We start from the raw sequence: 110,965 nt of genomic DNA, 5'->3' as shown, positions 1-110,965 counted from the left end.
CCTTGCCTGCGAGGATCTCGCCCTTGGGAATGAGGACCGAGCCGGGGATCTGGTTGATCTCGTACTCGTTCGGCTCGCGGACGTCGACCAGGACGAAGTCGCGGCCACCGTCGCCTCGCTCCTTGAGCCAGCCCTCGAGCGTGGCGACCGAGATCGTGGAGTCGGCGGCGGCGTCGGCGGCCTCGTCGCTGATCGCGCCGCAGAACGCCTCGTAGTCGCCCATGAGCTCGGTGGGCAGCACGCCGTTGGGGTCGCGACGGACCTTCAGCGTCGTGTACCGCATCTCGAGCGCGTCGTAGACCATGAGGCGGCCGATGAGCGGGTCACCGATGCCGGTGAGCAGCTTGATCGCCTCGGTGACCATGATCGAGCCGATCGACGCGCACAGGACGCCCAGCACGCCGCCCTCGGCGCACGAGGGGACCATGCCCGGCGGCGGCGGCTCGGGGTAGAGGTCGCGGTACTGCGGACCCTCCTGCGCCCAGAAGACCGAGACCTGGCCCTCGAAGCGGTAGATCGAGCCCCACACGTACGGCTTGTTGAGGATGACGGCCGCGTCGTTCACCAGGTAGCGCGTGGCGAAGTTGTCGGTGCCGTCGAGGATGAGGTCGTACTGGCTGAAGATGTCCAGCACGTTGTCGTTGTCCAGGCGCACGTTGTGCGTGATGACGTTGACGTAGGGGTTCGTCTCGGCCACCGACTCCGCGGCGCTCTGCACCTTGGGCTTGTCGATGTCGGACTGGCCGTGGATCACCTGGCGCTGCAGGTTGGACTCGTCGACGACGTCGTCGTCGATGATGCCGAGCGTGCCGACGCCGGCCGCTGCGAGGTAGAGCAGGGCGGGGCTGCCGAGTCCGCCGGCGCCGATGACCAGCACCTTGGCGTTCTTCAGCCGCTTCTGTCCCGTCATTCCCACATCGGGGATGATCAGGTGGCGGCTGTACCGACGCACTTCGTCGATGGTCAGTTCGTCGGCGGGTTCGACCAGGGGCGCGACCACGGGCTTCTCCTTCGGTTGCTGGGCTCACCGGGCTCAACCCGGCGCCAGCGTCCATTGTTCCTCGCCCGTCCCAGCATGTGGCGTGCAGTCCGGTCCGTGGACACCGCGTCGGAGGCAACCGGTGGGTAACAGACCGCTAGGGTTGGGGACGTGACCCAGACCCCAGAGGCTCGCCCCCGCGCAGGGCGGCTGCCCCGCACCGCACGGCGTGCCCAGTTGCTGGACGTCGCCCTCGACGTCTTCGTGGAGCAGGGCTACCACTCGGCCTCGATGGACGAGATCGCCGAGCGCGCGGGTGTCTCCAAGCCGGTGCTCTACCAGCACTTCCCCGGCAAGCTCGATCTCTACACCGCCCTGGTCTCCACGGCGGTCGACACCGTGATCGAGGGCGTGCGCGAGTCGCTGGCGTCCACGCACGACAACCGCGAGCGCGTCCAGGCCAGCATGCAGCTGTGGTACGACAGCGTCGCCGACCGCGAGAAGGCCTTCCGCCTCGTCTTCGAGTCCGACCTGACCAGCGACCCCGAGGTGCGCGAGCTGGTCGACCGGGTCACCTCCGAGTCCGCCGCCGCGATCGCCGAGGTGATCGTCGAGGACACCGGCCTGTCGCGCGGAGCCGCCGAGCTGCTCGCCGCCGGCCTCGTCGGCATGGGTCACGTCGGCGCTCGCGCCTGGCTCTCCGGCGCGTCGGGCCTCTCGCGCGACGACGCCGTCACGCTCGCCTCGACTCTCGCCTGGCGCGGGATCGGCGGGTTCCCCAAGCCCACCACCCAAGGAGATGAGTGACCGTGGAGGTCAAGATCGGCGTGCAGAACGCCGCCCGTGAACTGTCCGTCGACACCGACGTCGAGCCCGACACCGTGCTGGCCACGCTGAACGAGGCGCTCAAGGACGACTCGCTGTTCACGCTCACCGACAGCAAGGGCCACACCGTGGCCGTCCCCGCCGACAAGGTCGCCTACCTGTACTTCAACGCCGACACCGGACGCAAGGTGGGCTTCGGCCTCACCAGCTCCTGAGGCACCCGCTCGTCACGAGATCTGCTCCCTCTTCCTCCTCTCAGCCCGGCTGAGAGGAGGAGTCGGGAGCAGATCTCGTTTCAGGCGTCGAGGCCGAGGCGCGCCATCCGCTGCGCGTGGGCCTCGGTGATGCGGGTGAACATGCGGCCGATCGAGGCCAGGTCGAAGCCGCCGGGCCGGTCGGCGGCGCCGACCACCACCGCGGTCAGCACGTCGCGCTCGGCCACCACCATCTGGGCCTGGCTCAGCGCCTCGCCCATCAGGCGACGACCCCACAGGGCGAGCCGGCCGGCCACCCGCGGGTCGGCGGCGATCGCCTCGCGCACCTGGTCGACGACGAACTCGCTGTTGCCCGTCTGGCTCATCGTCTCCAGCACCAGCTGACGCGTGTCGGCGTCGAGGAACGCCGCGATCTCGCGGTAGAAGTCGGCCGCCAGCCCGTCGCCGACGAAGGCCTTCAGCAGCCCCTCGAGCCAGTCGGACGGCTCGGTCTTGCCGTGAAAGCGGCTGAACGTCGTGCGGAACGACTCCATCGCCTCGTACGGGTCCTCGCCGAGCTCGACGAGCCGGTCGCGCAGCTGCACGAAGTGGCTCCACTCCGAGGCGGCCATCGTCTGGATCGCGACCTTCGTGCGCAGGTCGGGCGCGTCCTGGGAGTCCTGGTTCAGCTGCTCCACCGCGCTGAGCTCGCCGTAGCTGAGCAACGCCAGCAGCTCGACCACGCCGGCCCGGTAGTCGGGATCGTCGAAGGGCCCGCCGGGCGCCTGATCGGAGGTCATGATCGGGACTGTAGCGCGGCGCCCGCCCGCATCGCGGCTCGGAACGTTAGACTGAACGGGTATTCGCCGATCCTGTCCCATCAGGATCCAAGCCATTCCGAGATCCGCTGACAGTAGATCGCACACAGAAATCAGAGCAGACCCCTGACTACCTTCACCGAACTGGGCGTCATGCCCGAGATCGCCGACGCCCTCGCCGACAAGGGCATCATCGAGGCCTTCCCCATCCAGGAGATGACCCTCTCGGTCGCCCTCATGGGAACCGACCTCATCGGCCAGGCCCGCACGGGCACCGGCAAGACGCTGGCGTTCGCCATCCCCGTCATCCAGCGCACCGTGGCCCCGCACGACGCCGACTACGACCAGCTGGTCGCGCCGGGCAAGCCGCAGGCGCTCATCGTCGCCCCCACGCGTGAGCTGGCGATCCAGGTCGCGAACGACGTGAAGACGGCGTCGAAGAACCGCGGCACCCGCATGCTGACGATCTACGGCGGCGTGCCGTACGAGCCGCAGCTCGAAGCCCTCGAGACGGGCGTCGACATCGTCGTGGGCACCCCCGGCCGCATCCTGGACCTGGTGAACCGCCGGGCCCTGGACATCAGCCACGTGAAGTCGCTCGTCCTGGACGAGGCCGACGAGATGCTCGACCTGGGCTTCCTGCCCGACGTCGAGTCGATCCTGGCCCGCACGCCCGAGACGCGTCAGACGATGCTGTTCAGCGCGACGATGCCGTCGTCGATCGTCACGCTTGCGCGCAAGCACATGCACCACCCGATGAACATCCGCGCCGAGTCGGCCGAGTCCGGCCAGATGGTGCCCGCCACGAGCCAGTTCGTCTGGCAGGCGCACGACATGGACAAGCCCGAGGTGGTCGCCCGCATCCTGCAGGCCGACGACGTCGAGCGCGTCGTGGTGTTCACGCGCACGAAGCGGCAGGCCCAGCGCGTGGCCGACGACCTGGCCGACCGCGGCTTCCCGGCCTCGCCGCTGCACGGCGACATGGCCCAGAAGGCGCGTGAGAAGGCGCTCGACGGCTTCCGCGAGGGCAAGGTCAGCATCCTGGTGGCCACCGACGTCGCCGCCCGTGGCATCGACGTCGCCAACATCAGCCACGTCATCAACTACACGTGCCCCGAGGACGACAAGACCTACGTGCACCGCATCGGCCGCACCGGTCGCGCCGGCGCGTCGGGCATCGCGGTTACGTTCGTGGACTGGGCCGACCTGCAGCGCTGGAAGCTGATCAACAAGGCGCTCGACCTGCCCTACGACGAGCCGCTGGAGACGTACTCCACGTCGGATCACCTGTTCCAGGACCTCGGCATCGATCGCAACGTCAAGGGCCGGCTGAAGCCCCCGGCGCCCAAGGAGCCCCGCTCCGAGGGTGGTCGCGACGGCCGCCGTGACGGTCAGCGTCGCGATGGCCAGCGCCGTGACGGCCAGTCGCGTGACGGCCAGTCGCGTGACGGCGGCGACCGCAGCCGTCAGCGCACCCGCGGCGGCAAGCCCGTCGAGGGCGAGGCCCGTCCTGCCGAGACCGCTCCGGCGGCCTCGGGCGAGGACCAGCCCGCCGGCGAGGGCCAGGCGCGCCGTCGCCGTCGCCGTCGTCGCCCCTCGGGCGGTCAGGCGTCGGGCTCGGCGCCCGCCTCCGCCTCCTGACGCACCACGTCCTGACGAACTCCCCCGTCGACCGGCTCGCCGGTCGGTGGGGGTTTCGTCGTCTCAGGCCGTGACGATGACGGGGGTGCCGTCGGGGGCCCAGTCCCAGAGGTACTTGGCGTCGGACTTCTTCTGGCGCACGCAGCCGGCGGACAGCGGCTCACCGAGCTGCTCCTCGGTCTGCTCGGGCTTGCCGTTGTTGTAGACCGGGATGGAGTGGAAGCCGATCGGCGCGCTCCAGCCCGTGGCGAAGCGCACGAAGTACTCCATCGAGCCCGTGTAGTCGAAGCTCGTGGCGTGGCGCTGCCGCGACGTCACGGAGTACGAGCCGGGCTGGAGGTTGTCGAACCGGCTGCCCGAGACCAGGTAGGTACGGTCGACCGTCTCGTCGGCCTCGATGAGCCACACGCGCTGGTCGGACTGGTCGAAGACGATGCGCCGGCCCTCTCCGGAGCCCTGCGGGGGCGGTGGCCCTGCGGCCGGCTTCTTCGCGGCGGGCTGGTCCTTCGGAGCCGGCTGGCTCTTCGCAGCGGGCTTGCTCTTCGCGGCAGCCGTCGCCCGAGGCGCGGCCTGCTTCGCGGTGGCCTGCTTCGTGGCGGCTGCCTCGACGCGCGCGGTGGCGGCCGTCACGGCGGGCGACACGGTCTCGACGACGGCGGCGCCGGTGCGCGACGAGCCTGCGGACGCCGCTGGATCGGCCTGGACGAGGGAAACGGCCGAGACCGTGGCCGTCAGCGCGACGGCGCCGACGAGCATCGCGATGCGACCGAGGTGGACACGGGGCGGGGAAGCCATGTCCTCCACGGTAGGCGCCACCTTGCGCCGATGGCCGACTTCGCGTGGGGTGCGCGTGGCGGAACCACCCTCACCGGGCGTCGCTGGGCTCATCGACCCTCGGCCAGCAGGCGCGCCACGGCCCGGTAGGCCTCGGCACCCTTGTGGGTCCGTGCGGTGCTGAGGATCGAGCGCCCGATCGCGGGCGCCTCGGCGAAGCGGATGGTCTTGGGGATCGGCGGCTCGAGCACCTCGAGGTCGTACGTCTCGGTGATGGCGGCCAGCACGTTGCGCGCGTGCGCGGTGCGGCCGTCGTACATCGTCGCGAGCACGCCGCGGATGACGAGGTCGGGATTGATGAACTGGCGGACGTCGTGGATGGTGTCGAGCAGCTGGCCGACGCCGCGGTGCGACAGCGTCTCGGCCTGCAGCGGGATCAGCACCTGGTCGGCGGCCGACAGCGCGCCGATCGTCAGCACACCCAGGGCGGGCGGGCAGTCGAGGATGATCCAGTCGTAGTCGTCGGCGACCTTCGCCAGCGCCACCCTCAGCCGCTGTTCACGGCCGGTGCGCGTGATGAGGTTCTCCTCGGCCTCGGCGAGCGCGACGTTGGCCGGCAGCAGGTCGAGGCCCTCCTCGGTGGTGACGAGCGCGTCGCGGGCCGGGACCTTGCCGAGCAGGACCTCGGCGACCGTGACGTCGAGCTCCTCCGGGTCGATGCCCAGGGAGAACGTCAGGCTGCCCTGCGGGTCGAGGTCGACCAGCAGCACCCGCTGGCGTTCCTCGAGGAGCGCGGCGCCCAGGGAGGCGACGCTCGTGGTCTTGGCGACGCCGCCCTTCTGGTTGGCGAGGGCCAAGGTGGTGGTCACGCCGACATTGTGCCATCGACCGGGGTGGGCCTACCGCAGGCAGGACAGCGGTTGACTGGCATGCTGGATCCATGACCCGAACGGCCCTGATCACCGGCGCCACCGCCGGCATCGGAAACGCGTTCGCGCGGCAGCTGGCGCGGCGTGGGACCCACCTCGTCCTCGTCGCTCGCGACACCGTGCGGCTGGAGCAGGTCGCGGCCGAGCTGACCGACGCGCACCGGGTCGAGGTCGAGGTCATCACCGCCGACCTGGCCACCCCGCAGGGGATGGACCGCGTCGCGGACCGCCTCTCCGAGTCGGGCCGCCCGATCGACCTGCTGGTCAACAACGCGGGCGCCTCCCTGGCCGGCTGGTTCGGCTCCACCGCCATCGCCGACGAGGACCGCCAGCTCGACCTGCTCGTGCGCGCGCCGATGCACCTGATGGACGCTGCCATCAAGTCCATGTCGGGCCGCGGCCGCGGCGGGATCATCAACGTCGCCAGCGTCGCGGCGTTCACCCCGCGCGGCGCGTACTCCGCCCACAAGGCGTGGCTGGTGAACATCTCCCAGTGGGCCAACTGGCACTACGCCGACGTCGGCATCACCGTGCAGGCATTGTGCCCCGGCTTCACGCGCACCGAGTTCCACCAGCGGATGGGCGCCGAGATCGGCGACGTGCCGAAGTGGATGTGGCTCAAGGCCGACGCGGTGGTCAAGGGCTCCTTGCGCGACCTCGAGCGCGGCAAGGCGATCTCCGTGCCCTCGCTGCGCTACAAGGTGCTCTCGACCGTGGCGCGGCACGCCCCCGCCACCCTGGTCGCGAAGATCGCCCAGCGGGGTCGATGATCCGGTGAGCGTCCCCAAGACCCTCGAGATCCCCGAGGGCGTCGAGGTCCTCCGCGCCGAGACGTCCCGGGCCGAGCACGCCGTCCACCGGGCGCGCGCCGCCGGCCAGCGCCGCGGATCGATCCTGCTCGTGCCCGGCTGGACCGGCAGCAAGGAGGACTTCACCCCCGTCCTGCCGCTGCTGGCGGAGCTCGGGTTCGACGTCGTGACGTTCGACCAGCGCGGACAGTACGAGTCCCCCGGCGACGCGCTGGACGACTACTCGCTCGACGCCCTGGCGGCCGATGCCCTCGCGGTGGCCGACGAGCTGCTCGAGGACGAGCGCTTCCACCTGCTCGGCCACTCGTTCGGCGGCCTCGTGGCCCAGACCCTGACGATCGCCCACCCCGAGCGCGTGCGGACCCTGACCCTGCTGTGCTCGGGCCCGGGCGCCCTCGGCGACTCCCCGACGCGGCCGCTGAAGCGCATCGCGGCGGCCATCGGCAAGGTGCCGCTGCTGGACATCCACCAGCTGCGCGAGCAGGGCATCAAGCGACCCGCCCAGATCACCGCCTTCCTCGGGAAGCGATTCTCGGCCAATGCGCCGGCCTCGCTCAAGGCGATGACGCAGCACCTGCTCGACGCCCCCGACCGGGTCGACGAGGTCGCAGCGACGGGCGTGCCGGTCTGGGTCGCCCGCGGGGAGACCGACGACGCGTGGCCCCACGACGCCCAGGCCGAGATGGCCGAGCGGCTCGGCACCCGGATCGTGATCCTGCCGTCCGCGGCGCACTCCCCCGCCGTCGAGGCGCCCGACGAGTTCGTCGACGACTGGCGCGACTTCCTGCTCTCCCACTGACGCCCCGGCACCCGCCCGCCGGCGGCGGTCAGCCGACGATGGCGCGCAGCGCGGCGACGTGGTCGCGGTACGCGGCGCGGCCGGCCTTCGTGAACGCGGCCCACGAGCGCACGCGGCCGGCGCGGGTGGCCTTGGTGACCTTCACGTAGCCGGCGTCCTCCAGGGCCTTCACCTGCTTGCTGAGGACCGACTCGCTCACGTCCAGGCGTTCGCGCAGCAGGGCGAACTCCGTCTTGTCGACCGTGTCGAGGATGGCGCAGATCTGCAGGCGGTGCGGCGCGTGGATCAGCGGGTCGAAGGCGACGTCGCTCACGGCTGCTCCTCGATGCTGCGCACCCACGCGGCGTCCCACTTCGGGCCCAGGGCGGCCCACGCGAGCGCCGTGACCACCGCTCCCACCGCGGCCACCACGGGCCCGGTCCACGACACCGCGAGCGCGACCAGCGACACGCCGATCATCAGCCAGGCGCGCCAGGCCCCGGGCTCGCGCAACGTCGCGAACGTGACGATGCCCGTGTGCTTCGTGTACCAGTTCATCGCACCGAACGTGGTGGCCAGGCCGACGGCGTACAGGACCCATCGCACCGGCCCGTCGAGGCCGAGCCCGAGGATCACCAGGCCCATCCCGGCACCAGCGACGGCGTAGTACCCCTTCGGGCTGGCGGCCCGGTGCGCGGTCTCCCGACGCGTGGCGGCGATCTGCTCGAGCGCTTCTCGCGCCTCGTCCCGTTCGGTCATGATTCCCCCACGTCTCGACGTGCCAGTGTGACTTGCCAACACGGAAAGTCTAACTCGTGACTTTCCATTGTGGCAAGCCATGATGGAAACTGACCTCAACCCAGCAGGCGCTCCAGCTGCTCGGGGTCGGTGAGGTTGGCGCCGAGGTGGAACGCCGGCCCCTTGCCTGCTCCGTGGTGGTCGCTGGAGCCGGTGCGTGCCAGACCGAGGTCCTCGGCGATCGCCCGGAGCCCGGCGCGTGCCCGCTCGTCGTGGTCGGGGTGGTCGACCTCGAGACCGGCCAGTCCCGCGGCCGTGAGCTCGCCCAGCAGCTCGGCGGTCATCTTGCCGCGGCTTTCGCGGGCCCACGCGTGGGCCACCACCGGACGGCCGCCCGCCTCGCGGAGCAGCCGCACCGCGTCGAACAGGTCGGCCGAGTAGCGCCCGACGTAGCCGGGCTTGCCGGGGACGAGCCAGTCACGGAAGGCCTCGTCGCGGTCCTTGATGTAGCCCTTCGCGATCATCGCATCGGCCACGTGGGGGCGACCCCAGGCCGCGGCGTCGCCGGCGACCGCGAACACCTCCGCCTCGGTGAGCGGCATGCCCAGCGCCGCGAGCCTGTCCAGGATCCGCGGCAGCCGCTGGTTCCGGCCGCCCAGCACGCGCTCGAGCTCCTCGACGAGCGGCGCGTACCCGGGGTCGAACTCGTACCCCAGCAGGTGCACGCTCAGGCCCTCGAACTGCGTCGAGATCTCGATGCCGCGGATCAGCCGCAGCCCGACCTCCTCGGCCGCCTCCTGCGCCTCGGCCCACCCCTCGGTCGCGTCGTGGTCGGTGAGGGCGATCGCGTCGAGTCCCTCGGCCTTCGCCTTGCGCACGAGGTCGCCCGGCGTGTCGGTGCCGTCGGATCGCGTCGAGTGGGTGTGGAGGTCGATGCGCACCTTACGAAGACTAGAGCCTGTGGGCGCGCGTGCTGTCCGGCACGTTCCACTGGTGAACCACGGGCTGCCCGCGGTCGTCGCCCAGCACCGAGTACGTCGCGGTGTCCAGCGCGAAGACGCGGCCGTCGGCCACGTCGAGGCCCAGCCAGCGCGCCGCGAGGACCCGCAGCGAGTGCCCGTGCGCGAAGACCAGCGTGCGTCCGCCGAGTGAGCGCGCGCGGTCCACCACGCGGTCGAGGCGGGCGCCGACCTGCTCGGCCGTCTCGCCCCCGGGCGACGGGTGCGACCACACCGTCCAGTCCGGCACGGTGCGGCGGATCTCCTCGGTGGTGACGCCCTCGTACTGCCCGTAGTCCCACTCGACGACGTCCTCGACCACCTCGACCTCGCCGAGCTCGCAGCCGGCCAGCTCGGCGGTGTCGAGAGCCCGGCGCCGAGGGCTGCTCCAGATGCGGTCGAACGACACGCCCGTCAACAGCGGACGCAAGGCCTTGGCCTGCTCGCGGCCGAGCTCGGTCAGCTCCAGGTCGGTCACCGAGGTGTGCTTCCACGCACGGCTCCACTCGGTCTCGCCGTGGCGGACGAGCCAGAGCTCCGTGGCGGACTCGTAGGCGTTCATGGGCTCAGCGTGGCACGAGCACCCAGTGGTCGAGGTCGAGCAGCACGCCGGGGGCGTACTTCCCGGACCCTCCTGAGCCCGTCGAAGGGTCGTCGCCCTTGAGCGTCATCGACTCGTCGCGGCCCTTCGTGGCCACGAGCCGCAGCCGCAGCGCCCCCACGCCGGGTGCGGACGTCTCGGCCTTGTCGAGCACCTCGCTCCACGCGTAGATCGTGTCGCCGGCGAACGCGGGCGACGTGTGCGCCCCGGCGTTGATCGCGGCGATCAGCTGGGCGTTGGCCAGGCCGTTGAACGCCAGCGCACGCGCCAGCGAGATGACGTGGCCGCCGTAGACGAGGTTGTTGCCGTCGGGGCGGGCCTCGACGTTGAAGTGCACCTTGGCGGTGTTCTGCCACAGGCGCGTGGCCTGCTGGTGCTCGGACTCGGTCAGCGTGACGCCGTCGACGTGGTCGATCTTCTCGCCGACCGCGTAGTCGTCGAAGCGGTGGGGCTCGCCGGCGGCCTTGAAGTCGTAGCCGGTGAAGTCCAGACCGGCCGGGATCACGAGGTCCTCGGCGGCGACGAACGGCGCGAGCTCGGGCACCACCGTCTCGGGCGCGGGCGCCTCGGTGTCCCGCTTGTGCACCATGACCCAGCGCGCCCAGTCCAGGACGACCTCGTCGCGCTGGTTGACGGCGGTGGAGCGCACGTAGACCACACCCGTCCTGCCGTTCGAGTTCTGCTTCAGGCCGATGACCTCGGACGACGTGGAGATCGTGTCGCCCGGGACGATCGGCGCGTGGAAGCGGCACTCGGCGTACCCGAGGTTCGCCACCGCGTTGAGCGAGACGTCGGGAACGGTCTTGCCGAAGGCGACGTGGAAGCCGATGAGGTCCTCGACGGGGTGGCCCTCGCCGTTCGATCCCGTCAGGCCGACCGAGGCGGCGAACACGGCGGACGAGGGCACCGCGAAGCGCGTGGGGTAGATCGAGCCGTAGACCGCCCGGTCGCCCTCGGTGATCGTGCGGGGCGTGGCGTGCTCGATCACCTGTCCGAGCGTGAAGTCCTCGAAGAAGTGGCCCGGGTTCGTCTTGCTCATGTCGTCCTCACTGTCGCCGATGGTGCGGGACCATCATGGCGGATCGTCAGAACGCGAGCGTCGCCGCGACCATGTTGTGGTCGGACGGCGGGGTCACGCGGTAGCGCGCCTTGCGCAGGTTCGCGTCCACCACGGTCTCCCAGCCGCGCCCGCGGAAGCCCGCCGCCAGGACGTAGTCGATGCGCGTGCCCTGCTGGCGGTAGTAGGCGCCGGGCGTGGAGCCGCGCGGTCGCTTCAGCTTCTTGTCGCGGTACATGCACGTGTTCTTCGCGCTGCCAGGCCCCTTGCCCGAGACGGCGTTGGAGGAGTTGTACGAGACGTTGATCCGTCGCTTCACGTGCAGCGGCACCCGCCACTTGCGCGTGTTGGTGAGCGAGGAGGTGACCCCCACCGACTTGCACGATCCGCGCCATCTCGCGCTCTTCGACTTGTACTTGCGGCGATCGGTGCCGAGCAGGTCGAAGAGGCCGGCGCGCGTGAAGTCGTCCACGGCGGTCGTGCTGCGGGTGCGCCCGTTGCTGTTCATGTCGCCGACCAGGACGGCGGCCGGGGTGCCGGCACGCAGCTGCTTGACCGTCGCCAGCACCTGGGCGGCCTGCTTGCGGCGGAACGAGTTCGACGCGGAGGTCGTGATCGCCCTGCCCCGGTAGCGGGCGTCGAGGTGGGTGTTCGCGAAGACGAACTGCCGGCCGGTCGCGCGGACGCGGAAGACCGTCCAGTCCAGGGTGCGCTTGGTGGACGTGGCGCTCGACAGGGCGCGCGAGCCGTGGCGGACGACCTCGAGGACCCGCGAGTCGTAGACGGTGCGGTTGTCCGACGAGCTCGCCGAGGGTGAGGTCGTGCAGGCGCGCCAGGGCGCGCGCTGGCCCTTCCACGTGCCGTTCCACACGGCGGGGTTCGGACCCGTCGTCGGGCACTGCTTCCGGTTCGTGTTCGTGACCCGGTAGGGCGCCCCGGCGGTGCGCGCGTTCATCAGGTCGACCACGTGCTCGTACTGCGCGTGGTTGCGCGAGCCCGCCGGGCGGCGCTGCATCCACGCCTCCGAGGCCTCCTGCAGGCCGATCACGTCAGGCGCACAGCGCATGATCTTGTCGACGATCCGGTCGGCGCGAGACTCCCACCGCGGCATGGTGCCGGCCGAGGCGTTGTAGCCCGCGATGTTGTACGAGGCGACCAGCAGCGGCGTGCGGCCGGCCAGCACTCCGCCGGCGGACGTCTCGCGCACCACGTCGCCGTACGCCGCGCACCGAGCCGGGGCGGCCGACGCGGGGCCGGCGGTCAGCGGGACGGCGAGCAGACCGGTCGCGACGGCGAGCGCGAGGGACGCGGCAGCAAGGCGGGAACGCACGGGGACCTCCAGGAGCGGCGCGACGCGAGCGGCCGCACGGACTCCGACTCTACGTTCTCTTGCGCCACACCAACAAAGATGCGTCCCACCCGACCCAGCGGCGTGGCCTCAGAACGTGGTGGCGGAGCCGGGCAGCCCCGCCAGCAGCTCCTGGCCGCGTGCGAGGTGCTTGTGCTCGACGAGCAGTTCGTACTTGCTCGGCAGGATCGTCTTGACGCTGGAGAAGTCACGCTGGCCCCGCGAGCTGGCGTAGCCCACCGCGGCGATGATCGCGCCCCACACCACGCCGAGCAGGATGCCGGTGAGCACGGCGGCGAGCCAGTCGCCCTCGGCGGCGAAGATGCCCAGGAGCAGGCCGATCAGCAGGCCGAACCAGGCGCCGCCCAGCACGCCGCTGAGGATCACGCGCCCCCACGTGAGGCGGCCGGTGACCCGTTCGAGCTGCTTGAGGTCGGTGCCGACGATCAGCACGGTCTCCACGGGGAACTCGTGGTCGGACAGGTGGTCGACGGCCTTCTGGGCGGCGGCGTAGTCATCGAAGACGCCAAGGGACTGCGGGTACTCCAACGAGAAGATCTGGGCCATGCGGCCAGCGTAGCCCGGCGGACGGACGACGACCCCGCGTCCACGGAGTGGATGCGGGGCCGTCGCCGAAGCGGTGACCTGGGGTCAGAGCTTGTAGTCCTTGAGCAGGTTGCGGCCGATGATCATCTTCTGGATGTCGGACGTGCCCTCGCCGATGAGCATGAAAGCGGCCTCGCGGTAGAGGCGCTCGATCTCGTACTCCTTGGAGTAGCCGTAGCCACCGTGGATCCGGAACGACGCCTCGACGACCTCGTTGCAGTACTCGCTCGCGAGCATCTTGGCCATGCCGGCCTCGACGTCCATCCGCTTGCCCGAGTCCTTGAGCCGGGCGGCACGCACGACCATCGTGTGGGCGGCCTCGACCTTGGTGGCCATCTCGGCCAGCCGGAAGAGGATCGCCTGGTGCTGCGCGATCGGCTTGCCGAACGTCTCACGCTGCTGCGCGTAGGCGATGCCCAGCTCGAACGCGCGGTTCGCGATGCCCACGGCGCGGGCGCCGACGTTCACGCGGCCGACCTCGACGCCGTCCATCATCTGGTAGAAGCCCTGGCCGGGCGTGCCACCGAGGATCTGGTCGGCACCGATCTTGTGCTTCTCCAGGATCATCTCGGTCGTGTCGATGCCCTTGTAGCCCATCTTCTCGATCTTGCCCGGGACGGTGACGCCCTGGGCCGTCTCGCCGAAGCCCGGCTCCTTCTCGACCAGGAAGGTGGTCATGTTCTTGTAGACGCTGTCGGCGCCCTCGTCGGTCTTGACCAGCACCGCGACCAGCGTGGAGCTGCCGCCGTTGGTCAGCCACATCTTCTGACCCGTGATCTCGTACGAGCCGTCGTCCAGCTTCGTCGCCTTCGTGCTGATCGCCGACACGTCCGAGCCCAGCGACGGCTCGGACATGGAGAACGCGCCACGGACCTCGCCGGTGGCCATCTTCGGCAGGTACTTCTGCTTCTGCTCCTCGGTGCCGTGCTGGATCAGCATGTAGGCCACGATGAAGTGCGTGTTGATCACACCGGAGACGCTCATCCAGCCGCGGGCGATCTCCTCGACCACGAGCGCATACGTGAGCAGCGACTCGCCGAGTCCGCCGTACTCCTCGGGGATCATCAGTCCGAAGATGCCCAGCTCCTTCAGGCCCTCGACGATCTCGGTCGGGTACTCGTCCTTGTGCTCCAGGTCCGTCGCGACCGGAATGATCTCCTTCTCGACGAACTGACGGACGAGCTTGAGGATCTCGACCTGCTCTTCGCTCAGGCCCTCAGTACTGACAAGACGCCCCATGACGGTGCTCCTCGAATCTCGGTGGGAATCGGGGCGAGCCTACATCGAGGCACGTCGGGGTCCGGACCGGGGACGGGACGGATTCAGTCGGCCACGAGCGTCTCGGCGCGGCGTGCCCGCCCGCTCGACGCGGTGACCACCGCCAGTCCGGCGAGGATCAGCACGATCCCGCCGTAGGTCACCCACGGCAGCGACTCCCCCAGGAACGCCGCGGCCAGCAGGGCCGCACCGGGCACCTCCAGCAGCAGCATGAGCGAGACGACCACGGGCGACATCACGGCCAGCAGGTGGTTGATGACCGAGTGCCCCAGGAGCTGGGCGCAGACCATGACCGCGACGATCATCAGCCAGGCCTGCGCCGACCAGCCGCCGAGCGGAACGCCCGCGACCAGGCACGCGACGAGCAGGATCGCCGAGCAGATGCCGTAGCAGGTGAAGGTGTAGGCCGTGGTCGACAGCGTCTCGCGCACGCGGGCGCCGACGATGACGTAGATCGCGGCGAACAGACCACCGGCCAGGGCCAGCGCGTCGCCCCAGAGCGCCTCCGTGGACAGCGACAGGTCGACACCGGAGATGGCGGCCACGCCGGCGACCGCCAGCAGCGCGCCGCCCACCACGGCCGGGGCGGCCCGACGGCCTCTCAATGCGTCGATCCCGATGACGAAGAGCACCTGCATCGAGACCAGCGCCGTGGCCGCGGCCACCGAGGTCAGCTTGAGCGAGGCGACCCAGCACGCGAAGTGCGCGGCCAGCGCCGCTCCGGCCACGAACGCCAGCAGCCAGCCGTGGCGGTCCTGCCCGGTGATCGCCGAGCGGTGCCGGGTCAGCGCGATCGGCGCCAGCAGGCCGGTGGCCATGGCGTTGCGCCAGAAGGCGATCGCGAGCGCGGGGGCCGCCGTGGCCGCCATCAGCGGACCCGACATCGACACCCCGACCACCGCGACGATCGCCAGCACCAGATTCACCGCGCCAGTCTCCCACCCGCCACACCCGCCTCGGCGCCCGCAGGCCGGTAGCCTCGGACCCGTGAGCAGCCAGCCGACCCGGATCTTCGTGTCCCGTCTCGTCGGGCAGTCCGTCTTCGACCCCGTGGGCGACCAGGTGGGCAAGCTGCGCGACATCGTCGTCTCGGTGCGCAACGCCACCCAGCGACCGCGTGTCCTCGGCCTGGTGGTCGAGGTCCTCGGCCGGCGCCGCGTCTTCCTCCCCATCACCCGGGTGACCTCGATGGACTCGGGCCAGATCATCACCACGGGCGTCCTGAACCTGCGCCGGTTCCAGCAGCGCTCCACCGAGACCCTGGCCGCCCACGAGCTCTTCGACCGCCAGGTCACGCTCGGCGACGGCACGCCCGCGACGCTCTACGACATCGCGATCGAGCAGGACCCGCGGCGCGACTGGTACGTCTCGACGGTCGCCGTGGCCGAGCACCACAAGCGGTTCGGCCGTCGCGGCACGAGCCACGTCCTGGAGTGGGACGAGGTACACGGCCTGGCCAGCGAGACCGCCGCTCAGGGCGCCACCACGCTGCTGGCGATGATGGACGAGATGCGCCCGGCCGACATCGCCAACGCGCTGCGCGACCTGCCGCCCAAGCGCCGCATGGAGATCGTGCGCGAGTTCGGCGACGAGCAGCTGGCCGACGTCCTCGAGGAGATGCCCGAGGCCCTGCAGGTGGAGGTCCTCGGGATCCTCGACCCGAGCCGCGGCGCCGACGTCCTGGGCGAGATGGACCCCGACGACGCGGCCGACCTGCTCGGTGAGCTGCCTGCGCAGACCGCCGAGGAGCTGCTCAGCCTCATGGAGCCCGAGGACGCCGAGGACGTGCGGCGCCTCCTGTCCTACGAGGAGCGCACCGCCGGCGGCATGATGACCACCGAGCCGGTCGTCCTCGACCCGGGCGCCACGATCGCCGACGCGCTCGCCCTGGTGCGCGAGCCCGAGCTGAGCGTCGCGCTCGCCTCCATGGTCTACGTGTGCCGGCCGCCGCTGGAGACGCCCACGGGCCGCTTCCTCGGCGCGGCCCACTTCCAGGCGCTCCTGCGCGAGCCGCCCTCGACCCTGGTCAGCCAGATCATCGTCAACGACATCGACTGGCCGCGCCCGGAGGCCTCGCTGGCCGAGGTCGCGGGCCTGCTCGCGGCGTACAACCTCGTGGCCGTCCCGGTCGTCGACGAGAACCAGCACCTGCTGGGCGTCGTGACGATCGACGACGTCCTCGACCACCTGCTGCCGAAGGGATGGCGCGAGCATGGCTGACCGCGAACGCCTCGACCAGCCGCGCGACCTGCGACGCGGGCTCGGCCGCAACCTCGGTGCGCGCAAGGACCCCGACCCCGAGCGGTTCGGCCGGTTCGCCGAGTCCGCCGCGCGCTTCCTCGGCACCGCCACGTTCATCGCGTGGATGACGCTGTTCATCCTCGTCTGGATCGTGTGGAACGTGCCGTACGGTCCGGACCGCCCGCGCTGGGACGAGTACCCCTTCATCTTCCTCACGCTGATCCTGTCGCTGCAGGCCTCGTACGCCGCGCCGCTGATCCTGCTGGCCCAGAACCGCCAGGAGGCCCGCGACCGGATCGCCGCCGAGCAGGACCGCGAGGCGGCCAGCCGCTCGCACGCCGACATGGAGTTCCTGGCCCGCGAGGTCGCCAGCCTGCGCATCGGCCTGGGAGAGGTCGCGACCCGCGACTTCCTGCGCAGTGAGCTGCGGGGATTCCTCGCCGAGCTGGATCGGGACGACCCCTCCGCCGACCAGGACTGAGCCGCCGCGTCGGCGTGCTCCGTCCGCACCTTGACGCGGCCCCGGGACGTTCGATAGGGCCCCGTAGACTTCACGGCATGGCTGACGTCACCCAGGAACAGATCACCGAGGCGCTCTCGACGGTCAATGATCCCGAGATCAAGCGCCCGATCACCGAGCTGGGGATGGTCGACACCGTCACGATCGGCGAGACCGAGATCGTCGTGCGACTGCTGCTGACCGTGGCCGGCTGCCCGCTCAAGGACACCCTCACCCGCGACGTCACCGCCGCCGTGGTCAAGGTCGCTCCCGCGCACACCGTGCGCGTCGACATGGGCGTCATGACCGACGAGCAGCGCAAGGCGATGCAGGAGCACCTCCGGGGCGGCCGCGCCGAGCGCGAGATCCCCTTCGCCCAGCCCGGCTCGCTGACCAAGGTCTACGCGGTCGCCTCCGGCAAGGGTGGCGTCGGCAAGTCGTCCGTCACCGTCAACCTCGCCGTCGCGATGGCCAAGCGTGGCCTGAAGGTGGGCGTCCTCGACGCCGACATCTACGGCCACTCGATCCCCGACATGCTCGGCGTGGGCGACCAGCGCCCCACCCAGGTCGAGGACATGATCATGCCCGTCCCCGCCCGGATCGGCGACGTCGAGATCAAGGTCATCAGCATCGGCATGCTGAAGCCGCGCCGGGACCAGGTCGTCGCATGGCGCGGCCCGATGCTCGACCGTGCGCTCGTGCAGATGCTGGCCGACGTCTACTGGGGCGACCTCGACGCACTCTTCCTCGACCTGCCCCCGGGCACGGGCGACATGGCCATCAGCATGGGCCAGCACCTGCCGGGCGCGGAGTTCATCGTCGTCACCACGCCGCAGCAGGCAGCGGCCCAGGTGGCCGAGCGCGCCGGCACGATGGCCTCGATGATGCACCAGCGTGTCGTGGGCGTCGTCGAGAACATGTCGTGGCTGCTGCTGCCGTCGGGCGAGAAGATGGAGGTCTTCGGGTCCGGTGGCGCCGCCCAGGTATCCTCCACCCTCAGCGCGCGCCTCGGCTACGAGATCTCGGTGCTGGGCCAGGTCCCGCTCGAGGAGCGCATGCGCGAGACCGGCGACTCCGGCGCCCCGATCGTGGCCTCCGATCCCGACGCCGAGAGCGCCAAGGTCCTGCAGCAGATCGCCGACCAGCTCAGCGGTCGCTCGCGCGGCCTGGCCGGCATGCAGCTGGGCCTGGCTCCCGCCGGCCGACTGTAGGATCGCGCCCGTGGGCCTGGGCTGGATGGAGATCGGTGCGATCCTCGTCGTGGCGATCATCGTGTTCGGCCCCGACCGACTCCCCGGGCTGGCCAAGCAGGCGGCGCAGTTCATCCGCACGCTGCGTCAGATGGCCGAGAACGCCAAGTCGGAGCTGGGCAAGGAGCTCGGCGACGACTTCAAGGACCTCAACCTGCGCGACCTCGACCCGCGCGCGGCGGTGCGTGACGTGATCCTGTCCGATCGCACCACTCCCCCGCCCGCGCCGAGCGTCCGCATCCTGCGCCCCGGCGAGGTGCCCCCGTTCGACGCGGAAGCCACCTGACCTCCGCTGCTCCCGGGTCGCTCAGATGCCGAGGGCGCCGAGCACGCGGGTGCGGCCCGCGCGGGGCTCACGGTGCGCGAGCTCGCGGCGCAGCGCGGCGCGGCCCCGGTGGACCCGGGTGCGAACGGTGCCGACCTTGATCCCCAGCAGCATCGCGATCTCGGCGTGCTCCAGCTGCTCCACGTCGGAGAGCACCACCGCGACCCGCAGGTGACTGGGCAGGGTCGCCAGGGCAGCCTCGATGTCGGGGTCGAACCCCGCGTCGTGCACGAGGTCGTCGGGCAGGGAGCCGTCGTCGACGAGGCGGGCCTCGTGCGCGGCGGTCAGCGCCGAGGTGGGCTGGCGGCCCGCGCGACGAGCGCGGTCGAGGAAGAGGTTCGTGGTGATCCGGTGGATCCAGCCGGCCAGGTTGCGGGCCTCGTAGCGGTCGAGCGAGGTGAAGACGCGCTCGAACACGTCCTGCGTGAGGTCCTCGGCGTCCTGGCGGTTCCCGGTGAGCCGCGTCGCGAGGCGACGGACCTGCGTCCCGTGCTGGGCGTAGATCTCGGCCTGGTCCTGGAGGGACGGCTTCCGGTCGGGCATGCCTCGATCTTCGACCGCCAACCTGAGAGCAGCCGAAGAACCGGCTGGGGGTTGGCGAAGTCCCGTGGCCGCGACCCCGCGAGTCCCACACGTCCGCAGCACCACACGTCGATAGGCTGGGGCCACCCGCCGAACGATTGCGAGGGGACGATGACCACCGAAGCCAGCCTGGCCTACGTCGAGCAGTTCCAGTCCGAGGACGACCACCTGCGCACCGCGCGTCAGCACGCCGAGACCGTCGGCGTGGTCCCGGTCCTGCCCGGGGCCCGCGCGGCCCTGTCGTTCCTGGCCGGCGCCGCCGGAGCCAAGAGCGTGGCCGAGATCGGCACGGGCACGGGAGTCTCGGGCCTGGCGCTGCTGCGCGGCATGCTGCCCGACGGCGTGCTCACCTCGGTGGACCTCGAGGCCGAGAACCAGCGACTGGCCCGTCAGGTGTTCCTGAGCGCCGGCATCTCCCCCACCCGCTTCCGCCTCATCACCGGCTCGGCACTCGACGTGCTGCCGCGCCTCAACGACGGCGGCTACGACCTGGTCTTCTGCGACGGCGACAAGGTGGAGTACGGCGAGTACCTCGACGAGGCGCTGCGCCTGACGCGCGCGGGCGGCTTCGTGGTGTTCGACAACGCCCTGTGGCACGACCGCGTGGCCGACCCGTCGCAGCGCGATCCCGAGACCCTGGCGATCCGCGAGCTGGTGGAGCGCGTCCGTGCGGACGAGGACCTCTCGGCACTCCTGCTCCCGCTGGGCGACGGCCTGCTGGTGCTGCAGAAGCCCCACTGATCGCGGGGCGCGCGCTCGGCGCGGGTCAGTCCTCGAAGCGCGCGGCGGAGCGGAAGCCCGCCGGGCCGCGCACGACGGCGACGACCTGGTAGGGCTCGATCGTGGGCGTGACGCCCACCAGGGCGGTGCCGGGGGCGTCGGCCGCACGCTTCTCGAAGTCGGCCTGGAACGCCGCACGCGCCTCGTCGCTGACGAAGACGTAGGTGCCCTCGAACCACTCGCCCTCGCGAGCACGCCACGTCTTGAAGCGCAGGCCGGGCAGGCCCGCGAACTTCGCGTGGGACTCGGACTCGACGTACTCGTGCAGACGCTCGAGCACGCCGTCAGGCGCGTCGGTCAGGGACCAACGCACGGAGAGTCCGTACATCCAGCGAGCTCAGACGGCCTTGAGGGCGTCACCGAGGGTGGCGGCCTCATCGTTGTTGAGCTCGACCACCAGACGTCCGCCACCTTCGAGCGGGACGCGCATGACGATGCAGCGTCCTTCCTTGGTGACCTCCATCGGTCCGTCGCCGGTCCGAGGCTTCATGGCGGCCATCTGTACCCCTCTCGTTGGTCGCCCGATATTTCGGGCCGAGATCCATTATCGCCCATCGCGACGACGGAATCACGCCAAGGGTCGAGAAGGCGTCAGGCGGAGCGCAGTTCGCCCGAGCCGTCAGCCCGGTCGGCAGTGCCGGCCTCGGTGTCCGGCGTGACGATGCGCGGATCGATCTCGGGGCGCACGCCGAGCATCGCGACGAGCTCCTGCTCGGTGGCGAGGCGCTCCTCGAGCTCGTCGATCTGGGCGCTGCCGGCGGCCAGGTCGGCGCGCAGGCGGGAGATCTCGGCCTCGCTCGCGCGCAGGCGCTCGCTGACGGCGCGACGGAACGACGCGTCGACGTCGAGGTGCTCACGCTCGCGCTGGGAGATGACGCGAGCGTCGCGCACGCGATCCTTCGCGAACTTCTGGCGCACCTCGCGAATCTCCTCGGACATGAGAACGGTCGATGTGATACCGGCCGAGAGGGCCACGCAAGAGGCCATGATGAGGGCCGGAATCGTCTGCATCGCCACAGCGGCGATGACGACGACGGCGGCCAGAGCAAGCACGATCGCTGCGGATGTCACGCGCAGCGAGCGGGGAAGTGTGCGGCTGGACATGCGGCCCAGATTAGGCGCGACGTCCTGCGCACCGCCGACGGCACGCCGACGCGGCCGTGACTAAGTTTCAGGTCACACCTGAAAGTTCCCCCGAGTGGCCGCTCGGACCATCGTCATTACGGTGGTGCGGGTGCACCTCGTCCCCCTCGGCCGCGTCGCCGCCGCCCTCGCGCTGGCGACGACGGCCCTCACCGCCTGCTCCACCGCCCCGGTCCCGCCCGCCTCCGACACCGGACCCCAGTACCTCGCGATCGGCGACTCCTACGCGTCCGGGTTCCGCCCGGCACTCGACGGCGAGCCCGCCCAGAACACGACGTCGGGGTTCGCGTGGAAGATCGCCCGGGACCGTGGACTGGAGCTGGTGAACGTCAGCTGCGCGGGGATCACGGCCGTGGACTTCCTCGAGGGCGAGGCGTGCGACGAGGCGAGGCGTGGCGCCGACGCCCCGCCCGTGACGGGCGGCTCCGGGGCCGAGGAGATGACGCGCCACCTCGACCGCTACGGCGACGAGATCGAGCTCGTCACGGTCGTGCTGGGCCTGAACGACCTGCGACGCTGCTCGCTGGACTCCGCCCTGCGGGCGTGCGCCCAGGAGACCGTGCCCGCCACCACCGAGGCCATCGACGAGCTGCTCACGCTCATCCGCGACCGCGTCGGCGAGGACGTCCCGATCCTCGGGCTGACGTACCCCGACTTCTGGACCGGCGAGCCGGTGCTGCAGCCCGAGGCCGAGTCGGCCCCGGCGATCGCCGACGCCACCGTGGATCTGTTCCGCAGGATCCTCAACCCCGCGCTGCGCGCGGTCTACGCGAAGCACGGCGCCACCTTCGTGGACGTGACCCGCGAGTTCGGCGCCTACGGGCCCTCCGCGCGGACCGTGGAGACCCCGGAGTTCGGGACGCTCCCGGCGCGCGCCGAGGACGTCTGCCGGTGGACCTACTTCTGCGCGCTCGGCGACCCGCACCCGACGAGCGCCGGGCACACCGAGATCGCGCGGATCGTCCAGGAGGCTCTCGACGGCTGAGTCAGGCGCCGTCGCCCGTGAGCCAGCGGCGCAGGCGCGCGTGCACCCGGTGCAGGTGCTCGACCGGGACCTGCTCGTCGGCCTTGTGGGCGTAGACCGGGTCGCCGGGCCCGTAGTTCACCGCCGGGACGCCGAGCTGCGTGAACTTCGCGACGTCGGTCCAGCCGAACTTCGGGCCCACCTCGCCGCCGACGGCCTCGACGAAGGCCGCCGCCGCGGGCCGCTCGAGACCGGGGAGGGCGCCGGGGGCCGAGTCGGTGACCGTGAGGTCGTACCCGGCGAACACCTCACGCAGGTGGGCCAGCGCCGCGTCCTCGTCGCGGTCGGGCGCGAAGCGGTAGTTCAGGGTGAGCACGGCGGCGTCGGGGATCACGTTGCCGCTCACTCCCCCGGTGATGCCCACGGCGTTGAGCCCCTCGCGGTACGTCAGACCGTCGATCTCGGGCGTGCGCGGCGTGTACTCGGCCAGCGTGGCCAGCACCGCACCGAGGTCGTGGATCGCGTTGTGGCCCATCCAGGAGCGCGCGGAGTGGGCGCGCTCGCCGCTCGTGCGGATCTCGACGCGCATCGTGCCCTGGCAGCCCGCCTCGACGCCGGCCTTCGAGGGCTCCATCAGGATCGCGAAGTCACCTGCGAGCCAGTCGGGATGCTCGCGGGCGATGCGTCCCAGGCCGTTGTGGACCGCGGCGATCTCCTCGGCCTCGTAGAACACCCACGTGACGTCGCGGACCGGCTCGGCGACCGTGGCCGCCAGGCTCAGCGCGATCGCGACGCCACCCTTCATGTCGCACGTGCCCAGGCCCCAGAGGGTGTCGCCCTCGAGGCGCGACGGCATGTTGCCGTTCACCGGCACCGTGTCGATGTGGCCGGCGATGACGACGCGCTCGGCGCGCCCCAGATCGGTGCGGGCGATGATCGTGTGGCCGTCGCGGATCACCTCGAGATGGGCGTGGGCCCGCAGCGCCGTCTCCACCGCGTCGGCCAGCTCGGCCTCGTCGAGGCTCTCGGACGGCACGTCCACGATCGCGCGGGTCAGGGTGACGATGTCGGCGCTCAGGTCGAGAGGGTCCATGCCCGGAACCTTAACGGGATCGACCCCACTACTACGCATTGCGTGGTACCTTCCGGCGGTGACCTTCACCCGTACGTTCCGCCGGTTCGTCCTGCCGACCGCGTGGCTGCTCGTCGGCGCGACCATCGCCGTCAGCCTCGCCGTGCTGGCGTTCGGCGGTGACGCGACCGGCGTCGAGGACGCCGACTCACCCACGGCCGTGGCCCTGTCCCCGACCCTGGCCGTCGAACGCGGCGAGATCGAGAACTCGCTCGAGGTGCGCGGCACGATCGTGATCGACCCGGCCGTGCCCGTGAAGGCGTCCGCCGCCGGCGTCCTGACCCACGCCTACGTCCCGAACGGGGCGAAGGTCAGCAAGGGCGACCCGCTGTTCGAGGTGCGGACGACGGTGGAGCCGGCCGAGCCCACCGGAGACGAGGACGAGGAGGAGCCCGCCCGTCCCACGGTGAGGTACGAGCGGATCACCGCGCCCGCCGAGGGTCGCGTGGCCTCCTTCACCGCGAAGATCGGCGACGAGGTCGGCGAGGACGCTGCCGTGGCGCGGATCCGGCGCGCCACCTTCACCGCCCGGGGATCGGTCGCCGTGGTGGACCGGTACCGCCTGCTCGACGCGCCCGACGAGGCCACCGTGACCATCGACGGTGGACCCGAGCCCTTCACCTGCACCGACCTGCAGATCGCCGACGAGGTCAGTGAGGACACGGCCGTGGCCCCCTCGCAGGACGAGGAGGGCGGCGGGGAGCCGGCTTCCGGCGCGCAGCTCACCTGCACGGTCCCCGAGGACGTCACGGTGTTCGACGGGCTGTCCATGACCATGCGGATCGACGCAGGGTCGACGAAGGACGCGCTCGTCGTGCCGGTCACCGCGGTGAGGGGTCTGCTGGAGCGCGGCACCGTGTGGATCGTCGAGGACGGCGGCGAGCCCACCGAGCGCACGATCCGGCTGGGCGTCAACGACGGCAAGAACGTCGAGGTCCTCAAGGGCTTGAAGGAGGGCACCGAGATCCTGCAGTACGTGCCCGGCGCGCCGTCCGCCGACGAGGGCGCCGAGTTCGACGAGGGGTACTGATGGGAGCCGGGCCGGCGGCCGAGCTCGTGAGACTGACGGGTGTGGGCCGCACCGTGGTCCTGCCCGACGACGAGGACCTGACGATCCTCTCCGCCGTCGACCTCACGGTCCACGGCGGCGACCACATCGGCATCGTCGGGCGATCTGGCACCGGCAAGTCGACCCTGCTCAACCTGCTCGGCCTCCTCGACCGCCCGACGCACGGCACGCTGGAGTGGATGGGTCAGGACGTCCGCACCCTCTCGGGCGGTGCCGCCGCGAGGATCCGCGGCCGGGACATCGGGTTCGTCTTCCAGCAGTTCAACCTGCTGCCGGGCCTGTCGGCGCTCGAGAACGTCGTCGCGCCCCTCATGTACGCGACGGGGCGCGAGTTCTGGTCGCGCCGCCGGATCGCGGCCGAGATGCTCGAGCGCGTGGGCCTGTCCGAGCGGCTCGACAGCCGGCCCCAGCACCTGTCCGGTGGCGAGCAGCAGCGGGTGGCGATCGCCCGCGCCCTGGTGCGCGCGCCCCGCGTGGTGCTGGCCGACGAGCCCACCGGCGCCCTCGACGTCGAGACCGGCGCCCAGGTGATGACGCTGCTCGACGACGTCTCGCGCGACTCGGGAGCCGCGCTGATCACGATCACGCACGACCCGGGCGTGGCCGCCATCGCCCGCCGTCGCTACCGCCTCGAGCACGGCGCACTGCATCCCCTGGACGCCGCCGCGTGATCGGCCGTGCCCTGACGAGCTTCGCCGCCGCGGTCATCGAGGCGTGGCACGAGCTGCGCATCCACAAGCTGCGGGTCCTGCTGTCACTGGTCGGCGTCGGCGTGGCCGTCGCGGCGCTCAGTGGCACGGTGGCCGTCGCGGACATCGGGCAGCAGGCCCTGGTCGAGCAGTACGAGAAGGACGGACGCCCGGCCATGCTGAGCGTCTACGTGTACGACGAGCAGGGCGACGGCATGGGTGCCCCGGCGTCGGCCGTCCGTCCGGCCTTCGACAAGGTGGTGGAGCAGTACCAGATCAGCCATGCGTCGATGGTGGGCGGCGCCCAGCTGACCGCGCGCCGCGACGCACGCTCCACCTCGGTGGAGGCACTGGTCGTCGATCCCGCCTACGCGGTGATGCACCGGATCGTCACGGCGCAGGGACGCTGGCTGGTGGACTCCGATGCGCGGAACCTCTCCCCCTCCGTCGTGGTCGACCCCAAGTTCCTCGAGGAGATGGGGCTCGAGGGCGCACGGCTCCCCGTCACGGTCGACCTGCAGGGCGGCCAGACGTCGGTGAGCGCCACGATCGTGGGCGTCACCTCGTCCTCCGACCGGTACTCCGAGCTCCCCCGCGCCTACGTCCTGGCCGAGGCCTACGACCACTGGTTCGGCGCCACCCAGCCCGTCAGCGACGCGTCGTGGAAGCTGTGGGTGCCGACCGAGGGAGCCGACGAGCTGGCCGCCGCGGTGGGCCGGTCGATCAGCGCCGAGCTGCCCGGCCTGCAGGCCAGTGCCGAGCGCAGCGACTACCTCGCGTGGGGTGGAGGCGACGACCTGGACGTCGCGAAGTGGATCGTCGTCGCCATCAGCTCGGTGATCCTGCTGCTCGGCGCCCTGAGCCTGCTCAACGTCTCGGTGATCACGATCCAGCAGCGGGTCCGCGAGATCGGCATCCGGCGCAGCTTCGGCGCGACCTCGGGCCGGGTGTTCTTCTCGGTCGTGATGGAGAGCATCGTCGCCACGTTCGTCGCGGGCCTCGTCGGGGTGATGGTCGCGATCGCGCTGGTCAACGGCCCGTGGACCGCGAAGTACCTCCTCGAGGGCATCGACGACGTACCGCCGTTCCCGGTCTCTGCGGCGGTGCTCGGGATGGGCGTCTCGCTGCTGGTCGGTGCGCTGGCCGGGGTGCTGCCCGCGATCGTGGCGGTGCGGGTGAGGATCGTCGACGCGATCCGGTTCTGACCCGCGGTCAGGCCTCGAAGACGCAGAACTCGTTGCCCTCGGGGTCGGCCATGACGGTCCAGCCCCGGTCGTCGCCGGGCGGCAGCAGCACCGTGGCCCCGCGTGTGACGAGGTCGTCCACCGTGGCGTCGCCCACGAGCGTCACGTCCCAGTGGATCCGGTTCTTGACGGTCTTCGGCTCGGGGACGGTGACGAAGTCGAAGGACTCCGTGGGCGCGCCCGGGATGTCGTCCACCCAGGTGTAGTCGCCGTCCGAGTCCAGGGTGGCTCCGAAGACGTCGGCCCACCAGGCGCCGATCGCGGCGTGGTCGATCGCGTCCACGACGACGTCCTTGAGCCCGTCCGGCCGCTCCCCGCCCTCGAAGACGCAGAACTCGTGGCCCTCGGTATCGCGGAACGTCGTCCAGCTGAACTCCCCGGGCTCGGTCACACGCTCGAGACCTTCGAAGGGCGTCAGGTCGCGCGCCACGAGATCGAGGTGGACCCGGTTCTTGACGGTCTTGGGCGATGCCGGGTTGATCCAGACCGTCTGGCCGGGGTGCTGGCCACGCAGGACCGCGCCGACCTCGTCGGTCTCACCGTCGAGGTGCAGCCAGCGGCCCCACCGCTCGGCCGCGGCGGCCGGGTCCTCGACGTCGATCACCAGGTCCTTGAACTCCACGAGTGCCATGGGCCCACGCTAAGGGCGGGGCGCACCGGCGTCACGTCGAGGACTTCAGGGGCGGAGGGCGTCCGCGACGAGCGGGGCGATGGCGCGCAGGGCGCGGCCCCGGTGGCTGATCGCGTCCTTCTCCTCGCGCGAGAGCTCCGCGGTGGAGACGTCGTACCCGTCTGCAGCGAACAGCGGGTCGTAGCCGAAGCCGCCCTCGCCCTGCTCGCCGTGCAGCACGCGGCCGGGCATCTCGCCCACCTCGACGATCTCGGTTCCGCCCGGCAGGACGAGGGCCATCGCGCAGCGGAACACGGCACCGCGGCGCTCGTCGGGAACGTCGGCCAGCTGCGCCAGCAGCAGCCGGTTGTTGGCCGCGTCGCCCCCTTGCTCCTTCGGGACCCCGGACCAGCGCGCGGACAGCACGCCCGGCATGCCGTTGAGCGCTTCGACGCACAGGCCCGAGTCGTCGGCCAGCGCCGGCAGGCCGGTCTCGGCCGCGGCGACGCGCGCCTTGATCAGCGCGTTCCCCTCGAACGTGGGCTCCGTCTCGGCGGGCTCGTCGTAGGAGGCCACGTCGGCCAGGCCGAGCACCTCGACACCCGGAACGAGCGGCTCGAGGATGCGCCGGAGCTCGTCGAGCTTCTTGGCGTTGCCGGATGCCAGGACGACGCGGGTCACGCGTCCAGCGCCTCGCGCTGCAGGCGGGTGAGGTCGGCGCAGCCCTTCTCGGCCAGCGCGAGCAGCGCATCGAGCTCGGAGCGGTCGAACGGCGCGCCCTCGGCGGTGCCCTGGACCTCGATGAACTTGCCCGAGCCCGTCATGACGACGTTCATGTCGGTCTCGGCGCGCACGTCCTCGACGTAGGGCAGGTCGAGCATCGGGGTGCCGTCGATGATGCCGACACTGACGGCGGCGATCGAGTCGACGAGCGGGTCGCCCTTGACGGCGCCCTGCTGCTTGAGGTGGTTCACGGCGTCGACCAGCGCGACGTAGGCGCCGGTGATCGCGGCGGTGCGGGTGCCGCCGTCGGCCTGGAGCACGTCGCAGTCGATCGCGATGGTGTTCTCACCGAGCTGGGACAGGTCGACCGCGGCGCGCAGCGAGCGGCCGACGAGGCGGCTGATCTCGTGGGTGCGGCCGCCGACCCGACCCTTGACCGACTCACGCGCGGAGCGGTCGTGCGTGGCCTGGGGCAGCATCGCGTACTCGGCGGTGAGCCAGCCCATGCCCGAGCCCTTGCGCCAGCGCGGCACGCCCTCGGTGGCGGCCACGGCGCACAGCACGCGGGTCTTGCCGAACTCCACCAGGCACGAGCCCGCGGCGTGGTCGAGCCAGCCTCGGGTGATGGTGATCGGGCGCAGCTCGTCGGGGGTCCTGCCGTCTTCTCGGGTCACCCCGCCACGGTAGCCGGACGCAGACTTTCCCGGTGACGTGGGTTTCCTGTCCCACGTCACCGGGAAGGCCGTCAGCGCCTCAGCTGCCGCCGGGCTGCAGCTCCCCGTTGACGGTCAGCTTGTACGGCGCGTACTGCTGGACCATCTCGGTGGAGTCGTCGTAGCTGATGATGGCCACGATCTGCTTGGCCGGCTTCAGCTTGAGCAGGGACAGCGTGTCGAGCTTGACGGTGCTCTTGCCATCGGAGGCCACCTGGGCCACGTAGGGCACCTTGCCCGGACGGATGCCGACGAGCTTCACGTGCCAGTTCTCGACCGGCGTCGGGCGGACCTGCGTCGGCGACGAGAAGTCGCCGATGTTCGAGCCGTCGCTGACGGTCGTGTCGCCGACCACCACGTTGTCGATCTTCAGGCCGCCCTCGTTGACCCCGCCGTCCGAGATGTACCGGAACGACAGCAGGATCTCCTGGCCGGCGTAGGCCGACAGGTCGAACGTGTGCTGCTCGAAGCCGTCGGTGGTGCCGGCGAGCGCCGGTCCCTGCGGGCCGTCGACCGTCTGGTCGCCGGCGATCGACGTGTACGTGGCGCCGCCGTCGGTGGAGACCTGGACGTAGCCGTAGTCGTAGCCCTCCTCGGCGCCGTACTTGGCGTCGAGGGTGAGCGTGGGCGAGCCCGCCGGGACGTTCACCGAGGTGACCGCCGCGACGTCGAGGCTGTTGGCGTCGCCCGAGAACAGCACCGCGTCGCCGGGGCGATCCGGGTCGTCGGTGACCGACATCCAGCGCAGCGGCTGCGCGGGAAGCGTCTTGGCACCCTCGAACGTGGCGTTGCGCAGCTGGGCACCCGTGAGCGCCTTGCCCTTGACCTTGACCGGCACGTAGTCGGCGCCGTTCGGGGCCGCGCCCGGCGTGGCGTACGAGGCCGGGTTGTCGAGGTTGACCGTCGAGCGCAGGCTCGGCGAGGTGACCTTGGACTTCGAGGCGCCCACGAGGAGCGAGTGCTTCGCGTCGCCGACGATCCGGTCCAGCAGGGTCATCGACTGGAAGTCGTGGAAGACCTTGCGGAAGGTCGTGCCCTCGGCCTCGAGCTGCTTCTCGATGCCCGCGATGCCCTGGTCCTCGCCGTCGCGGTGCAGTGCCGAGATGACGTCCTGGCCGAACCGGTCGTACAGGTAGAGCATCAGCTGGTACGCGTGGCCGTAGTCGGCCAGCACGCCGGACGACGTGTTGCCCTCGTCCCACAGGTTGAAGGAGTTCTCGGGGCCGCCGCAGTCGCGCGGATTGGTGTTGTACGGCGTCTGGACCGTGCCGAAGCCCTGGAAGCAGTAGAGGTGGCTGTCGCCGCCCTTGTCGTTCACGGTGAGGTTGCCGTCGACGTAGCCCACGAGGGTCTGCGCGAAGTCGGACAGGCCCTCGTTGACGGCGATCGTCTCGCTCGCGTCGGTGTAGTACTGCAGCAGGTGCTGGTACTCGTGGGCGAACGTGCCCTCGTAGAGGTGCGGACGGGCCGGGCGGCTCGTGCACAGGTCACCGGTCGGCTCGTCGACCGGGTCGGCGCCGGTGCGGTGCTCCCAGTCGAACGCGTCGATCGTCATGACGTTGCGGTCCATGTACTCGTTGAAGATCGACCAGAAGAAGCCGGCGATGTACGTCGGCGCCGCCGGGAAGTCGTAGTAGTTGTCGTCGCGGACGTTGTCGACGAGCGTCACGATCTTCTCGCCGCCACCGCTGAAGTCGCCCTCGATGAGCGCGTTCGACCCGTCGCGGGCCGGCGGCGTGCTGAACGCCTCGGACTCCTTCGGGTAGATGTTCGTGTCGAACTCGTTCACGAGGCTGTTCACCTGGGCGTCCGTGACGACCGTGGCGTCGTCGCCGCGGCAGTCGCCCTCGGGGAACGCGATGTCGTTGGCGACCCACACCTCGATGTGGTCGCCCGCGCCGCGCAGCGTGTAGTCCTTGCGGTAGATGCCGCCCTCGACGTCGTCGAGCGCGAGCCACGGTCGGACGGTGCCGACGGGCGGGGTCGCGGCGGTCGGCGCTGCGCTGCGGCTACGGGCCGAGCTCTTGCCCCGGTACTCCAGCGACGTGTCGACCTTCTTGCCCTGGAAGGTGATGTCCTTCAGGTCCTGGTCTGGGTGGAACGGCTGCGGCTCGGCGGCCTTCGCGGTGGCGGGTGCGGCCGAGGCCGTGGTGCCGGCGATCGCCGGTCCCGTCAGTGCCGAGGCCGCGAGTGCGGCGGCCAGGGCGAGTGGCTTCCATGAGATCGTCACGATCTACCTCTCTCGGCACCCGTCCCCCCGGACACACACGCCGCACCCTGGTGGCACGGTGCTTTGGGCACCGAGAGTCACTTAACTACCTACCGACCCACCCGGCAACGCCGGGAACGGTTACAACTCGACTACGTCGCCGGGACGGACGAGCGCTCGCTCCCCGGACCACGTGGTCGCGAGGTCGGCCTCGACCTCGTCGCGATCGGTCCACGGCGGGATGTGCGTGAGCAGCAGCCGGCTCACCCGGGCCTTCCCCGCGATGCGGCCCGCGTCGGCCCCCGTGAGGTGCAGGTCGGGCGGGTTCTCGGCGGACTCGACGAACGACGCCTCGCACAGGAACACGTCGGCGCCCGTGGCGAACTCGGCCAGCCCGTCGTCGGGCCCGGTGTCACCGGAGTACACCAGGACGCGTCCCTCGTTCTCGACGCGGATCGCGTACGCCTCCACGGGGTGCGGGGTGCGACGCGCCGTCAGGGTGAACGGCCCGATGGTGGTCTCGAGACCGTCGACGAGGTCGTGGAACTCGAAGGGCAGCGTCATCCCGTTGGGCGCGGTGGTCCCGTAGGCGTTCGAGAGCTGCCAGTCGCTGCCCGGCGGCGCGTAGACCGGGATCTTCGGCGGCGGGCCCGCGGGGTGGTACTTGCGCACGACGTAGAGCCCGCTCATGTCGAAGCAGTGGTCGGCGTGCAGGTGGGACAGGCTGATCGCGTCGATGTCGCGCAGGTCGATGTACTCCTGCAGCGGGCCGAGCGCCCCCGAGCCGAGGTCGAGCACCAGGCGGAAGGTGCGGTCCTCGAACGGCGCCTCGACGAGGTAGCAGCTGGCGGCGGAGTCCGGGCCCGGGAACGAGCCGGAGCAGCCGACGATCGTGAGCCTCACATCGTCACCCACGCGAACTGGTCGACCGACTCCACCTCGGGACCGAGGAATCGGCGCCCCAGGTCGGCGAACTCGGCGGGATGGCCGGTGGTGAGGAAGCGGTGCGCCGGAGCCGGCAGGGCCGGGTCGCGCTCGAGGCCGTGCGACGCCAGCAGGCGGTACACGTCCTTGGCCGTCTCCTCCGCGCTCGACACGAGGGTCACGCTATCGCCCATGACGTACGCGAGGACGCCCGTCAGCAGCGGGTAGTGCGTGCAGCCGAGCACGAGCGTGTCGACTCCGGCGTCCTGCAGCGGCGCGAGGTACTCCTGCGCCACGGCGATCAGCTCGGGCCCGCCGGTGATCCCGGCCTCGACGAACTCGACGAAGCGGGGGCACGTGCTGGTGTGCAGCTCGATCCCCGGATTGGCGGCGAACGCGTCGTCGTAGGCGCCGGAGGTGGCGGTGGCCGCCGTGCAGATGACGCCCACCCGGCCGTTGCGTGTGGCGTTCACGGCACGGCGCGTGGCGGGAAGGATGACCTCGACGACGGGGACGTCGTAGCGCTCGCGCGCGTCGCGCAGGACGGCGGCGCTGGCGGAGTTGCACGCGATGACGAGGGCCTTGACGCCCTGGGCGACCAGGTGGTCGAGGCACTCGAGCGCGTACTCGCGGACGGCGGAGATCGGCTTGGGACCGTAGGGCTGCCGGGCCGTGTCACCGAGGTAGACGATCGGCTCGTGCGGCAGCTGGTCGAGCACGGCGCGGGCCACGGTGAGACCACCGAAGCCCGAGTCGAAGATGCCGATGGGTGCGTCGCTCACACACCAGAGGGTAGACACCTCCCGGCTTCGGCGGGCACTCCGAGGGGCGTGAGGTCCGTCATCACGCCGCTTCAGGACCCCGGTTCGGTGCAGGATGGGCCCATGAGTGATCTGCCTCACTTCGGCCCCGAGTTCACGTGGGGCGTCTCGACCGCCTCCTACCAGATCGAGGGGGCGGTCGACGAGGACGGCCGCGGCCGCTCGATCTGGGACGAGTTCAGCCACACGCCTGGGCGAGTCAAGGACGGCGACACCGGCGACGTCGCCTGCGACCACTACCACCGCTACCGCGACGACGTGGCACTCATGGCCGACCTCGGGGTGGACGCCTACCGGTTCTCGATCTCGTGGCCGCGCATCCAGCCCGACGGCGTGCGCGTCGAGCCGCGCGGCCTGGACTTCTACGACCGGCTCGTCGACACGCTCCTCGAGCACGGCATCGAGCCGAGCGCCACGCTGTTCCACTGGGACTCGCCGCTCGCGCTCGAGGCCGACGGCGGCTGGGAGAACCGCGACATCGCCGAGCGGTTCGCCGAGTACGCGCGGATCGTGGGCGAGCGGCTCTCCGACCGCGTGACCCGCTGGTTCACGCTCAACGAGACGGTCATCTTCACCCTGCTCGGCCACGGCACCGGCATCCACGCCCCCGGCAAGGAGCTGGGTTTCGGCGCCCTCCAGGTGGCCTGGCACCAGCTGCTCGCCCACGGCCGCTCGGTCCAGGCGTTGCGGGCCGCCGGCGCACGGCAGGTGGGCCCGGCCAACAACCACACGCAGGTGCGACCGATCGACGACTCCGAGGCCTCACGCGACGCGGCGGGTCTGTTCGACCTCATCTACAACCGCGCGTTCCTGGACCCGATCCTGCTGAAGAGCTGGCCGCTGGCGGGGATCGTCGACCCCGTGGCGCAGGACGGTGACCTCGACCTGATCGCCCAGCCGATCGACTTCCTGGGCATCAACTCCTACAACCCGCAGTACATCGGCGCGGCCGAGCCGGGTGCCGCGATCCCGTTCGACATGGTCACGCCCGAAGGGCTGGAGTACAACGACTTCGGCTGGCCGATCATCCCCGACGGGTTCACGCAGATGCTGACCGGCCTGAAGGAGACCTACGGCGACGCGTTGCCGCCGATCCTCATCACCGAGAACGGCGGCGCGTTCAACGAGACGCCCGGGGACGACGGCCGGGTCCGGGACCAGCGCCGCATCGACTACACGGCCGCCCACCTCGCGGCCCTGCGGGAGGCGATGGACGCCGGGGTCGACGTGCGCGGGTACTTCCACTGGTCGTTCATGGACAACTTCGAGTGGGCCGAGGGCTACTCGCAGCGGTTCGGCCTGACCTGGGTGGACTACGCGACGCAGCAGCGCCTCCCCAAGGACTCGTTCGCCTGGTACCGATCGGTGATCGACGCCCAGCGGGCCGGGTGACCACGCCGGTCGAGCGACTGGCCCCGGTCCGGCTGCCGTGGCTGCTGTCGGTCGCGATCGTCAACCTGGGCACGTACGTCGCGTTCTTCGGCCCGCTCGCGGTGCTCCTGCCGCAGCAGACCGAGGCGATCGTCGGCGACGGCAAGGAGGCGGCCCTGGCGGTCGTCACGGGCATCGGCGCGGCGATCTCGATGGTCGCCAACCCGTTGTTCGGCGCGCTGTCCGACCGCACTCGCTCCCGCTTCGGCCGCCGGGTGCCGTGGATCACCGGAGGCTCGGTGGTGGGCGCGCTCGGGCTCACGATCCTCGCCGGGGCGAGCGAGTTCTGGCAGGTCGTCGTCGGCTGGTGCCTCGTGCAGGCCTCGGTCAACGCGTCGCTGGCGTCGATCACCGCGACCCTGCCCGACCGGGTGCCCGTCGCCCAGCGCGCCTGGGCCAGCGGACTCGTCGGGCTCGGCCAGACGCTCGGCATCCTCGTGGGCGCGGGGCTCGCGATCGCGTTCGGTGGCACCCGCGCGGGCTACCTGGCGTGCGCGGTGTTCCTGCTGCTCAGCGCGCTGCCGTACCTCGCCCGCAGCCGGGACGAGCCGGTCACCGAGCGCCTGCCGTGGTCGGCCCGGGACTTCGTCCGCTCGTTCTGGGTCTCGCCGTCCGAGCATCCCGACTTCGCGTGGGCCTGGTTGACGCGGTTCCTGGTCAACCTCGGCAACGCGATCGCGACCCTCTACCTGCTGTACTTCCTCACCGACGCGGTCGGGCTGGCCGATCCCGACGGCGGCGTGTTCATCGTCATCGCCGTGAACTCGGTGGTGGTGGCGATCTCGGCGGTCGTCGCCGGGCGCTGGTCAGACCTGGTGCAGCGGCGGAAGGTGTTCGTGGTCTGGGCCGGCGTCGTCATGGCGGTCGCGGCGCTGCTGCTGGCGTTCTGGCAGACCTGGCCGGGAGTCCTGGTGGCCGCGGTCGTGCTGGGCGTCGGGTTCGGCGCGTTCATCGCCGTGGACCTCGCGATCGTCACCGAGGTGCTGCCCGACGAGGCGGGCTTCGCGAAGGACCTCGGCGTCATCAACATCGCCAATGCCCTGCCGCAGGTCCTCGCACCGGTGATCGCGGCGCCGATCGTGACGGTGCTCGGCGGCTACACGACGCTCTACGTCATCGCCGGCGTGATCGGCCTGGCCGGCGCCGTGGCCGTCGTGCGGATCCGCGGCGTGCGCTGAACGTTGCCCGCGCTGTCCCGCCTCCCGCCCGCCACTTTTGGAACGGGATACACGTCCATTTGCTCGAGCGAGGTGCATCCTGCTCCAAAAGTGGGCGGGGTGGGTGGGTCAGCGAGCCCGCGGTCAGGCGACGCTGAGGTCGACCTCGACGTTGCCGCGGGTGGCGTTCGAGTACGGGCACACCTGGTGGGCCTGCTCGACGAGCTTCTCGGCGTCCTCACGGCTGACGTTCGGCAGCGTCACCTCGAGGGCGACGGCGAGGCCGAAGCCGCCGTTGCCGTTGTCGCCGATCGAGACGTCGGCGACGACTTCGGAGTCCGACACGTCGGCGCCGGCCTTCTTGCCGACCAGGCGCAGCGCGGAGTGGAAGCAGGCGGCGTATCCGGCGGCGAAGAGCTGCTCGGGGTTCGTGGCGCCGCCCGGGCCGCCCATCTCCTTCGGGCTGCGGACGTCGGCGGCGAGGATGCCGTCGGTGGACTCGACGTGGCCGTTGCGGCCGTCACCCGTGGCGACGGCGGAGGCAGTGTAGATGGGGTTCATGTGCACAACTCTATTGCGCGCAATTGAATGCCGCAAGGCGTAGTCTTGTTCCCGTGGAGGACTACCCGCAGCTCGCGCTCGACCAGCAGCTCTGCCTGCCGCTGTACGCGGCCTCGCGTGCGGTGACGCGGCGCTACACCGACCTGCTGGCCGATGCCGGCCTGACCTATCCGCAGTACCTGTGCCTGCTGGCGCTGTGGGAGGCGGACGGGCCGCTCGGCGTCAGCGAACTCGGCCGCCGCCTGCACCTGGACTCCGGGACCCTCACTCCCCTGCTCAAGCGCATGGAGACGGCAGGGCTCGTCATCCGGGCCCGCGACCAGGAGGACGAGCGACGCGTGCTGGTCTCGGTGACCGACCAGGGGTGGGCGCTGCGCGACCGCGTGGCCGACGTGCCCGCGCGACTCGTGGAGGGCATGGGGATGAGCGGGTCGGACGCCCGAGCGCTGCGCGGCCTGCTCGACCGGCTCATCGATGAGCTCGAGGACTGAGGGTCAGAGCGGGAGCTTGGGCTGCGGCGGCGCGTGCGCGGGGTCGACGCCGTCGAAGAGGCTCGAGACGGACTCGCCCGCGTGGATGCGGGCGATCGCCTCGGCGAACAGGGGGGCCACCGACCGGACCTTGAGCTCGGGCCAGTCGGCGGGGACCGGGACGGTGTCGGTGGTGACGACCTCGGTGATGGCCGGGTGCGACCGCAGCCGCTCGACGGCCTTGCCCGCGAAGAGCCCGTGCGTGCAGGCCACGGAGGCTTCGGTGACACCAGTCTCGGCCAGCTTGTCCATCAGCTCGATGATCGAGCCGCCGGTGGCGATCTCGTCGTCGAGCACGATCGCGCGCTTGCCCGCGACGTCGCCGACGATCGTGTCGATCACGACCTTGTCGTCGGCCTTGCGCTGCTTGCTGCCGGCCGCGACCGGCAGGCCCAGCAGGCGCGCGAACTGCGAGGCAGTCTTGGCGTTGCCGAAGTCGGGCGACACGACGATCGCGTTGCTGAGGTCCTGGGCCCGGTAGTGCTCGGCGAGCTCGCCCAGCGCGGTCAGGTGGTCGACGGGCATCGAGAAGAACCCGTGCACCTGCGGCGCGTGCAGGGTCATGGTGACCACGCGGTTGACGCCCGCCGTGGCGAGCATGTCGGCGACGAGCTTGCCGCCGATCGAGATGCGCGAGGCGTCCTTCTTGTCCGATCGCGCGTACGCGTAGTGCGGGATCACGGCGGTGACCGACGCCGCGGACGCGCCGCGCGCCGCGTCGACCATCAGCAGCAGCTCCATCAGGTGGTCCTGCGTCGGCGCCACGAGCGGCTGCACGATGTAGACGTCGCGCTGGCGACAGTTGTCCAGCAGCTGGACCTGGAGACAGTCGTTGCTGAACCGCTGACTGTCCGAAGGGCTCAGCGCGACACCCAGGTTGCTGCAGATCTCCTCCGCAAGCTTCGGGTGCGCACTGCCCGAGAACACGACGATGTCGCTCACGGCTCGAAGGCTAACGGGTGGTGGGGCGTGGTGAACAGGTCAGGCCCACAGCTGTCCCTCGAGGCGGTCCTCCGCCTCGTCGATCGTGCCCTCGTACGCCCCGGTGGACAGGTACTTCCACCCGGCGTCGGCGATCACGAAGGCGATGTCGGCGCGCTCGCCGGCCTTGACCGCCTTCGCGGCCTGCGCCAGCGCCGCGTGCAGGATCGCGCCGGACGAGATGCCGGCGAAGATGCCCTCCTCGTCGATGAGCTGGCGCACGCGGCGCACCGCGTCTCGCGGGCCCACCGAGAAGCGGCCGTCGATCAGCGACGCGTCGTACAGCTCGGGCACGAAGCCCTCGTCGAGGTTGCGCAGCCCGTAGACGAGCTCGCCGTACCGGGGCTCGGCCGCCACGATGCGCACGTCGGGCTTGTGGTCGCGGAAGAACCGGCCGACTCCCATCAGCGTGCCGGTGGTGCCGAGGCCGCCGACGAAGTGCGTGATGGTGGGCAGGTCCTCGAGCAGCTCGGGCGCGGTGCCGTTGTAGTGCGCGTCGGCGTTGGCCGGGTTGCCGTACTGGTAGAGCATCACCCAGTCGGTGTGCTCGGCCGCGAGGCCCTTGGCGACCCGGACGGCCTCGTTGGAGCCCCCGGCCGCGGGCGAGCTGATGATCTCGGCGCCGAACATCGCGAGCAGCTGGCGCCGCTCGACCGAGGTGTTCTCCGGCATGACGCAGATCAGCTGGTAGCCGCGCTGGCGCGCGACCATCGCCAGCGAGATGCCGGTGTTGCCGCTCGTGGGCTCCAGGATCGTGCAGCCCGGCGTGAGGGACCCGTCGGCCTCGGCCGCCAGGATCATCGACAGCGCCGCGCGGTCCTTGATCGAGCCCGTGGGATTGCGGTCCTCGAGCTTGGCCCACAGGCGGACGTCGTCGCTCGGAGACAGGTGCGGCAGGCCCACCAGCGGCGTGTGACCGACCGAGTCGATGAGCGAGTCATACCGCATGCTCAGGCCGCGCCGCCCGCGACGGCGGGCAGGATGACGACCGTGTCGCCATCGGACAGCTCGGTCTGCAGGCCGCCGGTGAAGCGGACGTCCTCGTCGTTGACGTAGACGTTGACGAAGCGGCGCAGGTCGGCGCCGTCGAGCAGGCGCTCCTTGATGCCCTCGTGGTTCGCCTCGAGATCGTCGATCAGGGCGGAGAGGGTGGCGCCCTCGGCGTCGACGGCGCGCTCACCCCCGGTGTAGGGGCGCAGGATCGTGGGGATGCGGACCTCGACGGCCATCAGTTGTCACCTTCGGTTCGGGGGGCTGCCTCGGTGGCAGTCGTGCTGTCTTCGGTGTAACGGTCCACGACGCGAACTTCTTCCTCGGTGATCTCGCCGTCCGCGATGCGGTAGGAGCGGAAGTCGACCGGACCGGCCTCGTGGGCGCCGTCGCGGGTGGACACGAGCACGTAGTGGGCGCCGGGCTCGCCGGCGAGGTTGACGTCGGTGCGCGACGGGTAGGCCTCGGTGGCCGTGTGCGAGTGGTAGATCACGACGGGCTCCTCGTCGTTGTCGTCCATCTCGCGGTAGAGGCGCAGCAGGTCGCCCGAGTCGAACTCGTAGAACGTGGGCGACATCGCCGCGTTGAGCATCGGAATGAGGCGCTCCGGGCGGTCGGACCCGATCGGCCCCGCGATGACCCCGCAGGCCTCGTCGGGGTGGTCGCGACGCGCGTGGGCGACGATCGCCTCGACGTGGTCGCGCAGGATGGTCAACACGATTCCCGAGTCTATCGAGGGCGCCCGACGGGCGCCTGACCCATCCGGTGGACGGACGTGATCTCGATACGACGTCTCGCTGCGCTCGCCGTCACTCGATCACCGGAGCTCGACCCGCCGATCGAGATCAGCGGGGTCACGCGACGTGGACGAGGGTCTCCTGCACGAAGCCGAGCCAGTCGAAGACGTCGCCCATGGCGACGGTGGCCTCGTCGTCGGACTCGGCCAGCCGCTCGGCGTCCTCCTCCGTCTCGATGCCCAGCCGGACCGCCAGCGCCATCCGGATGTCGGTCAGCGCCCGCAGCCACGCCAGGACCTGCGCCTCGTCGAGCTCGACCTCCACGTTCTTGGCGCCCACGTCGAGTCCACCGGCCTCGAGGCTCTCGATCACGACGCGAGCATTGCCGACCTTGGTGGCGGACAGCGCCTGCTCGGTGAAGCGGCGGAACTCGGCCGCCTCCACCGGGTCGTCGCGATAGGCGTCGGGCAGCAGCCGGGCCAGCACGGGGTCCTCAGGCGCCTGCACGGGCCCGGTCATGCCGATCAGCTGGGCGAGGGGGTCGGGCTCGGACTCGCTGGGGCCGTTGCGGTCCTGGAGCAGCTCGACCACCTGGCTGGCGAGGTTCACCATCAGCTGGGCCTCGTTGAGCTCGAAGGTGGCCGTGACGGTGCCGCGGCGCCGGCGGCGGAAGGGCTTCACGCGTCGCTCCGCTCGAGGGTGGCCCACAGGCCGTACTCGTGCATCGCCTGCACGTGGCGCTCCTGCTCCTCGCGGCGACCGCTGGAGACGATGGCGCGTCCCTCCTCGTGCACCGCGAGCATCAGCTGGGTGGCCTTCTCCTCGGTGTAGCCGAAGTAGGTGCGGAACACGAACGCGACGTACGACATGAGGTTCACCGGGTCGTTCCAGACGATGGTGACCCACGGGTCCTCGAGCTGGACGACGAGGTCGGCCTCCGGCTGCTCGGTCTCGACGGGGGTGGGGGTGGTCACGGCTCCATTGTGCCTGCCCCGGCTCACCCGCACGAAGGTCGCCGTGGACCTACGCTGATCCCATGGTGTCGACCGCGCTGCTGACCGACCACTACGAGCTGACGATGCTGCAGGCCACGCTGGCCGACGGCACCGCCTCCCGGCGCAGCGTCTTCGAGGTGTTCGGGCGCCGCCTCAACGGCGGCCGGCGATTCGGCGTGGTGGCGGGCACCGGGCGGGTCCTGGACGCGCTCGCCGACTTCCGGTTCGACCCCGAGGAGATCGAGTTCCTCCGCTCGGCGAAGGTCGTCGACGACGTCACGTGCGACTGGCTGGCCGACTACCGCTTCACCGGCGACATCTGGGGCTACCCCGAGGGTGAGCTGTGGTTCCCCGGCTCGCCCATCCTGCGAGTCGACGCGTCGTTCGGGGAGGGCGTGATCCTCGAGACGCTGATCCTGTCGATCCTCAACCACGACTCGGCTATCGCCTCGGCCGCGACGCGCATGACGATGGCCGCAGGCGACCGGCCCTGCATCGAGATGGGCACGCGGCGCACCCACGAGGAGGCGGCCGTGGCGTCGGCCCGGGCGGCCTACATCTGCGGCTTCGCCGCCACGTCGAACCTCGAGGCGGGACGCCGGCACGGCATCCCCACGGCCGGCACCGCCGCCCACGCCTTCACCCTCGTGCACGACACCGAGCGCGACGCGTTCGCCTCACAGGTCCGCTCGCTCGGCCACGACACGACCCTGCTCGTCGACACGTACGACGTGCCGCAGGGCGTCGCCGCCGCGATCGAGGTGGCCGGGCCGCAGCTGGGTGGCGTGCGGCTGGACTCCGGCGACCTCGGCGACGTGGCCCGCGCCACCCGGGCCCAGCTGGACGCGGCGGGGAACACCGACACCCGCATCACGGTCACGAGCGACCTGGACGAGTACGCCATCGCCGCCCTGGCCGCCGCCCCGGTGGACGGCTACGGCGTGGGCACCTCGCTGGTGACCGGCTCGGGTGCCCCCACCAGCGGGTTCGTCTACAAGCTCGTCGCCCGCGAGGCGGCGGACGGCACGATGCTCGGCGTCGCGAAGAAGAGCAAGGACAAGGCGTCGGTGGGCGGCCGCAAGACGGCGATGCGCCGGCTCAGCGCCTCCGGGGTCGCCGAGGCCGAGGTGGTGGGCATCGACATCGCCCCGCGCGACGACGGTGACGACCGCGAGCTCATGGTGCCGCTGGTCGAGGCCGGGAAGCGGGTCGACCACTCGACGCTGCAGGAGGCCCGCGAGCGGTTGCAGGCCTCCCTGCGCGAGCTGCCCGCCGCCGCCCGACGACTCTCGAAGGGAGACCCCGCGATCCCCACCATCTACGAGGAGGACTGACTGACATGCCCGGACCCCGCACTCTGGTCGTCGTGGACGTCCAGAACGACTTCTGTGAGGGCGGCTCGCTGGCCGTCACCGGCGGCGCCGCCGTGGCCGAGGCCGTGGCCGACCTCATCGCCGAGGGCGACTACGACCTCGTCGTCGCCACGCGCGACGCGCACATCGATCCCGGCGACCACTTCAGCGACACGCCGGACTACGTCGACTCGTGGCCGCCGCACTGCGTGGTGGGCACGCCCGGCGCCGAGCTGCACTCGCCGCTGGAGGAGGAGCTCTTCGCCGCGATCTTCGACAAGGGCGCCTACGCGGCCGCCTACTCGGGCTTCGAGGGCACCGACGAGGAGGGGCGCGACCTCGCGGAGTTCCTGCGCGAGCGCGGCGTCGAGGAGATCGACGTGTGCGGCATCGCCACCGACCACTGCGTCCGCGCCACGGCCCTCGACGGGGCGGCCGAGGGCTTCACGGTCCGGGTGCTGCAGGAGCTGACCGCCGCGGTCTCGCCGGAGAACCTCAACCGTGTACAGCAGGAGTGGGCCGCGGCCGGCGTCTCGACGACGGCACCCCACCTGGAGTGAGGGCGGCGGTCCTGACTGGACGTGATCTCGATACGCCCCCGCAAGCGGGAGGTGCCCCCAGGTCTCGCTGCGCTCGCCCGCACTCGGTCACCGGGTCGCTGATCGAGTAGCTCGAGAGCGCAGCGAACGGCGTATCGAGATCACCGGGTCGCTGATCGAGTAGCTCGAGAGCGCAGCGAACGGCGTATCGAGATCACCGAGTCGCCGATCGAGTAGCTCGAGAGCGCAGCGAACGGCGTATCGAGGTCACCGGGTCGCTGATCGAGTAGCTCGAGAGCGCAGCGAACGGCGTATCGAGATCACGGATGCATCAGCCGGCGACGAGCTCGAGGGTGCGCACGCGGCCGGGCGTGGTGCGCGGGTCGGCGCCACGGCGCGCCGAGGCCACCGGGTGCAGCATGACCTCGTCGACGTCGAACTGGGCGGCGAGCTCCTCGAGCTCCTTGCGCGCCGTGCTCGGGTCGCCCACCACCATGCGGGCCAGGCCGGAGTCGACGAGCGAGTCCATGCCGGGGTCGAGGTCGAGTGCCTCGGCGTCCTCGACGAGATCGATCGGCGCCAGCGGCTTGCCGGTGCGCAGCCGCGCCATGTTCTGCAGGTTCGGCAGGGCCAGGGCGGTGGCCTCGTCGGCGGTGTCGGCCACCACGATGTTCACGGTCAGGAACGTGGTGGGCCGCTCGCACACGTCGCTGGGCCGGAACTCGCTGCGGTAGACCTCGAGCGCCTCGGCCGTGCCCTGACCACTGAAGTGGTGCGCGAAGACGTAGGGCAGGCCCTTCGCGGCGGCGAGGTGGGCCGAGTACATCGACGAGCCGAGCAGCCACAGGTCAGGGGCGCTCACGGCGGCGGGCGTCGCCTTCAGCACGTACTGCTGGTTCGGGATCGGCACGCGCACGCCGCGCCCGTCCATGAGCGCCACGACGTCGTCGAGGTAGCGCGGGAAGTTCTCGATGTCCGAGTCGTCACGGCCCGCGGCCCCGCGCAGGGCCCACGACGTGACGGGATCCGATCCGGGGGCACGCCCGATGCCGAGGTCGATCCGGCCCGGGAAGGCGGCCTCCAGCAGCGCGAACTGCTCGGCCACCGCGAGCGGAGCGTGGTTCGGCAGCATGACCCCGCCCGAGCCCACGCGGATGCGCTCGGTGGCGGCGGCCAGCAGGGCGATCAGCACCGGCGGCGACGCAGCCGCGACGGCCGGCATGTTGTGGTGCTCTGCCACCCAGTACCGCTCGAATCCGAGCCGGTCGGCCGTGCGCGCCAGCTCCGTGGCGGCGGCGACGGCGTCACCGGTGGTCTGATCGGTGCGAACAGGGACGAGATCCAGGACCGAGAGCTTCACTCCGGGGTCAACAGGGGTGACGGCGGTTCGATTCCCGAGCCGGTTAGCGTCGAGACATGCGCGAGGCATTCGGAGCGACGTTCATCGGGCCCGAGGGGTACCTCAACACGCCCGCGTACGGGCTGCCGCCACAGTCCACCGTGGACGCCCTGGAGCGGGTCCACCGCGGTTGGGCGGCGGGCACCGTGACGGGTCCGGACTTCGACGACGAGATCGCCACCGCGCGGGCCTCGTTCGCCCGGATCGCCGGCGTCCCGGCGGCGTCGGTGACGATGGGCTCCTCGGTGGCGGCCCTGCTGGGCCCGGTCGCCTCGGCGCTGCCCGACGGGGCCCGCGTGCTCGTGCCCGAGGGCGAGTTCACGTCCGTCAGCTTCCCCTTCGCCGCCCACCACGCGCGAGGCGTCTCGGTCACCGAGGCTCCGCTGGAGCGCCTCCCCGAGCTCGCCCGCGACCACGACGCGGTGGCGGTCTCCACCGTGCAGTCGGCCGACGGGGCCCGGGTCGACCTGGCCGCGCTGCGTGCCGCGACCGAGGGCACGGAGACCGTCGTGATCCTCGACGCGACCCAGCAGCTGGGCTGGCTGCGCCTCGACGTCGGCTGGGCCGACGTCGTCGCCAGCTCGACGTACAAGTGGCTGCTCGGGCCCACCGGGATCGCGTGGGCGTCCTACGCGGACCGGCTGGCCGACCGGCTCGTGCCCCACCATGCCAACCGCTACGCGGGCGGTGACCCGTGGCGGACCACGTACGGCCTGCCGCTGCGCCTGGCCACCGATGCCCGACGGTTCGACATCTCCCCCTCGTGGTTCCCCGTGGCGGGCGCGGCCGCGAGCCTGGCCTGGCTGGCGACCCTGGACCTCGATGCCGTGACGGCGCACTGCCTCGGCCTGGCCGGACGGGCGCGGGAGGCGCTGGACCTGCCCCCGAGCGACTCGGCGACCATCTCCATCCCGACCGAGCACGCGGCCTCGCGGCTGCAGGACGCCGGCCTGCGGGCCTCGGTGCGTCAGGGAGCCGCCCGCATCGGGTTCCACCTCTACAACGACGAGGACGACCTGGACCGCGTGGTCGAGGCCCTGCGTGCGTGACGCCCGGCCCGTCGAGCTGTTCGTCGGACCGGGCGTCACTTCCCAGAGGAACCCTGAGTTGTACGTTCGCACAACTTTCCCGATCGCGCGACCTCTCTAGGTGCCGAGCTCCTCGATGAGGAAGCCACCGGGGTAGCTGCGGATCCGCTGCGAGTCCCGCACGCGTCGCGGCTCCGTGCGCTCGGGCATGAGCCGCACCACCCGGCCCCGGACGCGGAGGGCACCGTGACACAGGCGCTCGAACCACGTCGGTGGGTGTTCGTACCCGAACGCCGTGCGCAGGTGGGGATCCATGATCGCGACGCTGAAGCGCCGCACCGCCGGCGCGAGCGGCCGCGGGTAGAACGTCGTCAGCAGGTCGAGCGTCGCATCGGCCACGGCGCGCGAACGGGGGTCGAAACGGAAGTGCTCGGCCTCGTACGCGTCGAGGAGGCGCTCGAACCCGACGAGGTCGCCCGGCAGGTCGCGGATCCCCATCAGCCGTCCGAGCCGCAGGTAGTAGTTCACCCCGGCGACGTCCTCGACCGGCGTGGTGCGCCGCCAGCCGTAGCGGTTCACCCAGCGGTTCGGCATCACGACGAACGTCGCGAGCACGTACCTCATGTCGTCGTTGCTGATGCCGTACCGACCGTGCATCTGGTTCATCCGGCGGATCGCGGCGCGGCCCGGGTCGCTCTCCAGGCCCTGGTCGACGATCTCCCCCAGCAGCAGCGCGGTGTCGTCGTGCCGGCGCTGCGTGTCGGTGGTGAACTGACCCGTCTCGTACAGGAGGCGCCCGATCGAGGGCACGGCGTAGGTGCGGAAGAGCGCGAAGCTCAGCGACTGCTCGAGGTCCCACGGGAAGTCGTACTGGCCGAACAGCCGCGAGATCTCCTCGTAGTCCACCGCCGGGTCGAGCCCGGCCGACCGGATGCGCCGGCTCATCGCGGCACGACCACCCGGGCGGCGACGAAGTCGACGATGTCCGACACGGCGTCGGCGGCACCCGGGGACACCCCGGGCAGGCTCATGAAACCGTGCACGGTGCCGGGGTACTCGCGGTACCGCACGGGCACCCCCGCGCGCTGCAGCGCCTCACGATAGTGATCGCCGTTGTCCAGCAGCGGGTCGTGGTCGGCGGTGAGGATGAATGCCGGCGGCAGGTCGTCGAAGGACTTGGCGCGCAGCGGCGACGCCAACGGGTCCTCCGTCCCGTACGCGTCGCCGAGGTAGAGGTGGGCGAACGCGGACATGTTCGCCGAGGAGAGCACCGGCTCGTGGGGCATCCGCAGCTCGGACGCGAACTTGTCGTACATCTCGACCGCGGGGTAGATCAGCACCTGCGCGCGCAGCCGGGGTCCGCCCTCGTTCACCGAGCGCTGGGCCGCGACCGCGGCGAGGTTCCCGCCGGCGCTGTCGCCCATCACCCCCATCCGGTCGACGTCGAGGCCCAGGCTGTCGGCGTGCTCGGCGATCCAGGCGAGCGCCTCCCACGTGTCGTCGACGGCCGCCGGGAACGGGTGCTCCGGCGCCAGCCGGTAGGACGGCGAGATCACGGTGGCACCCGTGCCCGCGGCGACGCGCGACGTCAGCCACGCCGACTGCTCGGGCGAGCCCTGCACCCAGCCGCCGCCGTGGAAGTTGACGATCACGGGCCGCGGCCCGCCGACGCCCGTGGGCCGATGGACCAGCGCGCGCAGGGTGCGCCCCTTCAGCGGGATCTCGATCGTCTCGGCGCGGGCGCGACGGTCGGGCGTGCCGAAGACCATCCGGCCGGGCGCGGACTGCATCAGTCGCAGGCGCTGGGCCCGCAGCTCGGCGTAGTCGGTGGCCTCCTCGACGGGCGTGGCCAGACGCTCGAGGATCGTGGCGAACACTCGGGTGCGCGGGGGCAGTGGGGCACTCACGCGCACAGCCTAGGGGTGCGGACGCGATCTGCGTCACACGATCGGGTCAGCCGGAGGCGCGCAGGGCCCAGTCGCGCAGCGTCTCGATCCGTCGCTTCAGCTGGTCGGTGGTGGCCTGGGCGGCGGGCGGGCCACCGCACTCGTGCCGCAGGCGGTTGTGCGTGACGCCGTGCGGAGACCCGGTGCGGTGGTGCCACGCCGCGACCAGCGAGTTCAGCTCGCGGCGCAGCTCGGCGCGACGCTCGTACTCGACGTCGGCCTCGGCGCGCGCCGGCGCCACCTCGCGCTTGCGGGTGCGCGCGCTGCGCAGGAGCTCGGCCACCTGGTCGCGCTCGAGCAGGCCCGGGATGCCCAGGAAGTCGAGCTCGTCGCTGTCGCCCGCGACCATCTCGTAGTCGATCGGCGCGAACTCGTCGCCGTCGAACAGGACGCGATCGAACGAGGCCTCGCTGCCGAGGGCGGCGTACTGGTTGCCCAGCTCGTCGCTGGCGGCCTCGGATGCGTTGGCCTGCGCCATCAGCAGGTCCTCTGCGGCGAACAGGTCGGCCTCGTCGTGCACCGGGCGTCCGATGACGTGGTCGCGCTCGGCCTCCAGGTCGGCCGCCAGCTTCAGCAGGCCGGGAACGCTGGGCAGGAAGACCGAGGCGGTCTCGCCCCGGCGACGGGCTCGCACGAAGCGGCCGATCGCCTGCGCGAAGTACAGCGGGGTGGCGACGGTGGTGGCGTAGACGCCCACCGCGAGTCGCGGCACGTCGACGCCCTCGCTGACCATGCGGACGGCCACCATCCACGGGTCGGTGCCGTTCGAGAACTCCGCGATCCGGGCGCTGGATCCCGCCTCGTCGGAGAGCACGAGGGTGGGCTCGACGCCCGTGAGCTCCTTGAGCAGCTTCGCGTAGGCGCGCGCGGACGTCTGGTCGCTGGCGATCACCAGGCCGCCGGCGTCGTGGATGTCGCGGCGCACCTCGAGCAGGCGCTTGTGCGCGGCCTCCAGGACGGCCGGGACCCACGAGCCGTTCGGGTCGAGCGCGGTGCGCAGGGCCTGCGCGGTCTGGTCCTTCGTGAGCGGCTCGCCGAGCCGGGCCGACACCTCGTCACCCGCGCTGGTGCGCCACTGCATCTCGCCGGAGTACGCCATGAACAGCACAGGCCGGACGACGCCCTCCTTGAGCGCCGAGCCGTAGCCGTAGGCGTAGTCCGCGACGCTGGAGATCGATCCGTCGCCGACCGGGGCGTACGTGACGAAGGGGATCGGGTTGTCGTCGGAGCGGAACGGCGTGCCCGTGAGCGCGAGCCGGCGCACCGCCGGCTCGCAGGCCTCGAGCACCGCGTCGCCCCAGCTCATCGCGTCGCCGGCGTGGTGGATCTCGTCGAGGATCACCAGGGTGCGGCTGCGCTCGATCCGCACCCGGTGGCCCACCGGGTTGGTGGCCAGGCCCGCGTAGGTGACGCAGTAGCCGTCGAAGCGGGCGCCCAGGGCGCCCGAGAGGTTGGGCTCCAGCGCGATACCCGAGCGCGCGGCCGACTGGGCCCACTGGCTCTTCAGGTGCTCGGTGGGCGCCACGACGACGACGCGCTCGATGATCCTGCGGTGCAGGAGGTCGGCGGCGATCGTCAGCGCGAACGTGGTCTTGCCGGCGCCGGGCGTGGCGACCGTGAGGAAGTCGGCCGGTTGCGTGCGGGCGTACTGCTCGAACGCCTCACGCTGCCAGGCCCGAAGTGACTGGGCCGAGCTCACTGGTCGGAGTCACTCCCGGAGTCCTCGTCGTCACCGGGGTTGAAGTCCTCCCAGATCTGCTTGCACTCCGGGCACACGGGGAAGCGCTGCGGGTCGCGGCTGGGGACCCACACCTTGCCGCACAGTGCGACGACGGGGGTGCCCATGACCATGGCCTCGGTCAGCTTGTCCTTCGGCACGTAGTGGCTGAAGCGCTCGTGATCGCCGTTGTCGGTGCGCTGCTCGGTGCGCTCGTCATGAACGGTCTGGGTGCCGCGGCCGAAGAATCCCACGACCCCATCGTAGGCGACGGAACCGACACCGAGGACGGGTCCACGCCGACTCCGTCAGTTCTGGGCCGGGTCGACCGGCAGCGTCGACCAGAATCGGGTCTCCCCCGGCTGGCGGCGCAGCACCTCGCTCCACAGGCGGTCGGGCACGGGCGAGAGGAGGTCGCCCTCCTCGGCCGGCAGGACGAGCCAGGCACCCTCCTCGATCTCGGCCTCCAGCTGTCCGGGCGTCCACCCCGCGTACCCGGCGAACACCCGCAGGCCGAGCAGCTCGCCGCCCTCGGGGAGCGGGCCCTCGAGGTCGACCAGGCCCACGCGACCGGCCATCTGACGCCAGCCGGCGGGGCCACTGGTGACGTCGCTGACCACCCCCACGGCCAGCGCGGAGTCCATCGCGACGGGCCCACCCTCGAAGAGGCAGCCGGGGGCGTTGACGCAGTCGGCCCACTCCGGGAGGACCTCGTCGACGTCCGACTCGAGCGGGTGGTTGACGATCACGCCCAGCGCGCCGTCCTCGTCGTGGTCGAGCACGTACACGACGCTGCGCCAGAAGGGCCCTGACTGGATCGCCGAGGTGGCGACCAACAAGCGGCCTCGCACCATTGCCATACCCCCATGATGCCCGATCCTGCGCCGCACACCCCTAGACTTGCGGGCATGGTGGACGCCCGGCGCGAAGAGGAGTTCACCGTCGACGTGCTCGCCGAGCGGGCCTCGATGACGGTGCGCAACGTGCGCGCCTACTCCACGCGCGGGCTGATCGATCCGCCGCGGCTCGAGGGCCGCACCGGGTACTACACCCAGAAGCACCTCCAGCGCCTCATCCTCATCCGCACGCTGCTGGGCCGCGGCTTCACCCTCGCGGCCATCGAGGACGCGATCCTGAAGTCCCCGTCCACCGCCTCGAACGTCGCCCTGGACCTGCTCAACATCTTCGAGGTCGACGACGCGCAGGACCCCACCGAGATCATCAGCCGCGCCGAGCTGGCCTCGCTCTCGGGGCTGGGTCCCGACCACAAGCTGATCGACCAGATGATCGAGCTGGGTCTGCTCGAGCACGTCGACGACGACTCGGTGCGGATGCTCGAGCCGAGTGTCGTGCGCCCCGGTGCGGCGTCCGTCGCCATCGGGCTCAACCCCGACAGCGTGGTCGACATCGTGCCGCACATGCGCGAGCACCTCGAGCAGATCTCCGACCGGTTCGTCCACCACGTCAGCCGCGACGTCGCCCAGCCCTTCCTCGACGCGGGGCTGCCGCAGGAGGAGTGGCCGGCCGTCTTCGAGAAGATCGACCAGCTGATCCCGATCGCCAGCCAGGTCGTGGTGGCGATGTTCCGCAGCGTGCTGCGCGAGGCGATCGAGGTCGAGATCGGCCACAAGCTGGAGGAGCTGGCCGCCGAGGGCGACCAGCCGTCCGCCTGACCCGCCCTACTGGGCGCTGAGCGCCGTGGACTCGCCCTTGCTGAGCAGCTCGATCCACGTCCTGCCGCGGGGCAGCTTCATCGGCTGGCCGTCGCGGGTCGTCAGCACGATCGTGGAGGCGTTGTTCGCCTTCTTCCACTTCGCGTTCACCCGGGTGCCGCCGATGAAGACCACGGCCTTGCCGCCGCCCTGGAAGGTCGTCTCGGGCACGGGGTTGCCGGCCGGGTCGGTGTAGCCGGCGTCCTTCTCGTCGGCCCAGAGCACGACGAGGTTCTTCGCGCCGAACTCCTTGTCGCTCGTGCCGTTCGTGCGCTTCCAGGCCTTGCCGTTGAACTTCCACGACGTGGTGTGGCTGCCCGAGAACTTCACGGTCGCGGCCGTGACCTGCGGGCCCTTCGGCGCCGTGGCGCCCGCGCCGGCCCACTGGAAGTAGGAGCGCTCGGGCTGCTTGTTCTTGACGTCCTTGGCGAGCGTGCCGAGGTCGACGACCACGTTGTACGGCGCGTACCCGGAGTCGCGCGACATCCCGGCGGAGCCGGCGTCCTGGGAGTGGATCGGGATGCCCGCGTCCTTGATGCGCGAGATCGTCTTCCCCGCGCCGCCGGAGGCGACGATCTGCCCGCGGACCGGCTTGGCGATGCCGATGTCGGTGGCGCGCATCGAGCGCACGTGGCCCACGGTCGACGGGGTCGCCGTGTAGTAGAGGGCGGCGAGTCGGGTGATGCCGCCCTCCACCGTCTGCTCGACGACGAGGTCGGCCCGGTCGATGTTCGTCTGGGGAGCGGAGGCCGGGGTGTTGTCGACCTTGACCACGAACACGGGGTTCGCGGGCGCCTTCTTCAGCGTCGCGCCGGTCAGCGGGTTGATCGCCGTGATCTTCGCCGCCGTCGTCCTGGCCGGCTCCTTGGGGTCGGGTGCCTGCTTCTCCTCCCCGTCCGAGCACGCGCCCAGGGTCAGCACGAGGGCACAGGTCACCGACAGCATCCGCAACTTCATGCCCTCAAGCATGCCTGAGGGGCGATGACGTCCTTCCCCCGGCTCGCCGGTTTTCCGGGCCTGATCGCCGTCGCAGCGCCGCTGTCGGACTCGGGTGCCACGATGGGTTCCATGTCCTTCGGCCCCGCGACCGCCACGTGGTTCGACGAGTCCTTCACCGCGCCCACGTCCGCCCAGACCGGTGCGTGGGACGCGATCGAGAAGGGCCGCCACACCCTCGTGGTCGCTCCCACCGGATCGGGCAAGACCCTCGCGGCGTTCCTGTCGGCCATCGACGGCCTGCTGCACCGCGATCCCACGGTCGAGACGCAGGGCACCTCCGTGCTGTACATCTCGCCGCTCAAGGCGCTGGCCGTCGACGTCGAGCGCAACCTGCGCTCGCCCCTCGTCGGCATCTCCGGGGTGGCGGCGCGGCTGGGCCAGGAGCTGGCCCCGGTGTCGGTCGGCGTGCGCACCGGCGACACGCCGCCGGCCGAACGACGCCGGCTGCAGTCCCACCCGCCCGACGTGCTCATCACCACGCCCGAGTCCCTCTTCCTGATCCTCACGTCGGCCTCGCGCGCCATGCTGCGCGGTGTCCACACGGTGATCGTCGACGAGGTCCACGCCGTCGCGGGCACCAAGCGTGGCGCGCACCTGGCGGTCTCGCTGGAGCGGCTCGACGACCTGCTCGACTCCCCCGCCCAGCGGATCGGCCTCTCGGCCACCGTCAGCCCGCACGACGAGGTGGCCCGGTTCCTCGGTGGCCGCGCCCCGGTCGAGGTCGTCGCTCCCGACGCCCCCTCACGGCTCGAGCTGTCGGTGCGGGTTCCCGTGGAGGACCTCACCGAGATGCCGCCCCGCCACGAGGGGCCTCGCGAGGGCAGCGCCGCGCGAGGGCTCGACGAGTCACGGCCCCAGGAGGCCGGCGGCACGATCTGGCCCCACGTCGAGGAGGCGATCGTCGACGCGATCCAGCAGGCGCGCACCACGATCGTCTTCGCCAACAGCCGCGGGGTGGCCGAGCGGCTCACCCAGCGCCTGAACGAGGTCTGGGTCGAGCGCGAGACGGGCTACCGGCCCGAGCCGGCAAGCCGCCAGCCCGCGCACATGGGCGGGCTCTCCGGGGTGTCCACCGGCGCCGAGCCCGTGCTCGCGCGCGCCCATCACGGCTCCGTCAGCAAGGAGCAGCGGGCGATCATCGAGGACGACCTGAAGTCCGGTCGCCTGCGGTGCGTCGTGGCCACCTCCAGCCTCGAGCTCGGCATCGACATGGGCGCGGTCGACCTCGTCATCCAGGTCTCCGCGCCGCCATCGGTCGCCTCGGGGCTGCAGCGCGTGGGTCGCGCCGGCCACCAGGTCGGCGAGGTCTCGCGCGGGCTGGTGTTCCCCACCGGCCGCCACGACCTGCTGTCCACCACGGTCACCGTCGAGCGCATGCTGGCGGGGCGCATCGAACGGCTCGCGGTGCCCGCGAACCCGCTCGACATCCTCGCCCAGCAGACCATCGCCGCGTGCGCCCTCGAGCCGATCGACGTCGAGGCGTGGTTCGAGACCCTGCGGCGGTCGGCGCCGTTCGCCACCCTTCCCCACGCGGCGTACGAGGCCACGCTCGACCTCGTCGCGGGGCGCTACCCCTCCGACGAGTTCGCCGAGCTGCGCCCCCGGGCGGTCTGGGACCGCCAGGCCGGCACGCTCACGGGCCGCCCCGGGGCCCAGCGGCTGGCCGTCACCAGCGGCGGCACGATCCCCGACCGCGGCATGTTCTCGGTGGTCCTGGCCGGCGAGGAGGGCACCGCAGGCCGCCGCGTCGGCGAGCTCGACGAGGAGATGGTCTACGAGTCGCGGATCAACGACGTCATCGCCCTCGGCGCCACCAGCTGGCGCATCCTGGAGATCACGTCCGACCGGGTCATCGTGGTGCCGGCCTTCGGCCAGCCCGCCCGGCTGCCGTTCTGGCGCGGCGACGCGATGGGGCGCCCCTACGAGCTGGGCGAGGCGATGGGCGCGTTCCTGCGCGAGCTGAGCGCCCTCTCCCCCGCCAAGCAGCGGGCCCGGGTCGAGCAGGTGGGCCTCGACGCCAACGCCGTCGGCAACCTGGCAGCGCTCGTGAAGGACCAGTACGAGGCCACCCGCCAGCTGCCGACCGACACCACGCTCGTGGTCGAGCGCTTCCGCGACGAGGTCGGCGACTGGCGGCTCGTCCTGCTCTCGCCGTACGGGCGCGCCGTGCACGCCCCGTGGGCGCTGCTGGTGGGCCGGCGGATCGAGCAGCGTTTCGGTGTCGACGGTGCCGTCGTGGCGTCCGACGACGGCATCGTGGTGCGGGTCCCCGACGTCACCGGCGAGCCGCCGGGTGCCGACCTGTTCGACCTCGAGGACCCCGAGGACCTCGAGCCCCAGATCACCGAGCTGGTCGGCGGCTCGGCCCTGTTCGCCGCGCGCTTCCGCGAGTGTGCCGCGCGCGCCCTGCTGCTCCCTCGGCGCAACCCCGGAACCCGGGCACCCCTGTGGCAGCAGCGCCGCCGCGCCGCGATGCTGCTCGACGTCGCCCGCAAGTACCCCGACTTCCCGATCCTGCTCGAGACCGCGCGCGAGGTCCTGCAGGACGTGTACGACCTGCCGGCGCTCGTCACGCTCGCCCGCCGGCTCCGCTCGCGCGAGGTCGCCCTCGTCGAGGTCGGCACCGACAACGCCTCGCCGTTCGCCCAGCGCCTGCTGTTCGGCTACGTCGGCGCCTTCCTCTACGACGGTGACCTGCCCCTGGCCGAGCGCCGCGCCGCCGCGCTCACGCTCGACCCCGAGTTGCTGGGCCAGCTGCTGGGCCGGGCCGACCTGCGCGAGCTGCTCGATCCCGAGGTCGTCGCCCTGACCGAGGCCGAGCTCCAGCGACTCGTGCCCGAGCGGCAGGCCAAGGACATCGAGGGTGTGTCCGACCTGCTGCGGCTGCTCGGCCCGCTGTCGGTCGAGGAGGTCGCCGAGCGCACCCGCGAGGACGCACGGCTGGAGGCGGGCGCCTGGCTGAAGGAGCTGCGCGAGTCCCGCCGCGCCATCGAGGTCCAGGTCGGCGGCCAGGCCCGGTGGGCGGCCATCGAGGATGCCGGTCGTCTGCGCGAGGCGCTGGGCACCGCGCTCCCGCTCGGCGTCGCCGACGCGCACCTGGCCACGGGGAACGACCCCCTCGGCGAGCTCGTCGCCCGCTACGCCCGCACGCACGGCCCCTTCACCGGAGAGGACGTCTCGCGGCGTCTCGCGCTCGGTCCCGCGGTGGTGCGCGACGCGCTGCAGCGCCTGAGCGAGGCGGGCCGCGTCACCCGCGGCGAGTTCCTGCCGGTGGCCTCGGGAGAGGCCGAGTGGGTCGACTCCGAGGTGCTGCGCCGACTGCGCAACCGCTCGCTCGCGGCGGCGCGCAAGCAGGTCGAGCCGGTCGACTCCGCGGCATTCGCCCGCTTCCTGCCCGCGTGGCAGCACGTCGGGTCGCGACTGCGCGGCGTCGACGGCGTCCTCACCGTCGTCGACCAGCTGACCGGGGCCGCCCTGCCCGCCAGCGCGTGGGAGAGCCTCGTGCTGCCTGCCCGGGTGACCGACTACTCCCCGGCGATGCTCGACGAGCTCACCACGGCGGGCGAGATCACGTGGACGGGCGCCGGCACCCTCCCCGGCCGCGATGGCTGGATCCGCCTGCTGCCCGGGGACACCCCGGCCCTCACCACCGGCGACCTCGTCGACGCCGGCTCCGACACCGCCGCCGGTCGCCTGCTCGAGGTGCTGGGCGACTCGGGCGCGTGGCTCTTCGGCGAGCTGGCGTCCCGCGTCGAGGACACCGAGCGCGAGGGCCTCGTCGAGGGGCTCTGGGAGCTGGTCTGGAGCGGCCAGGTCAGCAACGACACCTTCGCGCCCGTGCGCAGCCTCGTGGCCGGCGGTGGCACCCACCGCACCCGGCGCCAGGCGCCGCGGGCCCGGATGGTCGGCGGGCGGATGCGGGCCCCGCGCGCGATCGTCCCGCCGATCGCCTCGGGCCGCTGGTTCTCCGTCCCGCTGGGCGGCCAGACCACGGCCGAGATGGTCGCCCGCGCCGAGACCCTCCTGAACCGCTACGGCGTCGTCACCCGCGGATCGGTCCAGGCCGAGCAGACCCCCGGGGGCTTCGCGGCCGCCTATCGCGTGCTGCGTGAGATGGAGCAGAACGGCACGGCCCTGCGCGGCTACTTCGTCGACTCACTCGGCGCGGCCCAGTTCGCCGCACCCGGCGTCGTGGATCGGCTGCGGTCCTTCGTGCGCGACTCCGACGAGCCGGCCGAGGCGCCCGCCGTCACCCTCGCGGCCACCGATCCGGCGAACCCGTTCGGGGCCGCCCTCCCGTGGCCCGACCGCGGCTCCGAAGGCCATCGCCCCGCCCGCAAGGCCGGATCGCTCGTGGTGGTTCACGACGGCCGAGCCGCGATCTACCTCGAGCGCGGCGGCAAGTCGGCGCTCACCTTCACCGACGACCCGATCGCGCTCGCGGCCGCCGCCGCCTCGCTCGTACAGACCGTGCGGCGTGGACGCCTCGGCCGGGTCACGGTGCAGACGGCCGACGGTGAGCCCGTCGCCTCCACCCCGCTGGGCGAGGCGCTCGCCGCCGCGGGCTTCGAGGCCCACCTGAAGGGGCTGCGGCTCGATGCCTGAGGGCGACACCGTCTGGCGGGCCGCCCACCACCTGCACGAGGCGCTGGCGGGCTCGGTGCTCACCGCCACCGAGTTCCGGGTGCCGCGCTACGCCACCACCGACCTGTCCGGCGAGGTGCTGCGCGAGGTCGTGCCGCGCGGCAAGCACCTGCTGATGCGCACCGACGCGTGGACGATCCACTCCCACCTCAAGATGGAGGGCTCCTGGCACCTCTACCGCCCGGCCACGGTGCGACGCGGTGGACGAGGGCTGCGGCGGCCGGCCCACACGGTGCGGGCGATCGTCAGCACCGACGCGTGGGTGGCCGTCGGCTTCAGCCTCGGCATCGTCGAGGTGCTGCGGCGCGAGGACGAGGACACGGTGGTGGGCCACCTTGGGCCCGACGTCCTCGATCCGGACTTCGACCGGGGCCTCGCCCTCGCGAACCTGGCGCGCGATCCCGCGGCGCCGATCTTCGTGGCACTGCACGACCAGCGGAACCTCGCCGGGTTCGGCAACGAGTTCGTGAACGAGATGCTGTTCCTGTCGGCGGTCGAGCCCCACACGCCGGTCGGCGAGGCCGATCTCGGCCGCATCGTCGACCGCGGCGTGAAGCTGATCCGGCTCAACCGCGATCGCATCGAGCGCTCGTTCACCGGTAGCCTGCGCGCCGGCGAGCTGCACTGGGTCTTCGGCCGCACCGACCGGCCGTGCCTGCGCTGCGGCACCACCGTCCGCGAGGACGCCCTGGGGCGCGTCGCCACCCAGCAGCGCCGCGTCTACTGGTGCCCGAACTGCCAGCGCGACACGCGCGTCTGAACGATCACCGCCGGGGAATGCACGAGGGCCCCGCGGATCGCTCCACGGGGCCCTCGTCGATCGATGGTGCGGCTCAGGCGCCGACCTCGATGTGGCTGAAGCCCTTGACGGTGATGCCGGCTTCCTCGGCGACCGCCTTGACGGTCTTCTTGTTGTCGGTGACGCTCGACTGCTCGAGCAGCACGTTCTCCTTGAAGAAGCCGTTGACACGACCCTCGACGATCCGGGGCAGGGCCTGCTCGGGCTTGCCCTCCTCCTTGGCCGTGGCCTCGGCGATCTCGCGCTCCTTGGAGACGATGTCGGCGGGCACGTCCTCGCGGGTCAGCCAGCGCGGGCGCATGGCAGCGATCTGCATCGCGACCGAACGCGCGGCGTCCAGGTTGTCGCCCTCGTACTCGACGAGCACGCCGACGGCCGGCGGCAGGTCGCTGGCACGACGGTGCATGTAGGTGGCGACCTGACCCGAGCGGGCGCTCACGCGACCGAGCTCGAGCTTCTCGCCGATGACCGCGGCGAGCGCGCTGATCGTCTCGGCGACGGTCTTGCCGTCGTCGAGCTGGACCTTCGCGAACTCCTCGGCGTCGGCCGGCTTGGCGGCGTCGGCCGCGACGGCGAGACGCTCGGCGAGCGCGATGAACTGGTCGTTCTTCGCGACGAAGTCGGTCTCGGAGTTGAGCTCGACCAGGGCGGAGCCGGCGTTGGCGACCAGGCCCGAGGAGGCCTCGCGCTCAGCGCCGCGCTTGGCGGCCTTGGCCGCGCCCGAGATCCGCAGGACCTCGACGGCCTTGTCGAAATCGCCATCGGCCTCGGTGAGGGCCTTCTTGGCGTCCATCATGCCCGCGCCCGTGGCGTCGCGGAGCTTCTTCACATCGGCAGCAGTGATTGCCATGTTCAACCTCGGTTCTGGTGGGGCCGGCCCGACGGATCGCGTCGGGCCGGCCAGTGGTCAGAGTGGCTCAGGACTCGGTGGGAGTCTCGGCCGGGGCCTCGGCGGCAGGCGCCTCAGCGGACTCGGCAGCGGGAGCCTCGGCAGCGGGGGCCTCAGCGGACTCGGCAGCCGGGGCCTCGGCGGCAGGCGCCTCAGCGGACTCGGCAGCGGGAGCCTCGGCGGCAGGCGCCTCAGCGGACTCGGCAGCCGGGGCCTCGGCGGCGGGGGTCTCGGCGGACTCCGCAGCCTTCGACGCGAGCAGCTCCTTCTCCCAGTCGGCCATGGGCTCCTCGGCGCCGAGCTCCTGGCCCGGGGCCTCCTCGCCCGTCTTGGCGCCACCGCGCGACATGAGGCCGTCGGCGACGGCGTCGGCGATGACGCGCGTCAGCAGGCCCACCGAGCGGATCGCGTCGTCGTTGCCCGGGATCGGGTAGTCGACGTCGTCGGGATCGCAGTTGGTGTCCAGGATCGCGACGATCGGGATGTTGAGCTTCTTGGCCTCGTCGACCGCGAGGTGCTCCTTCTTCGTGTCGACGATCCACACGGCGTTGGGCACGCGGCCCATGTCGCGGATGCCGCCGAGGGTGCGGTTGAGCTTGGTGTACTCGCGACGCATCTGAAGGAGTTCCTTCTTCGTGCGGTTGGAGCCCGCGACGTCGTCGAAGTCGATCTCCTCGAGCTCCTTCATGCGCTGGAGGCGAGCGGACATCGTGGTGTAGTTCGTGAGCATGCCGCCGAGCCAACGCTGGTTGACGTAGGGCATGCCGACGCGCTTGGCCTGCTCCTCGACGGGCTCCTGCGCCTGGCGCTTGGTGCCGACGAACAGGATCGAGCCACCGCGGGCGACGGTGCTCTTGACGAACTCGTACGCCGAGTCGATGTAGGACAGCGACTGCTGCAGGTCGATGATGTAGATGCCGTTGCGCTCGGTCATGATGAAGCGCTTCATCTTCGGGTTCCAACGACGGGTCTGGTGCCCGAAGTGCACGCCGCTCTCGAGCAGCTGACGCATGGTGACGACGGCCATGGCCGTACTTCCTTTCAAACCAAGTTGACGCACCGCCGGCGGCGATGCCCTGGTGTCCGACGCGGGCCACCCATCGAGGATGGGACCTGGATCGCGCCCCGTTCGGTGCAACACGTCACGGGAGAGGACACGCGAATTTCCGCCCAGAGGACGGATGTGCCCAGTCTAGTGCACCGGCACGCGCCGGAGGAAATCGGTGCCACGGTGGGCTGAACCGCCGGTGTCCACAGGCCCGCACGCGGTCGGATCACCGGTCCACAGGGTCCCGCCAGGCGGTTCCGCCCGCGGCACCGGATCGCTTGGCTCGGGGCATGCTTCGTGCCCTGCTCGTGACGATCCTGCTCGCCTCCTCCGTCGCGCCCGCCGCGGCCGCCCCGTGGACCTGGCCGATCGGCGAGCACCGGATCGACCGTCCGTTCGACCCGCCCGACTCCGAGTACGGAGCCGGCCACCGCGGGGTCGACATCCCGGGCCGGGCGGGCCAGACCGTCCGCGCCGTCGCGGTCGGGCGGGTCACGTTCGCGGGGCGCGTCGCGGGCGTCTGGACGATCACGATCGAGCACGGCGGCGAGCGCTCGACCTACCAACCCGTCTCCCCCGCCGTCCGGGTCGGCGACGCCGTGACCGCCGGACAGCCGATCGGGCGGCTCCTCGGCGGCCACCCCTCGTGCCGCCGGACCTGCCTGAACCTCGGCCGGCTGCGCGGCGACGAGTACCTCGACCCGGCCGACCTGCTCGCCACCGCGGGCTCGTACCGGCTGATCGACCCGGATGGATCGCCGCCGGAGCCACCCGGAGCCGGCACCGGAGACCTTCCCCTCGACGGACCCGTGACCTCGGCGTTCGGGATGCGGGTGCACCCGGTCACCGGTGCGCGCAAGCTCCACGACGGCGTGGACATCGGTGCCGCGTGCGGGACCCCCGTCCCCGCCGCGGGGGCCGGCCGGGTCGGCCGGGCGGAGCCCAGCGGCGCCTACGGCCTGCAGGTCCAGGTCGAGCACGGCGGTGGAATCGCCACGTCCTACGCCCACCTGGGCTCGGTCGCGGTGCACCGCGGCCAGCAGGTGGTCGCCGGCGACGTCGTGGGCCGTGTCGGGTCGACCGGGTTCTCCACGGGGTGCCACCTGCACTTCATGCGGCTCGTCGACGGGCACCCGGTCGATCCGCTCGGCGAGCGGTGACGGCGTCAGGCGCGCGGGTGCGCCTGGGTGAAGGCGGCGCGCAGGCGGTCGGCGCTGACGTGCGTGTAGATCTGAGTGGTGCCGAGCGAGGCGTGGCCCAGCAGCTCCTGCACGGACCTCAGGTCGGCCCCGCCCTCGAGCAGGTGTGTGGCGGCGGTGTGGCGCAGGCCGTGCGGTCCGACGTCCGGGGCGTCCGGCACGGCGGCGACGCGCTCGTGCACGATGCGGCGGACGACACGCGCGTCGACGCGGCCGCCTCGGGCGCCCAGGAACAGGGCGGGCCCGCTGTCGGCCACCGCGACCGCGGGCCGTCCTCGTTCGAGCCACGCCGTCACGGCCTCCTGGGCCGGCACGCCGTACGGAACCATCCGCTCCTTCGAGCCCTTGCCCATGACCCGGAGCACCCGACGGGAGGCGTCCAGGTCGTCCACGTCGGCGCCGACCAGCTCACCCACGCGGACTCCCGTCGCCCACAGCAGCTCGATCACCGCGAGGTCACGCAGGCCCAGAGGGCTGTCGTCCTCGATCGACGCGACGATCGCGTCGATCACGCCGCGCATGTCGGCCTGGCTCAGCGCCGGTGGCAGGGTGCGGTGCGCCTTCGGGGCCGCCAGCAGCGCCCCGGCGTCCGTCGGCGCACGGCCGGTGCGCTCCAGCCAGGCGGTGAAGACGCGCGCCGCCGTCGAGCGGCGCGCCATCGTCGTGCGTGCCCGCCCTCGCGTCTGCAGGTTCGCCAGCCAGCTGCGCAGCGTGCGGATCGTGAGATCGGCGGGGTCCTCCACGTGCAGCAGGGTCGCGTGCTCGGCCAGGCTGCCGAGGTCGGTCAGGTAGGCACGGACCGTGTGGTCCGAGAGGTCCCGCTCCTGGCACAGGTGACGCTCGTAGTCGGCCAGCGTGCGGGCCCACGCCTCGGAGGAGTCAGTCACGCGTCCCACTCTCGCACCGGCGATCGATGAATCGCGGGAGGCCGTCAGGCCGGGTCGAGCCGGACCTCGGTGGCCTTGATGCTCATCCAGACGTCACGCCCCGGCTCGAGCTCCAGCTCGGCGGCTGCCGCGGTGGTCACGTCGGCGAGCCACCCCGAGATCTCCAGGCGGCAGGTCGTCCCGCGGACCTCGATCCCGGTGACCACCCCGGGCAGGACGTTGCGCGGGCTCCCGCCCGGCCGCTCGCGATGGACCGCCACGGCGCTGGGAGCGAAGGTGGCCGTCGCGGCCGAGCCCAAGTCCATCGCGCCCCGCGCGGTGCCCGCGAGCTCACGTCCGTCGGGGCTGCGCAGGTGGTCGGGTCCGGTGACCACGCCCTCCACGAGGTTCACCCCCGCGAGGGCGGCACCGAACGCGCTGCGCGGGTGCGTGAGCACGTCACGCGCGGTGCCCTCGTGGACCACACGTCCGGCCTCCACGATCACCGCACGGTCGGCCAGCGTCATCGCGTCGAGGGGGTCGTGGGTCACGAGCACGGTCGTGGTCTCGGCCAGCACCCGGCGCAGGAGGCGTCGCACCTCCGGGACGGCCTCGACGTCCAGCGACGCCAGCGGCTCGTCCAGCAGCACGACGTCGGGTTCCGTCGCGAGGGCTCGGGCGATCGCCACCCGCTGGGCCTGCCCGCCCGACAGCTCGCGCGGACGGCGGTCCGCCAGCGCCGATGCCCCCACCCAGTCCAGCCAGTGTTCGGCGAGGTCGGCGTCCTTGCGACCGGCGCTCCGCGGCCCGAACGCGACGTTCTCACGCACCGTCAGGTGCGGGAACAGCCGCGGTTGCTGGCCCAGCAGCGCCACGGACCGGCGATGGGGCGGCACCCATTGCCCCTCCCCCGCCAGGACCCGGTCGCCCACGCGGACGTGCGCCTCGGCCGGCCGCAGGAGGCCGGCGACGGTGGCCAGCACCGTCGACTTCCCGGCCCCGTTCGGCCCCATCAGCGCCACGGTCTCGCCCGCGGCCAGATCGAGCCGCACGTCGACTCCGCGGGCTGGATCGCGGACCCAGGCCGCGAGGCTCACCACGGCGACCTCCCCGGACGGTGCACGACCGCGATGACGACGACGGCCACCGCCACCAGCAGGAACGCCAGGGCCGCGGCCGCATCGGGGTCGACCTCGCGCTGCAGGTAGATCTCGGTCGGCAGCGCGCGGGTCACCCCCTGCAGGCTGCCGGCGAACGTCACCGTGGCACCGAACTCTCCGAGCGCCCGCGCGAAGGACAGCACCGTGCCGGCGACGAGCCCAGGCGCCGCGAGGGGCAGCGTCACACGGCTCAGGACCCTGCCGGGCGCCGCGCCGAGCGTGGCGGCCACGTCCGCATACCCCGGGTCGGCGGCACGCAGGGCGCCCTCGAGGGTGATGACGAGGAACGGCAGCGACACGAACGTCTGCGCCAGCACCACGGCCACCGTGGTGAACGCGATCTCGATGCCGAGGGTCTCGAGGTGCTCGCCGAGCCAGCCGCGCCGCCCGAACGTGGCCAGCAGCGCGATGCCGCCGACCACGGGAGGCAGCACCAGCGGCACCAGGACGACCGCGCGCACGACCGACGTCCAGCGACCCGAGGAGCGGGCGAGCAGCAGCGACAGCGGCACGCCGAGCACGAGGCACAGCACCGTGCTGGCGGTCGCGGTCCGCAGGCTCAGGCCGAGCGCCGCCCGGGAGGACTCGCTCGTCACGAGCCCGAGGAAGTCGCCCCACTCCACGCGCAGCACCAGTCCGGCCAGCGGCAGCGCCAGCAGCGCGAGCCCGACGAGCGCGGGGATCGCGATCCAGCGCGGGACGTCGGACCGGCCCGTCATGGTGTGCCGAAGCCGGCGGCCACGAGGATCTCGCGTCCCGCCCCGCTCGTGACGAACCGGACGAACGCCCCTGCCGGCTCGCCGTCGTCCAGGGCCACGACCGGGTACCGATTGACCACCTCGCCCGCCCGCGCCGCGTCGACGCCTCGCACGGTGTCGCCCGCGCCGATCACGTCGGTGCGGTAGACGACTCCCGCGTCGGCCTCCCCGCTGGTCACCTTCCCCAGCACGTCGGTCACCGACTGCTCCTCGCTGACCGGCTCCACGTCCAGCGCGTTCTTGGCCAGCAGGGTGCGGGTGGCTGCGCCGCACGGCACCTGAGGAGCGCACAGGACCACCTTCAGCGCAGGGTCGGCGAGGTCGGCCAGGTCCCGCACGCGATCGGGCGCGTCGGCGGGCGTCGCGATCTGCAGCGTGTTCGTCGCGAAGACCTCGGGGGCCAGCGCGGCATCGGACGCACCGGTCACCCGCGCCATGGTCTGCTCGTCCGCCGCGGCGAACACGTCGGCCGGCGCACCCTCGGCGATCTGGGCGGCGAGGTCGGACGAGCCACCGAACGAGAGCCGGACCTCCACGCCTTCGTGCTCGGCCTCGAAGCGCTCCGCGAGCTCGGTGAACGTGGACGTCAGCGAGGCCGCAGCGAACACCGTCAGCGTGCGCTGCTCGACCTGGTCACCGTCGCTCCCGCCGCAGCCGGCGACCGTCAGCAGGGCGACCAGGGCGAGCGCCGCGACGCCGGCACGCCTCACGGCTGCTCCTTGGCGATCTCGATCGCGACGTTCGTGGCCTTGACCACCGCCACCGCGACGACACCCGGCTCGAGGCCGAGCTCGCGGACCGACTCCGTGCTGATGAGCGACACGACCCGGTGCGCGCCGCACTGCAGCTCGACCTGGGACATGACGCGATCGCTGAGCACCTCGGTCACGATGCCGACGAACCGGTTCCGCGCCGAGCGGCCGACGGCGGTCGGGTCGGCCGCCGACCTGCCCTCGACCCGCACGTAGTCGGCCAGGCCCCGCCCGTCCACCACCGTGCGACCGGACCCGTCCTTGCCTGCGGCGAGCCGGCCGGACGCGATCAGGCGGCGTACGGTGTCGGTGCTGACTCCGAGGAAGTCAGCGGCGTCAGCAACACGCACTTGAGACATGAAACCAATGCTAGCGGCTCAGATGCGACTTCGTCAGGAGCAAGGATGAGCAGATCCGTCGAGGAACACGTCCACGAGGTGGCGGAGGCGATCCGGCGCGCCGCTCGCCGGCGCGCCCAGGACCCGCCGCTCCTGCGACCCGTGACCGAGGAGCTCACCGGCCGCCTCGCCACGCCCGCCGTCGCGCGCCTGGACGTGCCGGGGTTCGACAACAGTCAGATGGACGGCTTCGCGGTCCACGCCGCGGATCTCGCCCGCGCCGACATCGCGCCCGTGACGCTGCCCACCGTGGCGCACGTCGTCGCCGGGGACGCCCGGCCGCCCCGACTCGACCCGGGGTCCGTCGCGCCGATCATGACGGGCGCCCCGATCCCGCTCGGCGCCGACGCGGTCGTCCCCGTGGAGCGCACCGGGGCGGGCGAGTTCGGCCCGGTGGACGGAGGGACACTGGTCGAGTTCCGCGAGCCCGTCGAGCCAGGCACCTTCGTGCGCACCGTCGGCGCCGACGTCACCTCCGGCGCAGAGGTCCTGGAGGCCGGTGCGCCCCTCCACCCGGCCGCGATCGGCGCCCTCGTGGTGGCGGGCGTCGAGTCGGTCGAGGTCGCGCCGCCCCTGAGGCTGGCCGTCGTGGGCACCGGTGCCGAGCTGGTGAGCGGAGCGGTCCCCGACTCGAACTCCCGGGCGCTGGCCGCCCATGCCCGCGAGCTCGGGCTCCCCGTCACCACGCACCTCGTGCCCGACGATCCCGACCTGCTGCGCGACGTGCTGGCGCAGCTGGCCGCCGGCCACGACCTCATCGTGACGACGGGTGGGGTGAGCGCAGGAACCCGCGAGGTCGTCCGCCAGACCCTGGAGGGGACACCGGGCGCGTGGTTCGACCACGTCGCGGTGCAGCCCGGCGGACCGCAGGGCCTGGCCTCGGTGCGTCTCGGCGACCGCGAGGTCCCGGTCGTGTGCCTGCCCGGCAACCCGGTCAGCGTGCTCGTCTCGTTCGAGCTGTTCCTCCGAGCGCCACTCGCCCGCGCGGCAGGACGGGTGGCCCAGCGGCCCTCGGGATCGGCGCTCCTCGCGGAGCCGTTGGTCTCCCCCGCCGGCCGGCTGCAGGCGCGTCGCGGCACGCTGACGGCCGACGGCAGCGTCAGCCTGGTCGGTGCGGCCGGCTCGCACCTCGCGGTGTCCTACGCCCGGGCCGATGTCCTCGTCCTCGTGCCTGAGCACGTCACGGCACTCGAGGCCGGCGATACCGTGGAGTGGTGGAGGATCGCATGAGCACCGGCCCGAACGACGAGAAGGACCTGTCGCACTACCGTGCCGACGGCAGCGCGCACATGGTCGACGTGTCGGGGAAGGCGACCACGAGACGGCAGGCCACCGCCTCGGGCCTGCTGCGGACCCGGGCCGACGTCGTCGAGCGGATCATGACCGGTGACCTGCCCAAGGGCGAGGCGCTGGCGACCGCGCGGATCGCGGGGATCCTGGCCGCGAAGCAGACGCCCTTCCTCGTGCCGATGTGCCATCCGCTTTCCCTCGCGGCGATCACCGTCGACTTCCGTGCCCTCGACGACGCGGTGCGGATCGAGGCGACCGTGGCGACGACCGGTCCGACCGGAGTCGAGATGGAGGCGCTGACCGCGGTCAGCGTGGCCGCACTGACGCTGTTCGACATGGTGAAGGCGGTCGACCACACCGCGCGGATCGATGCCCTGCAGGTCGAGGCGAAGACCGGCGGGACCCACGACTGGACCCGCGATGAGTGAGGCGGACCGCCGCGCCCTGGGCGTCGTCGTCTGCTCCACGCGGGCGGCCGACGGAACTCGGGAGGACCTCACCGGACCTCGGATCGCGCAGTGGGGACGGGACCGCGGCTTCGAGGTGTCGGGCCCTCACGTCGTGCCCGACGGGCCGGAGGTGGCCGACATCCTGCGCCGGCTCGTCGACCAGGGCTGTGCGCTGGTCCTGACCACCGGAGGGACCGGGTTCACCGACGACGATCACACGCCCGAGGCGACCTCCGCGCTCATCGACCGTCCAGCCCCGGGCATCGCGGAGGCCCTGCGCGCCCGCGGACTGCGCACGACTCCGCACGCCGCGCTCTCACGCGGAGTGGCCGGGATCAGTGGGCGCACGCTCCTGGTGAACCTTCCCGGCTCCACCGGAGGGGTCCGCGAGGGCCTCGAGGTGCTCGGCGAGCTCGTCGATCACGCGCTGGACCAGCTCGGTCACGGCAGGCCGAGCGAGCGCCCGCTGCACACCTGACGGCGACTCAGGCGAGGCGCTGCAGCAGCAGGACCCCGTCGCGCAGCACGACCTGATCCCCGCTGGGAGCGAACGCGGTGCGGTCGCGCACCTCCGCGACGACCGTGCGCCAGGCATCGGCCGGGAGGTCGAGCATCGCGAGGTCGGACTCGGGCGACGGGAAGTCCATCTCCTGCACGTGCTCGTGGTCGTGCGCGTGGGCCCACGGCGGCGCCTCGGCATGGGCGATGACGAGCAGGTGCCCGTCCACCGCCACGCGGTCGGCTCCCGTCCTGAGGATCCGGGCACGGTCGAGGGCGACCGGCGACTGGAGGAACGACGCCGTGACGAGGTCGAAGGAACGGGTGGAGGACCACGTGTCGAGGTCGGCGGCCACCCAGGTGACCCGCTCGCTCAGGCCGGCGCGCTCCGCCGCGGACTCGGCACGCGCGAGGGCCGTCGGGGAGATGTCGATGCCCGTGACGGTCCAGCCGCGCTCGGCCAGCCACAGGGCGTCCCCGCCCTCTCCTGCGCCGAGATCGAGCGCCCTGCCCGCGGGGAGGTCGGCGGCGATCTGCGCGAGCGCGGTGTTGACGTGCCCCGACCACACACCGTCGCTGGTGCCGTACTTGTCCTCCCAGTGCGCGAAGACCTCGTCGGCCTGCGCGGGATCCATGGCCTCGGAGTGGTTCACCCGGTTCAACCTACCCCCTGCGTGCCACCGGGGACGCGGTCGCGACGCCACCCGTTCTCGTCGCCCGCGACCACCGCGTGACGCTCGAGCTCACGCAGCGCGCGCAGCACCGCGACGGGGCTGAGGCGCAGCGCGGCGGCCACCTGTTCGGCCGGTTGGGGCTCGGTTCCGAGTCGCAGCCACACCCGCCGCGCGGCGGGGCTGATCGCCGGCAGGTCGGCGTCCACGACGCCGAAGGTGTCGGCCACGACGTCGCGGCCGGAGGTGACCAGGAGCGCCTTGCCGTCGCGGACCGCGAGGTGGGTGCCGCACGAGGCCTGCGACGTGATCGGGCCGGGCACGACCATCGTGGTGCGACCCAGCTGGTCGGCCCAGTGCAGCGTGTTGAGCGATCCGCTGCGGCGGGCCGCCTCGACGACCACCACACCGACGCTCAGCGCCGCGATGAGCCGGTTGCGCACCAGGAAGCGGTGCCGTTGCGGCTCGGCACCGGGCGCGAACTCGCTGATCACCAGTCCCTCCTCGCCGATGCGGCGCAGCAGGGCCGCGTGGGCCCGCGGGTAGTCGACGTCGACGCCGCACGCCAGCACCGCCACCGTGGGCCCACCCGCGAGCAGCGCCCCGCGGTGAGCGCAGGCGTCGATCCCGAACGCGGCGCCGCTGACGACGGCGTGACCCTGGTCGGCGCAGTCGGCGGCGATGTCGCTGGCGGCCTCGGCCCCATAGGTCGTGCAGCCGCGCGCGCCGACCACGGCCACCGGCGCGGCCGCGATCGAGGACAGGTCACCGCCGCCGCGGACCCAGAGCCCGAGCGGAGCTCCGGCCACGTGGCCGATGCCGTCGACCTCGTCGAGGTCGTCGAGGGCCACCGGCCATGCAGCGGAGCCGGGGACGAGCCATCGTGCGCCGGCCTCCTCGGCCCTCCGCAGCGCGTGGTCGGCCCGCCGCGGCGCCTCCGCGGCAGCCTCGCGCCACGGGTCGGGGATCTCGGGGCCGCCCCGGACCACCGCGTGCCAGAGCTCGACGGGGTCACACCGCTCGCGCCACGCCACGAGGCGGGGATCACCGGCCTCCACCACGAGCGAGAGCAGCAGCCGGGTGCGGGACTGGCTCCTGGTCATGCCGCCGCCAGGAGACCGAGGAGCTCGCCACCGATGGCGCTGCCGCGACGCAGGTCGAGCGCGGCCTGCACGTCGTCGATCGTGGGTCGGTCGCGCCCGCAGAGGTCGGCGATGCTCCACGCGAGCCGCAACACGCGATCGGCCGATCTCGGCGTGACCTTGTGCCCGCGCACCTGCTGCTCGAGCAGGCGGCTGGCGTCGTCGTGGGCGGGCCACGCCTTGCGCAGCTCCACTCCCGGCACGGCAGCGTTGACGCGCCACGGCGTGTCCACGAGACGCCGGCGCTGGCGACGACGTGCCTCGGCCACCCGCTCAGCCAGCTCGCCGGTCGTGGGCCGAGCGAGCAGCCCGTGCGCGAGATCGCGGCGTGACGGCTCCACCAGGGTGCGGTGGATGTCGATCCGGTCGCGGATCGGTCCGGACAGGCGGTCGGCATAGCGCCGCCGCGTGGCCGCAGGGCACTCACACCGCTGCATCACCGAGCCGGCGTGACCGCACGGGCACGGGTTGGTGGCGAGCACCAGCTGGAAGCGCGCGGGGAACACGGCCGTCTGCGCGGCCCGCGACACCGCGACCTGCCCGCTCTCCAGCGGCTGGCGCAGGGCCTCGAGGACGTTGCTCGCGAACTCGGGCGCCTCGTCGAGGAAGAGGACCCCGTGGTGGGCCAGCGACATCGCGCCGGGACGCACCACACGGCTGCCGCCGCCCACCACCGCCGCCGCGCTGGCGGTGTGGTGCGGCTCGAGGAACGGCGGTCGCACCAGCATCGGGAGGTCGGACGGGAGGACCCCCGCCAGCGAGTGCAGGGCGCTGACCTCGAGCGAGTCGCTGGGATCCAGGTCGGGCAGCAGCGCAGGCAGGCGCTGCGCGAGCATCGTCTTGCCCACGCCGGGTGGGCCCGTGAGCAGCAGGTGGTGACCACCGCTGGCCGCGATCACCGTGGCCAGGCACGCGTCGTCCTGACCGACGACGTCGGTGAGGTCGAGCTCGCCGGTGGGCGCGACCCCGCTCCAGCCGTCCCCCGCCTCGCTCAACGGCGGCACGGGCGGGTCGTCGGGCTCCTCCTCGCCGCGCAGCATCGCGACGACCTGGCGCAACGACCGCACGCCGACCACGGCGATCGACGGCACCAGGCGCGCCTCGTTCACGTTGGACTCGGGGACCACGACACGCTCGAATCCCGCCTCGGCCGCGGCGAGGGTGGCGGGAAGGACACCGCGCACGGGCCGCAGGCGACCGTCGAGGGCCAGCTCGCCGAGGAAGACGGTGCCCGCCAGCGTCTCGACCGGGACCACGGCCTTGGCCGCGAACACGCCGAGCCCCATGGCCAGGTCGTAGTGAGGACCGCTCTTGGGCAGGCTGGACGGCGCGAGGTTGATCGTGACGCGGGTGTCGGGCCACGAGGTGCCCGAGTTCACCACGGCCGACCGCACCCGGTTCCGCGCCTCGCTGACCGTGGCGTCCGCGAGTCCCACCACGACGGTGGCCGAGAGCCCGGAGGCGATGTCGACCTCCACCTCGACCGGCCGTCCCGCGAGGCCGTCGAGCGCGATCGAGTGCACGGCCGCCATCACGCCACCCCCGCGATCCGCTCGACCCGCGGACCGCCGCTGCGCGGGACCCACACCGTGACGACGTCGATCCGTACCCCGTCAGGGCTCACGCCGTGGACGTCGAGCCAGCGCGCCAACGAGCGGCGCAGGATCGTGACCTTGCGATCGGACACGGCCTCCAGGGCCGTGCCGTGCGTGGTGCTGGTGCGGGTCTTGACCTCGCACACCACGAGGGTGTCGCCGTCGCGCGCGACGATGTCGATCTCCCCGTGCTGGCAGGTCCAGTTCCGGGCGAGGATCACCATCCCGAGGCTTCGCAGGTGGTCGGCGGCGATCCGTTCGCCGTAGGCGCCGAGGGCCTGGTTGCGCGCGTAGGTCATGGGTCGAGCCTCCCGGCCCACGGCACCGCGGTGAAGGCCCCGCGCCAGGCCTGTGGACGACGCCGACCTGCCGCCGCGACCTGTGGACGAGCGTCAGCCCGCGGTCACGCCGGACTCCGCATCGTCGCGGTAGCGGTCGGACAGGACCCGGTAGGAGCGCGTCCCGAACGCCGCCAGCGAGATCACCACCATGACCAGCCCGGCGAAGAAGAAGATCAGCGCGATGCCGCGCGCGTCGCCGTACCCCACCAGCCAGGCCCACCGCTGCGCGCCGGACTCGGTCTCCATCATCGGGATCACCCAGAACTCGGCGATGGGGGCGACGAGGAAGGCGGTGACGGGGGCCGCGGCCGCCTCGAAGGCCTGGGCGAACCCGAACACCCGACCCTGGCTGGCGAACGGCACCACGCGCTGGATCACGGTCTGCTCGGCCGCTTCCACCGCGGGCACGATCAGCAGGAAGAGCCAGATCCCCGCGATGCACAGCCAGGCCGACTCGCGCAACGTGAAGGTCGCGTTGATGACGCCCATCGCCGCGAGCACCCACAGCATCGTGCGAAGCGGATTGGCACCGAGCCCCCACCGGGCGATCACGAGACCGCCGGCGATGAAGCCCGTGGACGCCACACCGAAGACCAGGCCCCACTCCTCGACGGTGAAGAGCGTCAGTCCGTAGGGGTCGACGAGCGCGATGAACACGCCCGAGACGAGGTTGTTGAACGTCGTGAGGATGATGAGGGCGAACAGGCCGGGCACCAGCGCGATCGCGGCGAGCGCTCCGCGCACGTCGACCGTCGGGCGCTTGCCGTCCGCGTCGGCCGCGGGCTGCTCCTCGGCGATCCGCACGAAGAGCAGATGGACCACGGTGCACACCGTGAGGACGTTGGCGATGACGAGCGTCCACCCCATGCCGAGCTGGCCGATCGCGAGCCCGCTGAAGACGCTGGTGACGATGAACGCCAGGCCCTGCACGGTGCCGACGAGTCCGTTCGCGCGGTCACGCCGGTCGGCGGGGATGAGCAGGGTCACGAGGGTCGACAGCGCGATGTTGCGCAGGCTCTCCACGACCGAGCCGAACAGGACGATGCCCGAGAACAGCCAGAACCACGGCCCGGTCATGTCGACGATCGCCCCGGGCCCGAGCACGGCGTAGAGCATCCCGGCGACCAGGAAGGACGCCGCCGTGGCGAGGCTCGACCCGACCAGCACGTCGCGCTTGCGGTGCCGGTCGACGAGCGTCCCGAACAGCATCGCGAACAGCGCCAGCATGAGCATGTACGCGCCGCCGACGACACCGGTGGCCAGGACCGAGCGCGTCTCGAGGTAGACCCAGAACGTCAGCGCGAACCACAGGAAGCTCGTGGTGACGTTCGCGACGAGGGTGTTGACCAGGACGTGCGCGAACGTCCGCGCTCCGTCACGGGACACGGCGGGATCGGACGTCATCGCCGGTCAGGCCGGCGGCAGCTTGACGTCGGAGTCCTGCAGCTCCTCGACGTTCACGTCCTTGAACGTCAGCACCTTGACGTTCTTGGCGAAGCGCGCGGGGCGGTAGATGTCCCAGACCCAGGCGTCGGCCATCGTCACCTCGAAGTAGGCGTCACCGGACTCGGAGCGCACCTTCACGTCGACCGCGTTGCACAGGTAGAGGCGGCGGTCGGTCTCGACGACGTACTTGAAGATGCCGACGACGTCGCGGTACTCGCGGTAGAGCGAGAGCTCCATCTCGTTCTCGTACCGCTCGAGATCCTCGGCGCTCATCCGGCCACCACCTCTCGCGTCTCGTCGATCTGCACCGTCGTCCCGGTCCCGCAGCCCGGCAGCGACCACGAGCGCCGGTGATGGACCGACGGACCGTGCTGCGCCAGGGCCGCGATGTGCTCCGGTGCCGAGTATCCCTTGTTGAGCTCCCAGCCGTACTGCGGATGCTGCGACGCGAGCTCCACCATCAGGGCGTCACGCGTCGTCTTGGCCAGGATGCTGGCGGCCGCGACGGCGGCGCAGCGCAGATCGGCCTTGATCATCGTGACCACCGGCGGCACGTCGTCGGACAGGTCGGGCGGGCCGAAGAGGGCCGACTGCTCGGGCACGCTCAGGTAGTCGTGGTTGCCGTCCAGCAGCACCGCGTCAGGGCGCACCGTCAACTGCGCGAGCGCCCGATGGCCGGCCAGCCGCATCGCGGCGATGATCCCGTACTGGTCGATCTCGTCCGGACTGGCGTGGCCGACGCCGTGGACGGGCGCCCACCGGCGGATCTTGGGCACCAGCGCCTCGCGCGCCGCGGGGGTGAGCAGCTTGCTGTCGCGCACCCCCTGCGGCGCGGTGCGGGTCTGCTCGGTCACCAGGACCATGCCGATCGTGACGGGCCCGCTGAGGGCGCCGCGGCCGACCTCATCGCTGCAGGCCAGGGCGGTGCGGCCCGCGCGCAGCAGCTGGCGCTCGACGCGCAGCGACGGCGCCGGGCTCACGGGACCTCGTCGAAGGCGTCGGTGCCCTCGATCGTGCCGAAGCGGTTGAGCGGCCACACCCTCAACCATGCCTTGCCGACCACGTCCTCGTCAGCGATGAATCCTCCGCCGGGCTCGCCGAGGTGGGCCCGCGAGTCGGCCGAGTTGCCCCGGTTGTCGCCCTGGACCCACAGGTAGCCCTTCGGGACCTTCACGTCGAAGGTCTGGTCGGCGTTGACGGACTGGTCGGCCAGGTACGGCTCGTCGATCGGCTCGCCGTTGACCGTGGTGCGGCCCTCCGCGTCGCAGCAGATCACGCGATCGCCGCCGGTGCCGATGACGCGCTTGATGAGGTGCCCGCCGGACGGGAACAGCCCGACCAGCTCGAGGCCGCGCTGCACGGCGTTCGACGACTCGTCGACGTCGGGACCGAGCCAGTTGCCGGGATCTCGGAAGACGACGATGTCGCCGCGCTCGGGTCCGCCGCTCCAGTACGACCACTTCTGCACGAGCAGCTTGTCGTTCTTGACCATCGTCGGGACCATCGAGTCCGACGGGATGTAGAAGGCCTGGAAGAAGAAGGTCTTGACGATCAGCGCCAGGACGAGGGCTGTCGCCACGAGGAGGAGGGACTCCTGCCACAACGGCAGTTGACGTTTCTCCTCGGACACCCGATGAGCCTACCGGCTGGCACCGGACGAACCGCGCAACGGTGTCGCGTCACGGCGACGGCACGTCGGCGAACGCGTCGGTCGGCGCGAGGCGCCCGATCCGATCGGCCGGCCAGACCCTGGCCCACACGCGGCCGACGACCGATTCCGCGGGGACGAAGCCCTCGCCGGGCTCGTCCTGCATCGCCCGGGAGTCGCGTGAGCCGCCCCGGTTGTCGCCCTCGACCCAGAGCATGCCGCGCGGCACCGTCAGCTGGAACGTCCGTGCCGCGTTCGCGCTCTCGTCGGCCAGGTACGGCTCGTCGACCGGGTGTCCGTTGACGAGGGTGCGGCCTCCCTCGTCGCAGCAGCGCACCTCGTCGCCGGCCACGCCGACGACGCGCTTGACCAGGTAGCCGCCCTGCGGGGCCAGGCCGACCGCCCGGAGGCCGCGCTGGAACGCGGACGGGTCGTCCAGCTGGCCCAGCCACCCGCCCGGGTCCCGGAACACGACGACGTCGCCGCGCCGGGGCTCGGCCGCGCGGTACGTCCACTTCTGCACGAGGATCCGGTCGCCCTTGGCCAGCGCGGGAACCATCGAGTTGGAGGGGATGACGAAGGGCTGGACGCAGAACGTCGTGACGGCCAGCGCCAGTGCCAGGGTCGCGGCCACGTAGACCAGCGTGGCCAGCCACCACGGCAGCCGCCGGCGCGCGGCGCGGGGCTCGTCGGTCACCCCGGGATCCTAGCCGCGAACGTGCAACGACCCCGCTCCTTCGGGAGCGGGGTCGTCGCGGAGCGGTCGAGATCAGATCTCGCGCTTCTCCTTGATCTTGGCGGCCTTGCCGCGCAGGTTGCGCAGGTAGTACAGCTTGGCGCGACGGACGTCGCCACGGGTCGCGATCTCGATCTTCTCGATCACGGGCGAGTGGACCGGGAACGTACGCTCGACGCCGACGCCGAAGCTCACCTTGCGGACGGTGAACGTGCGGCCGATGCCCGAGCCCTGCACCTTGATGCAGACGCCCTGGAACAGCTGCACACGCGAGCGGTTGCCCTCGACGATGTTGACGTGCACCTTGAGGGTGTCGCCGGCACGGAACTGCGGGATGTCGTCACGCTTGCTCTGCGCTGCGATCTGGTCGATGACGTTCGTCATGGTCTCTCCTCGCCTGGTGCCACAAGTCACCTGCGGAATGTCGGTGTTGCTCGAAGTATCGGGTGGTGCTGCGTGGGGGCTCCCTCGTGGCAGAGCCGTCCTGCACCAACAGTCCATGATGCCACAGCGCCCCGCCCCCGGAGAAATCGGGGACGGGGCGCTGTGAGGCTGCTGTTCGGCGGCCGGGCTTCGAGGCTTCGGCGCAGAGCGCCTCGCACCTCAACCACCTCGAGCGGTCGGGCGCTGAGCGCCCTCGGCCCTCGGTCAGTCGAACTTGTACGCGGCGCCACCGTGCAGGACGTTGTCCAGGCCGGCGACCTCCTCGTCCTCCGTCACGCGGAAGCCGATCGTGGCGTCGATCGCCTTGCCGAGGCCGAAGGCGACGGCGAAGGAGTAGGCCGCGACGAAGACCGACGGGATGATCTGGGCGATCAGCTGGTCGATGTTGCCACCGGTGAACAGGCCCGTGTCCGTGGCGAAGAAGCCCAGGTACAGGCAGCCGATGAAGCCGGCGACCAGGTGCAGGCCGACCACGTCGAGCGAGTCGTCGTAGCCGAGCTTGTACTTGAGGTCGATCGCGAAGCAGCAGACCGCACCGGCCAGCAGGCCCAGCACGATCGCCCAGAAGGGCGACAGGTTGGCGCACGACGGGGTGATCGCGACCAGGCCGGCGACGATGCCCGAGGCGGCACCGACGGCGGTCGGCTTCCCGTCCTTGAAGTGCTCGACGACGATGTAGCCCAGGATGCCGGCTGCGGGAGCGGCAATCGTGTTCAGGAAGATGAGCGCACCCAGGCCGCTCTCGGTCGCCGCGCCGGTGTTGAACCCGAACCAGCCGAACCACAGGATCGCGGCACCGATGAGGACGAGCGGGACGTTGTGCGGCTCGGCGGCCTCCTTGCTGAAGCCGACCGTGCGCTTGCCCAGGACCAGGGCGAGGGCGAAGGCCGCCGCACCGGCGCTGATGTGGACGACCGTGCCGCCGGCCCAGTCGATCGGGACCGCGTCACCGATCGTGAGCGTGCCGATCCAGCCCGTCAGGCCCTCGTCGTCGAAGCCCCACACCCAACCCTGGGAGGGGAAGTAGACGATCGTGGCCCACAGGCCGGAGAAGAGCATCCAGGGGAAGAAGCGCGCACGATCGGCGACGGCGCCCGAGATCAGCGCGGTCGTGATCACGGCGAACGTCGCGCCGAAGGCGACGCCGGCCAGGCCGGACGCGCCGTCACCGGTGGCCAGGTCCTGCAGGGCGAAGTCCGAGAAGGGGTTCGCCAGCCAGCCGTCGATGATGTCGGACGAGCCGGCCGAGCCCATGTTGAAGCCGTAGAGGATCCACAGCACGAAGACCAGACCCATCGCACCGAAGCTCAGCATCATCATGGAGATGACGCTCTGGGCCTTGACGAGTCCGCCGTAGAAGAACGCCAGTCCCGGCGTCATGAAGAGAACGAGAGCTGCACAGATCAGCAGCCAGATGGTCCCGGGTTCCATTTCAACCTCTTTGCAGTAGGTAACACGTGGGGGGCGGCCGAGCTCCCTTGCCGCGGCGCTCCACCGATCCTGCTCAAGGCCGATTACGGAGGCCCGCCAGAGCGGTTACGAACGTGTTACTCACTGAGGTCGCGTGTTAAATCGGGACGACGCTGCTGCGTGCGCACGCGGGACTGCTCCCGTCGCCAGTCCGCGATCCGCCCGTGATCGCCCGACAGCAGGATCGGCGGGACGTCGAGTCCGCGCCACGAGGCGGGCTTGGTGTAGACGGGGTACTCCAGGAGGCCGTCGGCGTGCGACTCCTCCGCGAGGCTCTCGGGGTTGCCCATGAACCCGGGCAGCAGCCGCACGACCGCCTCGATGATCGCCAGGGCCGCCACCTCTCCCCCGTTGACGACGAAGTCGCCCAGGGAGATCTCGCGGACCTCCCAGCGGGTGGCCGCGTGGTCGAGCACGCGCTGGTCGATGCCCTCGTACCGGCCGCAGGCGAACACGAGCTGGTCCGCACCCGACAGCCGCACCGCCTCGGCGTGGCTGAAGGGAGCGCCCGAGGGGGTCGGCACGATGACGACCGCCGCGTCGGTGCAGACGGCGTCCAGGGCCTCGCCCCACGGCTCGGGCTTCATCACCATGCCGGCGCCACCGCCGTAGGGCGTGTCGTCGACCGTGCGGTGACGGTCGTGGGCCCAGTCGCGCAGGTCGTGCGCGTGGAAGTCCACCAGGCCGGCGCGGCGCGCCTTGCCCGGCAGGGACAGCTCCAGCGGAGCGAAGTAGTCGGGGAAGATCGAGAGGGCGTCGATGCGCACTAGCGCACCTCGTCCGCTTTCTCGGGGTTCAGCAGCCCCGGGCGGTCCTCGATCGTCACGGTGCCGGCCTCGAGGTCGACCTCGGGCACGAGCGCCTCGACGAACGGGACCTGGACGCGCCGCCCGTCGACCTCGACCAGCAGGGAGTCGTGGGCGGGCAGGTGCAGCACGTCGAGGACGCGGCCGCGCGGCTCGCCACCGACCGTGACGGCCAGCCCGACGAGCTGGTGGTCGTAGAAGGCGTCGTCCTCGGGGACCTCATCGGGATCGACCTCGACCTCGAGGACGGCGCCGTGGAAGCGCTCGGCCGCGGTGCGGTCGGGGATCTGCTCGAAGTGCATGAGCCACTTGCCGGAGTGGGGACGGCTGGAGGTGATCGTCAGCTCCCCGTCACGACACAGGACCGACGAGCCCACGGCGAAACGCCGTTCGGGCTCGTCGGTCCTGGGATCGACGGAGAGGTCGCCGCGGATGCCGTGGGCACGGCCGATCCGACCGACGACGACGCGCATGGTCGGCTCAGCGACGCCGGTCGACGTCCACGAAGTCGATCCGCGCGCCGTCGGCACCGGCGATGGCCGATGCGACGGTGCGGATCGCCGTGGCCGTGCGACCCTGACGACCGATGACCTTGCCGAGGTCGTTCGGGTTGACCCGAACCTCGAACAGCTCGCCGCGCCGGGTCTGCTTGGCGCGGACCGTGACCTCGTCGGGGTTGTCGACGATGCCGGCGACGAGGTGCTCGACGACCTCCTGCATGGGAGCGGCCATGATCAGGCCTCGTCGGCCTTCGTGTCCTCGGCCGGGGTCTCCTCGGCCTTCGGCTCCTCAGCCTTGGGCTCCTCAGCCTTGGGCTCCTCGGCCGGGGTCTCCTCGGCCTTGGGCTCCTCGGCCTTCTTGGCCTTGGTGGTGGCCGACTTCTTGGGCTCGGCGTGCAGGTCCTTCAGCGCGGCGTTGAAGAGCTCGGCCTTGTCGGCCTTGGGCTCGGGCTGCTTGAGGGACGACTCGCCACCGATGTCACCGGTGAGCTTGAGGATCGCCGCGACGGCCTCGGTCGGCTGCGCGCCGACGCCGAGCCAGTACTGGGCGCGATCGGAGTCGACGTTGATGGTCGACGGATCGGTCTTGGGGTTGTACGTGCCGATCTCCTCGATGACGCGGCCGTCACGCTTGGTGCGGCTGTCGGCAACGACGATGCGGTAGAACGGCGTGCGGATCTTGCCCATCCGCTTGAGGCGAATCTTGACTGCCACGAGTGTGGTGTCTCCTTGAGGTGTCGAACTGTGGTGACGGCGACCCGGCGTGTGGGGCATGCCCGGTCTTCATCGAGGGGCCGGGCTCGGCGGGAGAGAGGGCCGCACCGATTCCGGACGCAAGCGCCCATTCTGCCAGAACCGGCAGCCGCGTTCCAATCCGCCTCGCGTCCCGGGACGAACGTCAGGGACGGGCGAGCGCCACGATGCGGTCGATGACCTCGTCGAGGCTCAGATCGGTCCCGTCGACGACGACGGCATCGTCGGCCTGGGCCAGCGGCGAGGCGGCGCGGTTGGAGTCGATCGCGTCGCGCCGGGCGAGGGCCTCGCGCATCGCCTCGGCGTCCTCCACGCCCAGTTCCAGGGCGCGGCGGCGGGCGCGCGCCACGGGGTCGGCGACGAGGTAGATCTTCAGCGAGGCGTCGGGCGCGACGACCGTGCCGATGTCGCGGCCCTCGACCACGATGCCGCCGGTGGACTGCGCGATGGCGGCCCGTTGCAGCGCCACGAGCTGGCTCCGCACCTGCGGCACGGTGGCGACCGGGCTCACCGCTGCGGTGACGGCGTCACCGCGGATCGGCTCGGAGACGTCGACCCCGTCGGCGGCGATCGTGGGCGCCTGCGGATCGGTGCCGGAGGTCAGCACCACCTCGCTCGCCGCGGCCGCCACGGCCGCGGGGTCGTGCACGTCGACGCCTCGCTGCAGCAGCGCCCACGTCATCGCGCGGTACATCGCACCCGTGTCCAGGTAGGCGTAGCCCAGCCGCGAGGCCACTCCTCGCGAGGTGCTGGACTTGCCCGAGCCCGAGGGCCCGTCGATGGCGATGACGTCGGTCATGGATCTCCTCAGCGGAAGGCGGCCCAGCCGCGTTCGATCAGGGCGGTGTGCAGGTGCTCGGCGACGCCGGCCTGCACCACGACCTCGACGACGCCGACGAGGCGTCCGAGCTCGTGGTCGATGCGCATGTCCTCGATGTTGACCCCGGCATCGCCGATGGCGGCGAAGAGCCGCGACAGCTCGCCCGGGGTGTCGTCGATGGAGACGAAGACGCTGGCGAGTGCCGCAGGCTGCTCGCCGTGCTTGCCGGGCACCCGGGCGACGCCCGCCCGGCCGCGGTCGAGGTGCTCGGCCACGGAGCCGTCGGCGCTGCGCACCGCGGACCGCAGGTCGTCGAGCCGGACCGCCAGGTCGTCGAGGATGTCCCCCACCTGGCCGGCGTTGCTGCCGATGATGTCGACCCACAGGCCGCGGTCACTGCCGGCGATCCGGATGACGTCGCGCAGTCCCTGTCCCGCAAGGGCCAGGTCGTCGCCGTCGGCCTGCGTGAGCAGTCCGGCGGTCAGCGCCGAGACCAGGTGCGGCACATGCGAGACGAGCGCGACGGCCCGGTCGTGGGACGCGGCGTCCATGCGGCGGACCACCGACCCGAGGGCCGTCGCGACCTGCTCGACCAGCGCGATCGCGCCGGGGTCGGTGCCGTCGGTGGGCACCACGGCCCAGGCACGGCCCTCGAACAGCAGTGCCGAGGCGGCCATCGGCCCGGAGCGCTCCTTGCCGGCCATCGGATGGCCGCCGACGAAGCGCGGATCGGTGAGCGTCCCGGACACGGAGCCCTTCACGCTGGCCACGTCGGTGACCACGGCGGAGGGGAACTCGGCGAGGGCGGCGCGGGCGGTGTCGACGACCGCGGCGGGCGGCACGGCGACGACGACGAGCGCGGGCGCCGCCACCGGGTCGGCCGTCCCGGCGCCCAGTGACGCGGCGAGCTCGACGTTCGAGGGACGCGCGTCCCGCAGGTGCACCTGAACGCCCAGATCGCGCAGCCCGAGCGCCACCGAGGTGCCGATCAGGCCGCAGCCGATGACCAGGACCGGCCCGGGCACGACAGGATCGGGCAGGGGGGCGGTCATGCCCCCACGCTATCGAAGAGCGCTCCGAGCTCCTCGCGCGACAGGTCCCGCATCGCCCCGGACCGCAGGTCTCCCAGGCGCAGTGGCCCGAACGCCGTGCGGGTCAGGTCGATCACCGGGTGGCCGACGGCGTCGAGGAGGCGCCGCACGATGCGGTTCTTGCCGCTGTGCAGGTCCAGCTCGACGAGACTGCGGCCGCGGCTGCGGTCGCGCACGACGAAGCGGTCGACCGCGGTGACGCCGTCATCGAGCTCCACCCCGGCGAGGAGCTGGCGCCCGATCGGCGCGGCGACCGTGCCCTCCACAAGCGCGACGTAGGTCTTCGTGACCTCGAACGAGGGATGCGCCAGTTGGTGGGCGAGGTCGCCGTCGTTGGTGAGGATGAGCAGGCCCGAGGTGTCGGTGTCGAGCCGGCCCACGTGGAAGAGCCGGTCCTCACGACCGGCGAGCAGTCCCGAGAGATCGGGGCGGCCCTGCTCGTCGGCCATCGAGCTCACGACGCCGCGCGGCTTGTTGAGCAGCACGTACGCGTGGTCGGACGGCGGCGGGATGCGCGCCCCGTCGACGCGGATGACGTCGTTCGCGGGATCGACGCGGGCGCCCATCTGCGTGACGATCTCGCCGTTCACCTCGACCCGACCGGTCGCCATCAGCTCCTCGCAGCGCCGCCGGCTGGCCACACCCGCCGAGGCGAGCACCTTCTGCAGGCGAATCCCCTCAGACATCGGCGCTCCCGGTCGGCTGGGCGTCGTCACCGGTGGGCTGCGGCTCGTCCGCAGGTGCCTCGCGATCGGCGGTCTGCTGCGCGACGCGCTCGAGCTCGCTGTCGAGGTCCTCGAGGTCGGGCAGCATCGGCGCCAGCTCGGGCAGCTCGTCGAGTCCGCTCAGGCCCATGCGCTCGAGGAAGTAGTTGGTCGTCCCGTAGAGGATCGCGCCGGACTCGGCGTCGTTGCCCAGCTCCACGATCAGCCCGCGCGTGACGAGCGTGCGGACCACGCCGTCCACGTTGACTCCGCGGATGGCCGAGATGCGCGAGCGGCTGACCGGCTGGCGGTACGCCACCACGGCGAGGGTCTCCAGCGCCGCCTGGCTGAGCTTGGCCTGCTGGCCCTCGAGCACGAAGGCGGACACGACGTCGGCGTACTCCTCGCGGCTGTAGAAGCGCCAGCCACCGGCGAGCTCGCGCAGCTCGAAGCCGCGCCCCTGCTCGGTGTACTCGGCCGCCAGGTCGCGCAGCGCCTGCTCGACCTCGACCGGCGGGTGCCCCACGGCCTGGGCCAGCACGAGGTGCTCCAGCGGCTCGTCGGCGATCATCAGCACCGCCTCCAGGCCGGGACGCAGGTCGACCGAGGGCCGCTCGTCGGCCGCCGGCACCCCCGACGCGTCGGGCTCGGCGGGCAGCTGGTCGTCAGTCTCGGTCATCGTCACTTCCGGTGGTCTCGGCCGTCGGGGCGTCCTGCGCCGCATCGAGGCCCTCGTCGGTCAGGGTCGGCTCGTCGAACTCGTCGCCCACGTCGATGTCGCCGTCGTCGGTGCCGGTCCAGCGCACCGTCAGCTCGCCCAGGGGCACGGCCTGCTCGAACGACAGCATGCCCTCGCGGAACAGCTCCAACAGCGACAGGAACCGCGCCACCTTCGTCTGCCCGTCGGGCGCGTCGGCGACGATCGCCCGGAACGTCAGGCTGCCCTCGCGGCGCAGCCGGTCGACCACGAGGTGGGCCTGCTCGCGCACGCTCACTGCGGGTGCGTGCAGGTGGGTCAGCGAGACCAGTGGCGGCAGCTTCGGGGCCAGCGCACCGGCGGCGAGCTCGGCCAGGTCCTGCGCGGTCGCGCGGATCTCCACCTCGGGCAGCAGCGTCGCGAAGCGCGGCTCGAGCGTCACGGCGCGGGGGTGGCGCAGCTGCGAGTTCTCGAAGCGCTCGGCCAGGATCCCCGCGACCGTCTTGAAGGCGCGGTACTGCATGAGCCGCGCGAAGAGCAGGTCGCGCGCCTCGAGCAGGGCCAGGTCCTCCTCGTCCTCGACCTCCGCCTGCGGCAGCAGCCGGGCGGTCTTGAGGTCGAGCAGCGTGGCCGCGATGAGCAGGAAGTTCGTCGTCTGCTCGAGGTCGTCCTCGAGCTCGCGGGTGTAGGCGATGAAGTCCGAGGTGACCACCGACAGGGCGACCTCGGTGATGTCGAGCTGGTGCTTGGAGATCAGCTGCAGCAGCAGGTCGAACGGGCCCTCGAAGTTGCCCAGCGAGACGGAGAAGCCGACATCGGGCGCCTGCGCGGGTGCCGGTTCGGTCACGGACACCGCGGCGCTCATTCCTCGCCGAGCCGGCGGGCGAGCTCGCTGTCGGCCCCGCGGGTCTCCAGGTCGGCCAGGGCGCCGGCGATCGCCGCACGCACGAGCCGGCCACGGTCGACCTTGCGGCCGAGGACGGACCGCAGCTCCAGGCGTGCCTTCTCGATCGCGAGCAGCTCGTCGCTGGTCAGGTAGACCGTCATCTTCTCGTCGTGCTTGACCCGGCCGCTGCCGGACGCGGGCACGGCGGGGGCGTCGTCGTTTCGGGAGCTGCTGGGTGCGGTCGGCCTGAACAGCTCGTCCGCACCCGGCAGGTTCACGCGTCGGGACACCGCTGCAGCACTTCCCTGGCGAGCTGGCGGTAGGCCTCGGCGCCCGGCGACGAGGAGGCGTACTCGGTGATGGGCTCGCCCGCGACGGTGGAGTCGGAGAACTTCACGGTGCGGCGGATGACGGTGTGGAAGACCGAGTCGCCCCAGCCGTCGACGAGCGTCTGCAACACCTCGCGGCCGTGCAGGGTGCGACCGTCGAACATCGTGCCGAGCAGGCCGATGACGCGCAGGTCGAAGTTCGTGCGGTCGCGGACCTTCTCGATCGTCTCGTTGAGCAGCGCGACGCCGCGCAGGGCGAAGTACTCGCACTCCAGCGGGATGACCACGCCGTCCGACGCGGTCAGCGCGTTGACGGTGAGCAGGCCCAGCGAGGGCTGGCAGTCGATGAGGATGACGTCGTAGTCGTGGCGGACGTCGCGCAGGGCACGGGCGAGCACCTGCTCGCGGCCCACCTCGGTGACGAGGCGCATCTCGGCGGCCGAGAGGTCGATGTTCGCCGGGACGAGGTCGAGGTTCTCCACGGACGTGCCGAGGATGATCTCCTTCATTGAGAGCTCGCGGTCCATCAGCACGTGGTAGATGCTCTGCTCGATTTCGTGGGCGTTGTAGCCCAGTCCGACCGTCATCGAGCCCTGCGGGTCGAAGTCGACGAGCAGGACGCGGCGGCCGAGCTCGGCCAGCGCGGCGCCGAGGTTGATCGTGGTGGTGGTCTTGCCGACGCCGCCCTTCTGGTTGCACATCGAGATGACGACGGCGGGGGCCTGCGTGCTGCGGGGTCCGGGTTCGGGAAGGTCGGGGAGGGGGCGACCGGTGGGTCCGAGTTCCGAACTGGGCATGTCGGTCACTGTACCGCTCACTTCAGCGCACGGGGATGGGACGCCGCGTACGTCTCGCGCAACTTGTCGATCGTCACGAGGGTGTAGATCTGGGTGGTCGTCACCGAGGCGTGACCGAGCAGTTCCTGCACCACGCGCACGTCGGCGCCGCCGTCGAGCAGGTGCGTGGCGAAGGAGTGACGCAGGGTGTGCGGCGAGACGTCGACCGTGAGCCCGGCGCGGCGGGCGGCCTTGGTCAGCACGGTCCAGGCGCTCTGGCGCGACAGCCGTCCGCCCCGGGCGTTGAGGAACACCGCGGGGCCGCTGCCGGCGGCCGAGGTCAGGTGCGGACGCGCCTTCGTGAGGTAGGCCTCGATCGCGTCGCGGGCGAACGAGCCGAGCGGCACGATCCGCTGCTTCGAGCCCTTGCCGGTGAGCAGGACGGAGGACTGCTCGAGGTCGATGTCGTCCACGTCGAGGCCCACGGCCTCCGAGATGCGGGCCCCGGTGCCGTAGAGGATCTCCAGCAGGGCCCGGTCGCGCAGCGCCAGTGCCGTGCCGGGCTCCCCCGCCGCCGTCAGCAGTGCCTCGACGTCCTCCAGCGGCAGCGCCTTGGGCAGCCGCGACGCCGGCCGCGGCGGCCGGACGGCAGCCGTGACGTCGTTGGTCACGAGCTGCTCGCGCAGGCAGAACCGGTGGAAGCCACGGACCGCCACGACGGTGCGCGCGACGCTCGACGTGCCGAGGCCCTGGTGGTCCTCGTCGCCGGCGCGCAGGGCGGCCGCGAAGGCCGTGACGTGCTCCTCGGTGATCGAGGCGGGATCGGCGACGCCCGCGCCCTGCAGGAACTCGGTGTAGCGACGCAGGTCGCGGCGGTACGAAGCGAGCGTGTTCTCGGCGAGACCGCGCTCCACCGCGAGGTGGGACAGGTACTCGGCCACGACGCGCTCGACCGCACCGCCGTCGGTCACGTCCGGGCCACCGCGAGGATCGCGACGATGGTCTTGGCGTCGATGATCCTGCCGTCCAGGCAGGCCGCCACCGCGTCGTCCGGGCTCACCCACCAGTGCGCCATGTCGGCCTCCTCGGCCTCGCGCTCGGTGCGATCGGCGTCGGCGACCGGCTCCAGCCCGGAGGCGTGGAAGATCGTGATCGTCTCGGTGGAGTACCCGACCGTGGGGGCGATCTGCACCAGCTCGCGCCAGTCGCGGGCGACGAGGTCGGTCTCCTCCGCGAGCTCGCGCGCCGCCGTCTGCTGCGGCGCCTCGCCCTCGATGTCCATCAGCCCGGCCGGGATCTCGAGCATCCGGCGGCCCATCGGGTGCCGGTACTGCTCGACGAGCAGGATCCGGCCCTCCTCGTCGACCGCGGCCACGCCCACCGCGCGGCGGGGCCTCACGACGACCCGGGGATGCGTGTCGCCGTCCGGCGCCTCGATCGTGTCGACGGTGAGGGTCAGGTAGCCGTTGTGGAACCCGATCTCGGAGCCGACCTGCGGCCACGTGCCGGGGCCGGCCTCGACGCGCTCCGCGAGCCGGCCCGGCAGCCGCGGATGGGCGGTCACGCGCCCTCGACCGGCAGCCGCATCTCGAGCTTGCGCTTGAGCGAGGCCCCGATCAGGCCGGAGAACAGCGGGTGCGAGCGCGTCGGACGCGAGCGCAGCTCGGGGTGTGCCTGCGTGGCCACGTAGAACGGGTGCACCTCGCGCGGGAGCTCGACGAACTCGACCAGGGTCGAGTCGGGCGACGTGCCCGAGAAGACCAGGCCCGCCTCCTCCAGCTGCTCGCGGTAGGCGTTGTTGACCTCGTACCGGTGGCGATGGCGCTCCTCGACCTTGTCGCTGCCGTAGAGCTCGCTGACGATGCTGCCGGGCTTGAGGCTGGCCGGGTAGAGGCCCAGGCGCATGGTGCCGCCCAGGTCGCCCGCTCCCTCGACGAACTCCTGCTGCTCGGCCATCGTCGCGATGACCGGGTGCTCGGTGGACGGGTCGAACTCCGAGGAGCTCGCGTCCTCGATGCCCAGCTCGGTGCGGGCGTACTCGATGACCATGCACTGCAGGCCCAGGCACAGCCCGAGCACGGGCACCTGCTGCTTGCGCGCGTACGTCAGGGCACCGAGCTTGCCCTCGATGCCGCGGATGCCGAAGCCGCCGGGCACGCAGATCCCGTCGACGTCGCCGAGGTGCTCGGCGGCGCCGGCCTCGGTGGCGCACTCGTCCGAGGGGACCCAGCGCAGGCGGACCTTCACGTCGTTGGCGAAGCCACCGGCGCGCAGCGCCTCGGCCACCGACAGGTACGCGTCCGGCAGGTCGATGTACTTGCCGACCAGGGCGATCGTGACGTCCTCGGCCGGGTCGTGCACCCGGCGCAGCAGGGCGTCCCACTCGGTCCAGTCGACGTCACGGAACGGCAGGTCGAGGCGGCGGACGACGTACGCGTCCAGCCCCTCGGAGTGCAGCACCTTCGGGATGTCGTAGATCGAGGGGGCGTCGACGGCCGTGACGACCGCGTCCTCGTCGACGTCGCACATGAGCGAGATCTTGCGCTTCACGCCGGCGGGCACGGGACGGTCGGAGCGGCACACGATCGCGTCGGGCTGGATGCCGATCGAGCGCAGGGCCGCGACCGAGTGCTGCGTGGGCTTCGTCTTGAGCTCGCCGGCCGGACCGATGTACGGGATGAGCGAGACGTGCAGGAAGAAGACGTTGCCGCGTCCCACCTCCTGGCGGACCTGGCGGGCCGACTCCAGGAACGGCTGGCTCTCGATGTCGCCCACCGTGCCGCCGATCTCGTGGATCACCACGTCGACGTCGGGGCCGCCCATCGACAGCATCCGGTCCTTGATCTCGTTCGTGATGTGCGGGATGACCTGCACGGTGTCGCCGAGGTAGTCGCCGCGGCGCTCCCGGGCGATCACGTCGGAGTAGACCTGGCCGGTCGTGACGTTGGCGCGTCCGACGAGGTCCTCGTCGAGGAAGCGCTCGTAGTGGCCGATGTCGAGGTCGGTCTCGGCGCCGTCGTCGGTGACGAAGACCTCACCGTGCTGGAACGGGTTCATCGTGCCCGGGTCCACGTTGAGGTACGGATCGAGCTTCTGCATCGTGACCCGCAGGCCACGCGACTTGAGCAGCCTGCCGAGGCTGGAGGCGGTCAGGCCCTTGCCGAGGGAGGACACGACTCCACCGGTGACGAAAACGTGCTTGGTGACGGCGTTAGTTGCCAACATGACTCCCGTGGGTCCGGTTCGGATGCGGAACCGGGCGGTGCCTGCGGCAGCGTCCGGGGGTCGAGGAACCGTCGCGCGGGATCGGTTCGACTCGGGGCTCCACGGAACTCCAGCCTACCATCGCGACCCGGCGGCCGAGACCATCTGGGCCCATCCGCCCTGCGGTGCGGCCCGACTCAGTTCGGGACCGGGCCGTCGGCGGCGCGGGAGGTGCCCCAGGCACCCGACTGGCCCGCGGCCTCACGGATCAGGCCGAGCACGGCGTTGACACGGCCGGAGCCGGTGTCGGTGACGTCGACCGTCGAGACGTTCGCCGCGGCGTCGCTGCCGCGGACGGCGTTGACCACGCCGTTCTCGCCGGAGGAGACCGGACCGACGACGGCCACGCCCTGGCTGCCGGCGTCGAGCCCGGCCACCATGCTGGACACGACCGTGCCCTCGCCGCCCGACGACGCGCCCGCAGGCCCGGAGACGACCAGGACGAGCTGCGCCGACACCTCGGGATCCTGCTCGGCGTCGAGCAGGCCGCCTTCGGTGAAGGCCGAGCGGATCGTGCGGGCCGTCTCGTCGAGCGACCCGTCGCCCTGCGTCAGGTAGCCGCGGGCCAGGGCGGCGCCGACCTTGCCGTAGTCGCTCTCGGCGGCGGCCGCGTCGGGATCGGACTGGGCGGCCACGCCCTCGGCGAACTGGCGGTTCGCCGGGGACAGCAGCTTGCCCGTGAGCTCGACCTGGCCGGTCACGCGGGCGCCGGCGGTGGTCAGGTTCTCGATCAGCGAGTCGACCTCGTTGTCCCGTGCCCCCGGCGTGGTGAGCAGCAGGACGGTGCGGTCCTTGAGCTTGTCGCGCAGCAGCCCCGGCGCGGTCATCGACGCGTACCCGGCGTCGAAGCCGGCGAGCGCCGGGCTGATCTCGGCGGTGTCGGAGGAGCTCGAGGTCGCGGCGGCGTCGCTCTCGTCGAGCAGCCCGGCGCCCACGGCGATGCCGGCGGCGAGCGCCAGCAGCACGGCTGCGAGGGAGATGACGTGGTAGCGCAGGTTGATCACGGGAGAAGTCCTTCGGTCCAGGAGGTGACACGGTCGGCCACGGGCGCGAGCCACTCATGACCGAGAGGGGTGGTGGCCACGGCCGCCACGACGGCGACGATGCCGGCGACGAGCAGCAGCAGCGGCGTGACCCAGCTGAGGCGCTGGCGGGCGAACCAGCGCACCGCCTGGGCGTCGACGACGCGCGAGCCGGCGCGCAGCCGGGCGATGAAGGTGCCGGCGGCGTCCGCGGTGTCGCCGTCGACGAGGTCGACGAGCCGTGTCGGACCACCCACGAGCACGATGACGGCGGCCTCGTTCTGGTCGGCCAGGAGCACCGCGAGGTTGTCCGGCGTGCCCGTGGCGGTGAAGATCACGGGCTGGCGACCGTGCGCCTCGAACTGCTCCGGGCGGTCGAGCCGACCCGAGGGCGAGACGATGACGACCTCTCCGGAGCGCTCGATCATGCGGCCGGAGAACTCGTCGCCCCGCCCGACGAGCAGGTGGGGTCGCAGGCCCGCGGCGATCAGGAGCTCGGCCCCGCCGGCCACGCCGACGAGCACGGGGTCGTTGTCGCGCACGAACGAGCGGATCGACTTGAGGTCGCTGGCCGCGTCGGGGCCATCGGTCACCACCACGACGGGACGACCCTTGATGTCGGTCGAGACGGCCGGGATCCCGGCGCCCTCGAGCAGCATGGCCCGGTCGCGGCGCAGGGTGTCGGCGGCATTCGTGACGATGGAGTCGAGCTGGCTCGACAGTCCCGAGGAGGCCTCGTCCAGCTGGTCGCGCACGCGCGACTCGGTCATCTCGATGCCGGTGGCCACCGCGGTGTCGCCGAGGTGGACTGCACCGCCGTCCACGCGCACGACGTCCCCGCTGCGCAGCGTCTGCCACACCGACTCGCCGACCCGGTCGACCAGCGGGATGCCGGCGCCGGCCAGGACCTGAGGGCCGAGGTTGGGGTAGCGCCCCGTGGAGGACGAGGACACGTTCAGGACGGCCGCGACGCCCTTCTCCACCAGCACCTGGGCGGTGTCGGCACCGAGGTCGGTGACGTCCACGACGACGACGTCGCCCGAACGCACCGACGACAGGTCGGCGCCGTGGCGGCACAACCGTGCCGGGCCGACGACGCCGGGACCTTCGGGAAGGGCGCGATGCTTGCGCTTCAAGATGGGCATGATGCCTTCCATGCAACCTGCGTTCCATGAGGATTCACCCTCGACACGCCGGTTCGGTCCCGAATGTGACGAACTCAGGGGGTGCTGGCGAGCTCGAGCAGCTCGCGTGCGTGCTCCTGCGCGGCGGACGAGTCGTCCAGTCCCGCCAGCATCCGGGCCAGCTCGTCGACCCGCCCCGCGTGGTCGAGCCGCAGCACGCTGCTGCTGGTGACGGTGCCGTCGTCGGACTTGCTGACGACGAAGTGGGCGTCGGCGAACGCAGCCACCTGGGGCAGGTGCGTCACGGCGATCACCTGGGCGTGCTTGGCCAGGCGCGCCAGCCGACGGCCCACCTCGACGGCCGTGCGGCCGCCGATCCCGGCGTCGACCTCGTCGAAGACGAGCGTGGGCACGGGGTCGCGCCCCGCGAGCACCACCTCGATGGCGAGCATGAGGCGTGAGAGCTCACCACCGCTGGCGGCCTTGGCCAGCGGACGCGGCTCCGCACCGCTGTTGGCGGCGAACCAGATCTCGACGTCGTCCGCGCCGTGGGCACCCGGATCGCCCGGGACTACCCGGATGTCCAGGTGGGCCGACGGCAGGGCCAGGTCGGCGAGCTCGCGCCCGACCTCCTCGGCCAGCTGCTCGGCGGCCTTCGTCCGGGCGGCGGTGAGCCGGCCCGCGAGTTCGACGACGCGAGCGCGCACGGCGTCGGCCTCGGCCTCCAGTCGCTCGATCGCGGTGTCGTCGAGGTCGAGCTCGAGGACCTCCGCCCGGGCGCGGTCGGCCCAGGCGATGACCTCGTCGAGTCCGGGCCCGTACCTGCGCTGGAGCGCCGTGAGCGCCGCGCGACGATCCTGGACGGCGGCCAGGCCGGCCGGGTCGAGGTCGATGTCGGAGGCGTAGGCCGCCAGCTCGGAGGCGATGTCCGTGAGATCGATCGCCGCACGCTTGAGCCGGTCGCCCAGCGCCTCGAGGCGGGGGTCGTTGCCGGCCACGGGCTCGACCACGGCCCGGGCGGCGGCCAGGGCGGCGGCGGCGGAGTGCTCGTCCTCCGACAGCGCGACCGACGCTCCGGCGGCCGCGGCCGCGAGGGACTCGGCGTGCGCCAGCCGGTTCTCGCGCTGGACCAGCTCCTGGTCCTCGCCCGGCTGCGGGTCGACCTCGTCGATCTCGTCGAGGGCGTGACGGAGCAGGTCGAGTCGCTGCACCCGCTCCCCCGCGTGGGTGCGGAGGTCGTGCAGCCGGGCCTTCACCTCGCGCAGGCGCTGGTAGTCGGGCTGGTACTGGGCGAGCAGGTCGGAGACCTCGGTGCCGGCGTAGCGGTCGAGTGCCCCGCGCTGCTCCTGGGGACGGACGAGACGCTGCTGGTCGGACTGGCCGTGCACAGCGACGAGCGAGTCGGCCAGCCGTGACAGCAGGCCGGCCGGGACGGTGGTGCCGCCGGCGAGCGCGCGGCTGCGCCCCTGGCTGGTCAGGATCCGTGCGAGCACGAGGTCGTCGTCGACCTGGCCGCCGGCCTCCTCGACCAGCGCGGTGACCTCGGGCGTGGCCACGACCGAGGCCTCGATGCGCGCCCGGTCGGCGCCGCGGCGCACGAGGGCCGAGTCGGCGCGCTCGCCGCGCAGCAGCCCCAGCGCCGTGACGACCATGGTCTTGCCGGCACCGGTCTCACCGGTGATGACGGTGAAGCCGGGACCGAGGTCGAGCTCGGCCTCCTCGATGACGCCGAGCGAGGCGAGGCGCAGCGAGTGCCACATCAGCGCTCCCCCGCGGCCCGGCGGGAGGCCTCGGACGAGCCACGCCAGCCCGACACGGGCAGCTCGAACTTGCGCACGAGTCGGTCGGCGAAGGAGGCGGGGTGGACGCGTGCGAGCCGCACGGTCTCGACACCGCGCCGCACCTCGACGCGGGCACCGAGCGGCAGGTCGGAGGCCCTGCGGCCGTCGCACCACAGCACGCCCGTGGCCGACGCGCCCACCACCTCGACGGCGAGCGTCGACTCGGGCGAGACCACCATGGGACGGGCGAACAGGGCGTGCGCGCTGATCGGCACCATGAGCAGCGCCGACACCTCGGGCCACACGACCGGGCCGCCGGCGCTGAAGTTGTAGGCGGTGGAGCCGGTGGGGGTCGCGCACACGACGCCGTCGCAGCCCATCCTGGACACCGGACGGCCGTCGATCTCCACGACGACCTCGAGCATCCGCTCGCGGGAGGCCTTCTCCACGGACGCCTCGTTCAGCGCCCAGTTCGTGGCGACGACCTCGCCGTCCTGCAGCACCAGCACGTCGACGGTCAGGCGCTCCTCGACCGTGAGGTCGCCGGCGATCACCCGCTGGGCCACCAGGTCGAGGTCCTCCTCGTCGGCCTCGGCGAGGAACCCGACGTGCCCGAGATTGACCCCGAGCAGGGGCGTGCCGGTGCCGCGGCACAGCTCGGCCGCTCGCAGGATCGTGCCGTCACCGCCGAAGACGACGGTCAGCTCGCAGTTGCGTGCGGCGCCCGGCTCGGCGGGGACGGTCACGAGATCCACGGCCCCGGCTCCCGCGAGCGCCTCGGCCTCCTCGCCCTCGAGGACGCGGACCTCGATCCCGGCACCCTGGAGCGACGCGGCGAAGTCGGCGGCGATCCGGGGGGCGCCGTTGCGCAGCGCGTGGACCGCGAGCAGCACACTCCTCATGAGTCGCTTCCTTCCGTCGGGTGTCGCGTGGCGAGGGGTCCGGCCGCGACGACGGCTCGCGCCATCTCCTCGTCGGGAGCCGGCGCGTCGGTCCTCAGCCAACAAAAGTACTCGACATTCCCGGCGGGGCCGGGCAGCGGACTGGGCGCGAGCGCGCGCGTCCCCCAGCCTCCGGCCCAGGCTGCCGAGGTGACGCCGTGCACCGCGCCGGCGTGGAGCTCGGGGTCACGGACGACGCCGTTCTTGCCGAGGTTCTCGCGTCCCACCTCGAACTGCGGCTTGACCATGAGGACGAGGTCGCCGTCGGGCCTGCACACCGACATGAGCGCCGGCAGCACGATCGTCAGCGAAATGAACGACAGGTCGGACACGACCAGGTCGACGGGCCCGCCGATGAGCTCGGTGTCGATCGAGCGGACGTTGGTGCGGTCGAAGACGTGGACGCGAGGGTCGGACTGCAGCGACCAGACGAGCTGGCCGTAGCCGACGTCGACGGCGACGACCTCGGCGACCTCGCAGCGCAGCAGGACGTCGGTGAAGCCACCGGTGGAGGCACCCGCGTCGAGGGCGCGCCGCCCCCGGACGGTCAGCCCCTGCGGTTCGAACACCTCGAGGGCACCGAGCAGCTTGTGGGCGCCACGGGAGGCCCAGCCGGGATCGTCGCCATCGCGGACGACGATGGCCTGGTCGGTCGTGATCTGGGTGGCGGGCTTGCTCGCGGCGTTCCCGGCGACCAGCACGCGTCCCTCACCGATGATCGTCGCGGCGTGGTCCCGTGACCTGGCGAGCCCTCGGCGCACCAGCTCGGCGTCGAGCCGCACCCGGCGGCTCATCGACTCACCCGCGGGTCCCGGACGAGCCGGCCAGCTGGTCGCGCAGCACCCGGTGCACCGCCTCGAACACCCTCGGGTGCTCGGCGACGTCGAGATCGGCGAGCGTGCCGAGCAGCGCCTCGGCCTCCTCGATCGAGGCCGGCTCGGCCTCCGGCGTGCCGTCGGCGGTGGGTTCGGCGGTCATGCGTCGATTGTCTCATTGACGCTGAGGTGAACGTCCGATTCGGCGCGGCACGCCCAGCCGAGTCCGACGATCGCGCGGAGCGTCTCGGTGGAGGTGCCCTCGGTCACCACGGTGAGGGTCCGGTCGCGCAGTTCTACCCGTGCGCTCCCGCAGTGGGCCACGCGATCGGCGATGACCACGGCGGGGTGGGCGTCGTGCAGTGCGGCCAGATCGGCGCCGACGAAGTCGGGGTGCACGTCCGCGACGGCGTTCACGACATCGGCGAGGGTGTTGACGCCCGTGAGGACGAACAGGGAGGTGATGCCGGCACGGCGGGCGCCGAGGATGTCGGTGTCGAGCCGGTCCCCCACCATCAGCGGCGAGGCCGGCGCGAGGCGCTCCATCGTCTCCTCGAACAGGGGCGCGTACGGCTTGCCGGCGACGACGGGCTCCTGCCCGGTGGCCAGTCGCACGGCGTGGACGAGGGCGCCGTTGCCGGGCGCGATCCCCTCGGCCGTCGGGATCGTGAGGTCGGTGTTGCTGGCATACCAGGGCAGGCCGGACTGCACCGCGTAGGCAGCCTCGGCGAGGTCCCGCCAGCCCAGGTCGGGTGTGTACCCCTGGACCACGGCGGCGAGACCAGCCGCGTGCCGGTCGCCGGTGGGGACGAGGCCGCGCGCACGCAGGGCCTCGCGCAGCCCGTCGCCTCCGATCGCCAGCACGACGGCACCCGCGGCCAGGTCGTGCGACATGACCCCGGCGATCGCCTGCGCGGACGTGACGATGTCCTCGACCGAGGGCGTCAGACCGAGCTGGGCGAGGTGCTCGGCCACCGCCTCCGGCGGCCGGTTCGCGTTGTTCGTGAGGAAGGCCAGGCGAGCCTCGCGGACCTCCCTGAGCGCCTCGACGGCGCCGGGCACTGCCTCGCCCCCGCGGTAGACCACGCCGTCGAGGTCGAGCAGCACCGCATCGTGCGACGCGACGAGCGGGGTGTCCGTGGCTGCCAGCGTCATGCGCTCGAGGCTACCGGGGGTTCGGGGAGCCGAGTCAGTGACCCGAGATCGACGTAGACCCGGCTGGACACACCACCGCCCTTGCTGGAGAAGAGGCGGCGGAGCTCACCGCTGACCTCGACCCGGTCACCCGGATTCAGTCGCAGGGCCTTGCCGCGGAGGCGTGAGGTCCACGCCGAGCAGTCGAAGGTGTCGACGAGCTGGCGCGACCGCCGCCGCGCGGCGGCGCTGCGCTCGACCATGAGTCGGAAGGAGACCAGCTCGTCCCCGCTGGGCAGGGTACGGATCTCGGCGGCATCGGCCACGCGTCCGCGGAGCAGGACCTGGTTGTCGGCGTCGTTCATGGCGTCAGCCTCCCGCGCTCCGGGGGAACGACGACAGGGCCCACGCGCAGCCTGTGGACGGCGCGCGTGGACCCTGGAACTTCTGTGGACGATCAGCCCTCGAGTGCGGCGAGCCGCTCCTCGACATCGGTCAGACCGTTGCCGTCGGTGCCGGCCACGCGGTGGAACCACGTGATCGCCTCGTCCTTGCGGCCCGCGGCCAGCAGGGTGTCGGCATAGGCGTAGCGCAGTCGGGTGACCCAGTCGGCGCGGCCCTTGGTGGTGAGCGGCTCGGACTCGAGGATCTGCAGCGCCGCGTCGACCTGTCCCAGGTCACGACGGGCACCGGCCACCACGATCGACAGCTCCGTGTTGCCGGCCTCGTCCAGGTGCGAGCGGATCTCGGCCTTGTCGTACTCCAGCGCCTTCTCGGGACGCTTGAGGGCGCGCTCGGCGTCAGCCATCATCGGAGCGTAGACCTGGCGGCCGGTCATGCGCTTGGCCGCGCGGAACTCGCTGAGCGCCTCGGCCCAGTTGCCGCAGGCGTAGGCGGTCTCACCGGTGGCCTCGCGCACCAGGCCCACGCGCATCGCCCGCGCACGGGCCGCGAGCGCGTGCTTGTGAGCGAGCTCGGGGTCCTCGTGCAACAGGACGCCGGCCATCACGAGGTGACGAGCTACCTTCTCGGCAAGCTTCTCGGGCAGGCCCTGCAGCTCCTGGCGGGCGAACTTGTCGAGATCCTTGGCGCTGACGTCGTCCGGGATGGCGGGACCGTCGTAGATCTTCTGGGACTCGGTACGGTCGCCACCTGCCTGGGGACGGCCGGCGCGGTCGGGCCGGTCGTTGCGTCGCGGGGCGCCGCCGGGACCGGATCGTCCACCGGGTCGGCTACCGCTGTCGGGGCGTCCGCCACCGGTGCCGGGACGCGAGCGTCCGGCGCCTCCGCTGGGCCGTCCACCGGTGGGCTTGCCACCGCTCGACTTGCCGCCGCCACCGGGCTTACCGCCACCGGGCCGGCCGTTGCCGGGCTTTCCTCGACCCTGGGGTCCGGAGTTGCGATGATCGGCCATGATTCTGGGTCCTTCCAAGGAAAAATGCCTCGTATGGAGGCACAAATGCAGCAAGGCCGCTCCCAAAGGGAGCGGCCTCGCGCTAATGATTGTCCGGCGACGTCCTACTCTCCCACACCGTCTCCAGTGCAGTACCATCGGCGCTGAAGGGCTTAACTTCCGGGTTCGGAATGTAACCGGGTGTTTCCCCTTCGCCATGGTCGCCGAAACTCTATGGAGATATCAACAAGCCTAGTGGCGACGAGCATCGGCGCAATGCCGATCTCGTGTTGCCTGGCTCCCGATCATATCTCGGGAACCTCACAGTGGACGCGGTATATCTTTGTAAGAAACAAGCCCTCGGCCTATTAGTACCGGTCAGCTCCATGTGTTGCCACACTTCTACTTCCGGCCTATCAACCCAGTGGTCTGCTGGGGGCCTTACCTGGTTAACCAGTGGGAAACCTCATCTTGAAACATGCTTCCCGCTTAGATGCTTTCAGCGGTTATCACTTCCGAACGTAGCCAACCAGCCGTGCTCTTGGCAGAACAACTGGCACACCAGAGGTTCGTCCACCCCGGTCCTCTCGTACTAGGGGCAGCCTTTCTCAAGTTTCCTACGCGCGCGGCGGATAGGGACCGAACTGTCTCACGACGTTCTAAACCCAGCTCGCGTGCCGCTTTAATGGGCGAACAGCCCAACCCTTGGGACCTGCTACGGCCCCAGGATGCGACGAGCCGACATCGAGGTGCCAAACCATCCCGTCGATATGGACTCTTGGGGAAGATCAGCCTGTTATCCCCGGGGTACCTTTTATCCGTTGAGCGACGCCGCTTCCACATGCCAGCGCCGGATCACTAGTTCCGACTTTCGTCCCTGCTCGAGCTGTCACTCTCACAGTCAAGCTCCCTTGTGCACTTACACTCGAAACCTGATTGCCAACCAGGCTGAGGGAACCTTTGAGCGCCTCCGTTACATTTTAGGAGGCAACCGCCCCAGTTAAACTACCCATCAGGCACTGTCCCTGATCCGGATAACGGACCTAGGTTAGATATCTAGTACGACCAGAGTGGTATTTCAACGTTGACTCCACCTGAACTGGCGTCCAAGCTTCACAGTCTCCCACCTATCCTACACAAGTCGAACCAAACACCAATACCAAACTATAGTAAAGGTCCCGGGGTCTTTCCGTCCTGCCGCGCGTAACGAGCATCTTTACTCGTATTGCAATTTCGCCGAGTTCATGGTTGAGACAGCGCCCAAGTCGTTACTCCATTCGTGCAGGTCGGAACTTACCCGACAAGGAATTTCGCTACCTTAGGATGGTTATAGTTACCACCGCCGTTTACTGGGGCTTAAGTTCTGTGCTTCGCTTGCGCTAACACGTCCCCTTAACCTTCCAGCACCGGGCAGGAGTCAGTCCATATACGGCGTCTTTCGACTTAGCATGGACCTGTGTTTTTAGTAAACAGTCGCTTGGGCCTGGTCTCTGCGGCCTTCAACGCTTCTGGGAGCAAGTCCCATAACGCATCCGGCCCCCCTTCTCCCGAAGTTACGGGGGCATTTTGCCGAGTTCCTTAACCATGATTCTCTCGATCACCTTAGTATTCTCTACTTGACCACCTGAGTCGGTTTGGGGTACGGGCGGCTCTGAATCTCGCTAGATGCTTTTCTCGGCAGCATAGGATCACTCACACTCCACTAAGTGGGTGGCATCGGCTCTCAGACATATGAGTGACGGATTTGCCTATCACTCGTCCTACGACCTTACCCGTGGACTACCATCGCCACGGTTGAGCTACCTTCCTGCGTCACACCATCGCTTGCCTACTACCAGATCGGGTCATGCGCTCTGCCTGACCATTGTCTCCGAAGAGACGGTAGGTCAGGTTTCGGGCACTTAGCATCACTGGATTCAGCATGGGCGATTCAATGCCGGTACGGGAATATCAACCCGTTGTCCATCGACTACGCCTGTCGGCCTCGCCTTAGGTCCCGACTTACCCAGGGAAGATTAGCTTGACCCTGGAACCCTTGGTCATTCGGTGGAGGAGTTTCTCACTCCTCATTCGCTACTCATGCCTGCATTCTCACTCGTGTCGCATCCACGGCTGGGTTACCCCGCCGCTTCGCTCGCGACACGACGCTCCCCTACCGATCCACACGGCTGGACCACGAAGGCCTACCTCATGTGTGAATCCCATAGCTTCGGTGGATTGCTTGAGCCCCGCTAAATTGTCGGCGCGGAATTACTTGACCAGTGAGCTATTACGCACTCTTTCAAGGGTGGCTGCTTCTAAGCCAACCTCCTGGTTGTCTCTGCGACTCCACATCCTTTTCCACTTAGCAATCGCTTTGGGACCTTAGCTGATGGTCTGGGCTGTTTCCCTCTCGACTACGGAGCTTATCCCCCGCAGTCTCACTGCCACGCTCTAACTTACCGGCATTCGGAGTTTGGTTGAGTTCAGTAAGCTTGTAGGCCCCCTAGCCCATCCAGTGCTCTACCTCCGGTAAGAAACGCGTGACGCTGCACCTAAATGCATTTCGGGGAGAACCAGCTATCACGGAGTTTGATTGGCCTTTCACCCCTATCCACAGCTCATCCCCCCAGTTTTTAACCTAGGTGGGTTCGGTCCTCCACGCGGTCTTACCCGCGCTTCAACCTGGCCATGGATAGATCACTCCGCTTCGGGTCTAGATCGTGCAACTCAAGCGCCCTATTCGGACTCGCTTTCGCTACGGCTACGGCACTCGCCTTAACCTTGCTACACAACGCTAACTCGCAGGCTCATTCTTCAAAAGGCACGCTGTCACAGTTTCGAAAAACTGCTCCAACGGATTGTATGCACATGGTTTCAGGTACTATTTCACTCCCCTCCCGGGGTACTTTTCACCTTTCCCTCACGGTACTTGTCCGCTATCGGTCATCGAGGAGTATTTAGGCTTAGCGGGTGGTCCCGCCAGATTCACACCGAATTTCAGGGGTTCGGTGTTACTCGGGATGACGCACAAGAGCCATGAGCTTACGGTTACGGGGATCTCACCCTCTGTGTCGCGACTTTCCAGTCGGCTTCACCTTCACTCATGGTTTATGACTCTTTGACTGTTCGGCAGAACAGTCGGTGCGGTCCCACAACCCCCTGGATGCAACGCCTGCCGGCTATCACACATCCAAGGTTTAGCCTCTTCCGGTTTCGCTCGCCACTACTACCGGAATCACTGTTGTTTTCTCTTCCTGTGGGTACTGAGATGTTTCACTTCCCCACGTTCCCTCCAGACGCCCTATGTGTTCAGGCGCAGGTACTCAGACTTTCCTCTGAGTGGGTTTCCCCATTCGGACATCCCCGGATCACAGCTCGGTTGTCAACTCCCCGGGGCTTTTCGCAGACTCCAACGTCCTTCATCGGCTCTCGATGCCAAGGCATCCACCATGTGCACTTAGTAGCTTGTTGTTACTACAAAGATGCTCGCGTCCACTGTGAAGTTCTCAAAATACGATCGGTCCCGTACTCGGTTCCACGCCTGCTCGATCAAGATCGAGTGGTTCGTGGGGGTGTACGGTCCGAGGGTTCAACATCAAGTGCTGATCCCTCAGGACCCAACAGTGTGCCTGAGTTGTCGCTGTGTCCGATCGAGTTTCCACGCTCCGAGGAGCAGTACTGACGATCTTTCGCCGGCGACAAGCCAAATAATCGACGTCCACTAGTGAGCTGGACCGCGTCAGACGTTTGCTGACGAACGGATCCGCCTGGACTCTTCGAGAGAGCCAGTTGCTCCTTAGAAAGGAGGTGATCCAGCCGCACCTTCCGGTACGGCTACCTTGTTACGACTTCGTCCCAATCGCCAGCCCCACCTTCGACGGCTCCCTCCACAAGGGTTGGGCCACCGGCTTCGGGTGTTGCCGACTTTCATGACGTGACGGGCGGTGTGTACAAGGCCCGGGAACGTATTCACCGCAGCGTTGCTGATCTGCGATTACTAGCGACTCCGACTTCATGGGGTCGAGTTGCAGACCCCAATCCGAACTGAGACCGGCTTTTTGGGATTCGCTCCACCTCGCGGTTTCGCAGCCCTTTGTACCGGCCATTGTAGCATGCTTGAAGCCCTGGACATAAGGGGCATGAAGACTTGACGTCATCCCCACCTTCCTCCGAGTTGACCCCGGCAGTCTCCTATGAGTCCCCACCATTACGTGCTGGCAACATAGGACGAGGGTTGCGCTCGTTGCGGGACTTAACCCAACATCTCACGACACGAGCTGACGACAGCCATGCACCACCTGTATACCGACCACAAGGGGGGCTACATCTCTGCAGCTTTCCGGTATATGTCAAACCCAGGTAAGGTTCTTCGCGTTGCATCGAATTAATCAGCATGCTCCGCCGCTTGTGCGGGCCCCCGTCAATTCCTTTGAGTTTTAGCCTTGCGGCCGTACTCCCCAGGCGGGGCGCTTAATGCGTTAGCTGCGGCACGGAGACCGTGGAAGGTCCCCACACCTAGCGCCCAACGTTTACGGCATGGACTACCAGGGTATCTAATCCTGTTCGCTCCCCATGCTTTCGCTCCTCAGCGTCAGGTAATGCCCAGAGAACCGCCTTCGCCACCGGTGTTCCTCCTGATATCTGCGCATTCCACCGCTACACCAGGAATTCCGTTCTCCCCTGCATACCTCTAGTTTGCCCGTATCGTAAGCACGCTCAGGGTTGAGCCCTGAGTTTTCACTTCCGACGTGACAAACCGCCTACGAGCCCTTTACGCCCAATAATTCCGGACAACGCTCGGACCCTACGTATTACCGCGGCTGCTGGCACGTAGTTGGCCGGTCCTTCTTCTGCAGGTACCGTCACTTTCGCTTCGTCCCTGCTGAAAGAGGTTTACAACCCGAAGGCCGTCATCCCTCACGCGGCGTTGCTGGATCAGGCTTTCGCCCATTGTCCAATATTCCCCACTGCTGCCTCCCGTAGGAGTCTGGGCCGTGTCTCAGTCCCAGTGTGGCCGGTCACCCTCTCAGGCCGGCTACCCGTCGTCGCCTTGGTGAGCCATTACCTCACCAACAAGCTGATAGGCCGCGAGTCCATCCCATTCCGCCGGAGCTTTCCACCACCAGAAGATGCCTTCGGTGGTCGTATTCGGCATTAGCCAGCGTTTCCACTGGTTATTCCGATGAATGGGGCAGGTTACTCACGTGTTACTCACCCGTTCGCCGCTCGTGTACTCCCGAAGGAGCCTTACCGCTCGACTTGCATGTGTTAAGCACGCCGCCAGCGTTCGTCCTGAGCCAGGATCAAACTCTCCGTTGAAGATTTCCCAGAACCGAAGTCCTGGTCAACATCTTGAAAAGTTGATTCCTGACAAGTTTGACTGCTGGACAGTCATTGTTGTCGGAATTGTCCCTGCGGCTCCGCGCGATTCAGAGCCGAAGCTCATCATCCTTCGTTTGCCGCCGGGGTACTGATTGTTAATTCGTCGACTTTTGGCACACTGTTGAGTTCTCAAGGATCAGACGCACATCTCAGACCCGACCGTTCCCGGCCTTGCCTGCGAGGCAACTCGTCTAATTTACATCGCCGTTTTCACCGAGTCAAACCCGGGTCGGTCACGATGTCGCGCTACGTTTTCCGCGGCCAGTTTCCGGCTCCCTTTCGGGCTCCTGGCGTTAACCGCTTCGGTCTGCGCTTCGCTGCGCCGTTCGGTGCAACAAGAAGAACATTACACAGACGTTTCCGGACTTGGCAAATCGGATCCGGGGTGTCCTGCGTCACAACTGGAATGACGGGCAATTTCGGGTGCGCTGGGGCCGTTGGGGCTCGTGAGGGGCCGAAACGAGAAACGGCGACCCGGTCACCGAACCTTCGAAAAAGTTCGAGAAACCGAGCCGCCGCGCGCCCAGACGAGGTCTCAGACGACCTGGACCCCCGAAACGGACCGCTTGCCACGTCGCAGGACCACCCACGACCCGTGCAGGACGTGCTCGTCGCCCAGCTCGAGATCCGGGTCGTCCGCACGTTGGTTGTTCACGTACGCGCCCCCGTCGCCGATCGCCCGTCGTGCGGCCGACTTCGACTCGGCCAGGCCGGAGGAGATGAGCGCGTCCACGAGGGTCGTGCCACGCGGCACCTCCACCGCCCCCGCCTCCCGCAGTGCTGCCGCGAGAGTCGACTCGGGTAGGTCATCGAGCTCCCCCCGTCCGAACAGCGCACCCGAGGCGAGCTCGGCCGCCTTCGTCTCCGCCTCACCGTGCACGAGCGTCGTCAGCTCGGCGGCGAGCCGGCGCTGGGCCCCGCGGGCGCCGGGCCGCTCGTCGTGCTCGGCCATCAGCGCGTCCACCTCCTCGACCGGCAGGAACGTGAACTGCTTGAGGTACTCCCCCACCTTCGAGTCCTCGGCCTGGATCCAAGACTGGTAGAAGGCGTACGGGCTCATCAGCTCGGGGTCGAGCCAGATCGTGCCGCTCTCGGTCTTGCCGAACTTGGTGCCGTCGGCCTTCGTGATGAGCGGCGTCGCAAGGGCATGGACCTTCGCCCCCTCGGCCCGCCGGATGAGCTCCACTCCTCCGGTGAGGTTGCCCCACTGGTCGCTGCCGCCGGTCTGGAGCACGGCCCCGTGTCGCCGGAAGAGCTCGAGGTAGTCCATCGACTGCAGGAGCACGTAGCTGAACTCGGCGTAGCTGATCCCCGCCTCGAGCCGGCTGGCCACGACGTCGCGGGCCAGCATCCGGTTCACCGGGAAGTGCTTGCCGATGTCACGCAGGAAGTCGACCACCGACATGGGCTGGGTCCAGTCGAGGTTGTTGACCACCGTGGCGCCGTCGTCACCGCCGAAGTCGACGAAGCGCGACACCTGGGCGCGGATGCGCTCCACCCACTCGGCCACGGTCTCCTTGGAGTTCATGACCCGCTCCCCCGCCTCCTTCGGGTCGCCGATCAGGCCGGTGGAGCCGCCCACGAGGATCAGCGGACGATGGCCGGCCAGCTGCAGGCGGCGCGCCGTCAGGAGCTGGAGCAGGTTGCCGACGTGCAGGCTCGGGGCGGTGGGGTCGAAGCCGACGTAATACGTGATCGGCCCCTCGTCGATCTCGGCACGGAGGGCGTCGAGGTCGGTCGAATGCGCGATCAGGCCGCGCGCCTGGAGGTCGTCGATCACGTGGTCGGTCATGGCCCGAGGCTATCGAGCGGCGCTGACCGGCCTGCGGGCCCGTCTCGGGTCAGGGCTTGACGGCGATGACGGGCATCGGGGCGTCGAGGAGGATCATCTGGGTGACGCGGCCCATGAGCATCTTGCCGACGGGGGTGCGCTTGCGGATGCCGATCACGAGGCGCTCGGCGCCGGCGTCGACGGCCTCGTCGATCACCACGTCGGAGACCGACAGCGACGCGGCCCGGCGGACCTCGCATTCGAGCCCGTCGAGGTCGAAGCGCTCGGTGAACTCCGAGAGGTCGATCTCCTCGGGCGGGTCGAACTCCGGATCGATCTCGCTGACCGTGATCAGGACGAGCTTCTCCTTGTTCGCCTCGGCCTCGGCCGCTGCCCAGCGCACCGCGGCGCGCCCGTAGTCGTCGGGTCGGTAAGCGACGGCGATGGTCATGCTCCGAGCGTATCGCGCAGGGACGTCGGGAATGAGCGGACGGCCCGCGGGCGTTGTGACCGACGTGAACGACAACGCTGCCCGTCCCGTCAAGGTCGACATCTGGTCCGACATCGCCTGCCCGTGGTGCTTCGTCGGCAAACGCCGATTCGAGCGAGCCGTGGCCGACTGGGACGGTGACGTCGAGGTCGAGTTCCACAGCTTCGAGCTGGCGCCCGACACCCCCGTGGACTTCGAGGGCAGCGAGGTGGACTTCCTGGCCCACCACAAGGGCATGGACCCGGCCCAGGTCGAGCAGATGCTGAGCCAGATGACCGCGCTCGCCGCCGACGAGGGCCTGTCCTACGACTTCGAGGCCCTGCGGCACACCAAGACCCTGTTGGCGCACCAGGCGCTGCACTTCGCGAAGGCCCACGGCCTCCAGAGCGAGCTGAAGGAGCGCCTCCTGTCGGCGTACTTCGAGCAGGGACGCCACGTCGGACGGGTCGACGAGCTGGTCACGCTCGGCTCCGAGGTGGGCCTCGACGCCGACGCGCTGCGCGAGGCGCTCGAGTCCGAGACGTATGCGGCGGACGTCGACGCTGACATCGCGCAGGCCCGCGCCTACGGCATCAACGGCGTGCCGTTCTTCGTGTTCGACGGCCGTCTCGGCGTGTCCGGCGCGCAGGCTCCCGAGACCTTCCGCGAGGCGCTCGACCGCGTCGCGACGGAGGCCTCGGCATGACCGGCCCGTTCGAGATCGTCGGTGACGAGGACGCGCCCACCTGCGTGGACGGCGTCTGCGCGATCGAGCCTGCGACGGCTGGGGCGGACGAGGAGCAGGAGCCGAGCGCCATCTAGGGTGCCGCCATGAGCACCACGGCGAGCACGACCACCACCGCGCGCCGGTACGAGCTGGACCACCTGCGCGTCATCGCGACACTCGGCGTCATCCTGCTGCACACCGGGGTGATCCCGGTCGTCCTCTGGCGCGACTCCCTGCCCGAGCTGGTCTCGGCCTTCAACGTCGGCAATGCCGCCAACTCGCTCGGCCGCTTCGCCGTCAACTGCTTCTTCATGACCTCCGGAGCCCTGCTCCTGGACCCCGTGCGGCGGTTCGTGCTGCGGTCGCAGTTCCTGCGAGTGGCACTGCCGACCCTGACGTGGATCGTGATCTACGCCGTCGCGAACGCGATGCTGCGGCAGCAGGAGCTGCGCGGCGTCAAGGGTGGCCTCAGCGACCCCGCCGAGCTGGGACTCGGCGACCTCGTCCGAGCGCTGGTGTCCGGCCCCGCGGTCTACCACCTGTGGTTCGTCTACGTCTTGCTCGGGATCTACCTGACGGTGCCGCTGCTGCGTGCGCTGACGGACCGCGCAGAACCCCAGCGACTCCGGCTGCTGACGTGGTTCCTCGTCCTGTGGTTCCTCGCCGATCTGCTGCCGCGGTGGGGCACCTGGCTCCTCGAAGAACGGTTCCCGCCGGCCTACCCCGCCCCGCTGGCCGCCCTGCCCACGGGCTACATCGGGCTCTTCGTGCTCGGCTTCGTCCTCAGCCACTACCGCGACCGGCTGCGCGTGCCGTCGCTCGCCTGGCTCGGCCTCGCGGCCGTGGGGCTCGTCTGGACGTTCGTGGGGGTGTGGCAGGCCGCCAGCCACGGCGACCCCGACGTGTACGCCGCCTACGACAACCTCAAGCCGCCCGTGCTGATGTACTCCGTGGGCGTCTTCGCGTTCTTCGCCACGCGCAGCTGGGGGCCCGGTCCGGCGTGGCCGCTGGTGAAGCGACTCTCCGAGCTCAGCTTCCGCATCTACCTCGTGCACGTCCTGGTCCTGCACACGCTGCGGTACACGACCGAGCTCGGCCCGCTCGTGGAGGAGCGTCCGGTGGTCGGGCTGCCGCTGATCTACGTCGCCACGGTGGTGCTCTCGGTGCTGGTCGCCTGGGCGCTGGACTTCGTCAAGCCGTTGCGCCGCTGGATCTGACGTCCTCCAGGGACCCCGACGGAACGATCAGATGCCGTCGGACTCCTCGTCGGGCTTGACCGACAGGACCGGGCACGTCGCGTCGAGGATCACGCGCTGGGCGACGCTGCCCAGAAGCGCCTTGCCCACCGGGCTGCGATGCCGGACGCCGACCACGATGAGGCTCGCCCCGGTCTCCGTGGCCGCCTTGACGACGCCCTCGGCGACGTCGCGCACCACCTCCTGGCGGACCTCGGCGGTGAGCCCCAGCGTCTCCAGCCGATCGCGGACTCCCGCGATCTCGTCCTCGTGGGCGAACCGGTCGTCCACGAGGGCGTCGCCGCGCGTGTCGTTGACCACGAGCAGGTGCTCGCCGCGCAGCGTCGCCTCGGCGGCACCGTGCGCCAGCGCCGCCCGTCCGTACCTGTCGGGGCTGTAGGCCACCACGATCGTCATGTCGTCGTCCTCTCAGATGTCGTTCGTGTCGGCGGCCGCGGCCCGGTCGAGGACGCGGTCGATCTCGTCGGGCTCCTGGCCACGCCGGCGCCACGCCATGACCGCCATGACGACCGCGATGAGGGCCATCAGGACGTAGACGAGGACGGCGACCGGCTCGCTCCACAAGGTGCTCACGTCGCCCTGCGAGATGGCGAGTGCGGTGGTGAGCTGCTCCTCGAGGCGCGGTCCGAGGATCACGCCGATGATGAGCGGCAGGACCGGCAGGCCGAAGCGCCGCATCGCGAAGCCGAGCAGGCCCAGCACCAGCAGGAGGGCCAGGTCGAAGGCCTGGAAGTTGACGCTGTACGCGCCGAGCCCGGCGAAGAACAGGATGCCTGCGTACAGGTAGGGCCGCGGGATGCGCAGCAGCTTCGCCCAGATCGGGGCCATCGGCAGGTTCAGCACGAGCAGCAGCACGTTGGCGATGAACAGGCTGGCCAGCAGTGCCCAGACGAGCTCGGGCTCGGTGTCCATCAGCTGCGGACCCGGCTGGATCCCGTAGCTCTGGATCGCCAGCAGCATGACCGCCGCCGTCGCCGTGGTGGGCAGGCCGATGGCCAGCAGCGGGACGAGGGTGCCGGCGGCGGAGGCGTTGTTCGCCGCCTCCGGTCCGGCCACGCCCTCGATCGCACCCTTGCCGAACTCCTCGGGGTGCTTCGTCAGGCGGCGCTCGGTGACGTAGGACAGGAACGTGGGGACCTCGGCGCCGCCCGCGGGAAGGGCACCGAACGGGAATCCGTAGGCCGTGCCGCGCAGCCACGGCTTCCACGACCGGCCCCAGTCGGCCTTGCTCATCCAGGGCTGTCCGACGGGGATGATCTCGAGAGGGCGCCGGCGCAGGTGGGCGGAGACCCACAGGGCCTCGCCGATCGCGAAGATGGCGACCGCGACCACCACGACGTCGATGCCGTCGGCCAGCTCGGGGCGGCCGAACGTCAGTCGTGCCTGGCCGGTCTGCGAGCCGACCAGGGCGAGCGTGAGGCCGAGGAACAGCGAGATGAACCCGCGCAGCTTGGACGAGCCCAGGACCGCCGTGACCGTGAAGAGCGCGAACAGCATGATCGCGAAGTACGACGGCGCGCCGAGCTCGACCACGATGTCGGCGATGCGCGGCATCAGCACGACGAGCAGGATCGAGCCGATCGTCCCGGCGACGAACGAGCCGATGGCCGCGGTGGCCAGGGCCTGCGCCGCGCGTCCGCCCTTCGCCATCTTGTTGCCCTCGAGGGCGGTGACGACCGATGACGACTCGCCGGGGGTGTTCAGCAGGATCGACGTCGTCGAGCCGCCGTACATCCCGCCGTAGTAGATCCCGGCGAACATGATGAGGGCGCCGGCGGGCTCGACGTTGTAGGTGATCGGCAGCAGCAGGGCCACCGTCATGGCCGGGCCGATGCCCGGCAGCACGCCCACGGCCGTGCCCAGCAGCACGCCGATGACGGCGTACATGAGGTTCTCGGGCGTGAGGGCGTTGGCGAAGCCTTCGAGGAGCAGGTCCATCAGAGCACCCCGTCCAGGATGCCGGCGGGGATCGGGATCCCCAGGCCGACGTAGAAGCCGTACCAGGTCACCAGCGACAGGACCAGGCCCACGCCGATGTCGAGCAGGAGCCGGCGGCTGCCGAGGATCCGGGCCGACGCCGCGAACAGGAACGCGCCCATGATCGCCCAGCCGAGCCAGTTGATCAGGGCCACGACGACCACGATCACGGCGACGAGCTGGAGCAGCGTGGGCCAGTCCAGGCCGCTGCTCAGGTCGACGTCCTCACCCTCCTCGGGCTCGGCGACGTCACCGCGCCAGGTGGCGACGGCCAGCAGGAGGCCGAGGACCACGAGGACGGAGCCGATGGCGTAGGAGAAGGCGTAGGGCTGGACCGGCTGGTCGGCGAAGCCCGGGTCGAGCCCGAGCGCGTCGACCAGTACGACGATCCCGACGAACGCGACGAACGCCGCCAGTCCGTACTGAGGGGTGTCCACCGTGCGTGACGGCGTGGTGCCCGAGGTGTTCATGCGAGTCCCAGCTCCTCGAGGGTCGAGGCGACGCGCTCGTTCTGCTCCTCCAGGAAGGTGCCGAACTCATCGCCGGTGGTGAAGTCGTCGATCCAGCCGTTGCGCTCCAGCGCCTCGCGCCACTCGGGCGTGTCGTGCATCGCCGTCAGCAGCTCGATGTACTCGTCGCGGGTGGCGTCGGAGATGCCCGGCGGGGCGAGCACGCCGCGCCAGTTGATGAAGCTGAAGTCGACGCCCTCCTCCTTGAGCGTGGGCGCGTCGACGGTGTCGAGTCGCTCCTCGCCCGAGACCGCCAGGACGCGCAGCGACCCGTCCTCGATCTGGCCCTCGAACTCCCCCAGGCCGGACATGCCGACCTCGATCTTGGAGCCGAGCAGGGCCGTCGTCAGGGGTCCGCCACCGTCGTACGTGATGTAGTTGACGTCCTTCGCGTCGATGCCGAGCTCCTGCGCGAGCTGCATCGGGAACAGGTGGTCGGGCCCGCCGGGCGACGAGCCGCCCCCGATCGTCACGCTGCCCGGGTCCTTCTTCCAGGCGTCCACGAAGTCCTGCACGTTCTTGAACGGCGAGTCCTTCGGGACGAGGATGCCCTCGGGCTCGGAGACCAGCTGCGCGATGGGCGTGGCCTTGTCGACCGTGGCGTCGGAGCCGTTCGTGAAGACCGAGCCGACGACGCCCAGGCCCATCGTCATCATGAGGTCGTCGGCGCCGCGCTCGTTCATGAGCCGCTGCATCGCGACGGTGCCGCCGGCGCCGATGACGTTGGTGACCTCGAAGCGGCCGGTGAGCTCGTTCTCCTCCATCGCCCGTACTCCGGCCCGGCCGGTCAGGTCGTAGCCGCCGCCCGGGCTGTTCGGGATCATCATGCGCAGTCGCTTGTTGGCGGGATCGTCGTCGTCCGCCCTCGTCACGCCACATCCGGCCAGCATCGCCAGCACCAGCGCCGCCACGAGCCCGATCCCGATCGTGCGGCGGCGGCCCTTCGTTGCCCACGTGATCATGGACCCCTCCTCGTCGTCCCCTTGATCATGCGTGGGAATGTGGCGTGGGTCACGATTGCGGAACCAAAGGAGATTGTGGTCATTGTGGTCAAGCGCACGGGCATGGGCACGCGCCACGGCCCGCCGGGCGGGCGCCGGCTGACGCTCGCGGGCCAAGTCCTGCTGCTGCAGCTGGCCGTCGTCGCCGGCGTGCTGATCGTCGTGGCGGTCATCTCGTTCCGCCAGAGCACGGACGCCTTCACCGACGAGCGCGGCAGCGCGATGCGATCGGTGGCGGAGTACCTCGCCGGAGGGGAGGTCGTGCGCACCGCCGTCGACGACGCGGCGGCGACGCGCACGCTGGCGCCCTTCGTGGAGCGGGCCGTCGCCCTGTCGGGGGCCACCGACGTGCTGGTCACCGACCCCGACGGCGTCGTGATCGCCGCGGCCGAGCCGTCCCGGGTGGGCACCACGGTGGACCTCGGGGAGAGCCGCGTCCGAGAGGGTCGCGGGTGGAGCGGCGACGTCGTCCGGGACGGCCGACGCTACGTCACCGCGCACGCCCCCGTGATCGCCGACGACGGCACGCTCGTCGGGATCGCCGTCGCCGAGCAGTCGTACCCCTCCTGGTGGGACCGCGTGGCCGACTCGTCGAGCGACCTGGCCCTCTACCTCGGCCTCGGCGCCCTCCTCGGCGGCCTGGGCACATGGGCCGTGGCGCACCTGCTCAAGCGGCGCACCCGCGGCCTGGGCGGCGAGGAGATCGCCACGCTCGCCGACCACCGGTACGCCCTCCTGCACAGCATCCGCGAGGGCGTCGTGGCGGTGGACAACGCCGGCACGGTGACCGTCATGAACGACGCCGCCCGGCGACTGCTGGACGTTACGGGCGATCCCGTCGGGCGCCCGATCAGCACGGTGGGGCTCGACCCGGAGCTGACGGCCCTGATCGCGGGCGACGCCGAGGCCAGGGACGCCGTCGTGCTCACGGGCGACCGGGTGCTCGTGGTGAACCGCCGCGCCGCCTCGAGCCGCGGTCTGGGCATCGGCAGCGTCACGACCATGCGCGACCGCACCGACGTGGTGGAGGTCGAGCAGCAGCTCAGCTCGAACCTCTCGATCAGCGACGCCCTCCGCGCCCAGACCCACGAGTTCGCCAACCGGCTGCACACGATCTCGGGCCTCGTCGAGCTCGGCGAGTACGACGAGCTGGCGAGCCTGCTGGGGACCCTCACGCGTGAACGCGCCGTCCTGGACGCGAGCCTGCGCGAGTCCGTGCGGGACCCCGCCGTCGCGGCGCTGCTGGCGGCCAAGGCGAGCCAGGCGGCCGAGGCGGGACTGCGGCTGACGATCGACGAGGCGTCCCGCCTGTCGACGCTGGACCCCGACCTGGCCGCCGACCTCACCACCGTGCTGGGCAACCTCGTCGACAACGCGCTCGACGCCTGTCGGGGCGGGGCCGGGAGCGAGGTCGTCGTCCGGGTGGGCGAGGTCGATGGCACGATCGAGGTCGTGGTGAGCGACGACGGACCGGGCGTGCCCGACGAGATCGCCGGGTCGATCTTCTCGCGGGGATACTCGACCAAGCCCGAGGTCCTCGGGGGACGTGGCATCGGACTGCCGCTCGTGCGTCTCATCGCCACCCGACGTGGCGGCTCGGCCACCCTCGACGACGGCGGCCCGGGTGCGACGTTCCGCGTCCGGCTGCCCCGCGCGGGTGACGCACCGTGATCCGCGTCCTCGTGGTGGACGACGACTTCATGGTGGCGCGGATCCACGAGCGCTTCGTGGAGCGCACCGACGGGTTCTCGATCGCCGGCACGGCGGGCACCGGCGCGGAGGCGCTGAGCGCCGTGGCCGAGCTCGAGCCCGACCTCGTGCTGCTGGACGTGCACCTGCCCGACATGGACGGCATCGAGGTGCTGCGCTCGCTGCGTGCGGCGGGCCACGGCGTGGGCGTCATCATGGTGACCGCCGAGCGCGACGCCGAGGTCGTGCGCGCCGCACTGCTCGGCGGCGCCCAGCAGTACCTGGTGAAGCCCTTCGAGTACCCCGAGCTCGCCGACCGCCTGAGGGCTGTCGCCCGGTCGCTCACGGCCCTGCGGAGCGAGTCCGAGCCCGACCAGACGGCGATCGACCGTGCCTTCGGCGGGGGCACGCCAGGCAGCTCGCCCCTGCCGAAGGGCCTGAGCACCGAGACCGCGGCGTCGCTGCTCCGGGCCCTGGAGAATGCTGGTGAGGTGTCGGCGGCCGAGGCCGCGGAGCTCGTCGGGCTCTCCCGGGTCAGCGCACGCCGCTACCTCGAGCACTTCGTCCACACGGGCCATGCGACCGTCCGGCTCCGCTACGGCGCCGCCGGTCGCCCGGAGCGGCGCTACCTGCTGGGCTGAGGCACCCCTCGGACCCCCGGATCCGGGGGTCCGCGGATGTCCCGGCGCGGTGGTAGCGTCGCCGTGACGTGCGTCACATCCGTGAGTCCTGAGGAGCCCCCGTGAGAACCCTTCGCCGACCCGCGGTCCTGGCCGCAGTCCTGACCCTGACGGCCGGGCTCGTGACCGCCCTGCCCGCTTCGGCGGCCGATCGCACCCCCGCATGGCATCACCCCCACTCGGGTGAGCGCTACGTGGCGCTGGGCGACTCGTTCGTCGCAGGACCCGGCATCGCCACGCAGCAGCCGGGCGGCTGCGCGCGCAGCGACCACAACTTCCCGAGCCTGGTGGCCGCCGAGATCGGCGCGAAGTCGTTCACCGACGCCAGCTGCAGCGCGGCGAGGACGACGCACTACTGGAACCCGCAGACGATCGGCGCCGAGACCGTCCCGCCGCAGCTCGACGCGCTGACCCGCAAGACCACCCTCGTGACGCTGGGGACCATGGGCGGCAACGACGTCGGCCTGGTCGGGCTGGCCCAGACGTGCCTCGTCCAGGGCTGCAGCACGCTGCCGACGCAGCCGTTCCACGACGCCATCGACGCCCTCGCACCCGTGTACGAGCGGCTGATCGCGGACGTGCGCCAGCGCTCGCCGCACGCCACCATCGTGGCCGTCGGCTACGGCACCTACGTCCCGCGCGAGACGTGCGCCGCGCTCCTCAACGCCACGAACGCCGACCTGGCCTACCTCCAGTCGATGATCGACCGCCTGAGCGACACGATCGGCGAGGTCGCGGCCGACGAGGGCATCGCCTTCGTCGACATGCGCGACATCGAGGGCTGGCAGGAGCACTCCGGCTGTGCCGATCCCGCGGAGCAGTGGGTCCGGGCCCTGAACCCCTACGGCGACGGCGCGCCGCTGCACCCCTCGACCGCCGGCATGGCCCAGATGGCCGACCAGGCGCTCGAGATGATCGAGCCGCTCCTCCAGGCCCGCCGGGCGTCGGTCCGACGCGTCTCGGCCGCGGCCCACACGGTGCGTCTCCACGCGGTGTGCCACGGACCCGCTCGCAGGCCGGACGTCACGCTGCGCGTCACGGGCGGGAAGGGACTGGCCACGGCGGCCACCTTCCGCATCGGCGGGACGACCGTCGGCACGGACACGCGCGCCCCGTTCACCCTCACCCGCTCGGCGCGCCCGCTGAGCGACCTGCGCGGGTCGGTGCACGCCAAGGTCACGCTGGAGCACGGCACGGTGACCCGCACGACGTCCGTCCAGGCCAGCCGGCCGAGGTGCCTGCGCTGAGGTGAGCGAGCGGGCCGATCAGGCCCGCGGGTGGCGGCGGTAGGTCGACACGGTCGGATCGCCCGCCACCCAGAAGCGCCACGGAAGATCGGCATTGAGTCGCACCCCCACGCGAGGGCCGGCGGCGATCTCGGGACTCTCGACGCGCTCGCCGAGGGACACGGGCTCGGGATCGAGCAGGTCGGTGCCGAGGTCCAGGCTCGTGATGCCGAGCGCCTTGGTGAGGTTGCCCGGCCCGCGCGCCAGTGCCTCGTCCGCCACGGGCCCGCGGCGCTCGCGGGCCACGTCGATCCCCTCGACGATCTCACCGGCACGGATCAGCACGGCCGCAGCACGCTCCGTGGGACCCGTGACGACATTCGCGGCGTGGTGGCCGTGGATCCGGTAGACGTACAGGCGCCACGGCGGGCCGTACATGATCTCCGAGCGCGGCGTCCGGACGAACGCGTGGGAGGCGGGGTCGTCAATGCCGCCGTACGCCTCGACCTCGGTGATCCTGGCGACCACCCCGTGACCGTGGAGCAGGCGACCCAGCAGGTCGCGGGCGCGCTGGGAGACGTCGGTCATGGTTCGCACCTCACCTGGTCATCCTCTCGTCGCGGCAAGTCTCCGGGCCGCCGGGCCCATTGCCCTGGCCCTCGTTCCACTTTTGGAAACGGATTCACGTGAATCGGGTCGTTGCGCGTGAATCCGCTTCCAAAAGTGGAAGGGGGCGGGCGAAGGGATTGCCGTCGGGCGCGAAGACCTCCGGGGAAGGCCGACGAACGCCTCAGGCCACGTCGGGCTTCGCCGCAGGCAGGTCCTCGCGGCGCACCCAGACCATGTCCTCGT

The 110,965-nt window shown here is 71.0% G+C and carries 119 protein-coding genes and 3 rRNA genes (2 of these 122 cut by a window edge); 32 read left to right on the top strand and 90 right to left on the bottom strand.

What is annotated here, in order from left to right; genetic code table 11:
• On the bottom strand, positions 1 to 1,000 hold the 5' portion of the coding sequence (moeZ, locus tag B5D60_RS11695) for an adenylyltransferase/sulfurtransferase MoeZ (RefSeq protein ID WP_078700326.1). It extends 173 nt beyond the left edge of the window; 1,000 of the gene's 1,173 nt are visible here — the first part of the coding sequence; the start codon lies at positions 998 to 1,000; its stop codon lies off the left edge, out of view.
• A gap of 150 nt (positions 1,001 to 1,150) precedes the next feature.
• On the opposite strand from moeZ, the gene B5D60_RS11690 reads away from it, so the two are divergent.
• Entirely contained in the window at positions 1,151 to 1,786 is a 636-nt protein-coding gene (locus B5D60_RS11690) for a TetR/AcrR family transcriptional regulator (protein WP_078700325.1), read from the top strand.
• Complete coding sequence (locus tag B5D60_RS11685) at positions 1,783 to 2,019, top strand: DUF3107 domain-containing protein (protein WP_231948723.1); 237 nt, start codon at positions 1,783 to 1,785, stop codon at positions 2,017 to 2,019. Before B5D60_RS11690 ends, B5D60_RS11685 begins: the two co-directional genes overlap by 4 nt.
• 80 nt (positions 2,020 to 2,099) lie before the next feature.
• Here the strand turns inward: B5D60_RS11685 and B5D60_RS11680 are convergent, their stop codons facing one another.
• Positions 2,100 to 2,798 carry a ferritin-like fold-containing protein gene (locus tag B5D60_RS11680; RefSeq protein ID WP_078700324.1) on the bottom strand — a complete coding sequence of 233 codons (699 nt, stop codon included), beginning with the start codon at positions 2,796 to 2,798 and terminating at the stop codon, positions 2,100 to 2,102.
• Between the two features lie 171 nt (positions 2,799 to 2,969).
• Here B5D60_RS11680 and B5D60_RS11675 point away from each other — a divergent pair, with 171 nt between their 5' ends.
• Entirely contained in the window at positions 2,970 to 4,457 is a 1,488-nt protein-coding gene (locus tag B5D60_RS11675) for a DEAD/DEAH box helicase (RefSeq protein WP_078700323.1), read from the top strand.
• Positions 4,458 to 4,520: 63 nt separating this feature from the next.
• Here B5D60_RS11675 and B5D60_RS11670 read toward each other — a convergent pair whose 3' ends face one another.
• Entirely contained in the window at positions 4,521 to 5,252 is a 732-nt protein-coding gene (locus B5D60_RS11670; protein WP_153302993.1) for a L,D-transpeptidase, read from the bottom strand.
• A gap of 89 nt (positions 5,253 to 5,341) precedes the next feature.
• Positions 5,342 to 6,100 carry a ParA family protein gene (locus B5D60_RS11665; protein WP_078700321.1) on the bottom strand — a complete coding sequence of 253 codons (759 nt, stop codon included), beginning with the start codon at positions 6,098 to 6,100 and terminating at the stop codon, positions 5,342 to 5,344.
• 71 nt (positions 6,101 to 6,171) lie between these two features.
• Between B5D60_RS11665 and B5D60_RS11660 the strand changes: the two genes are divergently transcribed.
• Positions 6,172 to 6,930: an SDR family NAD(P)-dependent oxidoreductase gene (locus tag B5D60_RS11660; RefSeq protein ID WP_078700320.1), complete on the top strand. Its 759-nt coding sequence runs from the start codon at positions 6,172 to 6,174 to the stop codon at positions 6,928 to 6,930.
• Between the two features lie 4 nt (positions 6,931 to 6,934).
• Positions 6,935 to 7,768, top strand: a complete 834-nt coding sequence (locus tag B5D60_RS11655; RefSeq protein WP_078700319.1) for an alpha/beta fold hydrolase — start codon at positions 6,935 to 6,937, stop codon at positions 7,766 to 7,768.
• 28 nt (positions 7,769 to 7,796) lie between these two features.
• On the opposite strand, the gene B5D60_RS17100 is transcribed toward B5D60_RS11655, so the two are convergent.
• From B5D60_RS17100 to B5D60_RS11615, 9 genes are all read right to left on the bottom strand, one after another.
• A complete protein-coding gene (locus B5D60_RS17100) occupies positions 7,797 to 8,081 on the bottom strand; it encodes a transcriptional regulator (protein WP_197684311.1) in 285 nt (94 codons plus the stop codon).
• Complete coding sequence (locus B5D60_RS17095; RefSeq protein ID WP_197684310.1) at positions 8,078 to 8,506, bottom strand: hypothetical protein; 429 nt, start codon at positions 8,504 to 8,506, stop codon at positions 8,078 to 8,080. Before B5D60_RS17095 ends, B5D60_RS17100 begins: the two co-directional genes overlap by 4 nt.
• A gap of 95 nt (positions 8,507 to 8,601) precedes the next feature.
• Positions 8,602 to 9,426, bottom strand: a complete 825-nt coding sequence (locus B5D60_RS11645) for a PHP domain-containing protein (RefSeq protein WP_078700317.1) — start codon at positions 9,424 to 9,426, stop codon at positions 8,602 to 8,604.
• 10 nt (positions 9,427 to 9,436) lie between these two features.
• Positions 9,437 to 10,045: a histidine phosphatase family protein gene (locus B5D60_RS11640; RefSeq protein WP_078700316.1), complete on the bottom strand. Its 609-nt coding sequence runs from the start codon at positions 10,043 to 10,045 to the stop codon at positions 9,437 to 9,439.
• Between the two features lie 4 nt (positions 10,046 to 10,049).
• The gene (locus tag B5D60_RS11635) at positions 10,050 to 11,123 is read right to left on the bottom strand and encodes a MaoC family dehydratase (protein WP_078700315.1); all 1,074 of its coding nucleotides are present in this window, start codon (positions 11,121 to 11,123) and stop codon (positions 10,050 to 10,052) included.
• Positions 11,124 to 11,169: 46 nt separating this feature from the next.
• A complete protein-coding gene (locus B5D60_RS11630; RefSeq protein WP_078700314.1) occupies positions 11,170 to 12,471 on the bottom strand; it encodes an endonuclease/exonuclease/phosphatase family protein in 1,302 nt (433 codons plus the stop codon).
• 108 nt (positions 12,472 to 12,579) lie between these two features.
• Positions 12,580 to 13,056, bottom strand: a complete 477-nt coding sequence (locus B5D60_RS11625) for a general stress protein (protein WP_078700313.1) — start codon at positions 13,054 to 13,056, stop codon at positions 12,580 to 12,582.
• Between the two features lie 84 nt (positions 13,057 to 13,140).
• Entirely contained in the window at positions 13,141 to 14,334 is a 1,194-nt protein-coding gene (locus B5D60_RS11620) for an acyl-CoA dehydrogenase family protein (RefSeq protein ID WP_078700312.1), read from the bottom strand.
• A gap of 83 nt (positions 14,335 to 14,417) precedes the next feature.
• Positions 14,418 to 15,299, bottom strand: a complete 882-nt coding sequence (locus B5D60_RS11615; protein ID WP_197684309.1) for a DMT family transporter — start codon at positions 15,297 to 15,299, stop codon at positions 14,418 to 14,420.
• 61 nt (positions 15,300 to 15,360) lie between these two features.
• Here B5D60_RS11615 and B5D60_RS11610 point away from each other — a divergent pair, with 61 nt between their 5' ends.
• From B5D60_RS11610 to B5D60_RS11595, 4 genes are all read left to right on the top strand, one after another.
• Positions 15,361 to 16,593 carry a magnesium transporter MgtE N-terminal domain-containing protein gene (locus tag B5D60_RS11610; protein WP_172806345.1) on the top strand — a complete coding sequence of 411 codons (1,233 nt, stop codon included), beginning with the start codon at positions 15,361 to 15,363 and terminating at the stop codon, positions 16,591 to 16,593.
• Entirely contained in the window at positions 16,586 to 17,095 is a 510-nt protein-coding gene (locus tag B5D60_RS11605; protein WP_078700310.1) for a DUF1003 domain-containing protein, read from the top strand. Before B5D60_RS11610 ends, B5D60_RS11605 begins: the two co-directional genes overlap by 8 nt.
• A gap of 77 nt (positions 17,096 to 17,172) precedes the next feature.
• Positions 17,173 to 18,324, top strand: coding sequence for an Mrp/NBP35 family ATP-binding protein (locus tag B5D60_RS11600; RefSeq protein WP_078700309.1), 1,152 nt, complete (start codon positions 17,173 to 17,175; stop codon positions 18,322 to 18,324).
• A gap of 10 nt (positions 18,325 to 18,334) precedes the next feature.
• A complete protein-coding gene (locus tag B5D60_RS11595; protein WP_231948722.1) occupies positions 18,335 to 18,649 on the top strand; it encodes a sec-independent translocase in 315 nt (104 codons plus the stop codon).
• Between the two features lie 21 nt (positions 18,650 to 18,670).
• On the opposite strand, the gene B5D60_RS11590 is transcribed toward B5D60_RS11595, so the two are convergent.
• Positions 18,671 to 19,231, bottom strand: a complete 561-nt coding sequence (locus tag B5D60_RS11590) for a sigma-70 family RNA polymerase sigma factor (protein WP_078700308.1) — start codon at positions 19,229 to 19,231, stop codon at positions 18,671 to 18,673.
• 150 nt (positions 19,232 to 19,381) lie between these two features.
• On the opposite strand from B5D60_RS11590, the gene B5D60_RS11585 reads away from it, so the two are divergent.
• A complete protein-coding gene (locus tag B5D60_RS11585; RefSeq protein ID WP_078700307.1) occupies positions 19,382 to 20,011 on the top strand; it encodes an O-methyltransferase in 630 nt (209 codons plus the stop codon).
• A 25-nt stretch (positions 20,012 to 20,036) separates the two neighbouring features.
• On the opposite strand, the gene B5D60_RS11580 is transcribed toward B5D60_RS11585, so the two are convergent.
• From B5D60_RS11580 to B5D60_RS11570, 3 genes are all read right to left on the bottom strand, one after another.
• Entirely contained in the window at positions 20,037 to 20,363 is a 327-nt protein-coding gene (locus tag B5D60_RS11580; protein WP_231948721.1) for a hypothetical protein, read from the bottom strand.
• Positions 20,364 to 20,387: 24 nt separating this feature from the next.
• On the bottom strand, positions 20,388 to 20,549 hold the full coding sequence (locus B5D60_RS11575; RefSeq protein WP_078700305.1) for a DUF3117 domain-containing protein: 162 nt from the start codon (positions 20,547 to 20,549) through the stop codon (positions 20,388 to 20,390).
• A gap of 92 nt (positions 20,550 to 20,641) precedes the next feature.
• Positions 20,642 to 21,154 (bottom strand): hypothetical protein, encoded by a 513-nt coding sequence (locus B5D60_RS11570; protein ID WP_153302991.1) that lies wholly within the window; start codon positions 21,152 to 21,154, stop codon positions 20,642 to 20,644.
• A gap of 130 nt (positions 21,155 to 21,284) precedes the next feature.
• Here B5D60_RS11570 and B5D60_RS11565 point away from each other — a divergent pair, with 130 nt between their 5' ends.
• Positions 21,285 to 22,178, top strand: a complete 894-nt coding sequence (locus B5D60_RS11565; protein WP_172806344.1) for an SGNH/GDSL hydrolase family protein — start codon at positions 21,285 to 21,287, stop codon at positions 22,176 to 22,178.
• A 1-nt stretch (position 22,179) separates the two neighbouring features.
• Here B5D60_RS11565 and dapE read toward each other — a convergent pair whose 3' ends face one another.
• A complete protein-coding gene (gene dapE / locus B5D60_RS11560; protein ID WP_078700302.1) occupies positions 22,180 to 23,250 on the bottom strand; it encodes a succinyl-diaminopimelate desuccinylase in 1,071 nt (356 codons plus the stop codon).
• Between the two features lie 58 nt (positions 23,251 to 23,308).
• Here dapE and B5D60_RS11555 point away from each other — a divergent pair, with 58 nt between their 5' ends.
• From B5D60_RS11555 to B5D60_RS11545, 3 genes are read left to right on the top strand one after another with little or no spacing between them, the layout of a single operon-like run.
• The gene (locus tag B5D60_RS11555; protein WP_078700301.1) at positions 23,309 to 24,319 is read left to right on the top strand and encodes an efflux RND transporter periplasmic adaptor subunit; all 1,011 of its coding nucleotides are present in this window, start codon (positions 23,309 to 23,311) and stop codon (positions 24,317 to 24,319) included.
• The gene (locus B5D60_RS11550) at positions 24,319 to 25,029 is read left to right on the top strand and encodes an ABC transporter ATP-binding protein (RefSeq protein WP_078700300.1); all 711 of its coding nucleotides are present in this window, start codon (positions 24,319 to 24,321) and stop codon (positions 25,027 to 25,029) included. Before B5D60_RS11555 ends, B5D60_RS11550 begins: the two co-directional genes overlap by 1 nt.
• Positions 25,026 to 26,252, top strand: coding sequence for an ABC transporter permease (locus tag B5D60_RS11545; RefSeq protein ID WP_078700299.1), 1,227 nt, complete (start codon positions 25,026 to 25,028; stop codon positions 26,250 to 26,252). The genes B5D60_RS11550 and B5D60_RS11545 overlap by 4 nt, the downstream gene beginning before the upstream one ends.
• A 7-nt stretch (positions 26,253 to 26,259) precedes the next feature.
• Here the strand turns inward: B5D60_RS11545 and B5D60_RS11540 are convergent, their stop codons facing one another.
• The 6 genes from B5D60_RS11540 to murI form a co-directional block, all read right to left on the bottom strand.
• Positions 26,260 to 26,922, bottom strand: a complete 663-nt coding sequence (locus tag B5D60_RS11540) for a VOC family protein (protein ID WP_078700298.1) — start codon at positions 26,920 to 26,922, stop codon at positions 26,260 to 26,262.
• Between the two features lie 45 nt (positions 26,923 to 26,967).
• Positions 26,968 to 27,582: an RdgB/HAM1 family non-canonical purine NTP pyrophosphatase gene (rdgB, locus tag B5D60_RS11535; protein WP_078700297.1), complete on the bottom strand. Its 615-nt coding sequence runs from the start codon at positions 27,580 to 27,582 to the stop codon at positions 26,968 to 26,970.
• Positions 27,579 to 28,298, bottom strand: coding sequence for a ribonuclease PH (gene rph / locus B5D60_RS11530; RefSeq protein ID WP_078700296.1), 720 nt, complete (start codon positions 28,296 to 28,298; stop codon positions 27,579 to 27,581). Before rph ends, rdgB begins: the two co-directional genes overlap by 4 nt.
• Positions 28,299 to 28,377: 79 nt before the next feature.
• Positions 28,378 to 30,567 (bottom strand): choice-of-anchor J domain-containing protein, encoded by a 2,190-nt coding sequence (locus B5D60_RS11525; RefSeq protein ID WP_197684308.1) that lies wholly within the window; start codon positions 30,565 to 30,567, stop codon positions 28,378 to 28,380.
• 120 nt (positions 30,568 to 30,687) lie between these two features.
• The gene (locus B5D60_RS11520) at positions 30,688 to 31,449 is read right to left on the bottom strand and encodes an MBL fold metallo-hydrolase (RefSeq protein ID WP_078700295.1); all 762 of its coding nucleotides are present in this window, start codon (positions 31,447 to 31,449) and stop codon (positions 30,688 to 30,690) included.
• On the bottom strand, positions 31,446 to 32,252 hold the full coding sequence (gene murI, locus B5D60_RS11515; RefSeq protein WP_078700294.1) for a glutamate racemase: 807 nt from the start codon (positions 32,250 to 32,252) through the stop codon (positions 31,446 to 31,448). The genes B5D60_RS11520 and murI overlap by 4 nt, the downstream gene beginning before the upstream one ends.
• 102 nt (positions 32,253 to 32,354) lie before the next feature.
• Here murI and B5D60_RS11510 point away from each other — a divergent pair, with 102 nt between their 5' ends.
• Together B5D60_RS11510 and B5D60_RS11505 are read left to right on the top strand one after the other, a co-directional pair.
• Positions 32,355 to 33,683, top strand: a complete 1,329-nt coding sequence (locus B5D60_RS11510) for a GH1 family beta-glucosidase (protein ID WP_078700293.1) — start codon at positions 32,355 to 32,357, stop codon at positions 33,681 to 33,683.
• Positions 33,680 to 34,900, top strand: coding sequence for an MFS transporter (locus B5D60_RS11505; protein WP_078700292.1), 1,221 nt, complete (start codon positions 33,680 to 33,682; stop codon positions 34,898 to 34,900). Before B5D60_RS11510 ends, B5D60_RS11505 begins: the two co-directional genes overlap by 4 nt.
• A gap of 123 nt (positions 34,901 to 35,023) precedes the next feature.
• Here the strand turns inward: B5D60_RS11505 and B5D60_RS11500 are convergent, their stop codons facing one another.
• On the bottom strand, positions 35,024 to 35,440 hold the full coding sequence (locus B5D60_RS11500) for an organic hydroperoxide resistance protein (protein ID WP_078700291.1): 417 nt from the start codon (positions 35,438 to 35,440) through the stop codon (positions 35,024 to 35,026).
• Positions 35,441 to 35,493: 53 nt separating this feature from the next.
• Here B5D60_RS11500 and B5D60_RS11495 point away from each other — a divergent pair, with 53 nt between their 5' ends.
• Positions 35,494 to 35,931: a MarR family winged helix-turn-helix transcriptional regulator gene (locus B5D60_RS11495; protein WP_078700290.1), complete on the top strand. Its 438-nt coding sequence runs from the start codon at positions 35,494 to 35,496 to the stop codon at positions 35,929 to 35,931.
• A gap of 3 nt (positions 35,932 to 35,934) precedes the next feature.
• Here B5D60_RS11495 and B5D60_RS11490 read toward each other — a convergent pair whose 3' ends face one another.
• The 6 genes from B5D60_RS11490 to clpS form a co-directional block, all read right to left on the bottom strand.
• The gene (locus B5D60_RS11490) at positions 35,935 to 36,912 is read right to left on the bottom strand and encodes a ribose-phosphate diphosphokinase (protein ID WP_078700289.1); all 978 of its coding nucleotides are present in this window, start codon (positions 36,910 to 36,912) and stop codon (positions 35,935 to 35,937) included.
• A gap of 39 nt (positions 36,913 to 36,951) precedes the next feature.
• Positions 36,952 to 37,899, bottom strand: a complete 948-nt coding sequence (locus tag B5D60_RS11485; protein WP_078700288.1) for a PLP-dependent cysteine synthase family protein — start codon at positions 37,897 to 37,899, stop codon at positions 36,952 to 36,954.
• Positions 37,900 to 37,901: 2 nt separating this feature from the next.
• Positions 37,902 to 38,180 (bottom strand): MoaD family protein, encoded by a 279-nt coding sequence (locus tag B5D60_RS11480; protein ID WP_078700287.1) that lies wholly within the window; start codon positions 38,178 to 38,180, stop codon positions 37,902 to 37,904.
• Positions 38,180 to 38,659 carry a Mov34/MPN/PAD-1 family protein gene (locus B5D60_RS11475; RefSeq protein WP_078700286.1) on the bottom strand — a complete coding sequence of 160 codons (480 nt, stop codon included), beginning with the start codon at positions 38,657 to 38,659 and terminating at the stop codon, positions 38,180 to 38,182. The genes B5D60_RS11480 and B5D60_RS11475 overlap by 1 nt, the downstream gene beginning before the upstream one ends.
• Before the next feature lie 136 nt (positions 38,660 to 38,795).
• Positions 38,796 to 39,359, bottom strand: coding sequence for a DUF2017 domain-containing protein (locus B5D60_RS11470; protein WP_172806343.1), 564 nt, complete (start codon positions 39,357 to 39,359; stop codon positions 38,796 to 38,798).
• Complete coding sequence (gene clpS / locus B5D60_RS11465) at positions 39,356 to 39,652, bottom strand: ATP-dependent Clp protease adapter ClpS (RefSeq protein WP_078700284.1); 297 nt, start codon at positions 39,650 to 39,652, stop codon at positions 39,356 to 39,358. Before clpS ends, B5D60_RS11470 begins: the two co-directional genes overlap by 4 nt.
• 62 nt (positions 39,653 to 39,714) lie before the next feature.
• On the opposite strand from clpS, the gene B5D60_RS11460 reads away from it, so the two are divergent.
• Positions 39,715 to 41,007 (top strand): nicotinate phosphoribosyltransferase, encoded by a 1,293-nt coding sequence (locus B5D60_RS11460; protein ID WP_078700283.1) that lies wholly within the window; start codon positions 39,715 to 39,717, stop codon positions 41,005 to 41,007.
• Between the two features lie 5 nt (positions 41,008 to 41,012).
• Positions 41,013 to 41,585, top strand: a complete 573-nt coding sequence (locus tag B5D60_RS11455; RefSeq protein WP_078700282.1) for an isochorismatase family protein — start codon at positions 41,013 to 41,015, stop codon at positions 41,583 to 41,585.
• A gap of 310 nt (positions 41,586 to 41,895) precedes the next feature.
• Here the strand turns inward: B5D60_RS11455 and B5D60_RS11450 are convergent, their stop codons facing one another.
• On the bottom strand, positions 41,896 to 42,924 hold the full coding sequence (locus B5D60_RS11450; protein ID WP_078700281.1) for an LLM class flavin-dependent oxidoreductase: 1,029 nt from the start codon (positions 42,922 to 42,924) through the stop codon (positions 41,896 to 41,898).
• Positions 42,925 to 42,980: 56 nt separating this feature from the next.
• On the opposite strand from B5D60_RS11450, the gene B5D60_RS11445 reads away from it, so the two are divergent.
• Positions 42,981 to 44,012, top strand: a complete 1,032-nt coding sequence (locus B5D60_RS11445; RefSeq protein WP_078700280.1) for an aminotransferase class V-fold PLP-dependent enzyme — start codon at positions 42,981 to 42,983, stop codon at positions 44,010 to 44,012.
• A gap of 96 nt (positions 44,013 to 44,108) precedes the next feature.
• On the opposite strand, the gene B5D60_RS11440 is transcribed toward B5D60_RS11445, so the two are convergent.
• The 5 genes from B5D60_RS11440 to B5D60_RS11420 are packed head-to-tail and all read right to left on the bottom strand — an operon-like array spanning position 44,109 to position 48,514.
• On the bottom strand, positions 44,109 to 44,936 hold the full coding sequence (locus B5D60_RS11440) for an oxygenase MpaB family protein (RefSeq protein WP_078700279.1): 828 nt from the start codon (positions 44,934 to 44,936) through the stop codon (positions 44,109 to 44,111).
• A complete protein-coding gene (locus B5D60_RS11435; protein WP_078701405.1) occupies positions 44,933 to 45,898 on the bottom strand; it encodes an alpha/beta hydrolase in 966 nt (321 codons plus the stop codon). Before B5D60_RS11435 ends, B5D60_RS11440 begins: the two co-directional genes overlap by 4 nt.
• Before the next feature lie 46 nt (positions 45,899 to 45,944).
• Positions 45,945 to 47,636, bottom strand: coding sequence for a DEAD/DEAH box helicase (locus B5D60_RS11430; RefSeq protein WP_078700278.1), 1,692 nt, complete (start codon positions 47,634 to 47,636; stop codon positions 45,945 to 45,947).
• Entirely contained in the window at positions 47,633 to 47,908 is a 276-nt protein-coding gene (locus B5D60_RS11425; protein WP_078700277.1) for a DUF3039 domain-containing protein, read from the bottom strand. The genes B5D60_RS11430 and B5D60_RS11425 overlap by 4 nt, the downstream gene beginning before the upstream one ends.
• 54 nt (positions 47,909 to 47,962) lie before the next feature.
• Positions 47,963 to 48,514, bottom strand: coding sequence for a YqgE/AlgH family protein (locus tag B5D60_RS11420; protein WP_078700276.1), 552 nt, complete (start codon positions 48,512 to 48,514; stop codon positions 47,963 to 47,965).
• 48 nt (positions 48,515 to 48,562) lie between these two features.
• Here B5D60_RS11420 and B5D60_RS11415 point away from each other — a divergent pair, with 48 nt between their 5' ends.
• Entirely contained in the window at positions 48,563 to 49,327 is a 765-nt protein-coding gene (locus B5D60_RS11415; protein ID WP_172806342.1) for a MerR family transcriptional regulator, read from the top strand.
• Between the two features lie 6 nt (positions 49,328 to 49,333).
• On the opposite strand, the gene B5D60_RS11410 is transcribed toward B5D60_RS11415, so the two are convergent.
• The gene (locus B5D60_RS11410) at positions 49,334 to 50,323 is read right to left on the bottom strand and encodes a DUF3048 domain-containing protein (RefSeq protein ID WP_172806341.1); all 990 of its coding nucleotides are present in this window, start codon (positions 50,321 to 50,323) and stop codon (positions 49,334 to 49,336) included.
• A gap of 102 nt (positions 50,324 to 50,425) precedes the next feature.
• Here B5D60_RS11410 and B5D60_RS11405 point away from each other — a divergent pair, with 102 nt between their 5' ends.
• Positions 50,426 to 54,970, top strand: a complete 4,545-nt coding sequence (locus B5D60_RS11405) for an ATP-dependent helicase (RefSeq protein ID WP_078701404.1) — start codon at positions 50,426 to 50,428, stop codon at positions 54,968 to 54,970.
• A complete protein-coding gene (locus B5D60_RS11400; RefSeq protein ID WP_078700273.1) occupies positions 54,963 to 55,769 on the top strand; it encodes a DNA-formamidopyrimidine glycosylase family protein in 807 nt (268 codons plus the stop codon). The genes B5D60_RS11405 and B5D60_RS11400 overlap by 8 nt, the downstream gene beginning before the upstream one ends.
• Before the next feature lie 73 nt (positions 55,770 to 55,842).
• On the opposite strand, the gene tsf is transcribed toward B5D60_RS11400, so the two are convergent.
• Together tsf and rpsB are read right to left on the bottom strand one after the other, a co-directional pair.
• Positions 55,843 to 56,658, bottom strand: a complete 816-nt coding sequence (tsf, locus tag B5D60_RS11395) for a translation elongation factor Ts (RefSeq protein WP_078700272.1) — start codon at positions 56,656 to 56,658, stop codon at positions 55,843 to 55,845.
• A gap of 67 nt (positions 56,659 to 56,725) precedes the next feature.
• Positions 56,726 to 57,724, bottom strand: coding sequence for a 30S ribosomal protein S2 (gene rpsB, locus B5D60_RS11390; protein ID WP_078700271.1), 999 nt, complete (start codon positions 57,722 to 57,724; stop codon positions 56,726 to 56,728).
• A gap of 311 nt (positions 57,725 to 58,035) precedes the next feature.
• Between rpsB and B5D60_RS11385 the strand changes: the two genes are divergently transcribed.
• On the top strand, positions 58,036 to 58,905 hold the full coding sequence (locus tag B5D60_RS11385) for a peptidoglycan DD-metalloendopeptidase family protein (RefSeq protein ID WP_078700270.1): 870 nt from the start codon (positions 58,036 to 58,038) through the stop codon (positions 58,903 to 58,905).
• A 5-nt stretch (positions 58,906 to 58,910) separates the two neighbouring features.
• Here the strand turns inward: B5D60_RS11385 and B5D60_RS11380 are convergent, their stop codons facing one another.
• From B5D60_RS11380 to B5D60_RS11360, 5 genes are read right to left on the bottom strand one after another with little or no spacing between them, the layout of a single operon-like run.
• Positions 58,911 to 59,831 (bottom strand): tyrosine recombinase XerC, encoded by a 921-nt coding sequence (locus tag B5D60_RS11380; RefSeq protein ID WP_078700269.1) that lies wholly within the window; start codon positions 59,829 to 59,831, stop codon positions 58,911 to 58,913.
• 44 nt (positions 59,832 to 59,875) lie between these two features.
• On the bottom strand, positions 59,876 to 60,910 hold the full coding sequence (locus B5D60_RS11375; RefSeq protein WP_231948719.1) for an ABC transporter ATP-binding protein: 1,035 nt from the start codon (positions 60,908 to 60,910) through the stop codon (positions 59,876 to 59,878).
• The gene (locus B5D60_RS11370) at positions 60,904 to 61,689 is read right to left on the bottom strand and encodes an ABC transporter permease (RefSeq protein ID WP_078700268.1); all 786 of its coding nucleotides are present in this window, start codon (positions 61,687 to 61,689) and stop codon (positions 60,904 to 60,906) included. Before B5D60_RS11370 ends, B5D60_RS11375 begins: the two co-directional genes overlap by 7 nt.
• Positions 61,686 to 62,438: a molybdate ABC transporter substrate-binding protein gene (gene modA, locus B5D60_RS11365; protein WP_078700267.1), complete on the bottom strand. Its 753-nt coding sequence runs from the start codon at positions 62,436 to 62,438 to the stop codon at positions 61,686 to 61,688. The genes B5D60_RS11370 and modA overlap by 4 nt, the downstream gene beginning before the upstream one ends.
• Positions 62,435 to 62,839 (bottom strand): TOBE domain-containing protein, encoded by a 405-nt coding sequence (locus B5D60_RS11360; protein WP_078700266.1) that lies wholly within the window; start codon positions 62,837 to 62,839, stop codon positions 62,435 to 62,437. Before B5D60_RS11360 ends, modA begins: the two co-directional genes overlap by 4 nt.
• Positions 62,840 to 62,884: 45 nt before the next feature.
• On the opposite strand from B5D60_RS11360, the gene B5D60_RS11355 reads away from it, so the two are divergent.
• The 3 genes from B5D60_RS11355 to B5D60_RS11345 are packed head-to-tail and all read left to right on the top strand — an operon-like array spanning position 62,885 to position 65,095.
• The gene (locus B5D60_RS11355; protein ID WP_078700265.1) at positions 62,885 to 64,108 is read left to right on the top strand and encodes a molybdopterin molybdotransferase MoeA; all 1,224 of its coding nucleotides are present in this window, start codon (positions 62,885 to 62,887) and stop codon (positions 64,106 to 64,108) included.
• Positions 64,105 to 64,596 carry a cyclic pyranopterin monophosphate synthase MoaC gene (gene moaC, locus B5D60_RS11350; RefSeq protein ID WP_078700264.1) on the top strand — a complete coding sequence of 164 codons (492 nt, stop codon included), beginning with the start codon at positions 64,105 to 64,107 and terminating at the stop codon, positions 64,594 to 64,596. The genes B5D60_RS11355 and moaC overlap by 4 nt, the downstream gene beginning before the upstream one ends.
• Positions 64,589 to 65,095, top strand: coding sequence for a MogA/MoaB family molybdenum cofactor biosynthesis protein (locus tag B5D60_RS11345; protein ID WP_078700263.1), 507 nt, complete (start codon positions 64,589 to 64,591; stop codon positions 65,093 to 65,095). Before moaC ends, B5D60_RS11345 begins: the two co-directional genes overlap by 8 nt.
• Before the next feature lie 7 nt (positions 65,096 to 65,102).
• On the opposite strand, the gene B5D60_RS11340 is transcribed toward B5D60_RS11345, so the two are convergent.
• From B5D60_RS11340 to B5D60_RS11150, 39 genes are all read right to left on the bottom strand, one after another.
• The gene (locus B5D60_RS11340) at positions 65,103 to 65,768 is read right to left on the bottom strand and encodes a class I SAM-dependent methyltransferase (RefSeq protein WP_197684307.1); all 666 of its coding nucleotides are present in this window, start codon (positions 65,766 to 65,768) and stop codon (positions 65,103 to 65,105) included.
• Between the two features lie 5 nt (positions 65,769 to 65,773).
• Positions 65,774 to 66,889, bottom strand: a complete 1,116-nt coding sequence (gene dprA, locus B5D60_RS11335; protein ID WP_078700262.1) for a DNA-processing protein DprA — start codon at positions 66,887 to 66,889, stop codon at positions 65,774 to 65,776.
• Positions 66,886 to 68,460, bottom strand: coding sequence for a YifB family Mg chelatase-like AAA ATPase (locus tag B5D60_RS11330; RefSeq protein ID WP_078700261.1), 1,575 nt, complete (start codon positions 68,458 to 68,460; stop codon positions 66,886 to 66,888). Before B5D60_RS11330 ends, dprA begins: the two co-directional genes overlap by 4 nt.
• Entirely contained in the window at positions 68,460 to 68,822 is a 363-nt protein-coding gene (locus tag B5D60_RS11325; protein WP_078700260.1) for a YraN family protein, read from the bottom strand. The genes B5D60_RS11330 and B5D60_RS11325 overlap by 1 nt, the downstream gene beginning before the upstream one ends.
• 93 nt (positions 68,823 to 68,915) lie before the next feature.
• Entirely contained in the window at positions 68,916 to 70,250 is a 1,335-nt protein-coding gene (locus tag B5D60_RS11320; RefSeq protein ID WP_231948717.1) for an MFS transporter, read from the bottom strand.
• A 24-nt stretch (positions 70,251 to 70,274) separates the two neighbouring features.
• Entirely contained in the window at positions 70,275 to 70,583 is a 309-nt protein-coding gene (locus tag B5D60_RS11315; RefSeq protein ID WP_078700258.1) for a DUF2469 domain-containing protein, read from the bottom strand.
• Complete coding sequence (locus B5D60_RS11310; RefSeq protein ID WP_197684306.1) at positions 70,580 to 71,290, bottom strand: ribonuclease HII; 711 nt, start codon at positions 71,288 to 71,290, stop codon at positions 70,580 to 70,582. The genes B5D60_RS11315 and B5D60_RS11310 overlap by 4 nt, the downstream gene beginning before the upstream one ends.
• Positions 71,287 to 71,940, bottom strand: a complete 654-nt coding sequence (gene lepB, locus B5D60_RS11305) for a signal peptidase I (protein WP_078700256.1) — start codon at positions 71,938 to 71,940, stop codon at positions 71,287 to 71,289. Before lepB (B5D60_RS11305) ends, B5D60_RS11310 begins: the two co-directional genes overlap by 4 nt.
• 49 nt (positions 71,941 to 71,989) lie before the next feature.
• A complete protein-coding gene (gene lepB / locus B5D60_RS11300) occupies positions 71,990 to 72,655 on the bottom strand; it encodes a signal peptidase I (protein WP_078700255.1) in 666 nt (221 codons plus the stop codon).
• Positions 72,656 to 72,727: 72 nt separating this feature from the next.
• Positions 72,728 to 73,078, bottom strand: a complete 351-nt coding sequence (gene rplS / locus B5D60_RS11295) for a 50S ribosomal protein L19 (RefSeq protein WP_078700254.1) — start codon at positions 73,076 to 73,078, stop codon at positions 72,728 to 72,730.
• A 264-nt stretch (positions 73,079 to 73,342) separates the two neighbouring features.
• Positions 73,343 to 74,569, bottom strand: coding sequence for an ammonium transporter (locus B5D60_RS11290; RefSeq protein ID WP_078700253.1), 1,227 nt, complete (start codon positions 74,567 to 74,569; stop codon positions 73,343 to 73,345).
• Between the two features lie 116 nt (positions 74,570 to 74,685).
• Positions 74,686 to 75,375, bottom strand: a complete 690-nt coding sequence (gene trmD, locus B5D60_RS11285; RefSeq protein WP_078700252.1) for a tRNA (guanosine(37)-N1)-methyltransferase TrmD — start codon at positions 75,373 to 75,375, stop codon at positions 74,686 to 74,688.
• Positions 75,375 to 75,887, bottom strand: coding sequence for a ribosome maturation factor RimM (gene rimM / locus B5D60_RS11280; protein WP_078700251.1), 513 nt, complete (start codon positions 75,885 to 75,887; stop codon positions 75,375 to 75,377). The genes trmD and rimM overlap by 1 nt, the downstream gene beginning before the upstream one ends.
• A 7-nt stretch (positions 75,888 to 75,894) precedes the next feature.
• Complete coding sequence (locus B5D60_RS11275) at positions 75,895 to 76,146, bottom strand: RNA-binding protein (RefSeq protein WP_078700250.1); 252 nt, start codon at positions 76,144 to 76,146, stop codon at positions 75,895 to 75,897.
• Positions 76,147 to 76,148: 2 nt separating this feature from the next.
• Positions 76,149 to 76,628 (bottom strand): 30S ribosomal protein S16, encoded by a 480-nt coding sequence (rpsP, locus tag B5D60_RS11270; RefSeq protein ID WP_078700249.1) that lies wholly within the window; start codon positions 76,626 to 76,628, stop codon positions 76,149 to 76,151.
• A 184-nt stretch (positions 76,629 to 76,812) separates the two neighbouring features.
• Complete coding sequence (cmk, locus tag B5D60_RS11265; protein WP_078700248.1) at positions 76,813 to 77,466, bottom strand: (d)CMP kinase; 654 nt, start codon at positions 77,464 to 77,466, stop codon at positions 76,813 to 76,815.
• A gap of 8 nt (positions 77,467 to 77,474) precedes the next feature.
• The gene (locus tag B5D60_RS11260; RefSeq protein WP_078700247.1) at positions 77,475 to 78,539 is read right to left on the bottom strand and encodes a prephenate dehydrogenase; all 1,065 of its coding nucleotides are present in this window, start codon (positions 78,537 to 78,539) and stop codon (positions 77,475 to 77,477) included.
• Positions 78,536 to 79,264 carry a pseudouridine synthase gene (locus B5D60_RS11255; protein WP_078700246.1) on the bottom strand — a complete coding sequence of 243 codons (729 nt, stop codon included), beginning with the start codon at positions 79,262 to 79,264 and terminating at the stop codon, positions 78,536 to 78,538. The genes B5D60_RS11260 and B5D60_RS11255 overlap by 4 nt, the downstream gene beginning before the upstream one ends.
• The gene (gene scpB / locus B5D60_RS11250; protein ID WP_078700245.1) at positions 79,257 to 79,961 is read right to left on the bottom strand and encodes an SMC-Scp complex subunit ScpB; all 705 of its coding nucleotides are present in this window, start codon (positions 79,959 to 79,961) and stop codon (positions 79,257 to 79,259) included. Before scpB ends, B5D60_RS11255 begins: the two co-directional genes overlap by 8 nt.
• Entirely contained in the window at positions 79,948 to 80,832 is an 885-nt protein-coding gene (locus B5D60_RS11245) for a segregation and condensation protein A (protein ID WP_407922757.1), read from the bottom strand. Before B5D60_RS11245 ends, scpB begins: the two co-directional genes overlap by 14 nt.
• Before the next feature lie 8 nt (positions 80,833 to 80,840).
• Entirely contained in the window at positions 80,841 to 81,119 is a 279-nt protein-coding gene (locus B5D60_RS11240; protein WP_407922766.1) for a hypothetical protein, read from the bottom strand.
• A 20-nt stretch (positions 81,120 to 81,139) separates the two neighbouring features.
• Positions 81,140 to 81,991 (bottom strand): ParA family protein, encoded by an 852-nt coding sequence (locus B5D60_RS11235; protein ID WP_078701401.1) that lies wholly within the window; start codon positions 81,989 to 81,991, stop codon positions 81,140 to 81,142.
• A gap of 17 nt (positions 81,992 to 82,008) precedes the next feature.
• Entirely contained in the window at positions 82,009 to 82,941 is a 933-nt protein-coding gene (xerD, locus tag B5D60_RS11230; RefSeq protein WP_078700242.1) for a site-specific tyrosine recombinase XerD, read from the bottom strand.
• The gene (locus tag B5D60_RS11225; protein ID WP_078700241.1) at positions 82,938 to 83,534 is read right to left on the bottom strand and encodes an NUDIX domain-containing protein; all 597 of its coding nucleotides are present in this window, start codon (positions 83,532 to 83,534) and stop codon (positions 82,938 to 82,940) included. The genes xerD and B5D60_RS11225 overlap by 4 nt, the downstream gene beginning before the upstream one ends.
• Positions 83,531 to 85,195 (bottom strand): CTP synthase, encoded by a 1,665-nt coding sequence (locus tag B5D60_RS11220; RefSeq protein WP_078700240.1) that lies wholly within the window; start codon positions 85,193 to 85,195, stop codon positions 83,531 to 83,533. The genes B5D60_RS11225 and B5D60_RS11220 overlap by 4 nt, the downstream gene beginning before the upstream one ends.
• A 176-nt stretch (positions 85,196 to 85,371) precedes the next feature.
• The gene (locus B5D60_RS11215) at positions 85,372 to 86,238 is read right to left on the bottom strand and encodes a copper transporter (protein WP_172806340.1); all 867 of its coding nucleotides are present in this window, start codon (positions 86,236 to 86,238) and stop codon (positions 85,372 to 85,374) included.
• On the bottom strand, positions 86,235 to 87,401 hold the full coding sequence (gene steA / locus B5D60_RS11210) for a putative cytokinetic ring protein SteA (RefSeq protein WP_153302990.1): 1,167 nt from the start codon (positions 87,399 to 87,401) through the stop codon (positions 86,235 to 86,237). Before steA ends, B5D60_RS11215 begins: the two co-directional genes overlap by 4 nt.
• Before the next feature lie 74 nt (positions 87,402 to 87,475).
• A complete protein-coding gene (gene recN / locus B5D60_RS11205) occupies positions 87,476 to 89,140 on the bottom strand; it encodes a DNA repair protein RecN (protein ID WP_078700237.1) in 1,665 nt (554 codons plus the stop codon).
• Positions 89,140 to 90,063 (bottom strand): NAD kinase, encoded by a 924-nt coding sequence (locus B5D60_RS11200; RefSeq protein WP_078700236.1) that lies wholly within the window; start codon positions 90,061 to 90,063, stop codon positions 89,140 to 89,142. The genes recN and B5D60_RS11200 overlap by 1 nt, the downstream gene beginning before the upstream one ends.
• Positions 90,060 to 90,896 carry a TlyA family RNA methyltransferase gene (locus tag B5D60_RS11195; protein ID WP_078700235.1) on the bottom strand — a complete coding sequence of 279 codons (837 nt, stop codon included), beginning with the start codon at positions 90,894 to 90,896 and terminating at the stop codon, positions 90,060 to 90,062. The genes B5D60_RS11200 and B5D60_RS11195 overlap by 4 nt, the downstream gene beginning before the upstream one ends.
• A 4-nt stretch (positions 90,897 to 90,900) precedes the next feature.
• The gene (locus B5D60_RS11190; RefSeq protein WP_078700234.1) at positions 90,901 to 91,080 is read right to left on the bottom strand and encodes a hypothetical protein; all 180 of its coding nucleotides are present in this window, start codon (positions 91,078 to 91,080) and stop codon (positions 90,901 to 90,903) included.
• Positions 91,077 to 92,072, bottom strand: a complete 996-nt coding sequence (locus B5D60_RS11185) for an HAD-IIA family hydrolase (RefSeq protein WP_078700233.1) — start codon at positions 92,070 to 92,072, stop codon at positions 91,077 to 91,079. The genes B5D60_RS11190 and B5D60_RS11185 overlap by 4 nt, the downstream gene beginning before the upstream one ends.
• A complete protein-coding gene (locus tag B5D60_RS11180) occupies positions 92,069 to 92,416 on the bottom strand; it encodes a single-stranded DNA-binding protein (protein ID WP_078700232.1) in 348 nt (115 codons plus the stop codon). The genes B5D60_RS11185 and B5D60_RS11180 overlap by 4 nt, the downstream gene beginning before the upstream one ends.
• 92 nt (positions 92,417 to 92,508) lie before the next feature.
• Positions 92,509 to 93,465 carry a tetratricopeptide repeat protein gene (locus B5D60_RS11175; RefSeq protein WP_078700231.1) on the bottom strand — a complete coding sequence of 319 codons (957 nt, stop codon included), beginning with the start codon at positions 93,463 to 93,465 and terminating at the stop codon, positions 92,509 to 92,511.
• 91 nt (positions 93,466 to 93,556) lie between these two features.
• Positions 93,557 to 93,673, bottom strand: a 5S ribosomal RNA gene (gene rrf / locus B5D60_RS11170).
• A 119-nt stretch (positions 93,674 to 93,792) separates the two neighbouring features.
• A 23S ribosomal RNA gene (locus B5D60_RS11165) occupies positions 93,793 to 96,897 on the bottom strand.
• A 329-nt stretch (positions 96,898 to 97,226) separates the two neighbouring features.
• A 16S ribosomal RNA gene (locus B5D60_RS11160) occupies positions 97,227 to 98,745 on the bottom strand.
• Together the 16S, 23S and 5S rRNA genes form the textbook arrangement of a ribosomal RNA operon.
• A 598-nt stretch (positions 98,746 to 99,343) precedes the next feature.
• Positions 99,344 to 100,600 (bottom strand): tyrosine--tRNA ligase, encoded by a 1,257-nt coding sequence (gene tyrS / locus B5D60_RS11155; protein WP_078700230.1) that lies wholly within the window; start codon positions 100,598 to 100,600, stop codon positions 99,344 to 99,346.
• A gap of 49 nt (positions 100,601 to 100,649) precedes the next feature.
• Complete coding sequence (locus B5D60_RS11150) at positions 100,650 to 101,030, bottom strand: universal stress protein (protein ID WP_172806339.1); 381 nt, start codon at positions 101,028 to 101,030, stop codon at positions 100,650 to 100,652.
• Positions 101,031 to 101,094: 64 nt separating this feature from the next.
• On the opposite strand from B5D60_RS11150, the gene B5D60_RS11145 reads away from it, so the two are divergent.
• Complete coding sequence (locus B5D60_RS11145; protein ID WP_231948716.1) at positions 101,095 to 101,754, top strand: DsbA family oxidoreductase; 660 nt, start codon at positions 101,095 to 101,097, stop codon at positions 101,752 to 101,754.
• Positions 101,755 to 101,879: 125 nt separating this feature from the next.
• Complete coding sequence (locus tag B5D60_RS11140; protein WP_078700227.1) at positions 101,880 to 102,992, top strand: acyltransferase; 1,113 nt, start codon at positions 101,880 to 101,882, stop codon at positions 102,990 to 102,992.
• Between the two features lie 27 nt (positions 102,993 to 103,019).
• Here the strand turns inward: B5D60_RS11140 and B5D60_RS11135 are convergent, their stop codons facing one another.
• The 4 genes from B5D60_RS11135 to B5D60_RS11120 are packed head-to-tail and all read right to left on the bottom strand — an operon-like array spanning position 103,020 to position 106,479.
• Entirely contained in the window at positions 103,020 to 103,427 is a 408-nt protein-coding gene (locus B5D60_RS11135; protein WP_078700226.1) for a universal stress protein, read from the bottom strand.
• A gap of 12 nt (positions 103,428 to 103,439) precedes the next feature.
• Positions 103,440 to 104,969 carry a tripartite tricarboxylate transporter permease gene (locus B5D60_RS11130; RefSeq protein ID WP_078700225.1) on the bottom strand — a complete coding sequence of 510 codons (1,530 nt, stop codon included), beginning with the start codon at positions 104,967 to 104,969 and terminating at the stop codon, positions 103,440 to 103,442.
• Positions 104,969 to 105,478 carry a tripartite tricarboxylate transporter TctB family protein gene (locus B5D60_RS11125; protein ID WP_078700224.1) on the bottom strand — a complete coding sequence of 170 codons (510 nt, stop codon included), beginning with the start codon at positions 105,476 to 105,478 and terminating at the stop codon, positions 104,969 to 104,971. Before B5D60_RS11125 ends, B5D60_RS11130 begins: the two co-directional genes overlap by 1 nt.
• Positions 105,475 to 106,479, bottom strand: a complete 1,005-nt coding sequence (locus B5D60_RS11120) for a Bug family tripartite tricarboxylate transporter substrate binding protein (protein WP_078700223.1) — start codon at positions 106,477 to 106,479, stop codon at positions 105,475 to 105,477. Before B5D60_RS11120 ends, B5D60_RS11125 begins: the two co-directional genes overlap by 4 nt.
• A 75-nt stretch (positions 106,480 to 106,554) precedes the next feature.
• Between B5D60_RS11120 and B5D60_RS11115 the strand changes: the two genes are divergently transcribed.
• From B5D60_RS11115 to B5D60_RS11105, 3 genes are all read left to right on the top strand, one after another.
• Positions 106,555 to 108,189 carry a sensor histidine kinase gene (locus B5D60_RS11115; RefSeq protein ID WP_197684305.1) on the top strand — a complete coding sequence of 545 codons (1,635 nt, stop codon included), beginning with the start codon at positions 106,555 to 106,557 and terminating at the stop codon, positions 108,187 to 108,189.
• On the top strand, positions 108,186 to 108,848 hold the full coding sequence (locus B5D60_RS11110; protein ID WP_078700222.1) for a response regulator: 663 nt from the start codon (positions 108,186 to 108,188) through the stop codon (positions 108,846 to 108,848). The genes B5D60_RS11115 and B5D60_RS11110 overlap by 4 nt, the downstream gene beginning before the upstream one ends.
• Positions 108,849 to 108,949: 101 nt before the next feature.
• The gene (locus tag B5D60_RS11105) at positions 108,950 to 110,134 is read left to right on the top strand and encodes an SGNH/GDSL hydrolase family protein (protein ID WP_078700221.1); all 1,185 of its coding nucleotides are present in this window, start codon (positions 108,950 to 108,952) and stop codon (positions 110,132 to 110,134) included.
• A gap of 18 nt (positions 110,135 to 110,152) precedes the next feature.
• On the opposite strand, the gene B5D60_RS11100 is transcribed toward B5D60_RS11105, so the two are convergent.
• Both B5D60_RS11100 and B5D60_RS11095 read right to left on the bottom strand, forming a co-directional pair.
• Positions 110,153 to 110,701 carry a DNA-3-methyladenine glycosylase gene (locus tag B5D60_RS11100; RefSeq protein WP_078700220.1) on the bottom strand — a complete coding sequence of 183 codons (549 nt, stop codon included), beginning with the start codon at positions 110,699 to 110,701 and terminating at the stop codon, positions 110,153 to 110,155.
• Between the two features lie 202 nt (positions 110,702 to 110,903).
• Positions 110,904 to 110,965, bottom strand: the 3' end of a protein-coding gene (locus B5D60_RS11095) for a flavin-containing monooxygenase (RefSeq protein WP_078700219.1). Its footprint extends 1,414 nt past the window's final position; only the last 62 of its 1,476 coding nucleotides appear in the window; its start codon lies beyond the right edge, outside the window; it ends in the stop codon at positions 110,904 to 110,906.

It is taken from the genome of Aeromicrobium choanae (assembly GCF_900167475.1).
In the GTDB taxonomy this organism is placed as follows: Bacteria; Actinomycetota; Actinomycetes; order Propionibacteriales; family Nocardioidaceae; genus Aeromicrobium; species Aeromicrobium choanae.
This window is presented reverse-complemented; position numbering and strand designations above follow the sequence as displayed.

Excerpts from the sequence above, each read along its gene's own strand:
- B5D60_RS11680 (WP_078700324.1), bottom strand. The coding sequence starts at position 2,798 with ATGACCTCCGATCAGGCGCCCGGCGGGCCCTTCGACGATCCCGACTAC.
- B5D60_RS11675 (WP_078700323.1), top strand. The coding sequence starts at position 2,970 with ATGCCCGAGATCGCCGACGCCCTCGCCGACAAGGGCATCATCGAGGCC.
- B5D60_RS11670 (WP_153302993.1), bottom strand. The coding sequence starts at position 5,252 with ATGGCTTCCCCGCCCCGTGTCCACCTCGGTCGCATCGCGATGCTCGTC.
- B5D60_RS11660 (WP_078700320.1), top strand. The coding sequence starts at position 6,172 with ATGACCCGAACGGCCCTGATCACCGGCGCCACCGCCGGCATCGGAAAC.
- B5D60_RS17095 (WP_197684310.1), bottom strand. The coding sequence starts at position 8,506 with ATGACCGAACGGGACGAGGCGCGAGAAGCGCTCGAGCAGATCGCCGCC.
- B5D60_RS11640 (WP_078700316.1), bottom strand. The coding sequence starts at position 10,045 with ATGAACGCCTACGAGTCCGCCACGGAGCTCTGGCTCGTCCGCCACGGC.
- B5D60_RS11635 (WP_078700315.1), bottom strand. The coding sequence starts at position 11,123 with ATGAGCAAGACGAACCCGGGCCACTTCTTCGAGGACTTCACGCTCGGA.
- B5D60_RS11625 (WP_078700313.1), bottom strand. The coding sequence starts at position 13,056 with ATGGCCCAGATCTTCTCGTTGGAGTACCCGCAGTCCCTTGGCGTCTTC.
- B5D60_RS11620 (WP_078700312.1), bottom strand. The coding sequence starts at position 14,334 with ATGGGGCGTCTTGTCAGTACTGAGGGCCTGAGCGAAGAGCAGGTCGAG.
- B5D60_RS11605 (WP_078700310.1), top strand. The coding sequence starts at position 16,586 with ATGGCTGACCGCGAACGCCTCGACCAGCCGCGCGACCTGCGACGCGGG.
- B5D60_RS11600 (WP_078700309.1), top strand. The coding sequence starts at position 17,173 with ATGGCTGACGTCACCCAGGAACAGATCACCGAGGCGCTCTCGACGGTC.
- B5D60_RS11590 (WP_078700308.1), bottom strand. The coding sequence starts at position 19,231 with ATGCCCGACCGGAAGCCGTCCCTCCAGGACCAGGCCGAGATCTACGCC.
- B5D60_RS11585 (WP_078700307.1), top strand. The coding sequence starts at position 19,382 with ATGACCACCGAAGCCAGCCTGGCCTACGTCGAGCAGTTCCAGTCCGAG.
- B5D60_RS11575 (WP_078700305.1), bottom strand. The coding sequence starts at position 20,549 with ATGGCCGCCATGAAGCCTCGGACCGGCGACGGACCGATGGAGGTCACC.
- B5D60_RS11570 (WP_153302991.1), bottom strand. The coding sequence starts at position 21,154 with ATGTCCAGCCGCACACTTCCCCGCTCGCTGCGCGTGACATCCGCAGCG.
- dapE (WP_078700302.1), bottom strand. The coding sequence starts at position 23,250 with ATGGACCCTCTCGACCTGAGCGCCGACATCGTCACCCTGACCCGCGCG.
- B5D60_RS11550 (WP_078700300.1), top strand. The coding sequence starts at position 24,319 with ATGGGAGCCGGGCCGGCGGCCGAGCTCGTGAGACTGACGGGTGTGGGC.
- B5D60_RS11540 (WP_078700298.1), bottom strand. The coding sequence starts at position 26,922 with ATGGCACTCGTGGAGTTCAAGGACCTGGTGATCGACGTCGAGGACCCG.
- B5D60_RS11510 (WP_078700293.1), top strand. The coding sequence starts at position 32,355 with ATGAGTGATCTGCCTCACTTCGGCCCCGAGTTCACGTGGGGCGTCTCG.
- B5D60_RS11500 (WP_078700291.1), bottom strand. The coding sequence starts at position 35,440 with ATGAACCCCATCTACACTGCCTCCGCCGTCGCCACGGGTGACGGCCGC.
- B5D60_RS11485 (WP_078700288.1), bottom strand. The coding sequence starts at position 37,899 with ATGCGGTATGACTCGCTCATCGACTCGGTCGGTCACACGCCGCTGGTG.
- B5D60_RS11480 (WP_078700287.1), bottom strand. The coding sequence starts at position 38,180 with ATGGCCGTCGAGGTCCGCATCCCCACGATCCTGCGCCCCTACACCGGG.
- B5D60_RS11460 (WP_078700283.1), top strand. The coding sequence starts at position 39,715 with ATGGTGTCGACCGCGCTGCTGACCGACCACTACGAGCTGACGATGCTG.
- B5D60_RS11455 (WP_078700282.1), top strand. The coding sequence starts at position 41,013 with ATGCCCGGACCCCGCACTCTGGTCGTCGTGGACGTCCAGAACGACTTC.
- B5D60_RS11445 (WP_078700280.1), top strand. The coding sequence starts at position 42,981 with ATGCGCGAGGCATTCGGAGCGACGTTCATCGGGCCCGAGGGGTACCTC.
- B5D60_RS11440 (WP_078700279.1), bottom strand. The coding sequence starts at position 44,936 with ATGAGCCGGCGCATCCGGTCGGCCGGGCTCGACCCGGCGGTGGACTAC.
- B5D60_RS11420 (WP_078700276.1), bottom strand. The coding sequence starts at position 48,514 with ATGGCAATGGTGCGAGGCCGCTTGTTGGTCGCCACCTCGGCGATCCAG.
- B5D60_RS11415 (WP_172806342.1), top strand. The coding sequence starts at position 48,563 with ATGGTGGACGCCCGGCGCGAAGAGGAGTTCACCGTCGACGTGCTCGCC.
- B5D60_RS11410 (WP_172806341.1), bottom strand. The coding sequence starts at position 50,323 with ATGAAGTTGCGGATGCTGTCGGTGACCTGTGCCCTCGTGCTGACCCTG.
- B5D60_RS11405 (WP_078701404.1), top strand. The coding sequence starts at position 50,426 with ATGGGTTCCATGTCCTTCGGCCCCGCGACCGCCACGTGGTTCGACGAG.
- B5D60_RS11400 (WP_078700273.1), top strand. The coding sequence starts at position 54,963 with ATGCCTGAGGGCGACACCGTCTGGCGGGCCGCCCACCACCTGCACGAG.
- tsf (WP_078700272.1), bottom strand. The coding sequence starts at position 56,658 with ATGGCAATCACTGCTGCCGATGTGAAGAAGCTCCGCGACGCCACGGGC.
- rpsB (WP_078700271.1), bottom strand. The coding sequence starts at position 57,724 with ATGGCCGTCGTCACCATGCGTCAGCTGCTCGAGAGCGGCGTGCACTTC.
- B5D60_RS11385 (WP_078700270.1), top strand. The coding sequence starts at position 58,036 with ATGCTTCGTGCCCTGCTCGTGACGATCCTGCTCGCCTCCTCCGTCGCG.
- B5D60_RS11370 (WP_078700268.1), bottom strand. The coding sequence starts at position 61,689 with ATGACGGGCCGGTCCGACGTCCCGCGCTGGATCGCGATCCCCGCGCTC.
- B5D60_RS11360 (WP_078700266.1), bottom strand. The coding sequence starts at position 62,839 with ATGTCTCAAGTGCGTGTTGCTGACGCCGCTGACTTCCTCGGAGTCAGC.
- B5D60_RS11355 (WP_078700265.1), top strand. The coding sequence starts at position 62,885 with ATGAGCAGATCCGTCGAGGAACACGTCCACGAGGTGGCGGAGGCGATC.
- moaC (WP_078700264.1), top strand. The coding sequence starts at position 64,105 with ATGAGCACCGGCCCGAACGACGAGAAGGACCTGTCGCACTACCGTGCC.
- B5D60_RS11345 (WP_078700263.1), top strand. The coding sequence starts at position 64,589 with ATGAGTGAGGCGGACCGCCGCGCCCTGGGCGTCGTCGTCTGCTCCACG.
- dprA (WP_078700262.1), bottom strand. The coding sequence starts at position 66,889 with ATGACCAGGAGCCAGTCCCGCACCCGGCTGCTGCTCTCGCTCGTGGTG.
- B5D60_RS11330 (WP_078700261.1), bottom strand. The coding sequence starts at position 68,460 with ATGGCGGCCGTGCACTCGATCGCGCTCGACGGCCTCGCGGGACGGCCG.
- B5D60_RS11325 (WP_078700260.1), bottom strand. The coding sequence starts at position 68,822 with ATGACCTACGCGCGCAACCAGGCCCTCGGCGCCTACGGCGAACGGATC.
- B5D60_RS11315 (WP_078700258.1), bottom strand. The coding sequence starts at position 70,583 with ATGAGCGCCGAGGATCTCGAGCGGTACGAGAACGAGATGGAGCTCTCG.
- rplS (WP_078700254.1), bottom strand. The coding sequence starts at position 73,078 with ATGACGAACGTCATCGACCAGATCGCAGCGCAGAGCAAGCGTGACGAC.
- B5D60_RS11290 (WP_078700253.1), bottom strand. The coding sequence starts at position 74,569 with ATGGAACCCGGGACCATCTGGCTGCTGATCTGTGCAGCTCTCGTTCTC.
- rimM (WP_078700251.1), bottom strand. The coding sequence starts at position 75,887 with ATGCGCGTCGTCGTCGGTCGGATCGGCCGTGCCCACGGCATCCGCGGC.
- B5D60_RS11275 (WP_078700250.1), bottom strand. The coding sequence starts at position 76,146 with ATGGCCGCTCCCATGCAGGAGGTCGTCGAGCACCTCGTCGCCGGCATC.
- cmk (WP_078700248.1), bottom strand. The coding sequence starts at position 77,466 with ATGACCGACGTCATCGCCATCGACGGGCCCTCGGGCTCGGGCAAGTCC.
- B5D60_RS11260 (WP_078700247.1), bottom strand. The coding sequence starts at position 78,539 with ATGACCGCCCCCCTGCCCGATCCTGTCGTGCCCGGGCCGGTCCTGGTC.
- B5D60_RS11255 (WP_078700246.1), bottom strand. The coding sequence starts at position 79,264 with ATGTCTGAGGGGATTCGCCTGCAGAAGGTGCTCGCCTCGGCGGGTGTG.
- scpB (WP_078700245.1), bottom strand. The coding sequence starts at position 79,961 with ATGACCGAGACTGACGACCAGCTGCCCGCCGAGCCCGACGCGTCGGGG.
- B5D60_RS11235 (WP_078701401.1), bottom strand. The coding sequence starts at position 81,991 with ATGCCCAGTTCGGAACTCGGACCCACCGGTCGCCCCCTCCCCGACCTT.
- B5D60_RS11220 (WP_078700240.1), bottom strand. The coding sequence starts at position 85,195 with ATGTTGGCAACTAACGCCGTCACCAAGCACGTTTTCGTCACCGGTGGA.
- steA (WP_153302990.1), bottom strand. The coding sequence starts at position 87,401 with ATGCCCATCTTGAAGCGCAAGCATCGCGCCCTTCCCGAAGGTCCCGGC.
- recN (WP_078700237.1), bottom strand. The coding sequence starts at position 89,140 with ATGTGGCACTCGCTGCGCCTCGCCTCGCTCGGCGTCATCGAGGAGGCC.
- B5D60_RS11200 (WP_078700236.1), bottom strand. The coding sequence starts at position 90,063 with ATGAGGAGTGTGCTGCTCGCGGTCCACGCGCTGCGCAACGGCGCCCCC.
- B5D60_RS11195 (WP_078700235.1), bottom strand. The coding sequence starts at position 90,896 with ATGAGCCGCCGGGTGCGGCTCGACGCCGAGCTGGTGCGCCGAGGGCTC.
- B5D60_RS11190 (WP_078700234.1), bottom strand. The coding sequence starts at position 91,080 with ATGACCGCCGAACCCACCGCCGACGGCACGCCGGAGGCCGAGCCGGCC.
- B5D60_RS11185 (WP_078700233.1), bottom strand. The coding sequence starts at position 92,072 with ATGACGCTGGCAGCCACGGACACCCCGCTCGTCGCGTCGCACGATGCG.
- B5D60_RS11180 (WP_078700232.1), bottom strand. The coding sequence starts at position 92,416 with ATGAACGACGCCGACAACCAGGTCCTGCTCCGCGGACGCGTGGCCGAT.
- B5D60_RS11175 (WP_078700231.1), bottom strand. The coding sequence starts at position 93,465 with ATGGCCGATCATCGCAACTCCGGACCCCAGGGTCGAGGAAAGCCCGGC.
- tyrS (WP_078700230.1), bottom strand. The coding sequence starts at position 100,600 with ATGACCGACCACGTGATCGACGACCTCCAGGCGCGCGGCCTGATCGCG.
- B5D60_RS11150 (WP_172806339.1), bottom strand. The coding sequence starts at position 101,030 with ATGACCATCGCCGTCGCTTACCGACCCGACGACTACGGGCGCGCCGCG.
- B5D60_RS11140 (WP_078700227.1), top strand. The coding sequence starts at position 101,880 with ATGAGCACCACGGCGAGCACGACCACCACCGCGCGCCGGTACGAGCTG.
- B5D60_RS11135 (WP_078700226.1), bottom strand. The coding sequence starts at position 103,427 with ATGACGATCGTGGTGGCCTACAGCCCCGACAGGTACGGACGGGCGGCG.
- B5D60_RS11130 (WP_078700225.1), bottom strand. The coding sequence starts at position 104,969 with ATGGACCTGCTCCTCGAAGGCTTCGCCAACGCCCTCACGCCCGAGAAC.
- B5D60_RS11125 (WP_078700224.1), bottom strand. The coding sequence starts at position 105,478 with ATGAACACCTCGGGCACCACGCCGTCACGCACGGTGGACACCCCTCAG.
- B5D60_RS11120 (WP_078700223.1), bottom strand. The coding sequence starts at position 106,479 with ATGATCACGTGGGCAACGAAGGGCCGCCGCCGCACGATCGGGATCGGG.
- B5D60_RS11100 (WP_078700220.1), bottom strand. The coding sequence starts at position 110,701 with ATGACCGACGTCTCCCAGCGCGCCCGCGACCTGCTGGGTCGCCTGCTC.